104 protein-coding genes and 3 pseudogenes (1 of these 107 running past the window's edge) are annotated in these 115,343 nt (G+C 55.4%); 74 read left to right on the top strand and 33 right to left on the bottom strand.

The annotated features are described in order from the left end of the window. The 6 genes in view from galU to BUB72_RS13360 are tightly spaced (at most 43 nt apart) and all read left to right on the top strand, a layout consistent with a single transcriptional unit that may run on beyond the window. Window positions 1-371, top strand: the end of a protein-coding gene (gene galU, locus BUB72_RS13385; protein WP_073144639.1) for a UTP--glucose-1-phosphate uridylyltransferase GalU. The gene continues 523 nt to the left of window position 1, outside the view; the window shows 371 of its 894 coding nt (coding positions 524-894); its start codon lies beyond the left edge, outside the window; it ends in the stop codon at window positions 369-371. Between the two features lie 15 nt (window positions 372-386). Then, window positions 387-1,370, top strand: a complete 984-nt coding sequence (gene galE, locus BUB72_RS13380; protein WP_073144637.1) for a UDP-glucose 4-epimerase GalE — start codon at window positions 387-389, stop codon at window positions 1,368-1,370. 43 nt (window positions 1,371-1,413) lie between these two features. Then, a complete protein-coding gene (locus BUB72_RS13375; RefSeq protein WP_073144635.1) occupies window positions 1,414-2,583 on the top strand; it encodes a glycosyltransferase in 1,170 nt (389 codons plus the stop codon). Between the two features lie 25 nt (window positions 2,584-2,608). Beyond that, the gene (locus BUB72_RS13370; RefSeq protein WP_073144633.1) at window positions 2,609-3,619 is read left to right on the top strand and encodes a glycosyltransferase family 2 protein; all 1,011 of its coding nucleotides are present in this window, start codon (window positions 2,609-2,611) and stop codon (window positions 3,617-3,619) included. After that, window positions 3,616-5,310 carry a DUF5927 domain-containing protein gene (locus BUB72_RS13365; RefSeq protein ID WP_073144630.1) on the top strand — a complete coding sequence of 565 codons (1,695 nt, stop codon included), beginning with the start codon at window positions 3,616-3,618 and terminating at the stop codon, window positions 5,308-5,310. Before BUB72_RS13370 ends, BUB72_RS13365 begins: the two co-directional genes overlap by 4 nt. Window positions 5,311-5,313: 3 nt before the next feature. Then, on the top strand, window positions 5,314-6,744 hold the full coding sequence (locus BUB72_RS13360; protein ID WP_073144628.1) for a nodulation protein NodH: 1,431 nt from the start codon (window positions 5,314-5,316) through the stop codon (window positions 6,742-6,744). Here the strand turns inward: BUB72_RS13360 and BUB72_RS13355 are convergent. The 8 genes from BUB72_RS13355 to BUB72_RS13320 form a co-directional block, all read right to left on the bottom strand. Beyond that, window positions 6,741-7,205: a PTS sugar transporter subunit IIA gene (locus tag BUB72_RS13355; protein WP_073144626.1), complete on the bottom strand. Its 465-nt coding sequence runs from the start codon at window positions 7,203-7,205 to the stop codon at window positions 6,741-6,743. The genes BUB72_RS13360 and BUB72_RS13355 overlap by 4 nt on opposite strands. A gap of 33 nt (window positions 7,206-7,238) precedes the next feature. Next, on the bottom strand, window positions 7,239-7,811 hold the full coding sequence (gene hpf, locus BUB72_RS13350) for a ribosome hibernation-promoting factor, HPF/YfiA family (RefSeq protein ID WP_073144624.1): 573 nt from the start codon (window positions 7,809-7,811) through the stop codon (window positions 7,239-7,241). Window positions 7,812-8,048: 237 nt separating this feature from the next. Next, window positions 8,049-8,810 carry an LPS export ABC transporter ATP-binding protein gene (gene lptB / locus BUB72_RS13345; protein ID WP_073144622.1) on the bottom strand — a complete coding sequence of 254 codons (762 nt, stop codon included), beginning with the start codon at window positions 8,808-8,810 and terminating at the stop codon, window positions 8,049-8,051. Then, complete coding sequence (gene lptA, locus BUB72_RS13340) at window positions 8,807-9,319, bottom strand: lipopolysaccharide transport periplasmic protein LptA (protein ID WP_073144620.1); 513 nt, start codon at window positions 9,317-9,319, stop codon at window positions 8,807-8,809. Before lptA ends, lptB begins: the two co-directional genes overlap by 4 nt. 9 nt (window positions 9,320-9,328) lie before the next feature. Next, window positions 9,329-9,928 (bottom strand): LPS export ABC transporter periplasmic protein LptC, encoded by a 600-nt coding sequence (gene lptC / locus BUB72_RS13335; protein ID WP_073144618.1) that lies wholly within the window; start codon window positions 9,926-9,928, stop codon window positions 9,329-9,331. Window positions 9,929-9,931: 3 nt separating this feature from the next. After that, window positions 9,932-10,909 (bottom strand): KpsF/GutQ family sugar-phosphate isomerase, encoded by a 978-nt coding sequence (locus tag BUB72_RS13330; protein ID WP_073144616.1) that lies wholly within the window; start codon window positions 10,907-10,909, stop codon window positions 9,932-9,934. A gap of 9 nt (window positions 10,910-10,918) precedes the next feature. Beyond that, on the bottom strand, window positions 10,919-11,530 hold the full coding sequence (locus BUB72_RS13325) for a ribonuclease D (RefSeq protein ID WP_073144614.1): 612 nt from the start codon (window positions 11,528-11,530) through the stop codon (window positions 10,919-10,921). Window positions 11,531-11,617: 87 nt separating this feature from the next. Next, entirely contained in the window at window positions 11,618-12,556 is a 939-nt protein-coding gene (locus BUB72_RS13320) for a hypothetical protein (RefSeq protein WP_073144612.1), read from the bottom strand. Window positions 12,557-12,680: 124 nt separating this feature from the next. Here BUB72_RS13320 and BUB72_RS13315 point away from each other — a divergent pair, with 124 nt between their 5' ends. From BUB72_RS13315 to BUB72_RS13250, 13 genes are all read left to right on the top strand, one after another. Then, on the top strand, window positions 12,681-13,922 hold the full coding sequence (locus BUB72_RS13315) for an NAD(P)/FAD-dependent oxidoreductase (RefSeq protein ID WP_073144945.1): 1,242 nt from the start codon (window positions 12,681-12,683) through the stop codon (window positions 13,920-13,922). A gap of 26 nt (window positions 13,923-13,948) precedes the next feature. After that, window positions 13,949-14,935, top strand: a complete 987-nt coding sequence (locus tag BUB72_RS13310; RefSeq protein WP_073144609.1) for a TRAP transporter substrate-binding protein — start codon at window positions 13,949-13,951, stop codon at window positions 14,933-14,935. Between the two features lie 68 nt (window positions 14,936-15,003). Further along, window positions 15,004-15,717 (top strand): TRAP transporter small permease, encoded by a 714-nt coding sequence (locus tag BUB72_RS13305; RefSeq protein ID WP_073144607.1) that lies wholly within the window; start codon window positions 15,004-15,006, stop codon window positions 15,715-15,717. Continuing rightward, window positions 15,714-17,015 carry a TRAP transporter large permease gene (locus tag BUB72_RS13300; RefSeq protein WP_073144605.1) on the top strand — a complete coding sequence of 434 codons (1,302 nt, stop codon included), beginning with the start codon at window positions 15,714-15,716 and terminating at the stop codon, window positions 17,013-17,015. Before BUB72_RS13305 ends, BUB72_RS13300 begins: the two co-directional genes overlap by 4 nt. Window positions 17,016-17,017: 2 nt before the next feature. Next, window positions 17,018-17,692: an aspartate/glutamate racemase family protein gene (locus BUB72_RS13295; RefSeq protein ID WP_073144603.1), complete on the top strand. Its 675-nt coding sequence runs from the start codon at window positions 17,018-17,020 to the stop codon at window positions 17,690-17,692. Between the two features lie 603 nt (window positions 17,693-18,295). Beyond that, entirely contained in the window at window positions 18,296-18,586 is a 291-nt protein-coding gene (locus BUB72_RS19280) for a phage integrase central domain-containing protein (RefSeq protein WP_073144599.1), read from the top strand. Between the two features lie 259 nt (window positions 18,587-18,845). Beyond that, window positions 18,846-19,424 carry a hypothetical protein gene (locus BUB72_RS13280; RefSeq protein ID WP_073144597.1) on the top strand — a complete coding sequence of 193 codons (579 nt, stop codon included), beginning with the start codon at window positions 18,846-18,848 and terminating at the stop codon, window positions 19,422-19,424. 7 nt (window positions 19,425-19,431) lie between these two features. Then, window positions 19,432-19,962, top strand: coding sequence for a bacterioferritin (locus BUB72_RS13275; RefSeq protein ID WP_342742166.1), 531 nt, complete (start codon window positions 19,432-19,434; stop codon window positions 19,960-19,962). A 55-nt stretch (window positions 19,963-20,017) separates the two neighbouring features. Further along, entirely contained in the window at window positions 20,018-20,590 is a 573-nt protein-coding gene (locus BUB72_RS13270) for an HdeD family acid-resistance protein (protein ID WP_073144593.1), read from the top strand. A gap of 108 nt (window positions 20,591-20,698) precedes the next feature. Further along, window positions 20,699-21,046 (top strand): carboxymuconolactone decarboxylase family protein, encoded by a 348-nt coding sequence (locus BUB72_RS13265; protein WP_073144591.1) that lies wholly within the window; start codon window positions 20,699-20,701, stop codon window positions 21,044-21,046. A gap of 164 nt (window positions 21,047-21,210) precedes the next feature. After that, window positions 21,211-21,852: a PEBP family protein gene (locus BUB72_RS13260; RefSeq protein ID WP_083588677.1), complete on the top strand. Its 642-nt coding sequence runs from the start codon at window positions 21,211-21,213 to the stop codon at window positions 21,850-21,852. 25 nt (window positions 21,853-21,877) lie between these two features. Further along, window positions 21,878-22,840: a YHYH protein gene (locus tag BUB72_RS13255; RefSeq protein WP_073144587.1), complete on the top strand. Its 963-nt coding sequence runs from the start codon at window positions 21,878-21,880 to the stop codon at window positions 22,838-22,840. A gap of 101 nt (window positions 22,841-22,941) precedes the next feature. Further along, complete coding sequence (locus BUB72_RS13250) at window positions 22,942-23,553, top strand: hypothetical protein (RefSeq protein ID WP_245814849.1); 612 nt, start codon at window positions 22,942-22,944, stop codon at window positions 23,551-23,553. A 171-nt stretch (window positions 23,554-23,724) separates the two neighbouring features. Here BUB72_RS13250 and BUB72_RS13245 read toward each other — a convergent pair whose 3' ends face one another. From BUB72_RS13245 to BUB72_RS13210, 8 genes are all read right to left on the bottom strand, one after another. Next, window positions 23,725-24,087: a phasin family protein gene (locus tag BUB72_RS13245; RefSeq protein ID WP_139250683.1), complete on the bottom strand. Its 363-nt coding sequence runs from the start codon at window positions 24,085-24,087 to the stop codon at window positions 23,725-23,727. 120 nt (window positions 24,088-24,207) lie between these two features. Then, the gene (locus BUB72_RS13240; RefSeq protein ID WP_175549164.1) at window positions 24,208-25,257 is read right to left on the bottom strand and encodes an alpha/beta hydrolase; all 1,050 of its coding nucleotides are present in this window, start codon (window positions 25,255-25,257) and stop codon (window positions 24,208-24,210) included. A gap of 64 nt (window positions 25,258-25,321) precedes the next feature. Beyond that, a complete protein-coding gene (locus tag BUB72_RS13235; RefSeq protein WP_175549163.1) occupies window positions 25,322-26,665 on the bottom strand; it encodes an efflux transporter outer membrane subunit in 1,344 nt (447 codons plus the stop codon). A gap of 129 nt (window positions 26,666-26,794) precedes the next feature. Next, window positions 26,795-27,994, bottom strand: a complete 1,200-nt coding sequence (locus tag BUB72_RS13230) for an acetate/propionate family kinase (RefSeq protein WP_073144581.1) — start codon at window positions 27,992-27,994, stop codon at window positions 26,795-26,797. Further along, entirely contained in the window at window positions 27,991-29,388 is a 1,398-nt protein-coding gene (locus tag BUB72_RS13225; RefSeq protein WP_073144579.1) for a bifunctional enoyl-CoA hydratase/phosphate acetyltransferase, read from the bottom strand. Before BUB72_RS13225 ends, BUB72_RS13230 begins: the two co-directional genes overlap by 4 nt. A 29-nt stretch (window positions 29,389-29,417) precedes the next feature. Then, on the bottom strand, window positions 29,418-29,690 hold the full coding sequence (locus tag BUB72_RS13220; RefSeq protein ID WP_073144577.1) for a hypothetical protein: 273 nt from the start codon (window positions 29,688-29,690) through the stop codon (window positions 29,418-29,420). A 168-nt stretch (window positions 29,691-29,858) separates the two neighbouring features. Next, window positions 29,859-30,629 carry an enoyl-ACP reductase FabI gene (fabI, locus tag BUB72_RS13215; protein ID WP_073144575.1) on the bottom strand — a complete coding sequence of 257 codons (771 nt, stop codon included), beginning with the start codon at window positions 30,627-30,629 and terminating at the stop codon, window positions 29,859-29,861. A 6-nt stretch (window positions 30,630-30,635) separates the two neighbouring features. Next, window positions 30,636-32,483: a PHA/PHB synthase family protein gene (locus BUB72_RS13210; protein WP_083588675.1), complete on the bottom strand. Its 1,848-nt coding sequence runs from the start codon at window positions 32,481-32,483 to the stop codon at window positions 30,636-30,638. 176 nt (window positions 32,484-32,659) lie between these two features. Between BUB72_RS13210 and BUB72_RS13205 the strand changes: the two genes are divergently transcribed. The 19 genes from BUB72_RS13205 to BUB72_RS13115 all read left to right on the top strand — a co-directional run bounded on the left by BUB72_RS13205 (window position 32,660) and on the right by BUB72_RS13115 (window position 53,273). Next, window positions 32,660-33,640 (top strand): HlyD family secretion protein, encoded by a 981-nt coding sequence (locus BUB72_RS13205; protein WP_073144573.1) that lies wholly within the window; start codon window positions 32,660-32,662, stop codon window positions 33,638-33,640. After that, window positions 33,637-36,372, top strand: coding sequence for a ribosome-associated ATPase/putative transporter RbbA (gene rbbA / locus BUB72_RS13200; protein WP_073144570.1), 2,736 nt, complete (start codon window positions 33,637-33,639; stop codon window positions 36,370-36,372). Before BUB72_RS13205 ends, rbbA begins: the two co-directional genes overlap by 4 nt. A gap of 1 nt (window position 36,373) precedes the next feature. Further along, a complete protein-coding gene (locus BUB72_RS13195) occupies window positions 36,374-37,498 on the top strand; it encodes an ABC transporter permease (RefSeq protein ID WP_073144568.1) in 1,125 nt (374 codons plus the stop codon). Window positions 37,499-37,626: 128 nt separating this feature from the next. Next, complete coding sequence (gene gad / locus BUB72_RS13190) at window positions 37,627-39,009, top strand: glutamate decarboxylase (protein ID WP_073144566.1); 1,383 nt, start codon at window positions 37,627-37,629, stop codon at window positions 39,007-39,009. Next, complete coding sequence (locus BUB72_RS13185) at window positions 39,002-40,900, top strand: aspartate:alanine exchanger family transporter (protein ID WP_083588674.1); 1,899 nt, start codon at window positions 39,002-39,004, stop codon at window positions 40,898-40,900. The genes gad and BUB72_RS13185 overlap by 8 nt, the downstream gene beginning before the upstream one ends. Window positions 40,901-41,023: 123 nt before the next feature. Then, window positions 41,024-42,493: an arginine-ornithine antiporter gene (gene arcD / locus BUB72_RS13180; RefSeq protein WP_073144563.1), complete on the top strand. Its 1,470-nt coding sequence runs from the start codon at window positions 41,024-41,026 to the stop codon at window positions 42,491-42,493. 26 nt (window positions 42,494-42,519) lie between these two features. Beyond that, a complete protein-coding gene (locus BUB72_RS13175) occupies window positions 42,520-43,752 on the top strand; it encodes an arginine deiminase (protein ID WP_073144561.1) in 1,233 nt (410 codons plus the stop codon). Window positions 43,753-43,765: 13 nt separating this feature from the next. Next, window positions 43,766-44,800 (top strand): Acg family FMN-binding oxidoreductase, encoded by a 1,035-nt coding sequence (locus BUB72_RS13170; protein ID WP_139250682.1) that lies wholly within the window; start codon window positions 43,766-43,768, stop codon window positions 44,798-44,800. A gap of 4 nt (window positions 44,801-44,804) precedes the next feature. Next, window positions 44,805-45,806 (top strand): ornithine carbamoyltransferase, encoded by a 1,002-nt coding sequence (argF, locus tag BUB72_RS13165; protein WP_073144559.1) that lies wholly within the window; start codon window positions 44,805-44,807, stop codon window positions 45,804-45,806. Window position 45,807: 1 nt separating this feature from the next. Next, window positions 45,808-46,731 (top strand): carbamate kinase, encoded by a 924-nt coding sequence (gene arcC, locus BUB72_RS13160; RefSeq protein ID WP_073144557.1) that lies wholly within the window; start codon window positions 45,808-45,810, stop codon window positions 46,729-46,731. Next, entirely contained in the window at window positions 46,728-48,122 is a 1,395-nt protein-coding gene (atpD, locus tag BUB72_RS13155; protein WP_073144555.1) for a F0F1 ATP synthase subunit beta, read from the top strand. The genes arcC and atpD overlap by 4 nt, the downstream gene beginning before the upstream one ends. Beyond that, entirely contained in the window at window positions 48,119-48,529 is a 411-nt protein-coding gene (locus tag BUB72_RS13150; RefSeq protein WP_073144553.1) for an ATPase, read from the top strand. Before atpD ends, BUB72_RS13150 begins: the two co-directional genes overlap by 4 nt. Beyond that, a complete protein-coding gene (locus BUB72_RS13145; protein ID WP_073144550.1) occupies window positions 48,526-48,813 on the top strand; it encodes an AtpZ/AtpI family protein in 288 nt (95 codons plus the stop codon). The genes BUB72_RS13150 and BUB72_RS13145 overlap by 4 nt, the downstream gene beginning before the upstream one ends. Next, complete coding sequence (locus BUB72_RS13140) at window positions 48,810-49,109, top strand: N-ATPase subunit AtpR (RefSeq protein ID WP_217653860.1); 300 nt, start codon at window positions 48,810-48,812, stop codon at window positions 49,107-49,109. Before BUB72_RS13145 ends, BUB72_RS13140 begins: the two co-directional genes overlap by 4 nt. Beyond that, entirely contained in the window at window positions 49,106-49,795 is a 690-nt protein-coding gene (locus BUB72_RS13135) for a F0F1 ATP synthase subunit A (RefSeq protein WP_073144548.1), read from the top strand. Before BUB72_RS13140 ends, BUB72_RS13135 begins: the two co-directional genes overlap by 4 nt. After that, complete coding sequence (locus BUB72_RS13130; RefSeq protein WP_073144546.1) at window positions 49,792-50,079, top strand: F0F1 ATP synthase subunit C; 288 nt, start codon at window positions 49,792-49,794, stop codon at window positions 50,077-50,079. The genes BUB72_RS13135 and BUB72_RS13130 overlap by 4 nt, the downstream gene beginning before the upstream one ends. Window positions 50,080-50,082: 3 nt before the next feature. Beyond that, a complete protein-coding gene (locus BUB72_RS13125) occupies window positions 50,083-50,853 on the top strand; it encodes a F0F1 ATP synthase subunit B family protein (protein ID WP_073144544.1) in 771 nt (256 codons plus the stop codon). Next, the gene (locus tag BUB72_RS13120) at window positions 50,843-52,372 is read left to right on the top strand and encodes a F0F1 ATP synthase subunit alpha (RefSeq protein WP_073144541.1); all 1,530 of its coding nucleotides are present in this window, start codon (window positions 50,843-50,845) and stop codon (window positions 52,370-52,372) included. Before BUB72_RS13125 ends, BUB72_RS13120 begins: the two co-directional genes overlap by 11 nt. Further along, entirely contained in the window at window positions 52,320-53,273 is a 954-nt protein-coding gene (locus BUB72_RS13115) for a F0F1 ATP synthase subunit gamma (RefSeq protein ID WP_245814847.1), read from the top strand. The genes BUB72_RS13120 and BUB72_RS13115 overlap by 53 nt, the downstream gene beginning before the upstream one ends. A 130-nt stretch (window positions 53,274-53,403) precedes the next feature. Here BUB72_RS13115 and BUB72_RS13110 read toward each other — a convergent pair whose 3' ends face one another. The 3 genes from BUB72_RS13110 to BUB72_RS13100 form a co-directional block, all read right to left on the bottom strand. Then, window positions 53,404-53,712 (bottom strand): hypothetical protein, encoded by a 309-nt coding sequence (locus BUB72_RS13110; protein WP_073144537.1) that lies wholly within the window; start codon window positions 53,710-53,712, stop codon window positions 53,404-53,406. A 728-nt stretch (window positions 53,713-54,440) separates the two neighbouring features. Then, window positions 54,441-55,202, bottom strand: a complete 762-nt coding sequence (locus BUB72_RS13105) for a cyclic nucleotide-binding domain-containing protein (RefSeq protein ID WP_217653859.1) — start codon at window positions 55,200-55,202, stop codon at window positions 54,441-54,443. Window positions 55,203-55,277: 75 nt separating this feature from the next. Beyond that, entirely contained in the window at window positions 55,278-55,589 is a 312-nt protein-coding gene (locus tag BUB72_RS13100) for a hypothetical protein (RefSeq protein ID WP_073144533.1), read from the bottom strand. A gap of 167 nt (window positions 55,590-55,756) precedes the next feature. On the opposite strand from BUB72_RS13100, the gene BUB72_RS13095 reads away from it, so the two are divergent. Further along, window positions 55,757-57,358, top strand: a complete 1,602-nt coding sequence (locus tag BUB72_RS13095) for a tetratricopeptide repeat protein (protein WP_073144530.1) — start codon at window positions 55,757-55,759, stop codon at window positions 57,356-57,358. Window positions 57,359-57,814: 456 nt separating this feature from the next. On the opposite strand, the gene BUB72_RS13090 is transcribed toward BUB72_RS13095, so the two are convergent. The 4 genes from BUB72_RS13090 to BUB72_RS13075 form a co-directional block, all read right to left on the bottom strand. Beyond that, window positions 57,815-58,759, bottom strand: a complete 945-nt coding sequence (locus BUB72_RS13090; RefSeq protein WP_073144528.1) for an FAD:protein FMN transferase — start codon at window positions 58,757-58,759, stop codon at window positions 57,815-57,817. Further along, on the bottom strand, window positions 58,740-60,947 hold the full coding sequence (locus tag BUB72_RS13085; protein ID WP_073144525.1) for a PepSY domain-containing protein: 2,208 nt from the start codon (window positions 60,945-60,947) through the stop codon (window positions 58,740-58,742). The genes BUB72_RS13090 and BUB72_RS13085 overlap by 20 nt, the downstream gene beginning before the upstream one ends. 22 nt (window positions 60,948-60,969) lie before the next feature. Continuing rightward, on the bottom strand, window positions 60,970-61,440 hold the full coding sequence (locus tag BUB72_RS13080) for a DUF2271 domain-containing protein (protein WP_073144523.1): 471 nt from the start codon (window positions 61,438-61,440) through the stop codon (window positions 60,970-60,972). Window positions 61,441-61,710: 270 nt separating this feature from the next. Beyond that, entirely contained in the window at window positions 61,711-62,094 is a 384-nt protein-coding gene (locus tag BUB72_RS13075; RefSeq protein WP_073144521.1) for a PepSY domain-containing protein, read from the bottom strand. Window positions 62,095-62,239: 145 nt separating this feature from the next. On the opposite strand from BUB72_RS13075, the gene BUB72_RS13070 reads away from it, so the two are divergent. Together BUB72_RS13070 and BUB72_RS13065 are read left to right on the top strand one after the other, a co-directional pair. Then, a complete protein-coding gene (locus BUB72_RS13070) occupies window positions 62,240-62,899 on the top strand; it encodes a response regulator transcription factor (protein ID WP_073144519.1) in 660 nt (219 codons plus the stop codon). After that, window positions 62,896-64,236: an ATP-binding protein gene (locus BUB72_RS13065; RefSeq protein ID WP_073144517.1), complete on the top strand. Its 1,341-nt coding sequence runs from the start codon at window positions 62,896-62,898 to the stop codon at window positions 64,234-64,236. Before BUB72_RS13070 ends, BUB72_RS13065 begins: the two co-directional genes overlap by 4 nt. 7 nt (window positions 64,237-64,243) lie before the next feature. Here the strand turns inward: BUB72_RS13065 and BUB72_RS13060 are convergent, their stop codons facing one another. Beyond that, window positions 64,244-64,654 (bottom strand): hypothetical protein, encoded by a 411-nt coding sequence (locus BUB72_RS13060; RefSeq protein ID WP_175549162.1) that lies wholly within the window; start codon window positions 64,652-64,654, stop codon window positions 64,244-64,246. A gap of 113 nt (window positions 64,655-64,767) precedes the next feature. On the opposite strand from BUB72_RS13060, the gene BUB72_RS13055 reads away from it, so the two are divergent. Together BUB72_RS13055 and BUB72_RS18860 are read left to right on the top strand one after the other, a co-directional pair. Beyond that, window positions 64,768-65,457 (top strand): transglutaminase-like domain-containing protein, encoded by a 690-nt coding sequence (locus BUB72_RS13055; protein ID WP_073144512.1) that lies wholly within the window; start codon window positions 64,768-64,770, stop codon window positions 65,455-65,457. Continuing rightward, window positions 65,444-65,911: a hypothetical protein gene (locus BUB72_RS18860; RefSeq protein WP_073144510.1), complete on the top strand. Its 468-nt coding sequence runs from the start codon at window positions 65,444-65,446 to the stop codon at window positions 65,909-65,911. The genes BUB72_RS13055 and BUB72_RS18860 overlap by 14 nt, the downstream gene beginning before the upstream one ends. 406 nt (window positions 65,912-66,317) lie before the next feature. Here BUB72_RS18860 and BUB72_RS13045 read toward each other — a convergent pair whose 3' ends face one another. Next, complete coding sequence (locus tag BUB72_RS13045; protein ID WP_073144508.1) at window positions 66,318-69,425, bottom strand: efflux RND transporter permease subunit; 3,108 nt, start codon at window positions 69,423-69,425, stop codon at window positions 66,318-66,320. Then, window positions 69,422-70,705, bottom strand: a complete 1,284-nt coding sequence (locus BUB72_RS13040) for an efflux RND transporter periplasmic adaptor subunit (protein WP_073144506.1) — start codon at window positions 70,703-70,705, stop codon at window positions 69,422-69,424. The genes BUB72_RS13045 and BUB72_RS13040 overlap by 4 nt, the downstream gene beginning before the upstream one ends. Window positions 70,706-71,098: 393 nt before the next feature. Here BUB72_RS13040 and BUB72_RS13035 point away from each other — a divergent pair, with 393 nt between their 5' ends. From BUB72_RS13035 to BUB72_RS18540, 5 genes and pseudogenes are all read left to right on the top strand, one after another. Beyond that, on the top strand, window positions 71,099-72,697 hold the full coding sequence (locus tag BUB72_RS13035) for a phosphoethanolamine transferase (protein ID WP_245814845.1): 1,599 nt from the start codon (window positions 71,099-71,101) through the stop codon (window positions 72,695-72,697). Then, on the top strand, window positions 72,694-73,095 hold the full coding sequence (locus BUB72_RS13030) for a diacylglycerol kinase (protein WP_083588671.1): 402 nt from the start codon (window positions 72,694-72,696) through the stop codon (window positions 73,093-73,095). Before BUB72_RS13035 ends, BUB72_RS13030 begins: the two co-directional genes overlap by 4 nt. A gap of 52 nt (window positions 73,096-73,147) precedes the next feature. Continuing rightward, the gene (locus tag BUB72_RS13025) at window positions 73,148-73,804 is read left to right on the top strand and encodes a response regulator transcription factor (RefSeq protein ID WP_073144504.1); all 657 of its coding nucleotides are present in this window, start codon (window positions 73,148-73,150) and stop codon (window positions 73,802-73,804) included. Then, entirely contained in the window at window positions 73,801-75,156 is a 1,356-nt protein-coding gene (locus tag BUB72_RS13020; protein WP_073144502.1) for a sensor histidine kinase, read from the top strand. The genes BUB72_RS13025 and BUB72_RS13020 overlap by 4 nt, the downstream gene beginning before the upstream one ends. A gap of 290 nt (window positions 75,157-75,446) precedes the next feature. Next, window positions 75,447-76,330: pseudogene (locus tag BUB72_RS18540) on the top strand (integrase core domain-containing protein). Between the two features lie 430 nt (window positions 76,331-76,760). On the opposite strand, the gene BUB72_RS13005 reads toward BUB72_RS18540, so the two are convergent. Genes BUB72_RS13005 through BUB72_RS12995 form a run of 3 tightly spaced genes read right to left on the bottom strand, consistent with a single transcriptional unit; the run spans window position 76,761 to window position 79,997 of the window. After that, window positions 76,761-77,525 (bottom strand): hypothetical protein, encoded by a 765-nt coding sequence (locus BUB72_RS13005; RefSeq protein ID WP_139250681.1) that lies wholly within the window; start codon window positions 77,523-77,525, stop codon window positions 76,761-76,763. After that, complete coding sequence (locus BUB72_RS13000) at window positions 77,515-78,612, bottom strand: hypothetical protein (protein WP_073144496.1); 1,098 nt, start codon at window positions 78,610-78,612, stop codon at window positions 77,515-77,517. Before BUB72_RS13000 ends, BUB72_RS13005 begins: the two co-directional genes overlap by 11 nt. After that, window positions 78,609-79,997 carry a DUF4123 domain-containing protein gene (locus BUB72_RS12995; protein ID WP_073144494.1) on the bottom strand — a complete coding sequence of 463 codons (1,389 nt, stop codon included), beginning with the start codon at window positions 79,995-79,997 and terminating at the stop codon, window positions 78,609-78,611. The genes BUB72_RS13000 and BUB72_RS12995 overlap by 4 nt, the downstream gene beginning before the upstream one ends. Before the next feature lie 253 nt (window positions 79,998-80,250). Here BUB72_RS12995 and BUB72_RS12990 point away from each other — a divergent pair, with 253 nt between their 5' ends. The 7 genes from BUB72_RS12990 (at window position 80,251) to BUB72_RS18855 (ending at window position 84,040) form a co-directional block, all read left to right on the top strand. After that, a complete protein-coding gene (locus BUB72_RS12990; protein WP_073144492.1) occupies window positions 80,251-80,946 on the top strand; it encodes a hypothetical protein in 696 nt (231 codons plus the stop codon). Continuing rightward, window positions 80,939-82,318: an N-acetylmuramoyl-L-alanine amidase CwlD gene (locus BUB72_RS12985; protein WP_073144490.1), complete on the top strand. Its 1,380-nt coding sequence runs from the start codon at window positions 80,939-80,941 to the stop codon at window positions 82,316-82,318. The genes BUB72_RS12990 and BUB72_RS12985 overlap by 8 nt, the downstream gene beginning before the upstream one ends. A 172-nt stretch (window positions 82,319-82,490) precedes the next feature. After that, entirely contained in the window at window positions 82,491-83,027 is a 537-nt protein-coding gene (locus BUB72_RS12980) for a hypothetical protein (protein ID WP_139250680.1), read from the top strand. A gap of 117 nt (window positions 83,028-83,144) precedes the next feature. Next, window positions 83,145-83,348: a helix-turn-helix domain-containing protein gene (locus BUB72_RS19110; RefSeq protein WP_073144486.1), complete on the top strand. Its 204-nt coding sequence runs from the start codon at window positions 83,145-83,147 to the stop codon at window positions 83,346-83,348. Window positions 83,349-83,441: 93 nt separating this feature from the next. Next, the gene (locus BUB72_RS12970) at window positions 83,442-83,630 is read left to right on the top strand and encodes a hypothetical protein (RefSeq protein WP_073144484.1); all 189 of its coding nucleotides are present in this window, start codon (window positions 83,442-83,444) and stop codon (window positions 83,628-83,630) included. A 5-nt stretch (window positions 83,631-83,635) separates the two neighbouring features. After that, window positions 83,636-83,758 (top strand): hypothetical protein, encoded by a 123-nt coding sequence (locus BUB72_RS19195; protein ID WP_281250214.1) that lies wholly within the window; start codon window positions 83,636-83,638, stop codon window positions 83,756-83,758. Between the two features lie 60 nt (window positions 83,759-83,818). Next, entirely contained in the window at window positions 83,819-84,040 is a 222-nt protein-coding gene (locus BUB72_RS18855) for a hypothetical protein (RefSeq protein WP_073144482.1), read from the top strand. Between the two features lie 13 nt (window positions 84,041-84,053). On the opposite strand, the gene BUB72_RS12960 is transcribed toward BUB72_RS18855, so the two are convergent. Together BUB72_RS12960 and BUB72_RS12955 are read right to left on the bottom strand one after the other, a co-directional pair. Continuing rightward, a complete protein-coding gene (locus BUB72_RS12960) occupies window positions 84,054-85,160 on the bottom strand; it encodes a ParB/RepB/Spo0J family partition protein (protein WP_073144480.1) in 1,107 nt (368 codons plus the stop codon). A 4-nt stretch (window positions 85,161-85,164) separates the two neighbouring features. After that, window positions 85,165-85,764, bottom strand: a pseudogene (locus BUB72_RS12955) (ParA family protein); the annotation flags it as partial. A gap of 525 nt (window positions 85,765-86,289) precedes the next feature. On the opposite strand from BUB72_RS12955, the gene BUB72_RS12950 reads away from it, so the two are divergent. From BUB72_RS12950 to BUB72_RS12915, 8 genes are all read left to right on the top strand, one after another. Beyond that, complete coding sequence (locus BUB72_RS12950; protein ID WP_217653858.1) at window positions 86,290-87,612, top strand: nucleotide sugar dehydrogenase; 1,323 nt, start codon at window positions 86,290-86,292, stop codon at window positions 87,610-87,612. A gap of 30 nt (window positions 87,613-87,642) precedes the next feature. Next, window positions 87,643-89,658: a hypothetical protein gene (locus BUB72_RS12945; protein WP_073144476.1), complete on the top strand. Its 2,016-nt coding sequence runs from the start codon at window positions 87,643-87,645 to the stop codon at window positions 89,656-89,658. A 3-nt stretch (window positions 89,659-89,661) separates the two neighbouring features. Beyond that, the gene (locus BUB72_RS12940; RefSeq protein WP_073144474.1) at window positions 89,662-91,614 is read left to right on the top strand and encodes a glycosyltransferase; all 1,953 of its coding nucleotides are present in this window, start codon (window positions 89,662-89,664) and stop codon (window positions 91,612-91,614) included. Then, entirely contained in the window at window positions 91,611-92,624 is a 1,014-nt protein-coding gene (locus BUB72_RS12935) for an SDR family NAD(P)-dependent oxidoreductase (protein WP_073144472.1), read from the top strand. The genes BUB72_RS12940 and BUB72_RS12935 overlap by 4 nt, the downstream gene beginning before the upstream one ends. A gap of 3 nt (window positions 92,625-92,627) precedes the next feature. Next, a complete protein-coding gene (locus BUB72_RS12930; protein ID WP_073144470.1) occupies window positions 92,628-93,422 on the top strand; it encodes an ABC transporter permease in 795 nt (264 codons plus the stop codon). Continuing rightward, complete coding sequence (locus tag BUB72_RS12925) at window positions 93,419-94,111, top strand: ATP-binding cassette domain-containing protein (RefSeq protein WP_073144468.1); 693 nt, start codon at window positions 93,419-93,421, stop codon at window positions 94,109-94,111. Before BUB72_RS12930 ends, BUB72_RS12925 begins: the two co-directional genes overlap by 4 nt. Continuing rightward, on the top strand, window positions 94,104-95,435 hold the full coding sequence (locus BUB72_RS12920) for a KpsE/RkpR family capsule polysaccharide export protein (protein ID WP_073144466.1): 1,332 nt from the start codon (window positions 94,104-94,106) through the stop codon (window positions 95,433-95,435). Before BUB72_RS12925 ends, BUB72_RS12920 begins: the two co-directional genes overlap by 8 nt. Before the next feature lie 322 nt (window positions 95,436-95,757). Next, window positions 95,758-97,764 carry a calcium-binding protein gene (locus tag BUB72_RS12915; protein ID WP_073144464.1) on the top strand — a complete coding sequence of 669 codons (2,007 nt, stop codon included), beginning with the start codon at window positions 95,758-95,760 and terminating at the stop codon, window positions 97,762-97,764. 185 nt (window positions 97,765-97,949) lie between these two features. Here the strand turns inward: BUB72_RS12915 and BUB72_RS12910 are convergent. Further along, window positions 97,950-98,204 (bottom strand): annotated as a pseudogene (locus tag BUB72_RS12910) (DDE-type integrase/transposase/recombinase); the annotation flags it as partial. A gap of 160 nt (window positions 98,205-98,364) precedes the next feature. Further along, window positions 98,365-99,210 carry a LysR substrate-binding domain-containing protein gene (locus BUB72_RS12905; RefSeq protein WP_073144459.1) on the bottom strand — a complete coding sequence of 282 codons (846 nt, stop codon included), beginning with the start codon at window positions 99,208-99,210 and terminating at the stop codon, window positions 98,365-98,367. A gap of 111 nt (window positions 99,211-99,321) precedes the next feature. Between BUB72_RS12905 and BUB72_RS12900 the strand changes: the two genes are divergently transcribed. The 11 genes from BUB72_RS12900 to BUB72_RS12850 all read left to right on the top strand — a co-directional run bounded on the left by BUB72_RS12900 (window position 99,322) and on the right by BUB72_RS12850 (window position 115,082). After that, window positions 99,322-100,536, top strand: coding sequence for a 2-aminoethylphosphonate--pyruvate transaminase (locus tag BUB72_RS12900; RefSeq protein WP_245814841.1), 1,215 nt, complete (start codon window positions 99,322-99,324; stop codon window positions 100,534-100,536). Between the two features lie 17 nt (window positions 100,537-100,553). Further along, window positions 100,554-101,813, top strand: a complete 1,260-nt coding sequence (gene phnA / locus BUB72_RS12895; protein WP_073144455.1) for a phosphonoacetate hydrolase — start codon at window positions 100,554-100,556, stop codon at window positions 101,811-101,813. Further along, window positions 101,810-103,267: a phosphonoacetaldehyde dehydrogenase gene (gene phnY / locus BUB72_RS12890; RefSeq protein ID WP_073144452.1), complete on the top strand. Its 1,458-nt coding sequence runs from the start codon at window positions 101,810-101,812 to the stop codon at window positions 103,265-103,267. The genes phnA and phnY overlap by 4 nt, the downstream gene beginning before the upstream one ends. Before the next feature lie 60 nt (window positions 103,268-103,327). After that, the gene (gene pbfA / locus BUB72_RS12885; protein WP_073144450.1) at window positions 103,328-104,683 is read left to right on the top strand and encodes a (R)-1-hydroxy-2-aminoethylphosphonate ammonia-lyase; all 1,356 of its coding nucleotides are present in this window, start codon (window positions 103,328-103,330) and stop codon (window positions 104,681-104,683) included. Then, window positions 104,680-105,522 carry a DMT family transporter gene (locus BUB72_RS12880; RefSeq protein WP_073144924.1) on the top strand — a complete coding sequence of 281 codons (843 nt, stop codon included), beginning with the start codon at window positions 104,680-104,682 and terminating at the stop codon, window positions 105,520-105,522. Before pbfA ends, BUB72_RS12880 begins: the two co-directional genes overlap by 4 nt. A gap of 2 nt (window positions 105,523-105,524) precedes the next feature. Further along, window positions 105,525-107,207 (top strand): Na/Pi cotransporter family protein, encoded by a 1,683-nt coding sequence (locus BUB72_RS12875; protein WP_073144448.1) that lies wholly within the window; start codon window positions 105,525-105,527, stop codon window positions 107,205-107,207. 46 nt (window positions 107,208-107,253) lie between these two features. Further along, window positions 107,254-108,015, top strand: coding sequence for a DeoR/GlpR family DNA-binding transcription regulator (locus BUB72_RS12870; RefSeq protein WP_073144445.1), 762 nt, complete (start codon window positions 107,254-107,256; stop codon window positions 108,013-108,015). A gap of 68 nt (window positions 108,016-108,083) precedes the next feature. After that, window positions 108,084-110,546 carry a GcvT family protein gene (locus BUB72_RS12865; RefSeq protein ID WP_073144443.1) on the top strand — a complete coding sequence of 821 codons (2,463 nt, stop codon included), beginning with the start codon at window positions 108,084-108,086 and terminating at the stop codon, window positions 110,544-110,546. Window positions 110,547-110,794: 248 nt separating this feature from the next. Then, complete coding sequence (locus tag BUB72_RS12860) at window positions 110,795-111,814, top strand: putative 2-aminoethylphosphonate ABC transporter substrate-binding protein (protein ID WP_073144441.1); 1,020 nt, start codon at window positions 110,795-110,797, stop codon at window positions 111,812-111,814. A 122-nt stretch (window positions 111,815-111,936) separates the two neighbouring features. Then, complete coding sequence (locus BUB72_RS12855; protein WP_073144439.1) at window positions 111,937-113,070, top strand: putative 2-aminoethylphosphonate ABC transporter ATP-binding protein; 1,134 nt, start codon at window positions 111,937-111,939, stop codon at window positions 113,068-113,070. Continuing rightward, window positions 113,067-115,082, top strand: a complete 2,016-nt coding sequence (locus tag BUB72_RS12850) for a putative 2-aminoethylphosphonate ABC transporter permease subunit (protein ID WP_073144437.1) — start codon at window positions 113,067-113,069, stop codon at window positions 115,080-115,082. The genes BUB72_RS12855 and BUB72_RS12850 overlap by 4 nt, the downstream gene beginning before the upstream one ends. Window positions 115,083-115,343 lie beyond the last annotated feature (261 nt).

Genomic DNA, 115,343 nt, shown 5'->3' with positions numbered 1-115,343 from the left:
TGGATGTCAAAGAAGATATGGGCTCGATGGTCTCTGTTCGAGGTATGGTCGAGAAACCGAGCGTTGAATCAGCTCCTTCGAACCTTGCTGTAATCGGCCGCTATATACTGACGCCGCAAGTTCTAAAGAACCTCAACCAGATCAAACAGGGTGCCGGTGGTGAGATTCAGCTGACTGACGCTATTGCGCAAGAGATCGAGGCTGATCGTGACGTTTATGGCTACCGCTTTCGGGGCCAGCGCTTTGATTGCGGCTCCAAGGCTGGCTATCTGCAAGCGACAGTCGCATTCGGGCTAGCTCGCGACGAACTTCGCGATGAACTTGCAAGCTATCTTGACGAGATGAAGGCTTCCCGCAAAGCGGCCCAATGATTAAAGGACCACCTTATGGCAAATGTGCTGGTTACAGGTGGTGCGGGCTACATTGGCTCGCACGCTTGTAAGGTTCTGGCGGCTGCGGGATTCAGGCCTGTCACCTTCGACAACCTGTCCACGGGGTGGCAGGATGCTGTGAAGTTCGGACCGTTCGTACAGGGCGATCTTCTAGATCGTAACCAGCTGGACGAAGTCTTTGCGGAATATGCGCCTGTTGCTGTGATGCATTTCGCAGCACTCAGCCAGGTTGGGGAATCGACCACAGATCCGGGGCTTTACTGGCGCAACAATGTCGGCGGTTCGCTTAACCTTATTGAAGCGGCCGCGGCTGCCGGATGCGTCAACTTCGTTTTCTCTTCGACTTGCGCCACGTATGGGGATCAGGATGGCGTAACGCTGACCGAGGACACGGAACAACATCCCATCAATGCCTATGGTGCGTCGAAGCGGGCGGTCGAAGATATCTTGCGCAACTTTCAGGACAGTCATGGAATGAAGGCCGTGATTTTCCGGTATTTCAATGTTGCTGGTGCGGATCCAGAAGGAGAAGTCGGCGAGTTCCATCAACCCGAGACCCATTTAATCCCTTTGATGCTTGATGCGATCGACGGCAAGCGTGACGCTCTCACGGTGTATGGCACGGACTACGACACACCCGACGGAACTTGCATTCGTGATTATGTCCACGTGATGGATTTAGCTGCGGCGCATGTTAAGGGTATCGAGTGGTTGCTGGAGGGGCGCGAACCGCGGGTTTTCAATCTTGGAACGGGCAGCGGCTTCTCTGTTCGTGAGGTTATTGACCATAGCCGTGCAGTGACTAACAAAGAGGTACCAATCATTGAGGGCCCGCGTCGTGCAGGTGACTGCACAAAACTGGTGTCTGGTAGCGATCGTGCGATGTCGGAACTCGGCTGGTCGCCAGAACGCTCAACCCTGGAGGCAATGATCACCGATGCATGGCGCTGGCACCAAACCGGACACTACGAAAAATAGACCCTACAATGCGGTTTTAGACATAACACGGCTTACGTCTCGTGTGGGCCGTGGTCCGTTTACGGGTGTTGACCGTGTCGAGCTTGCCTACCTGGACTGGTGTTTAAGCGCTTCGGAGCCGTTGTACGGGCTTGCACGGATATCTGGCGGCCATGTCGTTTTGGATCGCGCGGGGTTGCTAGTCTTCAGATCAAAGCTTTTGGGGGAGCTTCCTTGGGGTGCCCGCGACATCCGAGCACGATTGGGTGTGAAAACACCAAAAGCGCGAGGGGAGGCTGAATCTGATTTGCGGCGGCTCGCCGTTGTTCGATCCGGGCCGAATATCTTGCCACAACTTCCTGTTGCGGACGGCGTCTACTTTAACATTGGCCATTCAAATTTGAACAAGGTCAGCCTGTCAGGCGCTCGTGAAGCTGGGTTAACCGTTGCGACGCTGGTTCATGATCTCATTCCGCTGGACTGGCCCCAGTTCCAGCGTGAGGGAACGGTTCAACGGTTTGAGGAAAAGATGCGTGTGGTCGCGCGTTATAGCGATCTGATTGTCGCGAATTCGGCTGATACGGAAAGCCGCGCAAGGTACTATTTCGACCAGTGGGATGCGCATCCTGACTATGTGACGTCACATCTTGGCCTAGCACCGTGCGACGAAAATTTTCGCCCTTCTGTCAATAATAGATCCAATTTCGTCACAATCGGCACAATTGAGCCCCGCAAAAACCACGGCCTTTTGCTAGACGTTTGGGGCCAGTTCGAAAGCGAGCTTCCAGATGACCAGATACCGGCGCTACACATCGTCGGGCAACGCGGTTGGAAGAACGAAGAGACGTTCAAGCGCTTGGACCTTTGGCGCGGCAAGTGCTGGCTGCACGAACACAATGACATGGACGACCCGGCTTTGCGGCAATTGCTGGTGGGGTCTCACGGGTTGCTTTTCCCTACGATCGCAGAAGGATTTGGTTTGCCCTCACTCGAAGCTGCGCAGATAGGTATTCCTGTGCTCTGTGGCGATCTTGCCATTCATCGTGAGGTGTTGGGCGACTACCCCGTTTACGCAGACCTGCAAGACATATACCTTTGGAAAAAAACAATACTTGAGCAGGCAAAGCAGAGGCAGAAAGACCTCGTTCACGCACACAAGGCAAAGAAACCGAAAATTCCGACTTGGTCGGATCATTTTGATGCCGTTAACGCGGCGGTTACGAAGCTACTCTAAGACGCGTGGTCAGGGGTGACGGATAATGGGTCTCCTGAAATCATATAGACTCCGTATGGAACGGAAGCGGTGGCGTTTGCGGGCAATTCGCAAGCGGCGTCAGCTTACGTCTGTGAAGAACAGAACAAGCCAGATTGCGAAGTCTGACATCATCGTGTTTTGCACTTTGCGCAATGAAGTCGTTCGATTGCCGTTCTTTCTGAAATACTATCGGGAGCTTGGCGTTGATCATTTCGTATTCGTTGATAACGGCTCGGATGATGGGACCACGGACTACCTTACCGCCCAGCCCGATGTATCGGTTTTTGGCACGAACCATAGCTACAAGCGCTCCAGATTCGGGGTTGATTGGATAAACTGGCTGTTGCGGAAATACGGACACGGGCATTGGTCGCTTGTGCTCGATGTCGACGAGTTTCTTGTCTACCCCTTCTGTGACACGCGTCCGATTAGAGCGTTGACTGACTGGCTGGATGCGTCCTCGGTCAAGTCGTTCGGGACCATGCTGCTGGATATGTACCCGAAAGGACCAATCGACTCTGTTAGGTATGAGGCTGGTCGTGATCCATTTGAGCACGTCCACTGGTTCGATAGTGGAAATTATTCCATCCAGAAGAACGAAAGATACGGAAACCTCTGGATCCAAGGTGGCCCGCGCGCCCGTGCATTTTTTGCTGACAAGCCAGAAAGGGCCCCTGCTCTAAACAAGGTTCCGCTTGTTCGATGGGACCGCAGCTACGCTTATGTAAGCTCGTCGCATATGTTGCTCCCTCGCGGGTTGAACCTCGTCTACGACGAATGGGGGGGCGAGAAGACGTCCGGCTGCTTGTTGCACGCGAAGTTTCTCGACACCTTCACAAGTAAATCTGCTGAGGAATTGCAGCGCAAAGAGCACTTTGCCAACAGTCACGAATACAAAGCGTATCATAGCGGCCTGTCCGACGATCCTGATTTGTGGTGCAAGTGGTCGGAGAAATATATCAACTGGCGGCAGCTCGAGATCTTGGGCCTGATGTCTAAAGGAAACTGGGCATGACCGTTGGATTTGTCATGTTGGTGCACGACGCACTGGATCGCGCAGCCCAGGTTGCAAGACATTGGTCCGAGCACGGGAAACCCATTGTTATCCATGTCGACAAGCGTGTGGATGGCCCGACCTTTGAATATTTTAAGGGAAAGCTCGCCGATCTGGAGAATGTCAGGTTTTCCGACCGTCACGCCTGCGAGTGGGGAAACTGGTCGATTGTCGCGGCCACGCAATCTGCTTGCGAGCTGATGCTGGATACCTTCACCGAGGTGCGTCACGTATATCTTTCCAGTGGATCGTGCATACCCTTGAGGCCGGTGGAAGAGATTCAAACCTATCTGGATGAACGCCCGCGTACAGATTTCATCGAGTCGGTTACGACTGATGAGGTTGACTGGACGGTCGGCGGTCTGGATCAAGAACGGTTCACGCTGAGATTCCCGTTTTCGTGGAAGCGGCAGAGGCGGTTGTTTGACCGCTATGTCGATCTACAAAGACGCTTGAAGATGACCCGCCGCATTCCGGATGGCCTGACACCACATCTTGGTTCGCAATGGTGGTGTTTGACGAGACAGACTCTCTCGGCAATTTTGCAGGATCCACGGCGCGAAGAGTTTGACCGCTATTTCAAGCGCGTATGGATTCCCGATGAGAGCTATTTTCAGAGTCTAGCACGGTTGTATTCGACGCAAATCGAAAGCAGGTCGCTGACCTTGTCCAAGTTCGATTTTCAGGGAAAGCCGCATGTTTTCTACGATGACCACCTGCAATTGCTACGTCGTTCGGATTGTTTTGTAGCAAGGAAAATCTGGCCTCAGGCGGAGCGTCTCTACCGCGAGTTTTTGGTCCCTGCGTCCAGTGCTTTGGTGATGGCAGAGCCAAACCCTTTGAAGATTGACCGGCTTTTCAGTCGTGCGACCGAGCGTCGAACGCGTGGGCGCGCGGGTCTTTATATGCAAGGTCGATTCCCGAACGAGGGATGGGAGAATGGGAAGACCAGCGGTCGCTACACCGTATTCGAAGGTTTCGCCGATCTGTTCGAGGACTTCGAGGCCTGGATTGCCCGACGGACTGGTAACCGGGTGCATGGGAATTTGTTTGCCAAGGATCGCGTCCATTTTGCTGGCGGTGATGCAGTCTATAACGGCGCATTGCCAGATAGCGCGCCGCTACGGGAGTATAACCCACGAGCATTCTTGACGAACTTGGTGTGGAACACGCGAGGGGAGCATCAGTGCTTTCAATTTGGCCCAGCGGACGACCAGAAAATTTCGGAGTTCTTAGCCACAGACGGGAATGCCCAAATCTCGGTCATTTCAGGCGCATGGGCTATTCCGCTTTTCCATTCGAACCAGAACTTCTCGGAATTGAGGAAAGAAGCCGCACATCTTCAACGTGTTGAAACCGCTCACTTGGACCTGCTTCGCATGGGCAAGACCAAAGCGCGTGTCCGTATCTGGAGCCTTGCGGAATTCATCGAAAACCCGATGGAAAATTTGCAGACTATCCTTGATGAGGTTGGTGGTATCGGACAGCGACGCCTTTCCGAGGTTCCGGTTATGGCGGACCTAAGCGGATTTGGGCAGTTCCTGCAGAACCTGAAAAATCAGGGCATGAGCCCGCATCTGATGGGTGATTTCCCGTTGATTCAGGACAGCGCTGAAAAACCACAGGGCGGCCGCCCCTATTTGGTGAAGTAGATTATGAGCAAGCAATTCGAATATTTTGTTGTCTTCGCAGAGATGCGTACCGGCTCTAACTTCCTTGAAGCCAGCCTGAACGAGTTCAGCGACCTTCACTGCTATGGGGAGGCTTACAATCCGCATTTTGTCGGACACCATAATAAGGATGCATTGTTCGGTGTTGACATGGCACAGCGAGAGATTTCACCGCTGTCGTTGATAGAACGGATGAAGGAAAATACGGACGGGTTTCCCGGTTTCCGCTTCTTCAATGACCACGATCCGCGGGTCATGGCGCATGTGCTTGAAGACCCGAAATGCGCCAAAATCATTCTGACGCGAAATCCGTTAGACAGCTATGTGTCGCTTAAGATTGCCGCGCAAACGGGGCAATGGAAGCTCTCTGATATGAAGCAGCTCCGCTCCGCAACGATTACATTCGATCGGGACGAGTTTCTGACCCATCTGGAAGCCAAGCAAGCGTTTCAGCTGGATATTCTCAAGGGTATGCAGGTATCGGGCCAAACCGGTTTCTATGTCGCTTACGAAGACATCGGCGATGTCGATGTGTTGAACGGAATGGCGCGGTTTATCGGCTCAAGCGAACGTATTGCTGCTACACCTAATTCGGTCAAAAAGCAAAATCCAAGCGAGCTGGAGGACAAGGTCACCAACTATGACCAGATGGTGAAAGACCTTGCGAGCATCGACCATTTTGCGTTGTCGAACACCCCGAACTTTGAACCGCGTCGCGGCCCGGGTGTTCCCGGATTCTACCTAGCGGCCGAGGCTCCACTGCTGTTCATTCCCGTAGCCGCATCGCCAAAAGCCTCGGTTCTTGATTGGCTTGCGGCTCTTGACGATGTTGACGTGGAAGATCTTCAAACGAACCTGTCGCAAAAGATCTTGCGTCAATGGAAGCGTGGCCATCCGGGGCATCGCAGCTTTACCGTGCTTCGGCATCCTTTGGAGCGCGCGCATCGTGTATTTTGCGAATACATCCTTCCTAAACGGGACGACAATTTTTCAGATCCTCGAAAGGTCATGCGAAACAAATATGGCGTCGCGGTTCCCAACCAAGGTGACATGGATGGGTACACGAAAATCGAGCATCGGGCCGCGTTTGCGAAATTCCTGAAGTTCTTGAAAGGTAACCTTGCGGGCCAAACCAGCATCCGCATTGATGCAGTGTGGGCCACGCAATCGGCGTTGCTGCAAGGTGCTGCGGGCGTGGTGCTTCCAGATGCCATTCTGCGCGAAGACGAGTTATCCGACGGGCTGAACGCGCTTGCCGCGTCGCTTGGGGAGGAAACGGTTTTAATACATAACGAGCCAGAGATTGGCCCGTTCAGTCTTGCTGACATCTACGACGATGAATTGGAAAAACTGGCTATGGCCGCCTACCGCAAGGACTACATCAGCTTCGGCTTCGGGCGTTGGGACGGAAACTAAGCCGCTTTCGATTCCTGTGCCTCGGTCAAAATCGCATGAAGTGAGGTCGGATCGGTGTTTGCCCGCAGTTTGGTGCACACATCGTTGTTGCGCATCGTCCGGGACACCAGTGCCAGCGCCTTGAGGTGATCAACGCCCGCGGATTCCGGTGCAAAAAGCGCAAAGAACAAATCAACCGGATGCCGGTCAGCCGCATCGAAGTCCAGTGGCCGCTCAACGCGCAAAAATACAGCCACGACGTGATCAAGGTCTTTGACGCGAGCGTGCGGTAGGGCGACCCCATGGCCCACACCCGTCGGGCCAAGGGATTCGCGTTCTAAGAGCGCTTCCAGTGAAACGCCTGTTGGTATGCCATGCGCGGAGTGCGCAATCTCGGAAATCTCCTGAAAGAGACGTTTCTTGCTGGTGACCGACGAAACGGCTTTTACAGCCGACTGGGTCAGGATTTCCGAGATCTGCATGGCCTGCTCTCTGAACGTGGCCGTTAAGGCCTTTTAGCTGCTTGCGGGGTCAATCCAGCCGATATTGCCATCCTCGCGCTGATACACGACGTTGACGTTCTTATTTCCTTCATTGCGGAATACTAGCACAGGTGCGCCCGCAATTTCCATCTGCATCACGGCCTCCCCGACCGATAGCGAAGGGATGTTGGTTTCCATTTCCGCAACGATGATTGGTTGCAGGTTTTCGGGTTCTGAGTCGTCCGACCCCCCGCTTGCGGCAAGGATATAGGAGGATGCGCCCGAGAGTTCAACTGGTTGTGATCGATCCTTGTGATGGTCCTTCAGACGGCGCTTGTAGCGACGCAGTTGCTTGTCCATTTTCTCGCCGCAGGAATCAAAGGCAGCGTAGATTTCGGTGCTATGGCCACGTGCTTGGGTGGTGAGCCCAGTGCTGAGGTGAACAATAGCTTCACAGACATATTCGTGGGCGTTCTTGGAGAAGATGACAGTCGCATCAGTGGGTCGCCCTGCATATTTTTCGAGTATGCTACCCAGTTCGGTTCTGACGTGAGTCTGAAGCGCTTCGCCAATGTCAATTTGTTTGCCCGTGATCTGGTACCGCATGGCGTCTCCTTATTGATCTATAGGGGAAATTACCGACCAAAAATTGGAATTCGTGGCCGGATTTGGATTGAGTGTCTGGTATCGCCCGAGGGTGCGGGACGTGTCCGTTTCGAGGTTTGCGCAAGGCAAGACCAAAGCCTGGGGCCGTCGATCACTCATTGACCCCATTTGGCGACGAGCGGGGGCCCTGTGTCAACCAGATTGATTGGGAAGTTGGGTTTTTGGGTCCTGAAAGGTTTAACTAATCCGGAAATTCTGCCCAAGATAAACCCGACGCACGTTCTCGTCTTTGACGACCTCATCGGTGGTCCCGCTCATCAGCACATGGCCGTCGTGCAAAATATAAGCACGATCCACGATCTCGAGCGTTTCGCGCACGTTGTGGTCTGTGATCAGCACGCCAATACCGCGTTTCTTGAGATCAGCGACAAGTCCACGAATTTCACCAACGGCAATCGGGTCAACGCCTGCAAAAGGCTCGTCCAAAAGCAGGTATTTCGGATCAGCGGCAAGGCACCGCGCGATTTCCGCGCGCCGTCGTTCGCCACCGGACAGGGACAAAGCAGGTGCGCGACGAAGGTGCCCAATGGAGAATTCGTTCAGCAATTCCTCCAGTCGTTCCCGACGTTTAGTCCGGTCTTTTATGGCGATTTCCAAAATCGCCAAAATGTTATCCTCGACACTCAGGCCGCGAAAGATAGACATTTCTTGCGGAAGATACCCGATACCAAGTTTTGCGCGCCGGTACATCGGCAGCAATGTGACGTCTCTCCCGTCGATAGTCACCGTGCCTGCCTCTGGCGTTACCAGCCCTGCGATCGAGTAGAAACAGGTCGTTTTGCCAGAACCGTTCGGTCCTAGGAGTGCGACGACCTCGCCGCGGGCCAACTCCATCGAGACGTCGCGAATAACAGGGCGACGCTTGTAGTTTTTGCGTAACCCCAGAACCTTCAGCCCAGATGAGCCGTCTTGAACGCTAAGGCTCGACCCGTCGCTCATTTGTTGCCGCCGGTTTGAAAGATCGTCCGCACGCGGCCTTCCATGCGGCCGGAACCGGATGTTAGATCAACGGTGAGCTTTTCACCTGACAAGGCATTGATGCCTTGGGTCAGGATCACATTCCCCGTCATCACGATTTGTGAACCGCCAACGGAATAGACGGCTTTCTCTGCTTCTGCTGCCTCTGCGCCGTTCACCAGCGTAACGTTGCCAGTCGCGACCAATTGGTCGATCCGTCCCGTGGCTTGCCCGTTTTCGGTTGCATATTGCACCTGCACGCGACCAGCGCTCAGGCGCATTTCGCCTTGGCCAGCGACGACATTTCCGGTGAAAACCGCGCTTCCCGTTGCCTGATCAACGGTCAATTCATCCGCAGTGATTTCGACAGGTTGAGAGGCGTCATGTTTTAGCCCGCCAAAGGCTACCGAAGCCCCTTGGGCGTGAGCCGATCCGGCAATCAAGAAGAGGGCAAGCGTCGTTGCAGCAGCAATTCTGGAAATAACAGTCATGGTCACCCTCTACTCTTTCGGATCGTATACCAGCTTCACGCCATTCTTGAAAACAAGAACCTGTGTAGTGCCGTCGGTAGTAAGCGCCATTGAGCCGGCTTGCAGAACACCGGCTGGCGCGCGTCCAGTCACAGTGTTGGGCGCGGTGATTTCAGTTGCGACCAGATTTGCGACCAACTTATTCGTTTCAAGCTTGTATCCGGTGGAGGTGGATAGGCGCACATCGCCTTCTAGATCGAGCGTGTTGACGGTACCGTCATACACTGCGGAATTTGCGATGATGCCGTAAGATGGGCCGCTGATAGATTCGATCCGCGCGACGACTTTGCTGATGGTCAAGCGACGCAGATCAGTCAAATCGGGAACAGCGCGCTCAGCATCGACAACAATGGCAGACCCATCGCTGGTCGTGCCTGAAAAACGCGGGGCGGTCAGTTGCTGTTCGCGTGCGATTTTCTCAACGTCAATCTCTGCAAAGGGGATGGCGTCCGACGGGTCTAGATTGCGCGAAAAGAGGAACATTGTCGACAACAGGCCAAGTGCCACCAAGGGGAAGATGATCTTCGCCCACTGCACGAAGCGAGAGTACCTGTTGTCAACACGGGCCATGCGTCAGGCGACGCCAGCGCGCAAGCAATCGTGAATGTGCAAGATGCCCAGTGGTGCGCCGCCATTGCCCGCCGCAGTTACAAACAGGCAGGTGATCTTGCGCTCATTCATATTTGCGACGGCTTTTTCAGCCAATGCGTCTGGCGCGATGGTTTTCGGGTTGGCGGTCATAACTTCGGCTGCTGTCATGTCGAGCAGCCCCTTCATATGACGCCGCAAGTCACCATCGGTGATGATGCCCGCTAGGTCGCCCTCAGCTGTGACCACGCCCACCACACCAAACCCTTTTTGGCTAATGGCGATCAGCACGTCCGACATTGGGGAGTCCATGGCGATAAGCGGAAGCTCTTCGCCGGAATGCATCAAATCTGACACCTTGGACAGACGCGCGCCAAGCTTTCCACCGGGGTGAAAATCACGGAAGTTTTCAGGGGTGAACCGACGATGCTCCATCAACGCGATGGCCAGCGCGTCACCCAAGGCCAAAGTCATGGTGGTCGATGTTGTCGGTACAACGCCGGTGTCGCAGGCTTCTTCGGCTTTGGGCAAAATCAGTGCAACGTCGCTTTGCTTTATCAAGGTGCTTTCGGCGCGGCTCGCGACGCCGATCATTGGAATGCTGAAACGGCGGGTATAGGCGATCACATCCGCAAGCTCCGGCGTCTCACCGGAGTTGGACAGGATCAGGGCCACGTCACCTTGAGCCATCATGCCCAGATCACCATGGCTGGCCTCCGCAGGGTGGACAAAATGTGCAGGTGTTCCGGTCGAAGCCAAGGTCGCCGCAATTTTGCGGGCAACGTGACCGGATTTCCCCATACCGCAGATGATCACGCGTCCGGTGGCCCCGAGCATCAGCTCTACGGCGTCGGCGAAGCTGTCGTTCAAGCTATCTGCCAGAAGCTCCAGCGCCGCTGCTTCGCGGGCAATGACACGGCGGCCAATTTTCAGAAACGTCTCGGGTGAGGTTTTGTTTTCCATCTACTTTATCTAGTGCGCGAAGATGTCAATTTCAGGCCAGCCGGCCAAATCCAGCCGAGCGCGGGTCGGTAGGAAGTCGAAGCAGTTCTGCGCCAATTCCATGCGACCTTCACGCTCCAGCATCCGGTTCAGCTCTGTTCTTAGCTGGTGCAGGTGCAAAACGTCTGATGCGGCGTAGTCGTGCTGCGCTTTCGTAAGCTCAGGCGCGCCCCAGTCGCTGGATTGTTGCTGTTTGGAAACGTCGACGTTCAAAAGCTCTTGCAGCAGGTTCTTCAAGCCATGACGGTCGGTGTAAGTGCGCACCAGTTTGGAGGCGATTTTGGTGCAATAGACGGGTGCAGTGAGTGCGCCGAACGCTTTATACATCGCGGCGATGTCAAAACGGCCAAAGTGAAACAGTTTCAACACGTTGGTGTCTTCAAGCATGCGACACAGATTTGGGGCTTCCGACTGGCCGATGGCAATTTGGACCAGATGCGCATTTCCGTCACCACCAGACAGTTGCACAACACACAGCCTGTCACGGTGCGGGTTCAAGCCCATCGTTTCGCAATCAATGGCTACAATTGAGCCGAGGTCTAGATCGTCAGGCAGGTCGCCTTGGTGCAGAAAATTGGCCACGCGTGAGGCTCCCTTGAAGTTCCCCCAGCGGAATAAGCGCTTTGGGTTCGATATTCAATAACGGCGACGTCTATCGGGTTGGCAACCTCAAACCTTGCGGTAGAACGCGCGTGTCAGGATCGGGGTCAAGTACATCGGCACTTGATAGCAGCCCAAGAAGATCAGCAGGGGCTCGGCTGCTTCCGGCGACATTGCCACAAGGAAAATGGCGACGTTTCTGTTGCCGGATACGATCGAGAACGGCACGATTTCGGTGTCCCAACCCAAACGGCCGAGCACCAGGAATGTTAGAAACTGCATGCCAATATTGACTGCGAAAGCGAGCAGCATCCAACCCAACACCTCTGACGGTGATTTCTCAAATGCGGGGCGCAGGGCGGCCATCAAGCCAATCACGATGACAAACAAGGCCACAGTCATGGCGCCGTCAAAGGCTTCGGTTTGCTCCTTGCTTGGATTTGGAAGCGCAAACAAGCGAAGAGCAAACCCCAAAGAGATTGCCACGCCGATTGCGCCAAGCATACGGGCGGCGCCAATGATGGCTGATTGGAGGTCACCCAATTGGGGCAGCAGCCAGAAGACGGGCAGCATCGTGATCGGTAGCAGGGCTGTGCCCAGAACCAGCAAGCGGAAGGCGGGTTCTGGATCAGCCCCCAGCATGATCGACAGGTTTGGACTGCCGCTTAGGGCCGGGGCCGCTAGAACCAGAACCAATGCCAACACGTATGGGGAGTGCGACACCCCAAGCAGATGCGAAACGGCAAGCGCTGCGAGCGGAAGCGCCAGCTGGAAGGTTAGCACCACAAACAGCGTTGGCCGGATGTTCGACAGGCCCTTCAATGCGCCGGCGGGCCCGATCCTAATCGCTGTCAGAAATAGCAAAAGAACCACCAGTTGCGGCAACCACGGCTTCAACCTTGCGGCCAGATCCGGCAGCAAGAATCCGGCCAAAAGCCCTGCTACCAAAGCATACCGACCATGATGCGCCAAAGCGCGTAAGACAGTCAGCAATGCTGTTCCTTCCATAGCAGGATGCTTCTAATCGGTGATGATACCCAAACTTGCGTGTTATGCCATGGGGGCAAAAGACAGTCTTCCTTTCAAGAGTTCGCTGTGGGACACAAAAAGCAGCAAACAGAATGGTGAAGAAATGCGGGTCATTGTAGTCGGGGCGGGGATTGTTGGTGTGTCATGTGCAATATGGCTGCAACGCAGCGGGCATGACGTCACCATCGTCGACAAAGCAGGTCCGGCAAGCGGGACGAGCCATGGGAATGCAGGAGTACTTGCCGCCGGAGCCGTGGTTCCGGTGACGACTCCGGGTCTCTTGAAACGGGCACCGGGAATGCTGTTGAGCCCGAACGCGCCGCTGTTTTTGAAGTGGTCCTATCTGCCGAAGTTGCTGCCCTTCCTTGCGCGCTATCTGGGCTATGCCACCGATGTGCATGTGGATTACTATGCCAACGCGATGGCAACTCTGCTGCATGATAGCGTCGAGCAGCACCGAAGCCTGGCAGCAGGCACCGGGGCCGAGGCCTTTATCGGTGCGGAAGACTACTGTTTTGGTTACGCGACCAAGGCCGCCTATGACGCCGATAGCTATGGTTGGGAAAAGCGGAAAGCTGCTGGGTACGACTACGAGGTCGTGGATGGCGCGACTTACGTAAATTATGATCCGATCTTCGGCACTGCGTTCGAGACGGTAGTACGGTGCAAAAATCACGGACGCATTTCTGATCCCGGCAAATATGTGAAAGCACTCGCGGATCACTTTGTGTCGCAAGGTGGCTCGCTACACATTTGTGAGGTGAAGGATGTCGAGGTGGTTGATGGCGAGATTTCGGCTCTCAACACCGCCGATGGCGACATGTCGGCGGACCATATCGTTTTTGCCATGGGGCCATGGTCGAAGGCGATTGCGCATAAGCTTGGCGTCAAGGTCCCGTTTGAAAGCGAGCGCGGGTATCATATCGAACTGACCAATCCGTCTCAGATGCCGAAATCTCCGATGATGGTTGCCAGCGGTAAGTTCGTCATCACACCCATGGATGGCCGGTTGCGGGCTGCGGGTGTGGTCGAGTTCGGCGGGCTGGAGAAAGGGCCAAGCCGTGCGCCGTTCAATTTGCTTCGGCGACAGGTGGCAGAGTTGCTGCCCAACCTGCGGTATGACGAGGTCATAGAGTGGATGGGGCACCGCCCTGCCCCTGCCGACAGCCTGCCGCTAATCGGGGCGAATGACCCGTCAGCACGAAGCTTCAGCGCTTTCGGCCATCAGCACGTCGGCTTGACAGGTGGCCCCAAAACGGGTCGGATCATCGCTGATCTGATTGACGGAAAGAAGCCCAACATAGATTTGGCACCGTTTGATCCGATGAAACATTCAGCACGTTAAGTGCAAGATCGTCTGGGAGGACAGCTATGAAAACGATTATGAAGACAACCTGCGCCAGTGTTTTCGGCGTATTGGCGGCAAGTACGGCTATGGCTGACGGCCATGCCCAATCTTGGGATATGCCGATGGCTTATGCGTCCACGAACTTTCATTCCGAGCATGGTGTTATCTTCGCGGACAAGGTGCGTGAGTATACCAATGGCGCAATCGACATAACTGTGCACGCGGGCGGCTCGCTGTTCGGCGGTGGTGACATCAAGCGTGCGATCCAGACGGGTCAGGTTCCGATTGGCGAGCGTTTCATGTCGGCCCATGCCAACGAAGCCCCGCTGCTGGGTTGGGATAACCTGCCCTTCATTGCCACAAGCTACGAAGACAATGCCCGCCTTTGGGATGCGGCCAAAGACACCGTGAACGCTCAGCTTGCCGATCTGAATTTGGTGGCATTGTATACCTGCCCATGGCCGGGACAGGGGTTCTACTTCAACAAGGAAGTGAAATCGTCGGCTGACACCCAAGGGATCAAGTTCCGGTCCTACAACTCCGCAACCGCGACCTTTGCCGAAGAGCTTGGAATGATCCCTGTGCAGATCGAGGCGGCTGAACTGAGTCAGGCCTTGGCCACGGGTGTCGCCTCGGCGTTCATCTCGTCTGGCTCTACCGGATATGACCGCAAGGTTTGGGAGCATCTAAGCCATTACTACAAAGTGAACGCATGGCTGCCACGCAACTATGTGATGGTGAACACCCAAGCATGGGAAGGCCTTGACGATGATGTCAAAGCTGGCGTGCAAAAAGCTGCCGACGAGACCGCCGCATCATGTGCTGCGAAATCGGCGGAATTGTCCGACTTCTACTTTGAAGAGCTGGCCAAAAACGGCATGACGGTAACCGATGCGGGACCCGAGTTCCTTGCCGAACTGGAAGCGATTGGCGCAAAAATGACCGAAGAATGGCTGGCAACGGCTGGTGCCGACGGTCAGGCAATCATTGATGCCTATAACGCCAATTAAGTAACGCATAGCCAGCCCTGCAATATGTGGGGCTGGTGCACTTTTCCCTAAAGAATTGAGGCCATACCATGCGCGACTGGTCGCCCGTCATGGGTCTGCCCCTTTGGGTCTGGCTGTTTGCTCTGCCAACGGCCATAGGCGTGATTTGTCTGATTGCCGGTCCTCGTATGGAGCGATTACTGCGCCCCCTATGGCGCGTGCTTGACGGAGTTTATCTTGCAAGCGGCGTCGTGTCCGCGGGCTTCATGGTGACGATCCTGCTGCTGATTGTGGCGCAAATGATTGCCCGCTGGACCGGTGTCGCTTTGCCCGGCACCACGGAATTTGCGGGCTATGCCATGGCCGCCACGTCCTTTTTCGCGCTGTGTCATGCCTTAACGAGGGGTGCGCATATCAGGGTGTCGATTATTCTGAACTCCACGCGGTTCCTGAAGCGGTGGCTTGATGTCTTCGCGGTCTTTGGGGCCGCTGTCATTGCGACGTATTTTGCCCGCTACGCGATCAAGGCGAACATCTTTTCCGAGATGCTCAACGACCGGACCCAAGGCCAAGACCAGATCCCCGAATGGGTTGTGACGCTGTTCTCTCTGCCGGGCCGTGCAGTCGGGGAGTGGGGGCAGGCCATGTCAGGCAGCTCGTCCGAGCTGGTCTATACTCCCGTCTGGATCCCACAATTGGCCATGTCCATTGGCACCGTTTTGCTGGCAATTGCCCTTTGGGACACACTTTACCGGATGCTTGTTACCGGTGTGAATCCCATTGTGTCGGAGGTGGTCGAATGACCGAAGCTTACGCCACCATCGTTTTCCTGTTCGTTCTGTTTACCCTGCTGGGGTCATCTATCTGGATTGGCCTTGCTCTGATGGGTGTCGCGTGGGTTGGCATGGAGATGTTCACTAGCCGCCCCGCAGGCGACGCGATGATAACCACCATCTGGACAGGGGCGAGCAGTTGGACCCTGACCGCGTTGCCCTTGTTCATCTGGATGGGCGAAATTCTGTATCGCACCCGATTATCACAAGACATGTTTCGCGGGCTGGCTCCGTGGATGCGTTGGCTGCCGGGGGGGCTTTTGCACACCAATATTGCCGGCTGCACGATTTTCGCCGCGGTCTCCGGCTCGTCCGCTGCGACACTGACAACCGTGGGCAAGATGTCTATTCCAGAGCTTCGCAAGCGCGGCTACCCCGAATACATGATCGTCGGGACGCTGGCAGGCGCGGCGACACTTGGCTTGATGATCCCACCCTCGCTGACCCTGATTGTGTACGGTGTGTCGATCAACGAGAGCATCATCAAACTGTTCATGGCGGGCATCATTCCCGGTCTGGTACTGGCGGCGCTGTTCATGTCCTACATCGTCGGGTGGCACTTTCTACGCCCGCATGAACGTCCCGAGCCTGAACCCTCCATGAGCTTTGGTGAAATGTTGGCCGAAAGCCGGTTCCTGATACCGGTCCTGCTTTTGGTGTTTGCGGTTATCGGCTCGATGTATTTCGGTTGGGCGACCGCAACGGAAGCCGCTGCGGTGGGTGTGTTGGGGTCTCTGACGCTTGCGCTGTTCCAACGCTCCCTGACGCTAGACGCGTTCTTTGAAAGCCTTATGGGGGCCACCCGAACTTCCGCGATGATCGCGTTGATCCTGATGGGTGCCGCGTTCCTATCGCTGTCCATGGGGTTCACAGGACTGCCACGGGCTTTGGCCGCATGGATCGACGAGATGCAACTGTCGCCCGTCGTTCTGATCGCGGCGCTGACGGTGTTCTATATCATTCTGGGCATGTTTCTTGACGGGATTTCGTCGGTGGTGCTGACCATGGCCATTGTCGAGCCGATGATCCGCCAAGCCGGCATCGACGTGATCTGGTTCGGCATCTTCATTGTCGTGGTTGTTGAAATGGCGCAGGTTACGCCACCCATCGGGTTCAACCTATTTGTGCTGCAAGGCATGACGCGACACGAGATCGGCTATATCTCGAAGACCGCGATCCCCATGGTCGGATTGATGCTGCTGATGGTGGTGATCCTTGTGGCGTTCCCCGGGCTTGCGACATGGCTGCCTGAAAACATCCGGCAATAGATATGGAGTCTCCTGCGGTTACAGTGTTGCAACTGGATACCGACTTTCCACGGGTGCCCGGTGATGTTGGCTGTCCGGCGACCTATCGCGGGGCGGTCGAGATTCTCCGCGTCCCGAAGGCGACGGTCGCTCAGGTGGTCAGCGCCCGCCCTGACTTGATTGATATTACGCCCTTCGAGTCTCCGTTGGAGGCGGCAAAAGGCGATGTTGTCACCACCTCTTGCGGGTTTCTGTCCTACTGGCAGACCCATCTTGCCTTGCGCAGTAAGAAACCATTTATCAGCTCCTCGCTGATTGCGCTCGAAAGCCTCAGCCAGCGCTATGATCCGCATGAGGTCCTGATCCTAACCTTTGATGCAGCCAGCCTGACCGATCTGCATTTCGGGGTGAATTTAAGCTTCAGGAATGGAGTTATCGGGCTGCCACCGGACATGCATTTGCGGCGCGTCATCACGGAAAATTTGCGCGAACTGGATACCGAGCGCGTGGCTACAGAACTGACCAGTTTCGTTTCGGGCCACCAACGATCACACCACAAGCACCTGCTGCTGGAATGCACCAACCTGCCGCCCTACAAAGCCGAGTTGCAACGCGCAACAGGTCTGCCGGTCACGGATATCCTCACCTGCGTTGAGGCGGTGCGTGGGAGTACGATCCAAGCAGAATTCCTGTCGTGAGGGGGCTGCATCAAGCAGGCCATACATCTCGTCTACAGATGGAGTTTAGGCCCAACCCGCCGCCTACATCACTTGTGATTTAGAAATGGTGCCCAGGAGAGGCATCGCTTTGGCCATTCATCCTGTTTCATTCTGACCTAATTTGCATCTTTACAATTACTTAGTTGTTCCAAGGCAGTCCAATGTTTTCCCTCCTGCTCAATATTTGAGGGTGGATAAGAAGGTGGACAGATTTGGCGGCCATTCACAAGCTTACAGGTTTAGGCATCAAGTAGAGCGAACCGGGGAAATATTCAGACGGCGGAGGTCTCTGGCTACACAAACGTAGGGATGGTGGTGCGCAATGGTTTCTGCGCATTACTGTTCACGGCAGGCGGCGAGAAAAGGGGGCTCGGACCCTTATCTCAAGTTATTCTCAAAGAAACTCGTGCGAAAGCAGCCGCGACCAGATCAATCGCACAATGCGGCTTAGACCCGAAAAAGGAGCGTGAGCGCAGGAAGCGAAATGCAGCTAGGTATATCCACTTGCTGCGTGATATTACGGAAGACGCATATGAAAGCGGTAAGGCTGATTTTAAGGGTGACGGCAAGGCGGGGCGATAGATGTCTCCTCTCCAAATCCATGTTCTTCCCAAACTCGGCGAGATTCCCGTTGCTGATATTGACCGGCGTGACATTCGAGATACCCTCGCCCCAATCTGGCACACAATAGCAGATATCGCCCGTAAAGGAATGAACCGACTTAGTGTTTGTTTAATACATGCTGCAGCGCTGGGCTTAACCGTCGATCTTCAAGCCCTAGAGAAAGCGAAAGCCTTATTGAGCAAGACGAGGCACAGACCCAAAAATGTACTCGCATTGTCGTGGCAAGAGCTCCCCTCCTTCTATCTATGAGTTCCATTCCGATTGCATCGGTTTACGTGGGAAGGGTACTTTGTTGCCGATCCAATTTCATTAGCTCATATCGGAAGGCTTCAGCTGGCGATGAAAATCGGGCGGGCTGGCCCCGTCGCCTTCAGCCACTAGCGCAGCGTTGAACACTCTACGCTGGAACTAGGCCAAAGTGTCAACTGAGATGTCAGGAAATTGACACGCATCAATCGCGATCGGGCGCGACGCGGTAATTCGGTTTGGAAATGACCGGAGGCTTACGATGACCACTGACCCGACCCCAAAACACACAACCTACATAGATGTTGCCGAAGCTGTTGGTGTCTTTGACAGTTTTGAATCCCTTCAAGCAGCGATCTATGATTTGCGAATGTCTGGTTTCAGCCGCACCGATATCAGCCTGCTTGGTGGCAAAGAGGCGATGACGGAAAAGCTTGGGTCAGCTTACTGGCATGCCGCTGATCTGGAGGACAATCCCGATGCACCACGCGCGGCCTTTGTGTCCGAGGAGGCGATTGGAGAGTTGGAGGGTGCCATCGGTGGAGGCTTCTTCTTTCTAGGCTCCTTTGTTGCAATGGCAGCGATGCTTACGCCTGCCAGCGCCTTGGCAGCTTCTATCGCAGCAATCGCGATTGGCGGTGTCCCTGCGGTTGTCGTAGGTACATTGCTGGCGCGCCGTGTAGGTCAACACCACAAAGAATACTACGCCAACCAGATCCGCAACGGCGGCATCCTCTTGTGGGTTCGCACCGTTGATTCCGCGAAAGAAGATTTGGCCGTGAAAATATTGAAGGGCCACTCTGGTAAAGACGTTCATGTCCATCCTTGGAGTGAAGCCTGACGCGCGCATGTCGACATGTTCATCTCGCACCCCCATTTATTCGACAGGAAACACCATGACTGAAAACAGCAAAACTTTGAAAAATTTACAGACCGCCGTTTCAATGGAACTCGCTGCGGTAAATCAATACTTGCTGCATATTCTGACGACCGAAAGCTGGGGCTTGGACAAGCTGGCGGTTAAGATGCGCGCAGAGATGCTGGAAGAGCTGGGGCACGCCGAAGAATATGCGCGGCGGATGATCTTTCTGGGGGGCGTCCCAGTTATGACGGCGGCAAAAACTCCGACATTGTCGCAATCCCTGCAAGAGATGTTTGAAGCTGATCTCGTCGATGAAAAAGACGCGATCTCATTCTACTCTAGGGCTGCGCGCGAGGCCGACGACGCCCATGACATCGGCACACGAGACCTTTTTGAACGCACAGCAATGGACGAAGAGGGCCATATGTCGTGGCTCGAGCTGCAACTATCGCTGCTGCAGCGGATGGGAGAACCGGCATTTATCGCGATGCAGATAAACGCGACGGTGGTTGAATAGCCGCCGCGTTTTCGTGTCGAGTTCGCTTGCGCACCAACACAGAAGGAAATCTCCAATGACAACTAATACCGACCCGTTTGTGGCAATAGATTCCACGACCATCTTGACCAAGTTGCGCACAGGTCTCTTGTGGGGAGGTATAGTGATGATCTTCCTCGGTGTGGCGGCCGTCCTCATGCCATTGTTCAGTTCGTTGGTTGTAGAGATATTGATCGGCTGGCTTTTGACTATCAGCGGCGGCGTCGCTGTGGTGGGCGCGTTTTCGCTGCGTAGCACGAGGTTGTTTGTGTGGGAGATGATCTCTGGGCTTATCACACTTGCAACTGGTCTTTTGATGTTGGTCTTTCCACTTCAGGGACTAATCGCGCTGACGGTTTTGGTCGCAATAGTTCTGATGTTGACAGGCGCGGCACAGATGGCCTTCGCATTTTGGGCGCGGCCTGCTTTGGGATGGGCATGGGGCCTTGCGTCGGCAGTCATTAGTATCGTTTTGGGAGTTTACATCTTGACTGTCTTACCAGAAGCGTCGGCGATAATCCTCGGTTTGCTCGTAGGAATCGACTTCATCAGTACAGGCACGGCGCTGGTGCTAATTGCGCGGTCCGCGCGTCAGAACTTGACTGTGTAAACCTTAATGCGCTTGGCCGACGTGCAGCTTGGCTATTGATGAAGGTCAAGCAGACCTGCGCAATCTCCCGTAGCCATAAAGGAATAAATCCAAGAAAGGACGCTTCCAATGAAAAACTTTCCTGAGATCGCCGCTGAGTATCAATCAGGCTATGCTGATCTGGCAGAATTGATCCCCGATACGACATCAGCATTTGGTCGATTGGTGATGAATGCGACTGAGAATGGGACACTGTCTGTAAAGACAAAGGAATTAATCGCGTTTGCAATCGCAATTGCGGTGCGCTGCGATGGCTGCATGGCCCATCATTCCCAGGCCGTTCTGAAGGCAGGTGCGAGCCGGCAGGAAGTGGGTGAGATGATTGGTGTTGCGATCTTAATGGGTGGCGGGCCATCGACTGTGTACGGTGCCGAAGCGCTCCGCGCCTATGATGCCTTTGCGCACGCGACGGAGTAGGCATGTTTGGTCACACCGAACTGATAGGCTGTACCCGCAAAATGCAGTTGGTCAGCCTATGCGAGCATGGATGCCATGGACTGAACGTCTGACTTAAGGGAACCTTTTACAAATCAGCTACGAAAACCCGTCAATCGCCCGTACAAGTCAGAAGGATACTACGCATGAAACGCGTTTTCGCGACCTTAGCATTGCTTTTTCTTTCCACGAACACACTTCCTGCCGAGACCTTTTCTGCCGATGTTTGGGCCGATAACTGGTTTGAAATGCGTATCAACGGCACGCAAGTAGCCGAAGACAGCGTACCGATCACGACCGAGCGATCATTCAACGCCGAGAGCTTTGAATTCGAGGCAGAACGGCCATTTGTGATTGGTCTCGTTGCCAAGGACTTCAAGGAGAATGACTCTGGCCTAGAGTATATTGGGACGCGTCGACAGCAGATGGGCGACGGCGGCGTTATTGTCCAAATCAAGGATGCGGCGGGTGCAACTGTTTCCATCAGCACTGCCGACTGGCAGTGTCTGGTTACTCATACAGCACCACTGGATAAGTCCTGCGAAGGCGAGGCGAAACCCGTCGCGGGTAAAGGAGTCTGTGCCTTCGAGGCAATGGACGAGCCGAACGGGTGGGATCGGACGGGCTTCGATGCCTCGAACTGGCCGCAGGCAAAGGAGTTTTCCGAACGCGAAGTCAGCCCCAAGGACGGCTACGACCGGATCGACTGGGTAGAGGATGCCCGCCTGATTTGGGGGCCTGATCTTGAGCAAAGCAACACTATCCTGTGCCGCCAAACCGTCGAGTAGGTCACAATATACTGGAGCCAGAACCATGATCCGATTCCCTGCTGTTGCAATCGCCACATTGGCCCTGATCGCCACCGCGACTGCCGCGTCAGCCCATGAAGACCACTGCACCGCGGTCAGGGACTCCGTGGCTGACGCGGGATTTGACGGGAGCGTCTCGGTCACCTGCACCGACAGCCACGCGATCATTCGATCTGACACCTATCCGGACCATGAAAAAATGACGGGCATTGTCGGAACGAACGAACAAGTCCCAGTACCAGCGGACTACGCAGCGCCGATCCTGTTGGTTTCGACTCTCGGCACGATGCCGCTGACACGTGACGCTGCGTTGGGTGTCGCCGTCAACGGCGTGCCGATCTACGACTACACAGGCGGCGGCGAGATGACCGAGACCGATTTGGCGCATCATCAGGCGCGGCACGACACGATTCAGACGGGGCAGCTCGATGTCTGCGGAGGCCATGCCGGACGCGGTGATGACTACCACTACCATGCCAAGCCGACCTGCATGATTGTCCAGATGGCGAATGTGGGTAGCGCCGCGATCATCGGGTGGGCGTTCGATGGCTTTCCTATCTATGGCGACAACAATCCGGATGGATCGCAGATTGCCAAAGGTGACCTTGGCATCTGCAACGGGCAGCGGGACGAGGTTTTCGGTTATCGCTACCACACCTCGTCGGGCGCGCCTTATATCGTGCAATGCTTAAAGGGTGTCGTGACCGATTTTGATCGGCTCCCCCGCGTGCGGCCACTAACCGCTGCAGGCGGACGCGGTGCTGCGCCAGGAAGGCCGCCGCAAGGTGGGGTTGAGAACCTCGTCTTTACCGAGAACCCCGATGGAAGCCGTAGCATGGATTACAGTTATGAAGGTGAGGATCAGTACATCCGCTACGCGCCCTCGGAAAAGCCCGGTTGCTACGACTTTACTACGCGGACGATCACCAATGGGGGCGAAGTCCAAGCCGGCGAATATTGTCGATAGAACAGTCTGATTTGCGTCCATCAGTTCCGTCGGCTGATATAACCAATTGATACGCAGATAGAGACCTTGGGGTAGTTGATTATTTTTCCCGAGGCATCGAAGTGGGAAATTATCCGAAATTTGGAGGTAGAGAATTGTCCGATAAAGTTGCGATCCTCGTCCAGCGTGTCCGCGCGATGGAAGATGAGCTTGAGGAAGAGTTTAACCGACGGCGAAACCAATTCAATTACCGTTTGGAGCGGGGTCGCGCGGTGTTCGAGCAAGATGTTCGGCGGCATCATGAGGCGATGAAACAGAGTTTGTCGTCCTATCTTTCTGATGCGCGACCCTTGGTCGTTCTGACTGCACCAGTGATCTACGCGATGATAATTCCGTTCGTTTTGCTGGATGTTTTCATAACAATTTATCAGGCCGTTTGTTTTCCAATCTACCGCATAGAGAAGGTGAAGCGTCGCAACTTTATCACGTTCGATCGAAAGCATCTTTCTTATCTGAACGGATTGGAAAAGCTGAACTGCATGTATTGTTCCTACGGCAATGGATTGCTGGCCTATGCCGTCGAGATCGCGGGCCGTACTGAAAAACATTGGTGCCCAATCAAACATGCAAAACGCATGGAAGGGCGTCATGCGCACTACCATGAGTTTGTAGAGTTCGGTGATGCTGAGGGGTTTCAGCGCACCAAAAAAGCGTTGCATGATGCCACCAAGTGACTGGTGGTATCTCACGTTAATGTGTCAGGAAAACTGCCTGATCCGTTTGCTAGATCAGGGCGCGCATGAGAATACTTTCGCTCTTTGTGATCAAAGGATAGAGGGAGGTCTGTTCGATCCGTAGGTCTAAGATGTGATCCACCCCGATCGCATCGACAACGACTGGTTTCGTCAGACTGGAATGGCGTGCTTTTCGTGGGTTTTTCCCATATCCATCAGCTTGGTCATTTCAGCGGCGTAGTCGTCCATCGCTTTTTTGACGAAGTCTGCCTGAATTTTCTGAATCTCACCAATGTCTTTCGCTTGCAAAAGGTCTTGTTGTGTCTGGATATCCTGCTTGACGCGCTCCGACATGAAAGCCAGCATTTCCGTGCCAACTTTATTCATGGTTTCAAACCATTCCAGTCCGAAACCGGGCATCATTGTCGTGCTGGCTTCTTGCATTACTTCCATCAGATTGGTCATCGGAGAGCCAGTATCTTTGGCCTTTTGATCCTTGTTCATTTTCAATCCTCTCACTTTGGGGTTGTTCACAGATACCTTCCGGCTGAACGTGAAGATTGACGAACATCAATCGGCAGCTTTTTCACCAGCTGCCCGCTCCTTATTTGATGAATGTCCGTTTGCAGTTTGCCGAATGCGCCTTACCGAATATTAAAGTAGCGACGGAAATTGCAGGAGCAGCGGCGTCGATCCCATCGCTTCCGTTAGAACGGTTTCGTCTTTGATGAGCGCCCTCAGGTATGAAATGGCGGTTGGTGAAGTCACTGCAGTAAGATGGTTTCTAGGATCCCCTCCTGTAGCATTGGAAAGATCAACCACAACAATGGCGAGGCGCTGCAATGCGTCGATATCATTGCCCTCTCCCAGCCTCACCTTGCCACCCGCTAGGCGCTGCGATAGGCGCAGTAGACGGTCTTTTTGTGATACGATCACCAGAGTCTGGTCCGGCAGGGAAGGGATATTTTCCACCTGAGATATGAAAACTTCCATACCGATGTCGGGTGAAATCAACACGAGCCCCGCGAGGCGATCAGCCAAGGGCCTTCGAGCAACTGATGCTTGTTTTAGCGTTTCCATTAACAATAACGCCCCCATGGAATGGGCCGCGACTGCAACCCTGTTAGGAAAGCGCGCGGTCAAACGCTCCAGAAAACGCAGCAGTGCATCGCGGGCGACAAGCACGTTATCCCTGTCACCAAGATAGCCTAGGGGTTTGCCTTCCGAAGGCCAGACAAAGGTGATTTGAGGCCCAACCAGATCGAAATCATGCGCAATTTGTGCATGCCTGTAGATTGCTTCGGGGTAGGTTGTGTTGAAGCCGTGGATGAAGACGCCAATTTCCTGATCCGGCGATAGATCTTTGGCGATTGCCCCTAGAAAGACCTCCTCTGTCGTCAAGTTTTCCAGATCAGAGACAAGAAAATCCCGTAGAGGATCGGGGTCTGTGTCCGGCCATTCGACTTGGCCAAGCGCATGGTGCTCAGGAATTGAGACCTCTATGTGGGCGAAAGGAGAAATCGATGCGATCTTATCGCGAAAGGCTGGATTGGCGGCGACCATGCTTGTGCCGGGTGCCGCTGCTACCCAGATCAGTTGCGTCTTTGACTTCTCCGAAACCCCCGCCATCGAGAGCACCCCGCGCGGTGCACAAGCCGACAGGGTGGCCCCGCTCAATGACATCAAAAGAGTGCGTCGGGTCATGCCACCTGTATCAGGCGAATGGGCGGCAGCTGTAAAAACCTGTGCAGGCCTCGGCTCTGACTTTTTAACCCTCATCCCGATCCTCCCGCGGTGCGGCCCATCCGCTTCCCGTGGCAATCTGCAATCTGAGCCAATTGGCGGCGTTTTGCTGCACCGCCTGAGCCAGCAACCCTCGGGTCTGGGTGAGCGTGAGTTCTGCCTTGAGAAGATCCAACAGCTCGATCGCGCCGTCCTGATAGGCTTTTTCAGTCAGATCAAAGGCCGTTCTGTTCGCCGAGACCGCCTCGCGCAGGCGTGTCACCTTTTGCCGCGATAGCCGGTACGCGCTCTGTGCGCTTTGTACGTCTTGAACAGCTTGTTCGACAGACGCGCGCCACAGAATCTCTGCTTGCCGCGCCGTTGCGGTGGCCGCGTCCCGTCTGGCTTTCAATGCGCCGCGGCTGAAGACTGGTAGCGTAAGGGAGGGGCCGAAGAGCGATCCGTCACTATCGCCATCAAGCGAGATCGTCCCACTCAAGGCTAGTGTAGGATAGAGCTTAGCTTCGGCGACCCCAATTGACGCCACAGCCGCTGCATAGCGCCGTTCTGTTGCGCGTATGTCCGGCCGGTTGCGCAGCAAGTTTGCAGGTGTCCCGATGCGAGGTGAAGTCTTGGGGGTCGGTTGCAGGGCACCGGCCTGCATATTCTTCAATAGAGGCCCCGCAGGTTCCGACACGAGTGTCGCAATCCCGTAAACACTTGCCAAAAATGCAGCTTCAAGCGTCGGCAATTGCGCTGATACATTTGAGAGTTGTGCCTTTGCCTGCGCTACATTCAGTTCAGCAGCCTGCCCGATATCGCGTTCGCGTTGCACGATTTCCAGGATGCGACGATTGTTTGCTATGGATTGGCGCGTTAGTTCCAACCTCTCCTGATAATATCTCGCATCAATGTAGGCACCGACTACGCTCGACAGGTAGGCAAGGCGGGCGGTTCCAACATCAAAGTCGGCTGCGTCGAGGGAGGCCAGCGCTTGTTCCTGCCTCCTGCCGATGCCTGCCAAGGCCGATCCCGCGCTTAGGGTGGCGGAGCGGAAGGTGTCGGGCAGCAACCCAACCGTGTCCGCGTCGACATCCACTCGGTATGTCGACGCGCTGAGATCACCGCCGATCTGGTTGGTGACACCTGCGGCGCGGGCATTGGCCTGAGCCGCATTGGCCGCCTGAAGCGCTGCGTGGACTCTCAAGTTCTGTCCGAGACCTTGGGTCACGATATCGTTCAGCTTGCGATCATTCAGATCTGTCCACCATTGGATCTGGGTGGTTTCGCCCTTTTGCGCTGAGCCGCCCTCAACGAAACTGTCAGCAAGCGCAATGGTTGGCGGCGCATAATCTGGACCAACGCCACTACAGGCCGCAAGAAACGACAAAGAGACGCTAAGTATCGCGTGACGGCAATTCTTGCGTACTCCAAGAAAATGTTGGCAAATTCGAGGTCTTGCGGTTTCGATTTCGGGCAGCATGAGATTTTACATCCATCAATTTCTTAGATTTCGATTTCATTTTTGTATTGGGCGGTTGGCGACGATGCTTCGGCATGCCTTGGCAACAACGGCTTCTTCATTCGTCGGCAGCTTCAGAACTGTCACGGTTGAGTGGGATGAGCTGATTGTCGTTGCGTTCTCATCGTTCGCTTCGCTGTCCAAGCAGAGACCCATCCAAGCGAGGCGGTCGCAGATCAGGTGTCGCATAAGTGCTGAGTTTTCGCCGATGCCTGCTGTGAACACCAAGGCATCGAGACCGCCAATGGCGGTGGCGAGACCGGCTAGAACACTGGCGGCACGGAAGGCGTAAAGTTCGATGGCTTCGCGCGCATGCGGATCGTCGCTATCTTGCAAAACCTGCATATGGTTACTGATCCCGGACACCCCAAGTAAGCCCGATTGGCGATACAGCAGGGCCTCGACCTGACTGACAGTCATGCCCTTTGATTGCATGAGATAGAGCACGACGCCCGGGTCGAGAGTTCCGCACCGGCGACCCATCATCAGACCATCGAGTGCCGTGAATCCCATACTGGTCGCAACGCTCTGCCTATTCTTCATGGCACACATGCTCGCACCATTTCCGAGATGCGCGACGATCACGCGCGCGTCCGCTTGCTGTCCGAGATGGTGGGGGAGGACACTAGCTATGTATTCATAAGACAACCCATGAAATCCGTATCGAACGATGCCCTCGTCGCTCAAACTCCGAGGCAGAGCAAAAAGCGACGCCACCCGATCTTGAGTTTGGTGAAACCCGGTATCAAAGCACGCAAATTGAGGGACTTCGGGATGCCATTTCGACACCGCTCGAATTGCAGCAAGATTGTGCGGTTGATGTAGCGGGGCGAGAGGGTTGAGTGTTTCGAGTTTGTTTAGCACATCATCGGTGATGCGGGTTGGCGCTGCGAAGAAGCTGCCACCATGAACAACACGGTGTCCAATTGCGATGAGCGGTCGGTCCTCAAGATGTTGTTTCAGCCAAGCCAGCAGAAGCGCGATAATGTCTTCGTGGCTCGATGCGGTATTGATGTGATTCAGAATGCCTTTCTCAAGATCCGCACCATCGCCAACTCGTGCCGAAAATTCGGGAGCTCGCCCGATCCCCGTGATTTTTCCGCTGATGCTGGCCGTGGTTTGCGTCGTATCAAATTCAAAAACGGCGAACTTCAGGCTGGAGGACCCCGCGTTAAGGGTCAGAATGACTTCGCTCATGACAAGATGCCTTTGGCAAAATGATGAACGAACAACTGAGCTATGGCGGCTGACGCGATGCGCGACGTCAAGCCGTCCGCTCGGCTTGTCAACACAATCGGGATTCGTGCCCCTAGAACAACGCCCGCTGAATCCGCGCCCGCGAGATAAATCAACTGCTTGGCCAACATGTTTCCGGCTTCAAGATCGGGCACAATCAGGATGTCGGCGTTTCCTGCGACGTCCGAGACAATGCCCTTGGCATCTGCCGCGGAGCGAGACACCGCATTGTCAAAGGCCAGTGGCCCATCGAGTTGCCCGCCGGTGATCTGTCCGCGATCTGCCATTTTGCACAATGCGGAGGCGTCGACGGTCGACGGGATGCTCGGTGTGACCGTTTCGACGGCTGACAGCAGTGCAACCTTTGGGCATGAAATGCCAAGCGCGTGACCAAGGTCGATTGCATTCTGAACGATGTCGCCTTTCGCTTGCAGATCGGGAAAGATGTTGATCGCGGCGTCGCTGATGAGGAGTGGCTTTGGGTAGTTTGGGACATCGAGCGCGAAGACATGACTCATGCGCCGTTCGGTGCGGAGACCTGTCTCGCGGTTCACGACCGGTTCGAGCAATTCGTCGGTGTGAATCTTGCCTTTCATGAGCATGCCCACTTTGCCAGCGCGCGCCAACGCCACGGCCTTTTCGGCGGCTGCGTGGCTATGCGGGACATCGACGATTTCTATCCCGGTCAGATCTCGATTGCCAGCTTCTGCGACGGCTCTGATCTTGGCTTCGGGCCCTACTAGCACCGGCACGATCATTCCTTGCTCGGCAGCCGCCAGCGCTCCTTCCAACGACAGGTCATCGCAGGGATGTACGACGGCGGTCGGCACCGGGGCGAGGAGTTTCGTTGCAGCGATGAGCTCATTGAACCGAGCGCCGCATTCATGAAGGTGCACTTCCGGCAGGTTGACGCGTGGGCGGCGTACCTTCTCGGTTGGAGCCATAACCAGAGCCTCGCCTTCGATCACGATTTCTCCGCTTTGGTTTAGGCACAGACAATCGAGGGTGACGCGATGGTGTTCGGCTGCTTTTTCCGTGACAGTTACGCGAACAGTGACTGTGTCGCCCAAGCCAACAGGGCGGCGAAAGCTCAGGTTTTGATTGAGATAGATCGTTCCGGGTCCTGGCAATTCCGTACCAAGGACTGCCGATATCAAGGCACCACCCCACATTCCGTGCGCAATGATTTTGTGAAAGACATCGGACTTGGCAAAATCTGCATCGACATGGGCAGGGTTTACATCGCCTGACATAACGGCAAACAATTCAATGTCTTCCGCTTTTAGATTTCGTGTCAGTTCGGCGCTGTCACCAACTTTGATCTCGTCAAAAGTTCTGTTTTCGATGAATTGCATTGATACCGGCCTTTCTTCTTTGCCGCGCCTCAGGAATTGAGGGATGCCTGTTCGTCTTTGGTTTTCTGGCCTTCAATCTTCTCTGCAATATCCTCGGCTTCGCGGAACGCGTCCCCGGCCGAGGGTTTGCCATCGACGTGTGCCGTTTGCTTGTGGTTGATTTTCAGATCAGCCTCGCCCCAAGGGTGGGTGTCGATTTCCAGATCATCGCCATTTGCCGTTGAGGTGAAGCGCTGCTCGGTCGCTCCTTTGCCAGCGGGGTAGCTGAGGTCGGGTTGCCATTTGAGTGTCTTCTTGGTCATTTGTAGCTCCGTTGTTTTGTGTCGGGCCGGCTCACACTGAGTGTTGAGCGGCGATGCAATCGGCATCAGCACCTGCGAGAACCAAGATTGCGCGCCCGAGGCTGTGTGGTCCGTCCATAACAAGCGTTGTTCGTGCCGTTTCGTTTTCCTTAAGTGCTGGTGTGGGCTTCATGCGCGGACGTGATAACCGCCATCGACAAAAGCGATGTTGCCGGTCACTTTGCGTGACAGGTCGCTGACCAGTCCGACCGCCATCTGACCAACATCTTCGATACCCACGAGGCTCTGTTGGGGTGCACGATGACGCGCGGCTTCGATCAATTCGTCGAAGTGGTCAATTCCGGAACCTGCGCGGGTTTGCAGAGGGCCAGGCGAGATCGCATTTACCCGGATTTGTTTCGGGCCAAGCTCGGCGGCCAAATAACGCACTGTTCCCTCCAGCGCTGACTTGACGGGCCCCATGATGTTATAGTGATCGACGACTTTGTCGGCACCATAATAGCTCATTGTTAGGATGCTTCCGCCGTTAGTCATCAGTGGGGCCGCAAGGCGCGCCATTCGGATCAGGGAGTGAACCGAGATGTCCATTGCCTGAGCGAAACCCTCCTTTGAGCATTCGCTCACCGGGCCATGCAAATCATCCTTAGGGCAGTAGGCGATTGAGTGTAGAATGAAGTCGAGCTGACCCCACTCGCGATTAATCGCCTCAAAAACAGCCTCGAGTTGTCCATCGATCTGAACGTCCAAAGGTAGGAAAATCGGTGCGTCCAATTTGGCCACGACGGGAGCAACAAAAGGCTTGGATTGTTCTTGAGCATAGGTCACCGCGAGGTCGGCCCCTGCCGCATGAAATGCCATGCCGCAACCTGCAGCAATGGAATGCTCATTTGCAATTCCAACGACAAGACCGCGTTTGCCTTTTAGTAGAGTATCAAGCATCTCCGACTACTCCTGGAACACGAAAGTACCGGGCGCATCACAGAGTGGCGCATAGCCCTTCGCCTTTGCTCCAAGCGCTGGAGGGGTGACCTTTTCACCGGACCGTTCTGCGACCCAACCTGACAAAACCGGCCACCAAGATCCGTCCACAGAGGATGTTTCGTGTATCCAGCGACCGGGGTCGATATAGGAATCGTCCTTAGCTTTTTCCCGCACGCGGTAGTGGCGGTGCGGATGCCCTGGTTCAGACACGATGCCGGCGTTGTGCCCACCACTTGTCAAAACAAAAGTCACGTCCGTGTCCGAAAGCAGGTTGAACTTGTAGACAGATTCCCAAGGTGCCACGTGGTCGCGCTCAGTGCCCACAAGAAACACCGGCACGCGGATGTCAGAAATCGCGATTGGCTTGCCATCGACAAGATACCGACCTTCGGCCAAATCGTTGTTCAAAAACAGCTGCCGTAGGTATTCCGAGTGCATTCGGTATGGCATGCGGGTAGCGTCGGCGTTCCATGCCATCAGATCATTCATCGGGGTGCGTTCACCCATTAGATAGTCATGCACGACCCGCGACCAGATCAGGTCGTTCGAGCGTAGAAGCTCGAACGCACCCGCCATCTGCGTGGTATCCAAGTAGCCTTGGTCCCACATCAAATCTTCGAGAAACGTCAACTGGCTTTCATCGATAAACAACATCAACTCGCCCGCTTCTGTGAAGTCGATCTGGGTTGCGAGCAGTGTCAGGCTTTTGAGGCGCGCGTCGCCGTCACGCGCCATCGCGGCGGCAGCAATCGACATCAATGTGCCGCCCAGACAATAGCCTACCGCATGAACCTTGTGCCCGCCGCCAATCGCATCGACTGCTTCAAGCGCATCCATGACGCCCAAGGAAACGTAATCATCCATCCCCAGATCCCGGTCATCTGCATTCGGGTTCTTCCATGAAACTATGAAGACGGTGAAGCCCTGCGCCGTCAGATAACGCACCAGCGAGTTTTGCTCGCTCAGATCAAGAATGTAGTATTTCATGATCCATGCGGGAACGATTAGAATGGGTTCTGGATGGACCTTTTCGGTTGTGGGCTCGTATTGGATCAGTTCCATCAGGTCGTTGCGGTAGACGACCTTTCCCAGCGTGGTCGCCATGTTGCGCCCAACTTCAAAATCCTCCGAACCAACAGGGCGTTTTCCAGCGCTGGCGCGCGATAAATCCTCGATGAAGTTTTGCCACCCGTGATACAGGTTCATTCCGCCCTCTTGTGCGGTCTGTTTCAGCACTTCGGGGTTTGTCATTGCGAAATTTGATGGGGAGAATACGTCGAGCAGTTGGCGCGAGGCGAACTCGACGACGTTCTCGTGCTGCTGCGTCACCCCTTCGACACCTGTGGTCGCGTTGTGCCACCATTGTTGGTTTAGCAGGAAGCTCTGGTACATTAGGTTAAAGGGCCATTTCTGCCAGCTTTCATCTTTGAAGCGCCGATCCTGAGGCAATGGCGTGATACAGGTGTCAGACGTGTCGGGATTGCCGACACAATGGGTCGCATGATTTGCCAGCCGCCAAGTTTTCTTCCCGGCCTTCTCCAATAACTCCAGGCGCTTTCCCGGAGCAGATGCCAGATGCATGGCCCAATCAGAATAGGCAGAGGCCAGCGCAATCGGAGAAAGGCCCGCCGTAAACTTGGCCAAGGCCGCTTTTAGCCCTTTGTCTAATGCTTGCTCCATCGTGGTGTGGGTGTGCGAAAGCGGGTTTGAATCTTTGGCTACGCTTATCGCTTGGGAGACATTGCGGGGTGGCGGCGCGCCAACCTTTTTCTGTGGAGTTTTTCCGTCCCGAAGGGGTGTGATCTTTGCCATTGCTTGGACCTTTCTCAAACTATGGAATTTGAAGGTGAGCTATCGTCAAGCTGGTGACTGCCGATTGATGTTCGTCAATCACCAGACAAGCTGGGATGGCAATTGGCGGTCATTGAGCGACCTAAGACACGTCGTTCCCCTCACGTTTCGGGAGTATTTTTGATGGATTGCAGATCATGAACAAGAAATGGGTGATCTTAGTCGTAGCCCTTCTTGCCGCTGTTGGTGCTGGTGCGCTTTGGTGGCAAAACTCGGTCGATGCGTCGCTACCAGATGGCATTGGCTCTTCCAATGGACGCATTGAGGCCGAGAGGATCGAGATAGCCACAAAGCTTGCGGGTCGGATAGCCGAGGTGGCTGTGGCAGAGGGAGACTGGGTCGAGGCCGGACAGCTTATCGCAGAAATGGAAACATTCGAGCTTGATGCGCAGCTACACGCGGCGCAGGCGACAGTTCGTCAAGCCGAGCAGCAAAAGTTGCAGGCGGAGGCCCTGTTGCGTCAGCGCAAATCAGAGGCGTTAACGACTGAGACAGAGTTTGCGCGCGTCGAGAAGCTGACTGCGGATGGGTTCTACAGTGAAGCACAGTCGGACACGCAGCGCACTGTTCTCGATACAGCACAGGCTGCCCTTGCGGCAGCAGAGGCAGGGATACCTCTGGCAGAGGCTAACATCGCAGCGGCTGAGGCTTCTGTCGAACGCCTTCAAAGCCTAATTTCTGATGCAAAACTGACCGCACCACGGGCAGGTCGTGTTCAGTACGTCCTAGCGCATTCCGGCGAAATCCTTGGTGCGGGAGGGCGGGTCGTAACACTCACTGATCTTTCTGATATGTACATGTCGATTTTTCTTCCGTCTGGTGATGCAGGACGATTGGCTATCGGAGCCGAGGCTCGCATCGTTCTTGACGCGATTCCAGATTACGTCATTCCCGCCAGAGTCACCTTTGTTGCAAGCACGGCTCAGTTCACGCCCAGATCGGTTGAGACTCAACAAGAGCGGGATCAGTTGATGTTCCGGGTCAAATTGACCATCGCGCCAGAACTGCTTGCAGATTATCAGGATCGAGCGCGTGCCGGGGTTCCGGGTGTTGGATACGTATTGGTCAAAGAAGGTGCCGTCTGGCCTGCTGATCTTGCTGTCCGTCTTCCCCAATGACCGATGCGCCCATTGTCCAATTGTCCAGCGTAACCCATCGCTATGGGGCGACTGCGGCGCTGGACGACATTAGTTTGGATATTCCTGCGGGCTGTATGGCAGGATTGATCGGCCCAGACGGTGTTGGTAAATCGACATTGCTGGCGCTTGCTGCGGGTGTACGCAAGGTGCAGACGGGGCAAGTGCAAGTTTTAAGGGGCGACATTCGGGATCGCCACCATTTGAAGGACTGTAACACCCGCATCGCTTACATGCCGCAGGGTCTGGGGCGGAACCTTTATCCAACGCTGACGGTCACAGAAAATCTGGACTTCTTTGGCAGGCTCTTCGGGCAATCCAAGGCGGAACGCGAGGAGCGTATCGCTGATCTGTTGAAAGCCACCGGACTGGACCCGTTTCCAGATCGTCCCGCAGGAAAGCTGTCTGGTGGTATGAAGCAAAAGCTCTCACTGTGTTCGGCACTGATCCATGATCCTGATCTATTGATTCTGGACGAGCCGACGACGGGCGTTGATCCGCTTTCGCGTCAGCAGTTCTGGGACCTCATCGACCGTATCCGGAGCGAACGCCCTACCATGAGCGTCATCGTCGCAACGGCCTACATGGAAGAAGCTGAGCGTTTTGATTGGCTGGCAGCCATGTCTGATGGCAAAGTCATCGCGACCGGAACCCCAGAGGATGTGCGGATACAATCCGGCCAGTCTACGTTGGAGAAGGCCTTCATCGCATTATTGCCCGAAGCAGCACGCCAGGGTCACCGGGATGTGGTTGTGCCGCCGCGCGCGCATGTCGAAGGGACCCCTGCAGTTCAGGCGATATCTCTAACCAAACGGTTCGGCGATTTCGTTGCGGTAGATGGTGTGAATTTCGAGATTGAACGCGGCGAGATCTTCGGATTCCTCGGCTCCAACGGCTGCGGCAAGACGACGACAATGAAGATGTTGACGGGCCTGCTTCCGGCTAGTGATGGGCAGGCCTTACTGTTCGGCGAGCCGCTGGATGCGAACGACATGCGAACCCGCCAGCGGGTTGGCTACATGTCGCAATCCTTTTCGCTTTATAGCGAACTGACAGTGCGCCAGAACCTCGATCTGCACGCTGAATTGTATCAGATCCCGGTTGCCAGACGGGCAGGGCGGGTGGCCGAAATGCTGGATACTTTTGCACTACGTGACGAGGCTGATCAGAAACCAGACGCGCTACCGCTTGGTATTCGTCAGCGGCTACAGCTAGCTGTTGCGGTCATTCATGCGCCCGAAGTTCTGATCCTTGATGAGCCAACGTCAGGGGTGGACCCCATTGCACGAGACGCGTTCTGGCAGCATCTAGTGGGTTTGTCGCGCGATAATGGAGTCACCATCTTTGTCTCAACTCACTTTATGAACGAGGCAGAGCGCTGTGACCGGATATCGCTGATGCATGCCGGGCGGGTTCTGGCGGTGGGTGCACCGACAGAGATCACAAAATCCAAGGAAGCGGCAACTCTGAATGACGCCTTTATCAGCTATCTGCGAGAGGCAGCAGGCGATATCGAGGAAATGCAAACGACACCTGCATCGTCATCGCCCACCCAATTCAGAGCACCGGAACCTCAGCGCCAAAGCGGCTTCCAGTTCGCACGCCTCTGGGCCTTTGCCTTGCGCGAAACAATGGAAATTCTGCGCGACCCGCTGCGATTGACCTTCGCCTTTCTGGGGCCGGTCATCTTGATGCTGACCTTCGGCTACGGCATTTCTTTTGACGTTACGGACCTTCCCTATGCTGTTCTTGATCAGGATCAAACGTCTGAGAGCCGTACCTTGCTCGAGGCCTTCTCCGGGTCGCGGTATTTTGCGGAACAAGCCTCAGCGACGAGTTCAGAGGAACTGGAGGCGCGACTGCGAGCAGGCGAAATCGCAATCGCAATTGAAATTCCCCCTGACTTTGGGCGTATGCTTTTGCGGAATGAGTCACCCGAAGTCCGCATCGCCATAGATGCCGCCATGCCGTTTCGCGCTGAAACCGCGCGCGGGTATCTGCAAGGTCTGGCCTTAACCTACATGGAAGATCAGATTGAGCGCACTTACGGCGAGGCAATAGACACCAGCGGCGCAGAGATCGAGACCCGCTTTCGCTACAACCAGGCGTTCAAAAGTGTCTTTGCTATCGTGCCGTCGGTCATCATGCTGATGCTTGTCCTGATCCCAGCGATGATGGCGGCCATGGGGGTCGTTCGGGAAAAAGAGACTGGATCAATCGCCAATTTCCGCTCGACGCCGGTGACGCGGACCGAGTTCGTTTTGGGCAAGCAGTTGCCCTATGTCGTAATTGCGATGCTGAGCTTTCTGACGCTTCTGGTCGTGGCCTACGCCGTGTTCCACGTCCCTGTCCGGGGATCGGGGTTTGCTTTGCTTGTTGGAACCTTTTTGTATGTCTTGGCGACTACTGGCTTTGGCGTGTTGATTTCGACATTTACCAGAACGCAGGTCGCAGCCACTTTTGCAGCTGCTATCATCGCAATTATTCCAGCTGTGAATTTTTCCGGCCTGCTGGTCCCGGTCTCGTCGCTGTCCGGCGGCGGTCGCATGATTGGTTTGGGTTTTCCATCAGCTTGGTATCAGCAAATCAGCGTTGGCACATTCACCAAGGAACTTGGATTCGCGGAGCTTTGGCAAAATCATGTCGTTCTGGTCGGCTTTGCATTTCTGTTTATTGCTGTGTCGATCCAGATGCTTGGCAAGCAGGAAAAATGAAATGATGCAGTGGTTGTCAAATATCTATCGGCTCGGGTTGAAGGAACTGCGCAGTCTTCGTGCTGATCCAGTGCTGCTTTTGCTCATAGTCTATATTTTCAGCTTTGCGGTCTACGCCGTGGCGACGGGGGCAAAGCTGGAAGTTGTGAATGCCTCGGTGGCTTATGTCGATCTGGACCGTTCGGACCTGACAGGGCGGATCATAGAAGCGATTCTGCCACCTGAGTTTGACACGCCTGAGGAGATTTCTGCGACCGACATCGACCGCGTGATGAACAAAGGCGACTATGTCTTCGTGCTGTATTTCCCTCCCGGATTCGAGGCGGACGTGATCGCGGCGCGCCTTCCCGAAGTTCAGTTGAACGTCGACGCGACGGCGATGGTGCAGGCCGGGAACGGGTCGGTCTTTCTTCAGGAGATCATCTCGGCTGAAGTCACCAAATTCATCGCGGGCGATGACACATCCACATCTCTGCCCATCAATCTGGTTGTGACTGCGAAATTCAATCCAAACCTGCAATCTACATGGTTCTCTTCCGTGATGCAGGTCATCAATAACGTAACCATTCTGTCTGTGTTGCTCACGGGTGCGGCCCTCATCCGAGAGCGCGAACATGGAACGATTGAGCATCTTCTCGTCATGCCCGTCTCGCCAGCGGAAATCATGCTGGCGAAGATCTGGGCGAATGGTTTGGCGATTAACGTGGCGGCTGTCTTGTCGCTCTGGCTGGTGGTGCAGGGCATTCTGGCAGTTCCCATCGCAGGATCGATCACGCTTTTTGTAGCTGGAACGGTGCTCTATCTGGTGTCCGTCACGGGCCTTGGAATACTTCTGGCAACGTTCACAACATCGATGCCACAGTTTGGCCTTCTGGCGCTGCCGGTTCTGGTGATCATGAACCTTCTTTCAGGCAGCACCACGCCCATGGAGAGCATTCCCGATTGGCTGCAAACAATCATGCAAATCTCTCCGTCTACGCATTTCGTCGCCTTCTCGCAGGCAATCCTCTATCGGGGCGCAGGGCTCAATACTGTTTGGCCCGATATGCTTGTAATGGCAGGGTTGAGCGCGATATTTTTTGTACTTGCCTTAATGCGGTTCCGGAAAACCATGGCTGCGAATTAACACGCGTTTCAACGACGTGTTTGCGGCTTGACGCAGGTCAATCCTGCCCATGTCCGTTCGGTCAAATGTGTCTCGATGCCCAAATCATCACCTGCGGGGTGAGATAGCTTTTCGAAAGGACACAACAGATGCCGATCCATGCAGTCAAAGATCATTTGCACCCAAGTATCGAAGATATCTATTCGACGAGTTCGTCGGAGCGAAGTCTGCCAAAATATCGGATGCCAGACGGCCTGACTGAAGCGCATGCGGCCTATGCACTCGTCCGGGATGAGCTCTTGCTAGATGGCAATGCGCGCCAGAACCTTGCGACCTTCTGCACAACTTGGGTGGAAGACGAGGTTAAGCAGTTGATGACCGACGCTGTCGATAAGAACATGATCGACAAGGACGAATACCCCATGACTGCGGAAATTGAGAGCCGCTGCGTGCATATCCTTGCGGATCTTTGGCATGCGGAAAAATCTTGGGACACGATTGGGTGCTCAACAACCGGATCGAGTGAGGCCGCGATGCTGGGCGGGCTTGCACTCAAATGGAAGTGGCGGGCAAGGCGCGAGGCTGAGGGCAAGGATACAGCCAAACCCAATATCGTGACGGGCCCAGTCCAGATCTGTTGGAAGAAATTCGCTCGTTATTTCGATGTTGAGATCCGTGAAGTGCCTTTGGAGGGCGATGCACTTGGCCTGCAACCGGCGGATTTGCGGGAACACTGTGACGAAAACACGATTGGTGTCGTCGCAGCATTGGGCGTCACCTTTACCGGCATCTATGAACCTGTCGAGGCGTTGGCGCGGGAGCTTGACGCAATGGAGCGTGATCTCGGCCTCGATATCCCGATCCACGTTGATGCGGCCTCCGGTGGGTTTATTGCCCCCTTCATTCAGCGCGACCTAGTTTGGGATTTTCAAATTGACCGTGTGCGTTCGATCAATGCATCGGGGCATAAATACGGCTTGGCACCGCTGGGTGTGGGCTGGGTTGTCTGGGCGTCAAAGGACGATCTGCCCGATGATCTGATTTTCTATGTCGATTATCTTGGTGGCAATATGCCGACCTTCGCACTGAATTTCTCGCGCCCCGGTGGCGAGATTATTGCGCAATATTACAACTTCCTGCGTTTGGGGCGTGAAGGGTATACCGCCATTCAGCAAGCCTGCTCAGATACAGCGCAATGGTTGGGCGCTGAGTTGGCCAAGATTGGCCAGTTCGAGATGGTTTATGACGGGCACGGCGGTTTGCCTGCGGTGGCTTATAAGCTGAAAGAGGGCGATCACGGCTTCACGCTATATGACTTGTCCGAGCGGGTGCGCATGCGTGGCTGGCAGATCGCGTCCTATCCGCTCCCCGCTGACCGCGAAGAAACTGTCGTCCAGCGCATTCTGATCCGGCACGGCGTGAGCCGCGATCTTGCAGCGCTTTTGCTTAAAGACATCAATCGCGCGATTGAGCATTTGTCAAAGAACCCCGTGCCGCATTCAACAGCCAAGCCGGGGTTTCATCATGGCTAAAGCACATGATTGCGTTGGCGCAATTACGCAGCGCAACACCCACTTTCTTTTCGCGCCATTGCTTCTGATTGGTGGTCCGGTTGTCGCACAAAGCGGCGGAACCACTACTCCTGAAATTGTTGTCGGGCAGGTCTTGGACAGAATCGAACCGGTCACGGAAGCGGGGCTCCACGGCTTTTTTCAGCTATTGGGAAACCAGCCAATCGCCTTCGTCTTACTGGCGCTTGCGATGGGGTCGCTCATTGGTAAATATAGCCTCAAAGGCATCTCACTGGGGTCTACCGCGGGGACCTTGCTTGTGGGCGTCATCTTCTCGATGATCGCCGAAGCGGCTTACGGCATCACGTATACCATTCCCGGAATTCTGTCGTCTTTCATGCTATTGTTGTTCATGTATGCGCTCGGTCTAAAAGTTGGGCCGCAGTTCTTTTCAGGGCTGCGCAAGGGCGGTTTGGCTTTTGTCGGGATCGGGCTTATCGTCTTTGTCTTGAACTGGCTGATTTGCTATTTTGGGGCCGCGTGGGCCGGGCTGGCACCGGGATACGCGACGGGACTTATTTCCGGCAGCTATACCATCACCGCCATTTTAGGCGTAGGTCAGAATGCACTGGCCAGCGGCGCCTATATCCCGCCAACTGATATGACAATCGAAGAAGTCGGGGCGAACATGGCGGCGGCTTATGCCATTAGCTATGTGCTTTCGAGCGTGGGTATCATCCTGTTGATCCGCTATCTTCCGCGCATCTTCGGCTATGATGCTGTTGCAGATGCAAAACAGGCCGAGGCTGATTTTAGCGGGGGTGCCGTCCATCCAGTTCCCGGCGCACCCGGAGCTCTGACGATCGGGTTTTCGCCCTATGATCTTCGCGCTTTCGAGGTCAGACATGAGAGCTTTGTTGGCCGCACATTGACAAAGTTGGCGAGTGACTTTCCGCAAGTCCCGATCCTGCGTGTCGTGCGCGACGATGTCGTGCTGGATCCGGCAGAAAACCCGATCATTTCTAGCGGCGATATCGTGACCGTGCGCGCAAATGTACATGATCTCATTCTGGAGGAAGGGGAGTTGATTGGGCCGGAATCCGATAATCCGCTGGCCCGTAACGTCCCGATGGAGGTTGCTGACGTTCACGTAGGTTCACACGCCATTTCGGGAAAGACACTGGAAGAGCTTGAAAGCCAAGGCACAGGCGGTATCGCTGTGCAGGCCCTGTTTCGCGCGGGCAACGAACTTCCACTGGGTCCCAAAAGCGACGTGCGTTTTGGGGATGTACTGCGGTTGACCGGGCCTGACGGGGCGCTCAAAGCAGCCGCCAGCCAACTGGGTGGCCATGTCATTTTGCCGACCTTGAAGTCCGAGGTGCTTTACCTGTCTCTTGCGATGTTGGTGGGATATCTGGTTGGTATCGCGACCGTTCATATTTCGGGCATCCCCTTTGCCTTAGGGACGTCAGCTGGGTGCATACTCGCAGGTGTTGGCGTCAGTTACTTTCGCAGCCGGAACCCTGAATTTGGGGGTCCGGTGCATGAAGGTGCCCGCAGCTTCCTTCAGGATTTTGGTTTGAATGCCTTCGTCGCCGTTCTCTCAGCAAATGTAGGTCCGAAGGTAATTTCAGCCCTAGGGGGTGACACGATCCTTTGGTTAGCATTGATCGGGACTGCCGGAGCGCTCATTCCGCCATTGGTAGCCTTTTGGGTCGGGACCAAGGTCTTCGGTCTTAACTCGATTATCGCTGACGGTGCGACAACTGGCGGACGCAACAGCACGCCGGGCTTGAATGCAATCATTGAGGAATCAGGAAGCTCAATTGCTGCAGTGCCCTATCCGGTGAGCTATGCCCTAACAACCGTCCTCGCGCTCATTGGTGGCTACTTTTCAATGATCCTGTCGTGATCGCAGATCACTAAAGCCAGCTTGATCGGTTTCCAATTGATCGTCCTGTCTGCCTATTGACGCACGTCAATCCTGCTTGGGTCAGTCCTGTATTTTTAGCCTGAAACGCAAAGGAGTGTGCCGATGTCGACCGATCTGACAGCAAAAGACGATTTATCGACCCAGACCAAATCCGGCACATTAGGTTTGCTGCCGTTGACGGCTCTCGTCGTCGGATCCATGATTGGTGGTGGGGTCTTCAGCCTGCCGCAGAACATGGCCCGCGGGGCATCCGCTGGGGCTATCACCATTGGCTGGCTCATTACTGGTGTCGGGATGCTGGCGCTTGCCTTCGTGTATAAGAACCTGTCCACCCGCAAACCTGCGCTTGACGCGGGGCCGTATTCCTATGCGCGTGCTGGGTTCGGCAATTTTGTGGGCTTTAACAGTGCTTGGGGTTACTGGATCAGCGCGTGGATCGGCAACGTATCCTACGTCGTTCTGATTTTTGGCGCGCTCAGTTATTTCTATGCACCCTTCGGTGAAGAGGGGAATACGTGGCAGGCCATTGTCGGTGCCTCGATCTGTGTATGGCTTGTTCATGCGCTGGTTTTGATGGGGGTGCGACAGGCGGCGATCATCAATACGATTACTACGGTCGCCAAGCTGGCACCCATCTTTCTTTTCATCGTCCTTGCCGTCGTGGGTTTCAACATGCCGACGTTCGAGCTGGATTTTTGGGGCACTGAATCCCTTTCACTCGGAAGCATCACGACCCAAGTTCAAAGCACGATGCTGGTAACACTGTGGGTCTTCATTGGGATCGAGGGGGCCAGTGTCGGCTCCGGTCGTGCCCGTAAGCGCAGCGACATCGGCAAAGCCACCATTCTTGGCTTCGTCACAGTTCTCTTGCTATATCTGCTTGTCTCTCTGTTGTCGCTTGGCGTCATGTCCCAACCCGACCTCGCGGCCCTGCCTGCCGCCGCCTCCATGGCTTATGTACTTGAGTCAGTCGTTGGCCCTTGGGGCTCGGTGTTGGTCAGGTTCGGCCTTGTGATCTCGGTCGCTGGTGCGTTCCTGAGCTGGACTTTGCTGGCAGCTGAAATTGCGTTTCGAGCTGCCAAAGAAGGCATGCTGCCAGAGGCCTTTGGCAAAGAAAATGAAAATGGGTCCCCATCTGGTTCACTCTGGATCACCAATATCTGTGTGCAAGTTGTCCTGATCGTAACACTATATGCGAACTCGACCTATCTCGCGCTTTTCTACATCGCGTCCACTGCCATTCTAGTCCCATACGTGTTCTCTGGTGCCTATGCGCTCAAGCTTGCGATGACCGGCGAAAGCTATGATCTGCAAGAGAGTCGTGGTCGTGATATGGCTATTGGAGCGCTGGCGATGGTTTACGGGGCATGGCTGGTCTATGCGGCAGGGCCAACGTATTTGCTGATGTGTGCGATCATCTATGCGGTCGGTATCCCTGTCTATGTCCGGGCGCGTAAGTCCGAAGACGAAAAGATGTTCTCTCCCGTTGAAATCCTGATTGCGATTGGCCTCGTCGGGGCCGCCATTGTTGCGGCCTATCTGATGTTGACAGGTGCAATCAGCGCCCTGTGACTCGCGCTTTTCAAAGGAAAATCTCTATGGAAAATGAAAAAAAACTGGGCGTGTATTCCGAAACTGGAAAACTGCGACAGGTGATCGTTTGCAGACCGGGTCTGGCGCACCGTCGCCTAACGCCTGAAAACTGCCAAGACTTGCTTTTTGATGACGTGTTTTGGGTCAAACAGGCGCAAAAGGATCACGATGTCTTTTCCGCGACAATGCGCGCTGAGGGCGTCGAAGTTCTGGACGTCAATGATCTGCTGGCCGAGACGCTGGACATCCCCAAAGGCCGGGATTGGGTGTTGGATCACCGGATCACACCAGATCAGATTGGCGTTGGCATGATGTCTGAGTTGCGCAGTTGGATGGATGAACTGTCTGGCGTGCAACTTGCTGAGTACTTGCTGGGCGGGCTTGCCACGGATGATCTAGACTTTGAGGCAACAGGGCTTTTCGGCAGTTATCTCGGCCAACACGGGTTCATACTGCCGCCTTTGCCCAATGCTCTGTTCACTCGCGACAATTCTGCGTGGATATATGGTGGCGTGTCGGTCAATCCCATGCATTGGTCGGCAAGACGGCCAGAGACGCTGTTGAATACCGCAATCTACAAGTTTCATCCCAAGTTCGCGGGCAAAACGACGATCCACTGGGGCGATCCCACACTAGACCACGGGCTTGCGACAGTGGAGGGCGGCGACATCATGCCAGTAGGCAACGGCACTGTTCTGGTCGGTATGGGTGAGCGGTCTTCGCCACAAGGGATCGGGCAACTGGCCGAGGCGTTATTTGATACAGGGGCGGCTGAGCGTGTCCTGGCGTTCCGCATTCCCAAGTCGCGGGCCGCGATGCATCTGGATACGGTCTTTACGCTGTGTGGCGGTGACGTGGTGACGACCTTCAAAGAGGTCGCGGATGAGTTGATCTGCTACGACATTCGCCCCGGCGAGGGCCGCGCGCCACTGGAGTTTCGCCTCGACCCGCGTCCGATCTTCGACATTGTCGCCGAGGTGCTGGGTTATAAAAGCCTGCAAATCGTGCCGACCGGTGGCAACACCGAGGAAGAGCGCGCACGTGAGCAATGGAACGACGGCAACAACGTTCTGGCTCTGCGTCCCGGCGTGGTGATTGGCTACGATCGCAACGACGACACAAACGCGGCGCTCAAGGCGGCCGGAATCGAGGTTCTTGCGATACCTGGTGCCGAGTTGGGCCGTGGCCGCGGCGGTGGGCATTGCATGAGCTGCCCGACAATCCGTGATCCGGTGTGAGGGGGGTAAAACATTGAGCGATTACACCGCCACCATGGATACTTGCCGCCGCCCGCTCGACACACGAAGCCGTGCGCCCATGCGCCGGAATCGGGAATTGGTTCGCTACGCCACATTGGCTACCAACAGCCACAACACGCAACCGTGGTTTTTCGACGTCAGTGAGGACCGCATCACGGTACATATTGATCGTAGCCGCCGTTGCGTGGTTGTCGATCCTGACGATCACCATCTTCACGTCAGTCTCGGCTGCGCGACAGAAAATATTGTGATCGCTGCGTCAGGGTTCGGTATCGTCGCGACGCCATGTATTGCTAGCGACGGCGCCTCAGTACAAATTGACTTGGTCGAAGAAGCCATCCCGGCTTCACCGCTTATTGCGGCAATTCCATTGCGGCAAACGACACGTTCCCTGTTTGATGGCAAACCGCTGACTGAGGCTGAAAAACTGGCATTGACCGATGCAGCCGCTGGTCCGGACGTGACATTTCACCTGATACAATCACCGGAATGTATCGCCGCATTGCGTGAAATGGTCGTTGTTGGCAATGCAAAACAAATGGCTAATCCCAAGTTCGTTGCTGAGCTTGTGCTGTGGATACGCTTCAGCGCGCGAGGGGCCAGAATTCGGCGCGACGGGTTATTTGGGCGGTGCCTTGGCAACCCGAGTTTGCCCGAATGGGTGGGTCGCGTGATTTTCCCCTTCGTTTTCCGGGTAAGTTCGGAAACCGCCAAAATTCGTCATCAGATTTCGAGCGCTTCTGCTTTGGCCGTATTTGTCAGTGACCGGAACACGCCAGTGAATTGGGTCGAAACTGGCCGTGCATTTCAGAGATTTGCGCTTGCCGCCACCTCTTTGGGGCTGATGAACGCGCATATTAATCAGGCGATTGAAGTCTCCGAGCAGCGTGATCAAGTTGCAACGCTGCTTGGGGAGACAGAGGGCCGCCCTTCTTTGCTGCTACGAATAGGGCGTGGAGAGCCGATGCCCTACTCTTACCGCCGAAATGTCGAAGAGGTCATGACCGAAACCAGGAAATGGAACTAATACAATGGCTTACAATCTTAGAAACCGTCACTTTCTGACCCTGCGGGACTTCACACCTCACGAAATCACGTTCCTGTTGAAACTTGCAGCAAACCTGAAGACCGCGAAGATTACCGGAACGGAAGTTCCGACGCTGCAAGGCAAGGACATCGCGCTGATCTTTGAGAAAGACAGCACGCGCACGCGCGTGGGTTTCGAGGTGGCCGCTTATGATCAGGGTGCGCGGGTCACATATCTTGGACCCACAGGATCCCACATCGGGCACAAGGAATCCATCAAGGACACCGCGCGAGTCCTAGGGCGGATTTACGACGCGATTGAATACCGTGGCTTTGGGCAAGACGTCGTCCAACAGCTTGCCGACTTCTCTGGTGTGCCGGTCTATAATGGCCTTACCAACGAATTTCACCCCACGCAGATTTTGGCTGATTTCCTGACCATGCAGGAGCATGTCGATAAGCCGCTGCATCAGGTGTCCTATGCGTTTCTGGGCGACGCCGGCAATAATATGGGCGACAGCTTGTTGATCGGTGGGGCCAAGATGGGGATGGATGTGCGGCTTTGCGCGCCCCAAAGCCTTTGGCCCGTTCAGGCGATCCGCGACGAGGCACAAGCGATTGCCGCCGAGACGGGTGCCCAGATTACCATTACCGAAGATGTGGACGAGGCCGTAAAAGGGGCCGATTTCATCTACACGGATGTTTGGGTGTCCATGGGCGAGGCCAAGGAGAAATGGGGTGAGCGGATCAAGCTGCTGACACCGTATCAAGTGACCGCCGATGTGATGGCCAAAACGGGCAATCCGCGCAGCTGTTTCATGCATTGTCTGCCCGCATTCCATAACGCCGAAACCACCGTGGGGGCCGAGATCAAAGCCGAGTTCGGCATTGATGCGATGGAAGTCACTGAAGAGGTGTTCGAGAGCGCTGCGTCCATCGTCTTTGATCAGGCCGAAAACCGGATGCACACAATCAAGGCGGTTCTTGTCGCCACCTTGGGAGCCTGAGATGTTGGTCGTCGCAGCCGTGGGCGGCAATGCGCTGCTGCAGCGCGGTCAACCGCTGACGGCGCTGGCGCAGCGTGCCAATGTCCGGACGGCAGCAGAGGCGTTGGCCCGGATCGTGCGCGCTGGCCATCAATTGATCGTCACCCATGGGAACGGGCCGCAGGTGGGGCTTCTGGCTTTGCAAGGCGCGGCCTATAAGCCAGATGAAGCCTATCCTCTGGATGTTCTGGGGGCCGAGACTGAAGGTATGATCGGCTACCTGATAGAACAGGAGTTGGAAAATTCTCTTGGCCATGACCACGCCGTTGCCACGTTGCTCACTCAGGTCATCGTCGATCCAAAAGACCCGGCGTTTCACACGCCAACCAAGTTCGTCGGGCCCGTTTACACGCGGGGCGAGGCCGAAGCGCGCGCCAAAGCGGCTGGGTGGACCATTGCGCAAGATGGCGAAGATTGGCGGCGTGTCGTGCCGTCGCCTGCGCCCATTGAGATTCCGGACATGCGCGTCCTGCGGTTGTTGCTAGATCAAGGCGTGATCGTGATCTGTGCGGGGGGCGGGGGTATACCTGTAATTCGGCGCGCCGATGGCAGCATGATCGGGGTAGAGGCTGTGATAGACAAGGATGCTGCCAGCGCCATGCTAGCTGCGGACATTGGTGCGGATGCCTTGCTTCTGCTGACGGATGTTGATGCCGTCTATCAGGCTTTTGGCTCAGACGCCGCGACGCCCATGGCTCATCTGACCCCGGACCAGGGGCGGGCACTTTCCATGCCCAAAGGGTCGATGGGACCTAAGGTCAGTGCTGCGTGTGGATTTGCCGAGTTGGGCGGGTTTGCCGGTATTGGCCGTCTTGCCGATGCGCTGGCCATCCTTGAGGGCAAGGCGGGCACGCGAATTGCAGCAGAGAACCGAGACACACCATGACAACCAACACCTCTCCCAAACCAGATGCTTTGATCAAAGGCCACATTGCTGCCATTCGTGGGGGCGTTGTGGATGTCGTGTTCGACGGCACGGTCCCACGTATTCACGATTTGCTTTATGCAGGCGAGGTAGCGTTGGAGGTTTCATCACTGATCGGGCGCGGGATGGTTCGTGCGATGGCTATGGCTCCTGTGCGAGGCCTCGGCCTTGGTATGCCGGTCCGTTCAACGGGTAGACCGATCATGGTGCCGGTGGGCGAGGCGGTGCTGGGCCGGATGCTCAACGTTTTCGGAGCGCCCATTGATGGCCTTCCAGCGCCGGACGTGGCTGAGCGTCGAGCGATTCACAAAAGCCCACCTAAATTGAGCGACCGCGTGCTGCATTCCGAAATCCTTGAAACGGGGATCAAGGCGATTGATCTTCTGTCACCCATCGAGCGCGGGGGTAAGACCGGGCTGTTCGGCGGCGCAGGCGTTGGCAAGACAGTGCTGATTACGGAACTAATCAACAACACCGTCCAACATCATAACGGTGTGAGCTTGTTTTGCGGTATCGGTGAGCGGTCCCGTGAAGCAGAAGAGTTGTACCGTGAGATGGGTGAAGCGGGCGTGCGCGATAAGACCGTGATGCTGTTTGGTCAGATGAACGAGGCCCCTGGTGTGCGATTTTTGGTGGGGCAGACTGCTCTGACCATGGCCGAGTATTTCCGCGATGACAAAGGGCAGGACGTTCTGCTGCTGATCGATAACATCTTCCGCTTTGTGCAGGCGGGGTCTGAGGTGTCAGGTCTTATGGGTCGGATGCCGTCGCGGGTTGGGTATCAGCCGACTTTGGCCACGGAATTGGCAGGCTTGGAAGAACGCATCACCTCGACCAAACGGGGTGCCATCACCTCGATCCAAGCTGTTTATGTGCCTGCAGACGATTTTACGGACCCAGCCGCCGCGCATATTTTCTCGCACCTCTCGGCCTCGGTAGTTTTGTCGCGCAAACGGGCCAGCGAAGGCCTTTATCCGGCGGTTGATCCGCTGGCCTCTGCCTCGGTTATGCTGACGCCTTCCGTTGTGGGCCAGCGGCACTACGACATCGCCCGCGCAGTGCGCCGCACCTTGGCAGAATACGAGGAGTTGCGCGACATTATCGCCATGCTGGGGTTGGAAGAGCTGTCCTCGGCAGATCGCGCGACCGTTTCGCGGGCGCGGCGGTTAGAGCGGTTTTTGACACAGCCTTTTGTGACGACTGAGTCTTTTAGTGAGACCAAAGGCAAAATGGTGCCTGTCGCTGAAACACTGAATGGATGCGAGACAATCCTGGACCAGACAGATTTTGATCTGCCGGAAAGCGCCTATTATATGATCGGCAGTCTTCAGGATTTGGAGGCGGCATCATGAGCATGGCAGCCGACATGAATGTGACCCTGAGGTTGCCTATGAGGACGCTGTTTGAAGGGCGGGCTGAACGTATTGGTGCCGTGGCCCCGAATGGCGCTTTCGGCATTTTGCCCAACCATATCGATTTCGTTACCGCGATTGTACCTTCGGTTCTGACGCTGCGGCTGGAGGATGGCTCCGAAGAGATTTTCGGTCTCGACGAGGGGCTTCTGGTCAAAAAAGGTCACGAGGTTGTCGTTATCGCCCTGCGCGGTGTGCGCGGGGATGACCTAGGTACATTGCAGGACACTGTAGAGGCAAATTTCATCCAGATGGATGAAGATGAACGGCAGGCGCGGTCGGCCTTGTCGCGCCTTGAGGCTGATATGGTGCGCAGGTTCGCCGAACTGCAAAGGCCATTGTCATGACGGAGAATCCTAAGAAACCGGTGGACGATATCGCACGCCAGGCCAAACGGATGAAATCGAACCGTGACAACCCTGGTCCAAGCCCGTTGCGTGGGATTGGGACGTTCGGGATGATCGGCTGGTCAATTGCCGTTCCAACCGTTGGAGGAGCGTTTCTGGGGCTCTGGCTCGACCGCGTCACCCCTAAAGGGTTTCCATGGACGCTTGCCCTGATCCTCGCGGGCGTGGTCGTCGGTGGATTTATCGCAGCGGCATGGATCAACAAGGAAGGAGGTGACAAATGATGTCTTTTGATTGGAGCTCCTTGATTTTGGGATTGGCAATCGGTGCCGCGACGAGCGCCGTGTTCTTTGCGGGTCTCGGTTTGGGCATGCGGATGGCTTTGCGGTCGGTGAAACCTGTCGCTGTATTGGTGCTCAGCGCCGCAATCAGGATTGCAGCCCTTCTGGGTGTTGGTTGGATTGTCGTGGAGCAGGGTGGTCCATGGTCCCTTTTGGGATACGCCGCCGCCTTCGTCATCGTCCGCTTCATTAGTTTGACCGTTGCAAGCGTCAGCACCCCATCTGGAGGTGCGCAATGAACCTGTCCCCGGATCAAACCATCATGTTTCAAGCGTGGGGTGTCCCTATAAACGCAACGATTTTCTACACATGGGTGGTTATGGCGTTGCTGACGGTTTCTGCGATCTTAATCACGCGCAATTTGCGCCCGGATGTCCCGCCAAACCGCTGGCGGACCATGTTGGAAGTGATTGTACAAGGCATCGAAGCCCAGATCGAAGAGGTGGCGGGCCGCCGCGAACGACATCTTTTATACTATGTCGGAACGCTGTTCTTGTTCGTCGCCATGTCGAACCTCCTGTTGGTCGTACCCGGGTTTGAACCGCCAACGGCGTCACTCTCGACAACCACAGCGCTGGCTCTGTCCGTTCTGATCGCGGTGCCGCTTTTTGGGATTACCAGTCGGGGTCTGGGCGGGTATCTGAAAACCTATCTTGAGCCGTCTTTCATCATGCTGCCGTTCAACATCATCTCAGAATTTTCACGCGGCATCTCTCTCGCCATCCGCCTCTACGGGAATATCATGAGCGGTGCCGTTATCGCGGCGATCCTGCTCGGTGTTGCGCCCTTCTTCTTCCCAGTTGTGATGGACGTTCTGGGCCTGCTGACGGGGCTGATCCAAGCCTACATCTTTGCGATTTTGGCGACTGTTTACATTTCCAGTGCCACTGCCACCCCTCCAAATACAGAAAAGGAAAACCCATGACTGACCTAGGCTTAATCGCTGCAATCTCTATCTTTACGGCGGGGCTGACTGTAGCGTTCGGCGCAATCGGTCCGGCCCTTGGCGAAGGGCGAGCCGCTTCAAACGCGCTGAATGCTATCGCCCAACAACCCGATGCAGCCTCAACTATTTCGCGCACCCTTTTCGTCAGTCTTGCGATGATCGAATCTACAGCGATTTACTGCTTCGTCGTTGCGATGATCCTGATTTTCGCAAATCCATTTTGGACGGCTGCGGTGGAAGCGGCGCAGGCGGCAGGTAGTTGATTTATGTCGATTGACTGGATCACTGTCGCGGCACAGATCGCCAACTTCCTGGTGCTTGTCTGGCTATTGAAGCGTTTTCTATACCGGCCCATTCTGGACGGCATTGATGCGCGTGAAGTCGAGATCAGAGATCGAATGCAAGAAGCTGTTCTTGCCAAGGAACAGGCGCGGGCGGTGGAGAAGGCCTACCAAGACAAGGTGCATGCCTTGAACGTCGCACAATCTGAGATGACGGAGACGATCCGGAAATCGGCCGAAGAACAGCGCGACGTTCTGCTGGCTGACGCGCAAAAGCGGTTGGAGCGGGAACATGACGCGTTGAAGACGCATCTGGACGACGAGGCGCAGAAGTATACAGCGAAGATGCATCGCGCAGGGGCTGGGGCGCTTTTGTCACTGACCCGCAAGGCGCTCAGAGATCTCGCGGATGAGACGTTAGAAGTGCGGATTGCGCACCGCTTGGTCGAACAAGCCAAGCCGATGGTGCCCGATTTACAGCGCGCGGCGGGGCAGGCGACAGAGGCAGTCATAACGTCGCAAAGTTCCTTGCCAGATCTGGTGGAAGAAGAATTGACCTCGGAACTCCGGGGAGCGTTCCCCGAGGTTGCAGTGCGATTCGGCACTGATGAAGCGCAAGCACCGGGTCTCGTTTTGCGGGTTGGCGGGGCACAGCTCGCGTGGACTGTTGATTCCTACATCGACGGTCTTGCCTGCCTGATTGAAGAACAATTGACGGCGGGCAATGATCTTAGGGTGAAATCCCATGAGCAGTGAAGTCACGCGAGCCCGAGCAGACCCCGATAGAATTCTTGATTTTCTGATAAACGCACCGTCACCCACTCCGCAACTCAGCGAGATCGGATTGGTGGCAGAGGTCGGCGACGGGATCGCCATCGTTGCCGGTTTAGAGCGGGCGTTATCCGATGAGTTGCTGCAATTTGCCAGCGGCGTGCAGGGCATCGTTCTGGACCTTGAACCGGGACGGCTTGGCGTAGTGTTACTGGGGTCGTCCGACCGGGTTACCATCGGTGAGAGCGTGATGCGGACCCACGAGGTTGTCAGCACAGTGGTTGGTGACGCATTGTTGGGGCGTGTTGTGAACGCCCTTGGTGCGCCAAGCGACGACAAAGGGCCAATCCGCGTGCAAACTGTTCGGCCGGTCGAGGCGGAAGCCCCGCAAATCTTGGATCGCCAAGCGATCGCGCGCCCCTTGGGCACAGGGATCAAGGTCATCGATGCGGCTGTGCCCATCGGGCTGGGTCAACGCCAGTTGATTATCGGTGACAGGCAGACCGGTAAGACATCGGTAGCGGTTGATACAATCCTCAATCAGAAAAACACCGATGTGATCTGCATCTACTGCGCCATTGGCCAGCGCGGGGATGCGGTGGCAAAGGTGATTGGCGCGATACATGACGGTGGGATGTCGGAGCGCACGATTGTTTTAGCTGCAGGAGATGAGGAAGCGGCAGGGCTGGCCTATGTGGCACCTTATGCGGCGCTCACGATGGCGGAGTATTTTTCGGATCAGGCGCGGGACGTCTTAGTGATCCTTGATGACCTTACCCACCACGCGCGTTCTTACCGTGAATTGTCGCTTCTCTTGCGCCGCCCACCGGGGCGTGAGGCGTTTCCCGGAGATATTTTCTATATCCACGCACGATTGCTGGAACGGGCAGGGCAGTTCACAAGCGGCGGGTCGATTACCGTTTTGCCCGTGGTCGAGACGCAGGCAGAAAACCTGTCTGCTTATATCCCCACAAACCTGATCTCGATTACCGACGGGCAGATATACCTATCGCCGAGGCTTGTGCGCAAAAACCAATTTCCGGCGGTCGATCTGGGGGTCTCGGTCAGCCGGGTGGGCGGCAAGGCACAAACCAAGGCGTTCCGGTCTGTCGCGGGCAACCTGCGCGTGACGCTGTCGCAATTTGAAGAGTTGGAGGATTTTGCCCGCTTTGGCACTCGTTTGGACGACGCAACGCGCGCGCGCTTGACACGCGGTGCGGCGGTGCGTGCAGCACTACGACAGGCCGAGCGGGATCCGATGCCAGCGGTGGAGCAACTGGCAGTTCTGGTGGCGGCGATGGAAGGTCAGTTCGACGGCTTGAGCGAGGCAGAGACCGGGACCGTAATGGCCACGCTTAGACAAGCGGCTGCGTGTGAATTGCAGGACTTGGCAACGCGCATTGCAGACAATGCACCCCTGACCGAAGACGACAAAACCCAGATGATAGCCCTTGGACGCGCTGCGCGCGCGAGTACGGGAGGCGAGAATGGCGCAAACGCTTGAAGTCCTGTCGCGGCGCACCGCCAGCATGGAAGGTATCAGGAGCATCGTGCATACGATGAAGACACTATCGGTGATCAATTCGGCGCCATATGAACATGCTGCCCGTGCAATTGAGTCCTATCACGAGACTATTCTGCTCGGGCTCCACGCTCTTCTCAGCCAGATTGGTCCGCTTGAGAGCTCATCTTCAGCGGCAAGGACCAAAGTCCTGATCGTGTTTGGGTCGGATCACGGGTTGTGCGGAAGTTACAACGAGGTACTGGCCAGCCATGTTGCGGAACAGCTTGTCGACGCCTCGCAACAGACCATCGTTTTGTGCGTCGGCGCGCAGATGGCGGACGCTTTGCGGGATCAGCGCCTTGCGCCTGAGACAACGTTCTTTCCGCCCGCATCCGTGGATGGGATTGGCCGGCTTGCCAATCTGCTTACCCGACATCTTGATGATATGCGACGTGACCACGGAACAGATGATGTGGCGGTCTCGCTCGCTTATTTCACGCGGGACGGGAACAAAGGTCAACGACCCGAGGTGATTGCCCTTTTGCCCCTCGACCGAGATCTCGTGCAAGAACTGCAGACCAAGCCTTGGGTTTCACGCAGTCTTCCAGCTTTCTCTATGCCGCCGACTACGCTCTTTCAGGCACTCATTCGTAACCACCTGTTCGCCAGCATGTTTCGGGCGGCAGCTGAGGCGCTTGTGACCGAAAACGCCGCACGTTTGGCTTTGATGAGCCAAGCGGAGCAATCGGTGGACGATCGTTTGGATGCGCTAATGTCTGAGACACGGTCGATGCGGCAGAGCGAAATCACGACCGAACTTTTGGACGTGATCATCGGGTTCGAAGCGCTGAAAAAAAACCGCCACTCCAAGACCGCGCTACCTAAGAAAGAGTCGAACTGAAGCGCCTATCATCGTTGGAACAATAACACTTCACAATCTGCATGACCAATCTTTGGCCATACAAATAGAGAACCAAGCGATACCATTCGGAATGGATCGCTTGGATTCAGGTCATAGCAAAAATGTGCTGTTATTTCTTGTTAATCACACAGGACTCAGCCGCGCTGTCGCCCGAATCTGTTTTCTCCAGGCAATTCTTAAGTGTTTCCATCCGCACCTCATGGGGGCTGGCCAGAAATACTTCGCGCTCTGCCGCGCTCATATTATCAAGTGCCAACGTGATTTGAGCAGCGGTCACATCACCTGTGGAATGCTCTTGTACGATTGTTTCTGCGGCGGAATCGTTGCTCATGGCAAATAGCTCAGCTGCCGTTGTTTCGGCGAAAGCTGGGGCAGACAATGTGAGTGCTGTCAGGGCGGTCGTGAGGAAAAGTTTCATTTTAATCTCCGTTTAATGAGTTAGTGAAGCATCCGGCAGACCTCTCAGTTGTGAGAGTCCTGGGGCGATACAGAAGTAATCATTAAATGGCTTGGAGACCTTGTGATTGACGAACATCAATTGCCTGACGGTAGCATCGCCGTCACTGGGCGGAGCTCATTTTGATCTGGCAAGAGATGTGTTGGAATGTAAGCTCAAAACATGCTGGGAATTGTCCTTTGTCAATTCTGCGTAAACGGATTTGCTTATTATAAATGGGTACACACGGTCACTAGTGATGAATTTCAGAATTAGTTCGGTGTGGCCGTTAGTCGTATTGTATGGAGACCAAAATGGTCACGCTTCTGACATGATCTAAGCCGCTTGAGGCATCGCTGAGATTCATTGTCTCCAGGCACGCGCAATTACCTTCACATTATGAAAAAGGAAACAGAATGAAGACTCTCATCATGCTTGCACTCTTAGGTACAGTACTGGCCATAGCTGGATGCACAGAGCCCGGGCACTATCCGGTAAGCAATCAAGAATGTGGCCCGGAAGATCCTGTCAAGGATATGGATGTAAACGATTGTGGCTCGCCTTTGGTCTGAGCTAGATTGATAGGAGAGGTTGGAGACGGATTCTACCGTTCCAATCTCTCTTATGAATGCCCGAACTCTTTAGTTTGGCCGATGCGACGCGCGAGGAAATGTCGAGAGATGTTGTGCAAGCGACGCCAACATTCTTACCTAGCCAACAAGTCTGAATTTTTCCGGCGTGTTCATCTCGATAATCCCGCGATTTTTCAGATCGCTGAACGAGCGGCTGGCCGTTTCGACCGTCATGCCAAGGTGATCTCCGATATCTCTGCGACTCATCGGCAGCGCAACGAACCCCGAATTGGATCGATTAGCGGAGAAATCTTGAAGGAAGCCAAGCAGTCGCTCAGGCGCTTTCTTTGAAATCATGGAAAGAAGCTGCCGTTCTCGTCGCACCAACAGTTCGCACATAAGTTCCCTTACTTCTTCGCGTAGCGAAATCTGCACCGCCAATGCTTGCTCTAGGATGGGCCGGGAAACGGACCTCACTACAACATGATCGACAGCTTCGGCTGTGAAGTGCCAAGTATCCATATCTGAAATTCCGATAAGATCGCCTTTTCTGGCAAACGTGAATATTTGCCGCAAGCCATCCGCATCTATCGTACAGCAACGCACTGTTCCTGACGTAACCTGATACAACGTGTCGGCTGGATCGCCATGCAGCAATATGGTGCTTTCAGGCTGGAAATGCTGCTCGAACGAGGACTGGTCAAAAAGCGCGTTCAGGTGCTTGTGTTTGTTTCGATCTTCACGCGTTTCTACGCTGGGGGCTGACCTTACTGCATCATGTCTTACTGGGCCGATACTGCGGTTGTCACTTTTTTTGGTTCGGATCATTGGCAACCGTCCAGTTGGGACAATTCGGCTTTCGCGTGCGGGTGATGCAAAGGGGACACTTAAATTTGTCATGGGGCAGCTCCTGACTGGGTCGGTCATTTCTGGGAGAGGGCCTTTCAGCGGTCCCAAGGGGTATGAGGGGCGTAGTTAGGTCTTTGTGCGTGTCGCCTCATCGGTTGAGGTATCCGCTTTTCGATAAATCCGAATGGCAGCTTTAAGAGCGTGCCATTGCCGGTCTCGGCTGGGCGATGCAGCGGCTGTTTGACTTTGGTGTTGCAATGCCGCGATTTGTTCGAGAACTGACTCAGTTTGCGCCCTCAGGTCCGCGAATTGCTGGACGAAGGTTTGAGTTTTAAACGTCAGATTGGCTTTGAACCCTTGCTCCAACTGGGAAAGCTCCAGATTGAGCCTTACTAGGCATGTTTCTGCCAGTGATAAGTCGCTGTTATCTGGACCCATTCTGGGATTCCCATTACTAAATTGATCTGGCGCAACGTCAGGGCCGATGCGGTTAGCGCAAACATGACTGAATAATTAATGAGACTTAAGTGACTCACAGTTAGGTTGGCGGTGTACATGCCGCAGACGCCTCACCTTGGCGCACCAAAAATGGCGGGGCCGTATCGATGCAATTGACGACATCACTGCCCAAAGAGGTGGTCGAAACACAACTTGCACGGATTTTGGGTAGCAGGCAGTTCTGCAATGCGCCGCGTTTGACACGCTTTTTGACATATGTTGTTGCAGAGTCTCTCGCAGGGCGGAAACACCGGCTGAAGGGCTATACCATTGGAATAGAAGTCTTCGACAAAGAAGCAGATTTCGATCCGCAGACAGACACAATCGTGCGTGTTCAGGCTCGGGCCCTTCGCCAGAAGCTGGACCAATACTATCGGCAGGATGGGAGGGATGATCCGATCCATATCACGATCCCCAAAGGGTCTTACGAGCCGTCTTTCTACGTGTCATGGGATGGCGAGAAGCCAAACGAGCCGGATAGTACTCCAGCTCTTCCAGAAACCAAAAAACCGTCTATCGCTGTGTTGCCGTTCGAGTATATTGGCCCGAAAACGAGTCTTGAATTTCTGTCTGACGGACTGACGGAAGGGACGATTTCGAACCTGTCTCGTTTTAGAGATTTGTCGGTGTTTTCGCGCGCCACAACTGAAAAAGCTAAACAGCAACATTTGAGCATTGGGGAGATGTTTGACCTCTTCCATCCAGATTTTGTGCTGGAGGGTAGTTACCGCATTCGCGATGACTTGATTGAAACAAGTATAAGGCTGATCGACGCAGCCGCAGACGAAATTCTTCTGACGGATCAAATCGACATGCGGATGGACGCGCGCCATATCTACGAAATGCAAGATGAGATAGTCGCGCGTATCGCCGCGCGCATTGCGGTAGAATATGGCCCCATCGGACACTATGCGCAGCAAGTCGAGCGTTCTAAGCCGGCGATCAAATGGGAAACCTATGCCTGGATATCTCGGTACTTTCAGTTCGGGATTCAATTGGATCAGGTAGGTCGCGACGAAATTGAAGCGGGCCTGAAGCATGCTGTAAGGAATGACCCGACCTCAGCCGAAGCTCACGCTGCCCTCGCGATGATCGAAATCGAATACTATCGTGCCATGACGGCGGATGCGGGCGATCTCGCAAGACTTGATCTGGCGATGAAGCACGCCTCGCTCGCTGTCAGTCATGATCCGCAAAACGCGATGGCACATCAGTCTTTGGCGCTGGCCTATTTTCACGCTCGGCGCTTTGTTGATTTTCGCGCTTGCGTCCGACGGGCCTTGCGGCTCAACCCGGGTCATTCCGACATGTTGGCGATGTTCGGTATCTGCCTTGTCAGACTTGCGGATTGGGATGAGGCGATACCTTTAATCGACCGCGCCATTGCTTTAAACCCGCTGCATCCCAGCTGGTATCACATGCCGAAGGCGATGTTCTTGATGATGACAACGGGGGCCGATGAGGCAATCACAGAGCTTGAAAAATGTCCAATGCCTGGCTTCTTTGCTTTTCATTATCTGCTCGTTTGGTTCCACGTGGAGGCAGGCGATTTGGACGCAGCAAAAGTTGAAAAAATGCGCCTATTGAAGGTGGCTCCGGAAACCGAAACCTTTGCGAGGCGGTATATCAATGCGATCTGCCTTTGCGATGAAATTGCCAATCGCGCGATATCGGCGTTTCGCAAGGTGGATTTGCACATCGTGGAATGAGGCTAATCTTAGTGTCGCGGAGGGTAGGTTTGTCCTCAAATTGGCCAAATCGACCTCGCTCATTTAGCGCATAAGGGCGTCGCTCTCGGAGCACCTCGATATCCAGATGCCTCGTGAGTGGTGACTGGGTTGCTGCTTACACATTCAGGCAATAATTAACACAAATTGCACTTCGCCGTGAGTTCAAAATAAAATTTCTGTTGAATTGCAGGGACAGCGACCTCTTGCCTTCTAACTCAAAACTGCCGTTTGTTTTGTTGACGTCTAAGTTGGCTCTGCGGAAAAAGGGTGAATTCGCTGCAATTGCACCGATGTCGGCTATGGCGGAACCGTTCAACAAATGGTGGCTCTTAACAGAGTGCAAGTGTCTGCTTAGAGCCCAACCTACCGTCGGGATTAGACTTCTACGAGGGGCACTATCTCTACAAAGTGTTAAACAACGTGAATCGGACAACCTTAACCTGTCCCACCAACATGCGTTTGACGAAAGTCGCCGCCATCGCGATGGATAAAAACGGCGGTCAGTCCAAAAGCTTTGGCCCAGATTTCACTTTTCTGCCGACCAGAAACCATGAAGGCCGTCGCCCAAGCATCTGCTTCCATGCAGGTCTTGGCCAGAACGGTCACCGATGCAGGCGTGTCCCTTAGAGGGCCAGCGAGGGCCGGGTCCATCGTATGTGAGAGCCGTTTCCCACCAGCTTCGATCCAATGACGGTAATCACCTGATGTGGCGACAGCAGCATCGATAAGCTCAATCATGGACAGCGGTGCCCGCGTTTCATAATCGGGGCGCTCAATTGCCACATTCCATGCTTGACCATCTGGTCGCGCGCCAAGGGCTCGCATATCACCATCGAGGCCCACAAGAGCGTCAGTGATCCCGAAACTACCCAGCACTGCCATCATGCGGTCAACTGCATAACCTTTAGCAATTCCCGACAGGTCCAGTGCAAGTGGGGCAAGTTTGCGGACTTGTAGTGCATCGGGATCAAGCTCCAGAAACTCGTGCGAAGAGGCACGCGCCTTGCCCAAAGCAGCACGAATTTTCTGTACATCCGCATCTTGCGGGCCAAACCCCCAAGCGGTAACGATATCCCCCATTCCGATGTCGAAGGCTCCATCCGAAAGCCTTCCGATCCCCAACCCCTTCGCAAGCACTTCCATCAATTCCGCAGGAACCGGCACCCAGGTTCCTACTGGTGCACGGTTGAGGCGCATCAGATCGCTGTCAGGTTTCCATGTGGACATTTGGCGATCCACAGCATCCACGCTTTCAGCGAGTGCAGCGCGGATCGGTTCAAGGGCTGCCACTGTAGGGGCATAGAATAGCGCCGACCAACGGGTGCCCATCGTTGGGCCGCTCAAGGCATGACGCTTAAGGTTAGTAGGTATCTTCAACATAACGTCTCTCTGCTTTCAGCGCGGCGGGTGTCAATCCGGCAGGTGCTAAGATATCGGTCAGCGCATCGGTCACACCAACGGCCATGTTACGTCCGCCGCAGACCAAAATCTGCGCGCCTTCATTAATCAACTTGGCAATATGGTCTGCATCGGCGCGTAGGGCGTCTTGCACATAGGCCCGTCCACTGGTGCGAGAAAAGGCGGTGGCAACGGAGGCAAGACGACCCTCTTCGTGCCATTCGCGTATTTCCGTTTCGTAGAAAAGATCGCTGTCAGGATGCCGAGTGCCAAAATAAAGATGCATGGGTCGTCCCGAATGGTTGGTGCGCGCAAACCCAGCCAGCGGTCCGATGCCGGTGCCAGCCCCGATCAGAATGACCGGTTTGTGACCCCGAACAGGTCGAAAATCAGGGTTATGACGTATGAAACCCCGCACGTTATCGCCGATGCCCATATCCAGAAGCTGTCCCGAGCACAGCCCACCGGGATGGCGACTGACGCAAATCTCGACAAAGCCATCTTCGCGTCCGGAGGCCAAGGAATAGAAGCGCGGCACATGTGAACCTTCGGGAACAATGCCGAGCAAATCTCCGGGTGAGAACCGACCCAAAGCCCGCCCCGCAAGCCGCGCCCAAAGCCCGACCTTGGGAATTGCGAAACGAAGGATCGCGGCAGGGGTCTGCATCTCGGCCCCATAGTCGCGACGCGAGATGAGCGTCAGTGCTTGGCTGCGCGGGATCGCCGGGCTGTGCGATAGCTCCAAAGGCTGGCCAAGGGCGCGACCCAGATCTCGCCCCCAGCGGGCGAATTCTTGTGGTGACTGACGGTCGATTGTCGCCATCGGCAACATTTGCACCCAGCCTTTTTCCTCGGCCATGCGGGTTACATCGCCGGCATAGGCGCAGAACTCGGAGAACTTGCTGTCACCGAACCCCAGCACAGCCAGCGTCATATCGGGGGCTTTTGGTAAAGCCGCCAGCCGATCAAGGAACCCCTTGGCCGAAGCGGGTGCTGTGCCCTCGCCGTAGGTCGCGGCCAGCACGATTACCCGTTCGGCAAGGCTATACCGATGTGGCGAAAATTGCGACATCGGGGATGCGTGAACCTTATGGCCTGCTTGTGTTAATGCATCATGCAGGGTCGCGGCAAAGCCCCAAGTGCTGCCCCCTTCGCTACCGACCAGCAGGATCGTGTCAGCCTGTATGGCCGCAAAATTACCTTTGATCCGTGGCCGAGCACGGCGTGCGTGCACCCAGAGGATCACGCCAGTTATGGCCATGAACGGCGCCCCAAGCGCCATCAGCCCGAGGATCACCCCCAGCCACGCCATACCCTGTCCGGTGTGCAGCATGTAGATCGTCTCATTGACGCGTTGCCATGCACCTGCATCGGCCCAGATCAAAACCTCCCCTGTTCCCTGATCGAGATACCCCTCGCCCGAGTCTGTCTTGAGCAAGAACGCATCGGTGGGGTCGTTGGGATAGGGAAAGGTCAATTCGCGCAAAGTATCCACCGGAGTGTCTCGCAGCAATGCCATTATACCAGGCGTCGCACCGGTTTGGCCGCTGACTTGCGAGGGAAACGCGACAACGCTGCCCTGTGGGAGTAACTCAAAGGTGCTGGCGGTCATGAAGAGCGCAGTGGCTGAAGACAGCAGAAGCCCGACAACAGTCACCCGCGCCACTTCGACATGCAGCCGCCCCATGAGCGGGCCACGCAGACGAGAGAAGAAACGCCGCCAGCCCCCGACACGCCGTGCTGTCAGCATCAGCCCCGAGATCGAGAGCACCAGAAGCGATGCCGCCCCCGCCGCTGCGGTCAGCCGTCCTGCGTCGTCCAGAAACAGTGAGCGGTGCAAGTTGGTTATCCAGCGTTGAAAGGCCGAGGGCTCGTAATTCGCCACGCCCTCACCTGTCGCGGGGTCGATGATCACGGCACCGGGTTGCCCGGCCTCAAAATAGAATGCCGTGATCTGCCCCGACGGCGCGCGTCGGATTTGTTCAACGCCGGGGTAGGTGATGGCAATGCGATCCGCCAAAGTGGCAATGGTCAAGCTCGAGTCGAGCTGTGAGGGGGCCTGCACAGCCTCCAGTGTCGGAAGAACGCTTAGCACCGCCCCGCTGAGCGTCATGACGACGATCAGCAGAGTTGCGAACAGGCCAGGGAATTTGTGCAGGGCGCGCAGCATGGTGAGGTTCCTTTGATGTGTATTACATGTCGTAGGTGAAATCGCGGATATAGCGGCGACCGGCGGCTGGCTGACCCGCACCCGTTGTAGTCAGCGGCACGACCACTTCGGACGGGCTGTCGCGCATGTCTTCGACCGAGGCGTCGATATGTAATTCGTAGCCGGCGTCAAACAGCGCATCCGCAAGATCGAGTGTGATCTTTAACTGCCGCCCCGCGCCAACACTGGCACCGGTGATGCCGTTGATCTCGGCTGTGTTGCCGCCTGTCGCACGATACCAGTCGCTCAGATGTTCGTAGTATTTCGACTTGCCGCCTGCCATCCACAGGCTGCCCTTATAGGTGCCATTTGCATCAGTGACGTAAAGTGCAAGGTAAGCACCATCGCCGCCATACTGCTTCATGTTTGCGGTCAGCGTAACGGGTTTGGCAATTGCCAAGGCAGGAATGGTCAAGGCGGTGGTTAATGCTAGGGCGAACAGCAGGGTTTTCATCGGGAGTCTCCATATTGGGTTGCTTTGAAATTGGTATGTAGGATTCGGCTGATGTGTCCCTGACGAAAAACCGGCAATCACTTCAGCTGGGCGTCAGGTTTGGCTAAAAAAAGCCCCGTCGCCCTTGGGCTGGCGACGGGGTTAGTTGGCGAACCATCGGGACAAACAGCTCGCAAATTCGGCCTTGTGCCAGGCGACTTCAATTAAGGCCAAATGCTCATTATCGCGGACATTCGCGGTGCCGCTGGCCCTAAGGGCATTGAATGTAGATTACTGTTGAACGACGGGCGCCGTGCCGGGAGTGAATAACCCGTTCGCGGGTGGCTGCACTGATCCCGTTGGCGCGACGGTGCCGCGACCACGATTGCCATCGTCGTCGTCATCTTCGTATTCAAACTCGACCATGGCCAGCGTGGCGGGATCAACCTTGACCTCAATCTCGCGGCCCGTTGCGTCTCGGCCCTTGATTTCATAGCAGCCATCGTCCGTCTTAATCCGGCGCACGGTCCAGCCTTGGGCTTCTGCCATTTTCTGCACAGCCTCTCGCGGTTGCCAGTTTGCCATCGGCACCCGACAATCATCGTCATCGGCAAGGACGACACCTGCCGCACCAAGACCAATCAATAGGGTCGTTGCCATCAGATACTTTTTCATTATGCCATCTCCTGAAGCTCGTGTTGATGGCGCTTTGTCACATATCGACCTGACGCGGACCTGAAGTGCTCCGGTTTTGTGCTTCAGGTGCACGTCAGCTTTGCCGATGATAGAGAGATCACAAACGGAACAGGAAAAGACAGATATGCGTGTGCTGCTGATCGAGGACGATACTGTGTTGGGTGATGCGGTGCGCGACCAGATTGCCGCTGACGGGCATTCCATCGACTGGGCCATGCGGCTGGACGGCGCGGGCGAATATCTGGATGTCGCTGCCTATGACCTGATCCTTCTTGACCTGATGCTGCCCGACGGGCGGGGTCAGCCATTCTTGCGTGCACTTAGAAAGAAGGGCGATGTAACGCCTGTGATCATTCTGACCGCGCTGGACCAGATCAGTGACCGGATCGAGGGGCTGAACGCAGGTGCTGACGATTACATGGTCAAACCCTTCGATTTATCCGAACTGTCAGCGCGCGTTGCTGCTGTGGCTCGACGCTATGCTGGCAACCCGAACCCTCTGGCCACTCTGGGCGATCTGGAGGTCGACCTTGCCGCGCGGTCTGTCTTTAGAGGCGGTAAGTCGGTGGCCCTAACCGCTCGTGAATGGGTTCTGTTTGAGGCATTCGTTCAGCGACCCGGTCAACTTTTGTCCAAGGCTCAATTGGAAGAGCGACTTTATTCCTTTGATACCGAGGTCGAGAGCAACACGATTGAGGTGCATGTCAGCCGCCTGCGCAAGAAACTGGGGCGCGAGCGGATCGAAACGGTGCGCGGCCTCGGCTATCGGCTGGGTACGACATGAGAATGCCAAGCTCTCTGCAAGGTCGCCTGGCGTTGGCGCTCGGGCTGGGTTTGACGGTGCTCTGGCTGGTGACCGCTTGGGCCACCGCTACCCTGCTGCGCAGTGAGATGAACGAGGTGTTTGACTCCACGCTGGAAGAAACTGCTCAACGCATCCTTCCCTTGGTGGTAGTGGACATCATCAGCCGCGAGGAAGAAGGGGTTAGCCAACGTATCGCCACCCTGCGCGAGCATGAAGAGTTCTTTACATACATTGTGCGCGACGATCAGGGGCGTGTCCTGATACGGTCGCACGCAGCTGAGGATGCGGATTTTCCTGTCTTTGATGGAATGGGCTTTCGCCAAACTGCAACCCACAGACTTTACTATGACGCGGCGTTGCAAGGCACGATTACCATCGCCGTCGCTGAGCCGCTCAGCCACCGCGCGGAGGTTTCCCGCGAGGTTTTGATTGGGCTCGCCTTACCGCTGATTGTTATCATTCCATTTGGTTTGTTTGGTGTGTTTTGGATTGTGCAACGCAGCCTGAGTCCCGTGCGGCGATTTAGCAATGCACTCGCCAGTCGTGGTGCGCAGGATCTGTCGGCGGTTGTTGATCGCAGTCTTCCAGATGAAATCAAACCTGTGGCCAAGGCCGTCAACGAAGTGCTCGACCGTCTTGAGCGCGCGCTCGTGGCCGAGCGTAGCTTTACCTCCAACGCAGCACATGAATTGCGCACACCGGTGGCGGCTGCACTTGCACAGACGCAACGGCTGATGACCGAAACCTCTGATACCATTGCAGCTGGACGGGCAAGCGAGATCGAGGTCGCGCTCAAGCGGTTAACCCGCCTTTCCGAGAAACTTATGCAACTGGCGCGCGCTGAGGGGGGGCGGTTACGCAGCGATGCTTTGTCGGACCTATGCCCTGTGCTGAATATGGTGCTGGCGGACTTCGACAGCACAGCAGGACTTGTGCGCATCCAACGCACACTTCCAACAGACCCGGTACTGTCGAATCTTGATCCGGACGCCTTCGCGATCGTAGTTCGAAACCTGGTTGAGAACGCGCTGCGTCACGGCAGCAGCGACACCCCAGTTAAGCTACTACTGACCGGCGACGGCACGTTGCGCGTGATCAATGATGGTCCACCAGTTGCCCCCGAAGCTTTGGCGCAGCTGACCGCCAGGTTTGAGCGCGGACCGACCAACGCACTGGGCAGCGGACTTGGTCTTGCCATTGTGAAGGCAATTGCCGATGGGACGCAGGCAAAGTTAGCGTTTCACTCGCCAGCGCAGGGGCGGACGGACGGGTTCGAGGCCGTCTTTAAGCTTCCCGACGGTGGGTCAGAAGGTTAGCGTCGCTTCACTCCGCTCTCATGGCCCCGCGCCCGATATAAGTCCAAGCAACAAAAGATATTGCCGCCCAAACGCTCGTGCGCAGGATCATGGCCCCGACCGTTCGCACCTCATAAGCACCGCCTTGCGCCATGTGCAAACCGAAGGCCAGCATCACCAGAAATGTTGAGCCAAGTATACCGATTGATACCCAAACCGCTGGACGGTGTCGCAAAAACAGACCGATCCCTGCGACGACATATGCGAACCCGGCTAGAAAGTTGAACCATAGCACAAATGGCACCGCATCACCGACGGCTGCGCGGGCTACTTCGCTGCCGAAAAGCGCACGACCACCGGACAAAACTGTCAGCAACCCGAAAACGATTGCCACACCCGCTGCAATCTTCAAGGTGCGATTTCCGAAGCCATTTTCCACGATTCATCTCTCTTTGCGATCAACTGTTCGATGCTTAATTATTACATGAATGTCTTGGATGTCGGTTGACTTGCGTCAATGTCAAATGGCTTCCAGCGTTGTAAATATATAGGATGGAATTGCTTGCTGATCAGAACCATCCGCTTGTCCGAGAAACTACCACACGTCTGACGCAAACTGAGACAACCCCTCGCGGCAGGTTTGAACAGCTATTCTATTTCGTTCGGGATGATATTCAGTTCGCGTTTCCCGACGATGGCGACTTTGTTAAAGCGTCAGACACCATTCGGTTAGGATATGGGCAGTGCAACACGAAGGCGACTTTGTTGTTGGCTCTTTGCAAGACCGTGGGCATTCCTGCCCGCATCCACTTTTCGCTGATCTCCAAAGACATTCAGAGAGGGTTTTTTACAGGCATTGCATATTGGCTCATGCCAAGGGAAATCTCTCATTCTTGGATCGAAGTTGAGATAGATGGCATCTGGCGACGTATCGACACCTTTATCAACGACCTGCCGCTGTTTACCGCTGCGAAAGCCGAGGTCAAACGTCGCGGTTGGTCAGTTGGCTATTCGATTGCATTGAAAGACGGTGACGCCAGCGCAGATTTCAACCTTGAGCACGAAGCTTTTCAACAGATGGCGGCCGTGACGGATGATCACGGCACTTGGGATGATCCATCCACCTACTATAAAAGTGCGAAATACAAGAACCGACCCGACGGAATACGGATGTGGTTCTACCGACACATGATCGGCGGGATAAACCGCCGTGTTGAGCGATTGCGCTATGAGAACAATTGAACTGGCAACAGTCCTGCCAGCCGACACTGCAGTTGTTTGGGATCATGTCCTCCAGCCGCGCCTCTTGTGCTTTGTCGCGAAAGGGATGCTGACGTTTCAACCAATCGCGCCTAGGGAGTTTCCGGAACGCTGGTCAGCAGATCGGTTCAGGGTTCGAAAGCTATTGTTGGGGTTTATACCAATCGGATGGCAAGACATCAGCATTGAGTTCTTGCCGGATCAAGGCCGGATGCACAGGTTGCGAGAGAATGGTTGCGGCTGGCTCATACCCACTTGGGATCATACAATGGAAGTCGAGCCTGTTGAGGGTGGAACGCGATATGTCGATGTCGTAAAGATCGAAGCCGGAGTTCTAACGCCCATAGTCGTGGCGTTTGCTCGCCGCTTCTTCGCCCACAGACAAAGGCGCTGGTTAAAACTCGTTGAAGCGAATTTTGATTACTCAACTTCCTGAGCGCTACGAAACCGCAAGACGGCATTCAATTAGCTTCATTTCTAACCGCATCACTTATGGTTTAGTGGCTTCGTGTACTCCAGACCCCTTGATCTATTGGCACCTGCCCGACATCGGCCGCTGTCGACACAGTAAAGTGCACACAGCGAACAGAAGTATCAGTCAGACTTAACATTTGTCCCGCAATGCCACCGTTGCAAGATCACAAGCGCCGCCTGATTCCCGAATTATCGTGCCGGATGACCGCGGTGAACTCAAACTGATCATCAGAAACATAAGGGGGCTGGATAGACGATTTAGCATCAAGCTTGTGCCAAAGTTTCGCTTCCATCACGCTGATAAAAGCATCATCACAATCAAAGAGTAGCCCGGCCTTATGCAGAAAAATGCAGGTTGCCCCGTTCCTTTAAGAATCCAGCGACTCCGCAACTCTGCGGACCAACCGCAGGTCATGTAAAACCATATAGGCCGCCGGTGTCACAAACAGGGCTAGCAGTGTTGCGCCGGACAACCCGAAAGCCAAACTCGCGACGATCGGCCTCAGGAACTGGGCTTGGGTTGACTGCTCGAACAAAAGTGGGCCAAGCCCCACAACGGTGGTCAACGATGTCAGGAAGATCGGGCGAAACCGATCCCGCACCGCGCTAACCCCGGATTCCATCAGGTCATCGCTGGTGTTATGGTGGATTTTGATGAACTCGACCAACAAGATCGAGTTGTTCACAACGACGCCTGCAAGCGTTGCCAAACCCACGAAACTGGGCATAGACAACTGCATTCCAAGCGCAAAATGCCCCCACATCATCCCGATAACACCCAGCGGAATTGCAAGAAAAACCGCGATCGGCTGTATGAAGCTGCGGAACTGGTAAGCAAGGATCAACCAAACACCGATGAGTCCCATCGCGAGGTTGCGCATCAGTGACGCGCCGGTGGTGGCGGTGTCTTTGGACTCGCCCACAACCACGACGTTTACGTCCGGGTGGCGCTGGCTAAGCTCAGGCAGAAAATCAGCGCGCATGGCTGCCATCAGCTCGCGCGAGTTTGCGACATCGGCATTGATAGATCCTGTCACCGACACCGTTCGCATACCGTCAATTCGGGTGATCGAGGCATAGCCTCGTGTCAGACTGATATCGGCTACGGATGAAAGCGGCACCAATGCACCACCTGTTCCGGACACGCGGATATTGGCGATATCGCTGGCGGAATTACGGTCCGACAAATTGAGACGTGCGACGACATCGAGCCCGCCCAGAGCATCCTGCACCTCTAAACCGGTATCCCCCCGAAAGCTCGCCCGCAGCTCTGTGGCGATGCCTTGCGCTGTCACTCCGAGCGCCGACGCGGCGGCAGGACGAAGTGAGACAACGTATTCAGGTTTACCCGGACGCAGGTCGTAGGCCACGTCGCGCACGCCTTGGAATGCACGAAAGAAGGCACGCATTTCGCGGGCGGTTGTCTCCAATGCTGCCATATCCGGTCCTTGCAAACGCACATCAATTGGCTTGCCGCCAACGCCGCGTTCCTTGTCCGTAAATCTTAGGCTGGCCATGTCCGGCATTGGGCCAGTGGCTTTTTTCCAGTCGTTGACGATTTGTGTGACTGTCGTTGTTCGGGTACCGGCAGGCAGAAGTTTTGCGCTGACGGTTGCGAGATGGGGGCCACTCTCGGAAGCGGCATCGGCATTTGACCCGAAGGATACCGTCACACTCTGAACAAGCGGCTGCGAGTCGGGTTGTTTCGGTGTTTCCGCAGCGTTGAGTTTTTCCAGTGCGGCGACGACTTTTTGCACACGCGCCTCGGTTTGTGACAGTGGTGCGCCCTGCGCGAGCAAGAGCCGTGCTTCCACTGTGTCGCTCTCCAGTGTCGGAAAGCTTTGAAACTTGATCAACCCCGCAGTGAACGGCGTGAGCGACACCAGAAAGATGAAACCAACGAGCCCCAAGGTGAAATAGCGAAACCGCAGGGCTTGGCGGGCGAGCGGCACAATGGCCCGGTCGCGGAGGATGTCGAAAAACCCATTCATCCAACGATTGACGCGATTGGGGCGCATGTCACCGCGCAGGGCGTGGGCAAGGTGGTTTGGGAGCACAAGAAACGCTTCGATCAGGCTGACAACGAGGGTGATCACCAAAACCACGGGAAGGAATTTGAGCACCGCCCCGATCTGACCCGCCATAAGTCCAAGCGGGCCGACGATCATGACGGTTGTCAAAAACGAGGCCATAACGCCGGGTCCGACTTGTGCGACGCCATTCAGGGCGGCTTGAACGGGCGTCTCCCCCGCCAGTCTGCGGCGCACGATGTTTTCGGATATCACAATCGAGTCGTCCATCAGCAGGCCAATCGCGACCAGGAGCGCGACCATTGTGATCATATTGATGGTCAGGCCCATCAGTTGCATCACAAAGATGGTGCCTAAAAAGGACACCGGCAGCGTCAACGCGACCCAGAAGGAAAAACGCAGCCCGAAGAACAGCCCCATCACAATCAGCACCAGAATCAAGCCTTGCAAGCCGTTGGTCGTGATGATCCGCAGCCGTTCGGTGATGTTGGATGTGCTGTCTTGCGAGATTTCCAATTCGATCCCGGCCGGGGCTTGCGCGCGCGCAGTGTCCAGTCGGGCTTCGATGGCAGCCATCACCCGCAACGCGTCTTGCGTCGAGGTTTTCGAGACGCTGACGATGGCCGCGCGTTTGGAATTGTAGAAGGTTGCGTTATAGTCGTCCGCGAACCTGTTGGAGATTTTTGCGACGTCACCAAGCAAAATTTCGGTGCCCAATTCTGATCCCAGCAAAGGAATTGTCGCTAACTCGCCAGGAGTTCGACGTTCACCGGCAAACCGCACCAATGCGTCCCCTTCGGGGCCTTCGAGCGTTCCGGTGGGAACGTCCAGACTGTTGCGACTCAACGCGGCTGCGACCGCAGAAATCGTCAGGCCATGGCGTTGCAGTGCCGTGGCTGATATCTCGATCACAATCTCCCGATCGGAAAACCCGCCAACGGTGGCTTGGGATATCTTCGGGTCGGCTTTCAGAAACTCGGCAAATTGATCCGCATAGGCAAAGAGTACTTTGGGGTCGGCCGGGCCAGTCACCGCGATTGAAGCAACATTTGCCACGCGCTCCATGATGCGGGTCACGGGCGCATCGGCCTTTGCAGGGTAGGCGGTGACGCCATCCACGGCGGCCTTCACGTCAGCGGCAAAGCGCGTCATGTCGGCGCCTTCAACGATTTCGGCGGTCAGGACTGCCATGTTGTCGCGGGCCTGACAGGTCAGTTCGGCGAGATTGTCGACACTTCGGATCGGGTCTTCGGCGACCATGCAGATGCCGGTTTCAACATCGGCAGGCGCGGCACCGGGATAGACGATGCGCACTTCAACATCAGAGGGTGGGATTTCAGGAAAGCTGTCGCGTTGCAGCGTTGGCAGGGCGGCGATGCCGAGTCCGATGAACAGCAGCATCAGAATGTTGGCGGCGGTTGCGTGGCGCGTGAACAGCGCGATCATTGTGCTGACGCCTGAGCGGCCAACGCGTCTACAAGCAATTGGTCCTCAACGGGTTTGACTGCCATGCCGGGTACGGCCACAGACGGGTCCGTGACCACCAGCTTATCGCCCGCAGCAAGCCCGCCCGAAATGACGGCCAGACCATCGGCTGTATAGGCAAGCTCGACCTTTCGCGGCTCAAGCGTTCCTTGCGCGCTGACAACAAGCGCTTGGTTCTGGGTGATCGCGGTAGATGGCGCGACCAACGCTTTGCGTGACGGCGCGCTAAGCACGACCTCGACAAACATATCGCGGCGCAGCGGTGGTCTTTGACCTGCGATGGCCTTTTCCCTCGGTTGGTCGACTCGAACCACAATTCTGGCGCTTTGAGTGCGCGAGTCGATGGCGTCACTAACGCGTGCGACCGTCGCGGGCCACTTGATGATACGACCGGCTTGGCTCAATTGAACCTGCGCGTTCAGGTCAAGAACGCTGGTGCCGGGCTCCAGCGACCTTATCAGCGGGCCCATTTGCCCGAAGGGAAACTGAGCCGTGATCTCCACGGCCTCGGTTCCATCCGCTGAAAACAAGACAGTACCGCGGGCCACATATTGCCCGACATCCGCCGCGACTGATCCGATTTGAACATCGAAAGGTGCAACCACCGACATGAACTCTAGGCTGCGTGCCGAGCTGGCGCGTTGCGCCAACAGCACTGCTCGCTCAGCCTCATTCAGTGCAAGTTGGTTTTGGATGTCGGTCAGTTTGGATCGGGCCGCTAATTCCGTCCGCGCGGCCTGATCTAGGGCGGTTCGTGTGGTCACGCCTTGGCTTTGTAGGTCTTGTTGGCGCTTTAGGTCACTTTCGCTAAGTGCAAGATCGGCGCGGCTGATCTCAAGGCTCGCGGTCAGGGTCTCGTCTTTCACCTCCAGCGCCGCCATTTGCGCATCCAGCTGCGCAAGGGTAAGGCGCACATCCGTGTCATCAATCTGCAAAAGCTCGGTTCCCATGGGCACATAATTCCCATCCGACAGAAGCGGTGAGGACATCGTGACTGTCCCCTCCACCCGCGCTATGGCGCGCCATTCGCGGGCTGGCGCCACAACGCCGTATCCGGTGACTCGCGGGACCAGATCTATTTCGCTCAAGGTAATGACGCGCACAGGCACAGATTGCGCAACGGTCTCCTTCGGGGCCGCCTCAGACTTGATGGAGCCTGAGTACAGAATCGCCATGACCCCCAACGCAAGAGGAATACCAACGGCAAAAAGCCGTCCGATAGCGGTGATCCATATGCGCATGATTGTGATCCTTTGGAGCGTATAACATTAAGGCTACGTCGGTCGACCAGGAAAAGCTGACCACCAGCAGCATTCAATTGGCTTGAGAAGATAATATATTCATTATTCAGAATGTATCTTTGACGCAAATCAAAATGCCTAGCTCTTGAGAATAAGATCTTTCGTGTGCTGCCTTCGCAATCCTTGCAAAATTCCGGATGGATGATGTCCAATCCTGCTGCAAATACGTGTTCTTTCCACTGAACGAACGGCGTTTATTAATCATAAGGTTGGCGTAAGGTTGCTGTGATCAAGAGCGCTCAATAGCAGCGCGGATCAATTCATATGACCACACACTCTTTGGTACGAGAACGTCTCCAAGATCTTCGAATGTCGGCTCCAATGTCGCCAATCATGTTAACAATTTTGACAGTCGCCTTCGTGTTTTGCGCCTACAACGCGACGTTCTGGACTATCGCCGTCGAAATTTTTGCAGGCCACCTGTTCTCGCTCTTTGGTTACATCAGCGCAGTCTTCTTCCTGACCCTTGCTGCGTTTAGCTTCTTTGGTCTCCCTTGGTTAGTTAAGCCGTTTTTGATTTTCGTCGTAATTTTGAGCTCGGTGTCCTCCTACTATACGGACAACTTGGGAGTGATTATTGACCGGGATATGATTCAGAACGCCATGGTCACAACAGTGACTGAATCAAAGCACCTGATTACTGCTGGGTTTGTCCTTCATGTTTTATCGCTGGGGGTGGTTCCGGCCGTTGCTATCCTTTCCGTCAAAATCAAGCCGGAAAGGACCCTTTGGAGGTTCGGCGCGCCTGTCCTCACCATACTGCTAAGTTTGTGTCTTGCCGCAGGCTTCCTCATGGCTGATCTAAAGTCATATTCGGCCACTCTGCGCGAGCGAAAGGACTTTATGAGCGCCTTTCAACCGGGTGCACCAATGGTGGCTACCATTCGCTATGCCAAGATGATGATGCGCTCCTCAAATGTGACGGTCGCAGCGGTTGGGCGAGATGCAAAAAAAGGCCCATCGTATAATGCTGGCAGCAAACCCGTGCTTACTATCGTTGTCGCTGGTGAGACGGCGCGCGCGCAAAATTTCAGCCTGAATGGCTACGATGTGCAGACAAATCCAAACTTGGAGCAGCTCCCGATTGTCAACTTCTCGAACGTGAGTTCTTGCGGGACGGCGACTGCGACGTCATTGCCGTGCATGTTTTCCAAATTTAGCCGTGACGACTATTCTTACGAGAAAGGTGTCTCGAACGAAAATGTTCTGGATGTGCTGGCCCATGCCGGATTGCAGGTCGACTGGTGGGATAACAACACTGGCGATAAGGGCATTGCGCGCCGCGTCGGTGGCTCCCGTTCTTTCACTCAAACGCAAAACGATGAGTTCTGTGCGTCTGGCGAATGTATGGACGGGATATTCATGAAGGCGTTGGAAGAATATTCGCAAACAATTACCCGCGACACGGTGCTGGTATTGCACCTGATTGGCAGCCATGGCCCGACTTATTACCTGCGCTACCCAAAAGAGTTTGAACGCTTCACTCCTGCGTGCAGCACAGCGGAATTCAAGAACTGCTCACCCGTCGAGATCACCAATGCCTATGACAATACCATTGCCTACACCGACCAAATTTTGGCGCAGACAATCGCTTTGCTAACCAAGGAAGACCGTCTTGCAACGTCTTTGTTATTCGTCTCGGACCATGGAGAGTCTTTGGGCGAGAAAGGGCTCTATCTTCACGGAGCACCATATTTCATGGCCCCCGAATATCAGACCAAAGTGCCGATGATCCTTTGGATGTCGAACGCATTTAAGGCCCAGTTCTCTATCGATCAAGACTGTCTTTCCGAGCAAATGTCAGATCCGCTGTCGCACGATAATCTGTACCATTCTTTACTCGGGATGCTGGACATCAAAACCACCGACTATGAGGCGAAACTGGATCTTTTCGCCTCTTGCAAAGATCATCAAAAGATTGCTCAAAATTGAAAGCTATATCTGAACCTCGTCGGGTAAAACCTGAACGCATCACCGGCATCGCCCATGTTTTTGCGGCGGCAGGCTATTCAATCGGTGGCCTTCGGAGGTTATGGCAAGAAACGGCGTTTCGGCATATCGTGTTTGCATTGGCTGCCAGCATAGTGCTTCTTGGCATCGCAGGGGCCACCTTTGGGGATTACTGTATTCAATTCGTCTTGTTCTTCGGCCTTGTGGCGGTTGAAGCTCTGAACACGGCGATCGAATGTCTGGTAGACCACTTGACCGCAGATTGGGAGGAGTTTGCGCGCGATGCAAAGGACCTTGGATCACTGGCGACCATGTGCCTCTTGATTGCTAACGCCATGTTCCTAATATCCGTTGTTGTTAGATATTTTATACTTTCATGAAAAGCGCTCTGTCAGATGGAACTCTAACACCCCAAGGCACCCAAGGACGCAAATGCGAGTTTTGTTGATTGAAGATGAGGCCGCCCTAGCAGGCCCGCTGATTGAGCATCTAGAGGCCGACTTTCACGTTGTGGAGTGGTTTTCAACTTTAGACGAAGCTGAAAGTGCCGTGCGCGCCTTGGAATATGACGTTGTGCTACTTGATCTGCATCTTCCGGACGGGGACGGATTGTTATTTCTCCAGTCACTGCGTGCTAGACGCATTCGGACGCCAGTCATCATATTGACTGCAAGAGATAAGATCAGCGACAGGATCAACGGGCTGAACCTTGGAGCAGATGATTATGTCATCAAGCCATTCGATCTGGACGAAGTGAAGGCTCGCATCCATACTGTTTGCCGTCGCAGCACAGATCAAATATCTCAAACGTTTCTTATCCATGACCTCAACATCTGTCTTGCTGATCACAGGGTCTCCAGAAGCGGTCAAGCTATTAAGTTAACGGCGAAGGAGTGGGGCGTGCTAGAGGTTCTTATCCGTCGGCAAGCAAAGATCGTTCCCAAGGCGGCACTGGAATTGGCCATATATGCTCACGGTGAAGAAGTAGAAAGCAACGCTATTGAGGCTCATATGAGCAGATTGCGTACGAAGCTTGGCAAGGACCTTATCATCACGCACCGCGGTTTGGGCTATGAGCTTGTGGCATGATTGTGCAGCGAAAGAGCCTGCTTGGGACGCTTGTTAAAAATCTCGCCATTCCATTCGCTGTAGCTTTCCTACTGGGTGGCTACCTCGTCTATAGCGTCGTGACTGAAGAATATGACGAACTTCAGGACGCGGGTCTGATCAGCAAGGCGCAACTGATGCTGAAAGTATTTGAATCGTATTCCGATGCAAGCGATCCTAACGGTGCGTTGGATGCGTCCGCGTTGTTGTCCTTCGAAGAAGCTACTCACGACAGAGATGAGCGCACGCTCTTCTGGTTTTTGAATGCTGATGGCGACGTCCTCGCTCAATCGCCGCTTGCACAGGCATCGCTGATGCAACCCTCTGCGCATGAAGGGCTGAGCACTATGAACGACCACCGTGTAGCACTTCAAACATCAAGTACCGGCAGCGGCATCGCAGTTTTAGTTGCCGAGCCAATGCGAGAGCGCAATGAAGCCATTCGCGGTGTTGTACTAGGCCTGCTTTCTAGTTTTTTGCTGTTGGGGGCGATCTTTGTTATCGCTGTGTTTTGGTCGGTTCGGCGAGCCGTCGATATTGTTGCTGACCTTAGCGATGACATCGCGCAAAAGAACCAGTTCAACCTAACCTCGATTGATCGCAGAAGCTCGTTTGCAGAAATCGAACCCGCAATTGATACGCTCGACGAGCTTATGGAACGGCTTGACACAGCGCTCGCAGCTGAGCGAGCATTTGCCACCAATGCCGCCCATGAGTTGCGTACCCCAATTGCGATATCTCTTGCGCAGGTGCAACGCCTGAAGTCGAAACTGGACGACCCCGACATTTCGGGCAATGTTGCTGAAATCGAGACAGCGTTGAAGCGATTGGTGCGATTGATTGAGCGCTTATTGGAGATGTCTAGGGCGCAGTCGGGGTTAGGTAGCTCCGCAATCAAGACGGATATAAATCAAGTGACACGCTTGCTCCTGAACGAGTTGCGCACCCGTGAGCCCTCTGAGGAGAAGTTGATTGTGAAACACCCTTCCGGGGAATGGTTGAGCCATGTTGACCCAGACGCATTCGGGATAATTCTGAGCAACCTTTTTGACAACATGCTTAAACATGCGTCTGGTGGCGCTCCGAGTGTGGTCGATGCTACCCAGTCGGGCCGCGTGACCATTTCCAACGATTGCGATCCGTTGGATGCCGCAGACGTCGAAGAGATAAAGGGGCGCTTTGTACGAAAGACCACCATGCCAAATGGGTATGGGTTGGGGTTGTCAATTGTTCAAGAGCTCTGCAATCAGTCTGGCTGTACCCTTGAGGTAGTCTCGCCACAACAAGGCAGAACGCGCGGGTATACCGCAACATTAACAGTTCCATCGCGCTAAGGGGCTTATGGCGGTCGCGACCGCTAGAAGGTCACAAATTTGGCCAACGGGGACAAGCCATCATGGTTACTTGGCAAGTATCGGCGCTGCTCTCGGCAGTGTTCGCTGCAATGATGCCAGTGTTGGCAAAAATTGGGGTGCGGAGCATTGACTCCGCATCTGGCCACGCTCCTTCGAACATGCGTTATCTTGGTGGTCTTATTGCTCTTCGTGACAGCCAAACAGGGATGGAATGAGCCTCCCCCTTTTGAGTGGTCCGCCCCTATAGTTAGGAAAGCGGAGGACCTGAGATGGCCATTAAGAGACCCAAGCCTGAAGAGATTGTCGTGAAGTTACGGCGGGTTGCAGCTCTGATGGGGCAAGGCGTGCCTCGGATTGATGCGAACCGGCAGATCAGTGTGACCGAACAAACCTACGACCGTTGGAAGAAGTACGGTGGAATGGGCGCAGAACAACTCAAAGAACTGAAGCGGCTACAAAAAGAGAACGAGCGTCTTCGGCGTGCGGTTTCTGACCTGACGCTGGATAAATTGATCCTGAAGGAAGCCGCATCGGGAAACTTCTAAGCCCCTCGCGCCGGCGGGCCTGCATCGATCATGTGCGCAGCCGGCTCAAGGCTTCCGAGCGGCGGCTCTGGCTGAACGATGGGTCATGCATCCGATTGCATCCAGAGTATCGCAACCATGTCTGGTCGTATGACTTCGTTCACCACCGAACCGACGATGGCAGGGCGTTCAGAACTCTCAACATCTTGGATGAACACAGCCGAGAATGCCTTGCGATCCGAGTGAAACGAAAGCTGAATTCGACGGAGGTTCTCGACGCTCCGACAGACCTGTTCATCCTGCGAGATGTGCCTGCCTATATCAGGTCGGACAATGACTCAGAGCTCATCGACGAGGCCGTCAGGGACTGGATCAAGGCGGCTGGGGCAAAGACCGCCTACATTGAGCCCGGGTCACCCTGGGGGAACGGAAATTGCGAGAGCTTCAACGGGCGGATGCGCGACGAGTTACTGAACGGCGAAATCTTCTGCTCGTGACGTGAGGCCTAAATCATCACTGAAAGATGGAGGAACCATTACAACACCAAACGACCACATAGTGCTCTGGGCTATCGGCCACCTGCGCCAGAGGCCATCGTACTGATGGACCAAAAGCCAATCATGCAATAATTCTAAATTTGGACCACTCAAGTAGGGCTGCTCATCTTCTAAGATTTTGGCTGCCTGACTGCGAGTTACACGAGCAATTGATCCATCTGGCAACACCGGTCGCGGAAAACGACTGATCCGTATTTGGCGCTGTTTCAAAATCTCGACCTCAACCTCTCGTGGACATCGACGAGGGGCAGCTCTCAACAAGCCCTCAATCGCACTTTGAATCTCATCTAGTGGGTAGTGAAAAAAACGTTCATCCAGACGCAGTTCAACTATCGCTCGCATCCACGATGCCAAGCGTGATTATGCCCTGTCGCTGATCAAAGAGAAGTATGAGGGCTTGCGCAAAGAATCGTTTGGTATGCTGAAGAATGGTTGGTCACCGGAACAGATCGCTGTTCAGATAGAAGCTTAGACAAGCAATAGTGACATTACTGGTGGAGTGTCAGCCGGAGCAAAGCTGCCTCGCGGCCTCCGCGGCAAGCTCATAGCGCTGTTCGAGAGGGATAGACTCCCATGGTGCGTCGTTGAACATGGGGCGCACGGGTTCCACAAGGGGGCTGGTCCAGCTGTCATCCCCGACAGACGACTTTGTAAACACCGAGAGCGGGAACAGGCATGTCTTGGGGGCCGAGATGTCCATTTCCAACATAGGCCGGGTGCGTCCGGCGGGGGCATAATAGGCCGCCGAAAGGCTCACTGAATGGCCGTCCGGGCGCTCCCATCGCGACAAGATGATACGCGCCACTGTGCCGCCCTGTTCTTCCGGAAGGGCCTCGAAAGCGTCGGCCACGGTGCGGCCCCATGCGTCGGGACGGCGCTTGTCCTGGGTGAAGTCCTTCACCCGCGCAAAGCCCGACGCCAGCAATCGGGCCTCGACGTCGGCATGGTCTGTCTGGTCCGTCGGGCAGAACAAGTCCGCACGCACCAGAAGGCCATCTGACAGGGCTATCCGGTACGCGCCATCGGGGCAGGTGAGGTGCAGATCATCGTTGCTGAACGCAATATCGACCCCGACACCTTCACCGCCGAAGCCGGGATGGACCTCGTCCGGAAGGAAGCCCAGATCAAGGCTGCTGCCCTGCTGCATCGCGTGCATGTTGGCGTAGGGCGCAAAGTCCAACGTCGGCTGCGGGGTCTGGGCCATCGCCAGCACCGCCAGCCCGCCAAGGGCCAGCGCCGCAACACCCGCGACAAATCTAGAACCCACGCGCATCCGCTGCCATCCTGCTGTGCTCTGCACCCAGATACCGCCTGTCGCCACCTTCGAAATACAACTCGTCAAACCGCGAGACAACCTGCACCGTGTAGGGGTAGCGGTCGCCAGCCTCCGTCAGCCAGCCGGGGCTGTCATAGGTCACGATAAAGCGGTCGGCAATCTGCGCATCCTTGTCATAGGAAAACTTCGCCGCCGCTCGGTAGCCCCTGAGAAGCAGGCCGATTTCAGCGGGGTCGAAGGGGATAATTCCGAAGATGTCGTTGTCGATCAGGTCATACATATATTCCTGAAGCGTGTAATTCTGCTCGTTATACAGGATCAGGCCGGTGCTGGCCTGTCGCCGCGCCTCCCCGCTATCCGCGCGCAGGGAGGCCATGATGCCGTCCTTGATAAGCCCGTCACGGTCCACCTGAATATTGCGCAGCTGTGGGAACATGCGGTTGCCGGGCTGCACCTCGTCCCACCAGGTTATGAAATTCTCCAAACAGATTTCGAACTCGGCAAGCTGCGCGTCGGAGCGTGGCCGCCCGTAGGTTTTGAAATGGCGGACGCAAAAATCGAAAATTGCGTAAATCTCGACAAACACGACCGCATTGCCTGCGATCAGCTTGTTCATGACACCCGTGATGGCGTTCAGATCGTGGCGGCCGGTGGTGTTCATCCCGCGCCGTTCCTGCTCGTAGACGACATTGCCGTAGCCGTGCACTAGGTCCGCGACCTCCCACCGCACCACGTTCGAGGCAAAGGCGGCAGCGCCTACGAAAGGGATCTGCACCCCAAGGCTTTCCAGCCATCTGAAACCCGCCGCATACAGCCCCGAAATCCGCGCGATGCGGTCGAGTTGCGCGTAGTAGCGCCGGATTTGCATAGCGGGCAGCGCATTGATGTAGCGCAGCATCGGATACCGGTCGCCCAGATCGGCGGTCAATTCATCATCGACGGGCAGTTGCAGCGCACGGATCACGCGGGACGCAGTCGCCTCGTAAAAAGGAATGCAATCGTGGCAGTTTTCGCACGCAGTGGAGGGTGGGGCCTGTGGAAAGCCTTCGGCGAAGGTCCAGCTGCTGCGGATGTTCATGGTGCGGTCTCGCGGTCAGGGTGGCTCAGATATGCGCGCACCTGTTCAGATGGATCACCATCCGACAAAAGGGCCGCTTTCAAGGAATGATAGAATGGATTGTCCAGCCACGCCACCCCAAGTGCGGCCCCCAACGCAATGGCAATCCGCTGGATTTCGATCGGGCGGCTTTCGATATCCGCGTCAAAGCGCAGGATCGTGATGGCGAACGCATTGAGCTCGGAATCGCTCATCACCCCAAGCGTCTTTGGCGCTACGTGGCGCAGCGTATCCGGCGCGCCATAGGTTAGTTTGCGCGCCATCAGCTCCAGCACCGCGTCCAGCGTGCCGGTTTCCACATCGGTCTTGTCGTAAAGGTCGCGCGCAGCGCTCAACCGCTCCGCTTCGGATGCGGATTTGGTGGCAATGGTCTGGCGTAGCTTGAGGTCGAACCGCAGGTCCTCCCAGAAGGCCAGCCCAAGCGAGGCGGACAGCGCGGTCAGTTTCGCCAGCCCTTGCTGGGTGACGATGCCCAACGGTTTTGCATGACGCGCCACCGCGCGTGCTAGTGCGGTCCAGTCGCGGTGATCAGGTGCAGCTGTCAGCCCAAGGGGAACTGTGCCGGCATTGCGCGACGCCATGCCCGCGCCAAGCGCCACAAAGAACGCGGCCTCCCGGCTATGACCGAAAACGACCCTGTCCTGCGGCAAAAGGCGCGTTCGAAGGGCCGTGCTGCGCACAGGCTCGGGCGCGGACAACCGCAGGGTGGTCACGGCATCCTGCGCGGGCCGCGTGATATGGATATCCGATGCCCCATCGGCGCGGAACCATGCCTGCCGCCGGTCTTCGATATCCGCCAGTTGCGTGAAATAGGCCCCGACAACACTGGGTTCCCAGTAGCGCAGGTAAAACCATTTTCCGGCCTCGTCCTGCGCACGGTTGAACCGGCGCAGGTGACGCCACATCCCGTCGATACCCCCCTGCCCGCGCAAAATCAGATGCGGGCCCTGATCCCACATATGCCATGGCGCGGGACCGCGGGTGAACAGCGCGCGGGTCAACGATCCGTCAGGGGTCAGCTCGGCCACCCAAGGGGCCTCGTCGGCAAGCGCGTCGTAGGCTTCACCTCTGTAAAGGCAGCGGTGCGGCGCGTCGGCGGCCTCCAGCATCTCGCGGCATCCCGGCAACCGCGCGCCGTCCAGTAGCACATAAGGCGCCCCTGCCCCACCTTCGAACATCGGCTTTCTCAAAACGTCGGGAACGCACCGTTTTTCGCGCACGCCAAATTGGGTGTCGAGCGGTACAACGCCTTCGACATCCTCGCGGATCAACGCGGACACGCGCTGCAAGGGCGCATTCGGGCCGTCGGCGACTTCGCCGATCCACGGGTCGTCAACCTTGTTCATCACAAGCCACCGGCCCTGACGACACCTTTTGTTTCCATGTCGGACAGTAACCCCTCAGGTTTTTGCGTCGTCGCCATCACTTAAAGGGCCGATATATATAAAGTCCTTGCAGTTCACCATCCGCGCCGGCGAAATCTTGTCAGCCCCCTCATGTGTCGTTAGGTTCATCGACATAAGGCCTAATTTGAATCCGCCATTTGCGATCCCGTGACGCGCACGGTCATTTCCTTTTTCCGAACCTGAGGGTGTCCTTTTGGTCAGCATCAATACGTCGGCTCTGCAACACTCGTTCGAGATCACCCATGCCAATGATCTTGCGTATATATTTCGCGAGTCCGTTCGGAAAGTCGGTGCGATTTGCGGGACCTCGGAGGTCACCCGCTTCTTTCGGCTCGCGACGGTACAGTCTGAAACATCCGGGTTCGAACTTCGCGGCGAAATTGTAAAATACGCCTTTCTTGCTCTGCATTTGGGCGCGTCTTTCCGCACCGACCCCCTGTACCAGCCTGTCAGGCAGTCGATGCTGTGGGGGCATTCCGGCGTCCACCCGAATGTCGGCTTGAACCGAATGTTTCGGAGCACGGATCTGATGATCGCCGAAGGTCTGTGCGCGGCAACTGACGGCGTCGCCCCCGGGTTTGGCGCAGCCTGCAAAACGACGCGGCAAAGCCGCCCGCACAGCGCAGTTCATGCCGCCTTCGAAATCTGCGCCAAGACGAACCCGAAACGGATCGAGGCGCTTGGAGCGGACCACGTCCGCAGCAGCTTGGAGCAGTATTCTTCGCACTTGACCCGCCAAGACCTGACACGGCACGACTTTGTCGTGGACTGGTTGATCTGCACCTATCACCTTGGCTTTTCTTTCGACCGTAATCCGCTTTTCGCATGGGTGCCGGAGGCGCTGGCGAAAGACGGGTTGTCACATATTGGGGATATTTTGGATGGCTGACACACGACTTCCCGTTGCTCAAAATGACAGCCTTTGGTCCATCGCCCAGAACTGCGGGATACCGGGGGGTGGCTCGAACTGGCAGGCGTTGGATGTGGACCGGAACGGACGGGTCTATGATCTGGGCAGCGAAACCCTGCCCGGCGGCCTTCAGCCCGGTGACACGGTGATCGTCCCCGAGGAGATGGAGCATAGCTGCCAAGGCGAGGTCGACGAAATCAGCGGCGGATTGGGCGGTGACCCACAGGCGGCCTCCCAACAAGGCGCGCAAGCGCAGGCCGCCGCAACGGCGCAGCCCGGCGGCGGCGTCTCTGCCACTGCAAACTGTTCTGCTACAATCATATTCGTGCTGGATCCCGGTCATGGTGGCCGCGGTGCGCAAGCCAGGCTTGCCAACGCCTCGCGGCTCAAACCCTATCAGGACGCTGTCGCCGCCGGCACCATGAGCCAGGCCGATTACAACGCAATGTTCGACGTGACCTCGTCGTCATGGAACAATGCGTTGGGGGCGATTACCAACACGCTGGAAAAAACCATGACGCATCGGTTGATCCCGCTGGTGCGCGACAAGATAGATGCCTTGAAAGGCGAGATCGTCGACAAGCTTCCCTATTTGGACGCGATCGAGGTTCACCTCACCAAAACGGATGAATTTGTAAACATGACAGGTGCGGACCGCGCGGCGGTCGCACGGGACAAATCGGCTGATTTCTTCTTTTGCTGCCACTTCAACGCAGAAACCACTAACGCGCATGTGCAGCTTGATATCACGAAAGTCTCCGGCATCGTCGACAGCTCTCGTGGCGTAAACATCACCACGCTGGATGCGGGCCTTCTGGGTGGCGTTTATCCCAAATCGGCATCCTCATCTTCCGGATCGCGCGGGCCTTTGATCCTTTACAGCGGCCACGCGAATTCACCAGCCGACACCGTGTCGCGTGCGCGCTCGGTCGGGACCGCCATCAGGACGCATCTTGCAGCCACATTGCAAGCTGCCGAAAACTCGACCGACACCGTCACCGAGCAGGGTGAAAATGCGCGCAGGCTTGCAAACATCTCGCCGATAAATCTGGGCTCGACGGATCCGGCAAAAAAGCAGGTGATTCCGATCTATCTGGAGGCCGATTTCATCAATGTCGAATCCGGTGACAGGCTTTGGAATACCGCCGCTTACAACGCGGAAATCGGCACAAGCCGCACGCGGTGGGGAATACCCGCAAAACCCGCTGGCGGCGCAGAATTGGCGGCTTGGAAGGCGGCCAATCTACGACGCGACATGCCGGATCTAGCAGCCGGTCATGACATGTATGACAAGGCCGCCGAATCCATAGCGATCAGCCTGCTGGCCAACATCAATCAAAGGATTTGCTAGGATGACAAGGTTTAGGGGTCTCTTGCTTGTCGTGATCATGACATGTTTCGGCACAATCTCACTTGCCCAGAAATCACCCCTACCGCCCGAAATCGACCGTGGCCTATTTCGCGCCACACCGGGCGGCATTGATGAAATTTACGTTTTTCCCCTATCCGCAAGCAAATCGGAGATGACATTTGTAAGCTGCCCTTTCGTTGAACTGCCTGACGGCAGTGAGGGCACAGCTTGCCATTTCGAGACGCTGTCAGGGGTGGGTGACGTCCTGCTGAACACCGCGAAACAGGACGTTGCGGGCTGCGCGATCAAGGATCACTGGAACATCGACTGTCCGGATTTCACCGCCGAAGGGTTCACCTTTTCGAACGCAAGAAAGCTTGCGGAGGTCGTTCAGGAGCGGCTGCAAGAGAGCACAAGTGAAATGCCCGTCCCCCCCATCAAACCCGACGCTGTAAGCACTGGAGAAGCCACTGCCGGACAGCTCGAAGCCTATAGGAACAAGCATTTCGAGGTCGTCGAGGACTGCACCTCTTTTGCCGGTGATCCCACCTTGCAAAAGGCTTGTACCAGCGGTTTGGATGCGCTCGCACCAGCGCCGGATATTTTGGGTGCGACAGCGCTAACAGTCGGCGCGCGTGCGTTTGTCTGTTTGGTATCAGTGGGGTGGAGTATCCCCGCCTGCGCCTCTGTGGTCACTGCCGAGCAATAGTCTAATACAGCGAACCACCCTGCTCATTTTATAAACGATCAATGACATTTTGACGAGATACTCCCATATCCGGATGAACATCAACGATCATTGAAATTTACCATGTCTTAGCCGCACATCATCACCGACCCCGCTACCCTTGGCAAAGCGATCCGAGCGCGCAGGCGGGCGCTTGGGCTGCAGCAAAGCGATCTGGCGATGCAAAGCGGTGTATCGTTGCCAATCGTCAGCGCGATCGAAAACGGCAAGGACACCGCTCGCATCGGCTTGGTGTTGCAACTGTGCCAAGATATTGGCCTGCGCCTGACAGTCGGGATTTGACTATGTAACTGGATGTCTTCCTTGACGGCTCCCCTGCCCCTGTTGGTCGCCTGACACGCGACGACAGCGGCACGACCGGCTTTCGCTATTTGGATGACGCGCCCGCGCGTCCTGTCTCGCTGTCCCTCCCCACTTGCGGGTGTGCAAGGCAAGGTGGCGCTGGCCCGCATGTCCGACGGTCGCTTCGCACTGCCTAAGTCGGGTTTGAACGCGCCGACGACCCACATTCTGAAATTGCCGCGCCCGTCGCAGATGCGGGTGGTGCAGGACGAGCATCTGTGATGGGGATGATGGCACGCCTCCGCACCGAAATGCCGGTACTGACCGACGCTCAGCTGACGCACCAGCTGTCTTTCGACATCGGCACCGCGGAGATGACGGACGAGATCACGCCCGCTGTCATGGCCTGATTTATTCACGACCTTGGCTACCCGCGCCTGACCCCTGCCCTGCGCACCCGTTTGCGCGACATGGAGCGCGCTGCGGTCGCCCACTTCGGCCAGGAGCGCGGCCCTGCCCGCAAAGCCATCGACGACCTTATTGAAGAACAAGCCAGGCAATTGGCCGCCGCTATGGAGATGGTCCTCGCCATCTCCGAGCGCGACATGGTCGTGATCAACCGCCCCTGTCGTCGCCCTGATCGGGCTGTAAATGCAAAAAAGGTTCCCCGCGGGGAACCTTTTGGGGGGTGATTTTCAGGAAAACCTAGTCGAGTGAGGTTAGAAACGCCTCGATTGCGTCCTGCAACTTTTCGCGGCTGACCGCCGAGAAATCCCTTGGCAGGCGCAATTCCACCTTGCCGTTCTGAGCGATCACCCGCGCCTCCCCTTCCGGTCTGGCCAGACGCAGGGAGGTTTTGGAGACTGATTTCGGCGCGGGCTGCTCTTTCGGCTTGGCCAGCGCATCGCGCAGGATTTTAGCCTCGGCCTCGCCATCGCGATCAGGAACCGCGTGCAGAGCGGCGGCGATCTGGACGCCGCGATCTTCTTCCGCCTCGAACAGCTTGAAAAGCTCGATCCCCAAGGCCCGTGGCAGCAGCTCGGGATAGCGTAGCGCATCGCCCAGAACGTGCAGCACGCGGGTGAACTGGCGAATATAGCGGCGCTTTTGCTTGAGCGCGGAGGCATAAAGCACCTTCACCGCCTCGCCCGGCTCAATGTCCTCATTCTCGGCATAGGACAACGCAAGCTGGGCCATCTCGCCGAACGAGATGTCTTTACGCACCAGATTTTCGTCGACCATCTTGCGATACAGCGCGGCCAAAGGTTCCCCGCGGGGAACCAACGCGGCGGGAATTTTGGTGTAGCGCGCGTCGCCGGTTTCTTCTGCCAGCTCCCTGAAGGCGGCCAGACGACGGTAGCCCTGGATCAGCTCGAAGCCGGTTCCGGTCTGCTCCACGCGTATCGGGTTTGAGAGCCCTATCGCCTGTATAGAGTCTTTCAACTCTTGCAATTCAGGGTCTGTATTCGCGGAACGGTCGCGTGTCAACTTTGTGATCACAACCGATGAAGTCTCAATCAAATCGGTGATCAAACCCAGTTTCTTCAGCCGCACATGCTCATGCGCAAGGGCGTCATTCTCGGCGCGGATGGCGGCTTCGGCGCTGACGCGTTCCGACGTGGCATCCGCCGCTTCGGTGATGGCGCTGGCCATGGGGCCGCGACGCGAGGGGGCGGCTTCGTTTTGCAACGGGTGGCCTTGCACGTTGAACGACTTTTTCTCCAGCTCCGGGTTCCCCGCGGGGAACCTTTCGGCGTCGGAGCCGTCCGTTTCTTCGAAATTGATGTCGAAAACGCTGCGCTTCTTAACCATCTATTCAGTCCTCCATCTTGTCCCAGGTCACGGTGAGCGTATCCCTGAATTCTTCGTAAGCCCGATCAAAAGAGGCGCTTGCGCGACGCCATGTTTCGCGTGTTATCTGCCGTTAATCGATCTCATTGACCGATGACAGGAAGCGGCCAGATTGTTCGACCGCGCGGGTCATCTCGATCGGGTGTTCGGCAACATGTGACTTAAAAACCTGACCAAATGCTGACTGCATCGCACGGTGCAGATCGGTGTTCGGCTCGAACCGGGTCGGCAGGAATTTGAGGTCGAGGAAGGCCTTGTCGCCCCCCGTATTTCCCGGCGTCTGCCCCTTGAAGCGGTCCAAATCTTCGATGGCTTCCGACAGCTGGCTGATGAAGCTGGTGGTGGAATCGTATCCCCAGTAGCCGGGACCCGAGGGGATAAAGAGCACGTCGGCGGCAAAGAATGACCATTCGGAGTTGAGGTGGCGGTACTGCGCGGAGGCAAATTCGACGAAGGCAGCGTTGGCGCAAGACGGGATCAGGTCGATCGACGGCCAGCTGGTCAGCTTGATAAAATCCGTGACGGGCATCTCGCTGAGGCCCATGCCGGTGCCGGCGGCGGGCAGCGGATCCACTTGGGATCTGGCGCGTACCATTCTACACCACGAGGACGCGGCGAACTATGGCAGCTGGTTCCATGTACTAAGGGTGGGCGACAGGGCAGGGGGCGACTGACGCTTCTGCCCCCCAACCGGTTCCACGCGGCCTATGTGCAGTCGCATTTTACGGTAAGGCTGCTGAATGTGTGCCAAAGCGTGGATGAGGGGGTCTCTCAGGTGGTCGTGGTCGCATAAACGATCTGGAAACAGGCTGCAGACGGGGACGTCGAGCAAATCGAGGTCGAAGAGCCGTCCACGAAACGCACTGTTACATCACTATTAGGTGCAAACGCGTGTTTAACAGTTTCTCATAAAAACTCGTTGATTACTGAGGAAATACCCGCGTCCAGCCCTCAAACTTCTCACATCCACCCAATTTGGCACAAATTTGAGCCATAATTCAAATGTAGCTTGTTTCCAAAGAAGTGCTGGATAGGGGCCGGAATCGTGAATGTAATGCTGAACAATGTTCCCAATGTGCAAGGAACTGAATTGGTAAAGAACCCAATTCGGTTCGTTTTGGACAACGTGAAGGAAAAAGCGACATTCGAAAATGTTGCCGTAGTCGGGCTTGGCTATGTGGGTCTTCCCCTTGCTGTCTGTCTTGCGGAGAAGTTTCAAAAGGTCGCGGGCTTCGATATCTCCAAGCAACGCGTTGCTGAAATCAACAACGGCTACGACGCGACGAATGAGCTGAGCAAAAACGTTGTGCAAGGCTCCGGTTTGGTCGCGAGTGCTGACGCATCCAGCCTTGCAGAAGCGTCTTTCTTCATCGTGACCGTTCCAACACCCATCAACGACGCCCATCAGCCTGATTTGTCGCCGCTGCAATCTGCCTGTGACATGATCGGACCCTATCTGAAGGCGGGCGATGTCGTCGTCTTTGAATCGACGGTTTACCCCGGTGTCACGGAAGATTTCTGCGCGCCGATCCTCGAAAAGCTGTCCGGCCTGAAAGCCTGCGAAGACTTTGGTTTGGGGTACAGCCCGGAGCGGATCAACCCCGGCGACAAGGTCAACACAGTTGAAAACACGATCAAGGTTGTATCGGGCGATAGCCCTGAGACCCTTGAGCGCGTCAAAGCCGTTTATAACACTGTGATCAAAGCCGGCCTGCATGTCGCGCCAACGATTAAAGTGGCCGAGGCCTCGAAGGTTTTGGAAAACACACAGCGCGATATCAACATCGCCTTGATGAACGAAATGTCCCAGATTTGCGACAAGGTCGGCATCAACACGAACGAGGTGATCGAAGCCGCAGGCACGAAGTGGAACTTCTTGAAGTTCACGCCCGGATTGGTTGGCGGGCACTGCATTGGTGTTGATCCCTACTACCTTGCGACGTTGGCGGAAAAAGTTGGCCACCACCCACAGGTTATTCTGGCAGGCCGTCGCACCAACGATGGTATGGTGCGCCACGTCGCCGATACGACCTTGCGGATGCTGATCAAAAAGGGCGGCGACATTCGCGATATGCGCGTCGGCGTTTGTGGCATCACTTTCAAAGAGAACGTCCCTGACATCCGCAATTCCAAATCCTTGGAAATTGTCGATGCGTTGCGCGGGTTTGGCATCACACCTTTGGTCCATGATCCAAAATGCACCGCAGATTCAGCCGTCGCGGCTGGCTTCGAGCTGTGCACCGCAGACGAAATGTCGAACCTGGATGCCATGGTTCTAGCCACGCCACATGACGCGTATTTGAGCGACCTGACGTTTCTTCAGAAAATCCGCGAAGACGGGATTCTTGTCGATGTACGGGGTGTCTACCGCAGCTCACCCGAAGCAAAGGCGCTGCGCTACTGGTCGCTATAAATTAACAAACTCGCGAAGGGGCTCGCGCTAATGTTTACAATTACACCAATCGGGTCGTGCCGGATCACGACACCCCTACGCCGGGGCCAATCGGTTCACGGTTTCAACCTGAACATGGAGCGGTGCTACGGCTACTGCCATTCGCCAGCGGAAGCCGTGCAGATGGCACGCTTTATGCAAGGCGTGGCAGACATTCCGCACGACATATGGCCGCTTGTATCGCGTGCGCATGATTTGAATGTTGTATCCGCAAATACTCATGATGCGTCCGACCTGTATGTGGTCGAGCTTGCATCTGCCAAAGAAGTGACCGTCGACGGCGTTTCCATCCAGCTGAACTATCTCAATGCAACATTCGCCGAGTTTTTTGCGGACACCACCCGTGCGCAATCCTTCTGGGCGCTTGCTGAATCCGGCGACACGGCCGCGCAGCGTGCTTTTCTGGATCACCACTGGGCGGCGACGCCACAACAGCGCGAAGACGCCCGGATGCTGGGCAAGATGCGCCTGCAATTCGTCACGCGCGACAGCCTGCAACGCGACATCAAAACCCTGACCGAGATGCTGCCGGACGTTCTGTTCGTGTCGCATGTCGACGCCCGCAAAGAGGACGGACGACCTATCGGGTCGCGGTCACGTTTCATTGAAATGGTTTCGGAAGAAGTGACATTGGCCGGGTGCAAGTTTTTCAACCCGACCGACCTGATGGACGTGTTCGGGCAGTCTGCGGCCATTGAGGACGAAAGCGCCGGCCTTGCGCATTTCACCGACGAATTCGCACGTGGAGTCATGGATCAGTGGATGGGCAAGGTGATTGCCCCAAAAACCGACGCGTTCGTTCGCAACGGTGTCTCCAACGCTATGGAAATTCACCTTCCCACCCAGATTGCTGCTGCCTGTGACACTGGCCGGTTTGCTCAGGCAATCGCGCGCCTGCGCGAGCTGTCGAACGATGGCGCAACGGTCGACGTTTTGCTGAGTGACGTGATGCAAGCGCAGCAGCGCGCGATCGAGGTTTTCAGGGCCAAGATTGCTGATGGCTTGACTGAAGGAGACCGCGAGGCGTTGGTGCTAGAAGCTGGCGAAATCGGCGTGTTCAAAGACGCTTTGACGCTGGCTGAAACCACCGCTCCTGAGCCTTTCGAGCTGCCCGTCCATGTCCTAATGCGGGTTGCTGATATCGCGGCGACGTCTGGTGACTTGGACACGGCCTTCGCCTTCTATCTTGCCGCGGCGCGCAGAGGGCATCGGCCTGTTTATGATAATCTTGCGAAGCTTGCGGTCACTCTTGATCTGGACCTGCTGGCGAAGCTGGAGACCGGTCAACGGGCGTCTTTCTTGTCGCATGTGACACCTGCCATCCGCATTCAACTTTTGCAGCTTAACGGTGCGGCCCTCACCGAAGCCGTTTCCCCTGAAACGACGCCGGAAGAAGCAGAAGAGATCGTGCGCGACCTAAGCGCGACGCATGGCATTGGCTACGCCGCCGAGGTTCTGGCCGCGTGGCGAGAGCATCAAGGCACGGACCGTATCACGCATCCGGGTCTAGTGGCTGTGCTGGACAGCTGGGCCGCAACCGCGTTGAGTTTCGAGGAACGCCTCGACCGCATCCATGGATTGCATGCGGTTCTGTTTGCCGCGCCCCGTCACCAACCTTCCCGTGTCGCGATGCAAGATATCCGCAAGGAGTTGGCGTTGCTCATTCGCAGCGCTGGCAAGGCGGGCGACATCGACCTGCTGGACGCGCTGTCCAGCGAGGCTGCCGCACTTTCCCAAGACCTGCCAGAGCTTGACCTGTGGCGTGCACGGTTGCGGTTTGCGCGGGGCGAATACATGACCGCGCTGCAGCTTGGAAAATCCGCCGCTGCGTTGTTGCCGGAAACGATCAACGTCTGGGTTCTTTTGATGCGCGCGGCCACCAAGGCGCAGCAAAAATCCGAAGCTGTCGAGTTTGCGCGCAACGTCATCGGGCTCGCCTGCCCGAAGACGGAAGCGTTGAAGTCCGAAGCCGAGGCCATCGTGCAAACGCATTTGGTAGGGGCCTAAGCCATGCAACCCCTGTCAGAAGTCCTGAATTTCGCCGCCGATGCGCCAGCCCTTCCGAAAGATTTTTCGGAAGAGGTCTACGAGATGAGCCGTGGCATTACATGCCCGGAAAAGGCAAAGCTGGTGTTTGAAAAGCTGACGCCGATCCTGCAAGGGTTCCGCGCCGACCACGACATTGCCATCGCCTGCGGGTTGCTGCTGGAAAAGCAGCGCAACGAAAAAGGAATGCGCGACATCTGGGGCGACCTTTGCAACCTGTACCCTGACGATTTGACCTCGTTGCGGATGCTCATGCGGTGGTATCGCCGCGAGCAGAATGTGGCCGCTGGCATCGCACTGATCGCCGAAATGTTTCCGGAATGCTGGCATAGCCTGACGCAGGCCAACAAAGCGATCCCCGCATTGGCCGAGCTGAAAGCCTGGACCGAAATCGACGAAATCATGTCATGCCTTCTGGTGCTTCACTCCGATGATCGCCCGATCCGTATGACGTATATCAAACTGCTGAACGAGCAATCGCGCTTTGCCGAGGCCGCAAAACTTGCCGAACATGTGCAGGGGCAAAGCAGCATGGGCAAGGCCTCGCAGGATCTGCTCGGGTCGGTTAGCCGTCATGCACGGACTTTGAGCAAGCACAATCTTGCCACAGCCAATGACGGGATCTCGGACCTTATCGCACAAGCTGATGCGCCGCGCGCTTTCACCAAATGCGACAACGTCGTTTTCTTCACAGGGCAGCTTGGCACGGGCGGAGCAGAGCGGCAGATGACGCGCATCGCTTGCGCCTACCAAGACCGCTACGATGCGGGCCAGGCGCTTGGCATCGCGCCCAAAGTCTGGGTGAAACACGCGACCGCATCCAGCGGTGCGGATTTTTACCGTCCGTTGCTGGCCGAAACAGGCGTCGAAACCACGGTTTTGGCCGAAATGCCCGAAGTGACTGTCGCGGCATTGGAGGGGCTGACTGACGATGTGAAGGAGCTGCTCGAGCTGCTGGCGCCCGATGTTTTGCGCCACACCTGCCAGCTCTATTCGATGTTTCGCGAAGACCAGACCGACGTCGCCTATCTGTGGCAGGATGGCGGTATCGTTCAGTCCGCCATTGCCGCCGTTCTGGCGGGTGTTCCGCGGATCGTCACATCCTTCCGCGGGCTTCCACCGAACCTGCGGCCTAACCTTTACCGCGACGAGTTGCCCGTGCTGTACGCGGCCCTCGCGCGCCTGCCTCATGTCACGTTCACCGCGAACAGCCAGAAGGCCGCGACCGCCTATGAGCAATGGCTCTCGCTGGATGCGGGCACGGTCATCGTCGTTCCAAATGCCACTCCGGCAGTTTTGCCAGAAGGCGATGACACGGATCACGCATTTTGGTCAGACGTCCTCGATGCCTCCGAAGGGTGCAGCAAGACGGTGTTGGGCGTGTTCCGGTTTGACCAGAACAAGCGCCCGCTGGAATGGATCAAGGCGGCTGCCCGCTTGATCGCCCATCGCGACGACACCCGCTTTGTCATGCTTGGTAGTGGTGCGCTGCATGGTGAGTGCGCGGCATTGATCGAAGAGTTCGGACTTTCGAACCGTATCTTCCTTGCGGGCATTCGCAGCAAGGTCGGCTTCTATATGCATCGCGCCGACCTGCTGGTTCATCTGGCCGAGATGGAGGGCCTTCCCAACGTCCTGATCGAAGCGCAACTTGCTGGAACGCCCGTGTTGGCAACCCCGGCGGGCGGCACCGACGAAGTGGTGTTTGACGGCGTGACGGGGCATATTCTATCAGCGGCAACGACCTTGCCGGAAGCAGAGCTTGACGAGACGCTTGAACGCCTTCTGGCCGATGAAGACGAGCTTGCAAAGCTAGGCGCTGCGGCGATGACGCAATCCGGCGACCGCTTTTCTGTCGAAACAATTCTCGGACGCACGACCGAGCTATTCAATACACCAAGACTGGACACTAAATGAGAACCGTTTTCGTAACCGGCACCGCCGGCTTTATTGGCTTTCACCTTGCGCGACATCTGTTGGATGAGGGCTTTGCCGTGGTCGGCTTTGACGGCCTGACTGACTATTACGACGTGGAGTTGAAGAAATCGCGTCATAAGATGTTGGAGAAAAACCCGAACTTCCGCGCCCATATCGGCATGTTGGAAGACCACGAGTTTCTATCGAAGGTGGTGGCAGAGGCCAAGCCGGACGTCATCGTGCATCTCGCGGCGCAAGCAGGCGTTAGGTATAGCCTTGAGAATCCCCGCGCCTATATCGACACCAACCTGACGGGCACGTTCAACTTGATGGAAGCCGCGCGCGAAACCGGCGTGGACCAATTGCTGATGGCCTCGACGTCCTCGGTTTACGGCGGCAACACGCAGATGCCGTTTGAGGAAACCCAGAAGACGGAACTGCCGCTGACGCTTTATGCCGCGACCAAGAAAGCGAATGAAGGCATGGCGCATTCGTACTCGCACCTGTGGCACATCCCCACGACCATGTTCCGGTTTTTCACCGTCTATGGTCCCTATGGCCGCCCCGATCTGGCGCTGTTCAAGTTCGTTCGTGCAGCGCTCGCTGACGAGGCGATTGACGTCTACAACCACGGCGAGATGGCACGGGATTTCACCTATGTGAGCGATCTGGTGCACTCGATCCGCTTGTTGATTGATGCGGTTCCGCCAATGCCGAACTCTGGTGCTAAAGCTGTTGAGGGCGACAGCCTCAGCCCGGTTGCGCCGTTCCGCACGATAAATATCGGCAACGGCACCTGCGTGCCGTTGATGGAGTTTATCTCCGAGATCGAAGACGCGCTTGGCCAGCCCATCAAGAAGAACATGATGGACATGCAGAAGGGTGACGTGCCGGGCACCTGGGCCAACACCGATCTTCTGGAAAGCCTGACAGGCTACCGTCCCAACACCTCGACGAAGGACGGCATTCGCCAGTTCGTCGCGTGGTATCGCGACTATTATCAAGTGTAATTCATGATCGCAGCCCAACATATCACCCCTCCGAACGCGTTCACCCGGATCGCGGTTCTGGTGGAGCGGGAGCGCAGAACCCGCTTTTCCGGCGGGAAGCTGGGCTATTTGTGGGCCTATATTACGCCTGTTGTCTGGATCGGTCTGATCGTGGCGCTGTTTTGGGTTCTTCAACGCACGCCACCTATCTACGTTCGCGCCGAGATCTTCATTGCGACCGGCATTTTGCCATATCTGATCTTTCGGCAAACCGTGACCGCGCTAAGCCGGACGCTGACGGCAAGCCGCTACATGCGGTATCTGCGCCCTGTGTCGAACAACGACATCATGTCTGCAACGATGCTGCTGGAAGCGTTCAACATGCTGACCACGGCGGTTTTGATCTTCGGTGCGGTAACGGTTCTGTTTGGCAGCGCGTTGCCCGCGTACATGCCCGGCGTCCTGTCTAGTCTGGCATTGGCTTGGGGCATCGGGTGCGGCATCGGACGCTTCGTGGCCGCCGCCGGTATGCTGAGCGATGCGTTTGCGCGCGCGGTCCCTTTGATCTTGCGCCCACTTTTCTGGCTGTCGGGCATTTTCTACACGGCGACGGACCTGTCGCAAGAGATGCAAAACCTGCTCTGGTACAGCCCGTTTCTTCACATCACCGAGCTGGTCCGCCAGTCCTACTTCCTTGGCTACACCTCCCCGATTGCGTCGATGTGGTACCCCGTTGCTGTTGGCGCGTTCTTCTTCCTCGCGTCCGTCCCGCTGGAGATATTCGCAACACGCAGGCGCATCATGCGGGGCCGGTTATGATCAGGTTGGACAACGTCAGTTTGCTGAAGCCCGGCTTTCACAGCCGCGAACCAATCGTTCAAGACGTGAATACGGTCTTTGGCTCCGGTGAGCGGGTCGGCATCCTTGCGGCGCCCGGTTCGGGGAAGTCGTCTTTGGCGCGATTGCTTGCGGGCATTGACCAGCCTGATCGCGGAAAGGTTACGCACGCAGGTCGCGTAAGCTGGCCGATCGGTTTTGCTGGCTTCCTGCACCCGAACCTGACCGTGCTGGAGAACATCAATAACTTCGCGCGTCTGGTTGGTACTTCGCCTGCCGCTGTCACTGCATTTTGTCGTGAGGTTCTCGGGATCGACCATGGCCCTCGCAAGGTGATGCAGGATCTCTCCCCGACCCAACGCAGCCTGTTGGCCTATGCGTGTTCCCTGTCCATCGAAGGTCCGGCAACATGGATCGCGGACGAGACCATTACCGTTGGGGAGCCGGCAGATCGCATCGCGTGCGATAAGATTTTGGCCCAACGGCTTGAGACCGGCGGGTTGGTGTTTTTGTCACGCAACGCGCGCCAACTTACGGCCTATTGCGATAGATTCCTTGTTCTGATTAACAAGCGGCTGGTACCTTGCGACAACCTTGTCATTGCACAAGAAGCACTTGAATTGTCGAAATTGACGTCCGTCGAATTGGAAGAAAGGTGTCTGCATGTCTAGTTCCAAACCGACCGACGCCTCCGAGGACGCGCGGATCAAGGCATGGCGCGCAGAGCGGGCCCGCATCGCCGAGGCCGACAAAGCCCAGCGTATCCAGCAAAAGCAGGCCGAGATGCAGCAATCTGCAAAAACCATGAAACAGGACCAAACGTCTGCGGCCCTTACGTTGTTGTCATCCGTGACCCCGCCGCCGGAGCCTGAAGCCGAGGCGAAGCCGTCGCGCAAGCTGGTCCCATTCGCGAATTGGAGCAACTGGCCGCTTTTTTGCGCGGTCGTTGTGGCGCCCATTTTGATAACCGCGTTCTACCTTCTGGCGGTCGCGACGCCGCTCTACGAAGCGCGTTCGGTCATCGCCATAACCAAGTCCGCAGAATCCGGGAACGCGTCGCGTTCGGGCTTGCTTGGTGGCGTTCAGGGACCTTCCAATCTGTCGGAGGTCTTCCGCGCCCATTCCTACGTTCAAAGTCAGGCTTTGATGGACGCGTTGGAAGCCGAGTTGGGGCTGATCACTGAATTCAGCGGCCCTGCAATCGACCCGCTGAAACGACTGCGCACGGTTCCGGTCCTGTCGCTGAGCAAGGGCTCGCAGTTTGGCCGCTACGTCGAGTCGTCGGTCGATATCCAAAGCGGGTTGCTGACCTTGTATGTCCGCGCGCCAAATGATGCGCAGGCTATTGCGATATCCGATGCCGTTTTGCGCAACACCGAGGCGCAGGTTCTTGCCTTGGGGCAGCAGGTTTTCGATCAACGTCAGGAACACGCGACCAACGTGCGGCTGGCCGCGGAACAACAGGTAGCAGAGGCTCAGGCTGCTCTTATTGCCTTGCAAATCAAGTACCAAGAGGTCGACCCGAGAAACCGCGTAGAGGGCATCTATACGACGATCAAAGATCTCGAAGCCGAAGCCATGAAGCTGAACAGCGAGGTGCAAAAAGCGCAGATCGCCGGTATCGGGGACAGTCCGCAAACCCAGCAAACCGTAGCGCTCGAAGCCCGTCTGCGGCAGCAGATCGCGGACCAGCGGGCGCGTCTGGTCGCACCTGATGGCGCGTCAGCGGGATCGTTGAATACGTTGTTGATGGAATACGAACTGGCCACCTTGGAGCTGACTTTGGCGCGCGAGGCCGCGCAAACAGCTTTGAAATCACAAGCGGCAGCTGGGCAGGAAGCGGCGTTGAATCGTAGCCTGTTCCAAGTCGTCGTGCCCCCAAGAACGGCGCAGGTCGCAGTTTACCCAAGGATACCCGGCACGCTTGCGTTGGTACTGGTAATTTGCTTGGCAATTTTCTCGGGTTTGACGATGTTTCGGACAGCCCGAACCTAGTATCGTCGCGCGCAGAGTGACGCGAAAAAATCTCACCCTTACAAATGTTTATGCGTAATTTTTCCCATCCAAGGATAGTCTTTTCTTACGCGTGTTCATGCCGAAACCTGCTGACATAGTTCGATCACATTTCGGTCGCTTTCATACCCTGATCAAGCCCTCGATTGACCGCAATACTGGTTAAGAAACGCTTAACGAAATGAATCACTCAAAGGCTGCTGCTGGCCCGCGATTGCGTTTGAAAGAGACTGGGGGGTCTGCTGACATTTGCACTCACTTGGATTGGCTATGTCTCTCACAATTTAATCCAGGTGACCTGTCCATGAAAAAGAAATTCCGCTTCGGCAAAGACAAGCTCAAAGTCAAAAATATTCCAACCGAAATAACGGTTGATGAGGAAGAGGGGTCATTTGTTGACCTTTCTGCGATGAAGTTCCGTTTCAAAGGCGCTCGGAAAGAACTCATCACCATTACGTTGACGACTGACTCGGGAACCTTTGAAGCGAACAGCAACAAGCGCGTGGACGTTGAGGGTTCTGGCACCAACACGATTACGTTCACCGGAACGGCCAGACAGATAGACAGATTCCTGAACAAGAACGCTGCACTGAAATTCAATCCGGACCTCGAGACACCGAATGACGGTACCGCGAGCTTCAGCATGACCGCACAGTACAAGAATAAGACTGTGACGATTGCGACGATTGAAGCCGATATCCCTGACGTGGCCGAGCCTGATGCAGGCACCGAAGTCGTAGGCACTGCCGGTGACGACGTTCTTGTCGGTGGTGAAGGTGATGACACGGTAACCGGCCTTGACGGCAATGATAATCTTGATGGTCAAGCTGGTGACGATACGGTTGATGGCGGTGCGGGAAATGACGTTGTGCGCGGAGGCGAAGGTGCCGACACTTTGACCGGTGGCGAAGGTGAAGACACTCTTCAGTATGTTGGCTCCACCTCGGGCGTCACCGTTGATCTGAACGCGGATGGCGCGGGGATGCAATCGGCATCCGGAGGCCACGCAGAAGGCGATGTGGTGTCAGGGTTTGAAAATGTATACGGCTCCGATTTCGGTGATGTGCTGACCGGTAACGCCGAAGACAACGTGCTGTTCGGCTACGGTGGCGATGACGTCATTGATGGCGGGGCAGGAAACGATGTGATCCGCGGTGGCGAAGGCGCTGACACCATGACCGGCGGTGCCGGTGAGGACTGGCTGCGCTATTTGGGGTCCACCTCAGGCGTCACGGTTGATCTGACTTTGGATGCTGCGGGCTTCCACCAAACCTCTGGCGGTGACGCCGAGGGGGACATCGCTTCAGGGTTCGAGAATATCTATGGCTCGGATTTCGGTGACACACTGACGGGCGACGCGTCTGCGAACTATATCATCGGCTTTGGCGGCGACGACGTTATTGACGGCGGTTCGGGTGACGATGTGATCCGCGGCGGCGCGGGTGCGGACACCCTGATCGGCGGCGACGGTGTCGATGACCTGCAATATGAAGGCTCCGATGCAGGCGTAACGGTCGACCTGTCTCTTGACGGTGTCGCGCAAACATCTGCTGGTGATGCGTCCGGCGACATCATTTCCGGCTTCGAGAATGTCACGGGCACCGAGTTCAATGACACGCTGACCGGCAATGACGACCGCAACTTCCTCTATGGCCTGGACGGCGACGACACCATCAATGGTGGTGGCGGAAACGACGTGGTGCGTGGTGGCACGGGGGCAGACACGCTGGTTGGCGGCGCTGGTGCTGACCTTTTGCAATATGCGGGCTCGACCGCTGGTGTGTCGATTGACTTGAACGCAGATGCCGCTGGTTTCCAGCAGGCTTCTGGCGGCGACGCGGAAGGCGATATCATTTCCGAGTTCGAGAATGTCTACGCCACCAACTTTGACGATGTGTTGATTGGCAACGATGCGCGTAATATTCTCTATAGCTACGATGGCGACGATACATTGGACGGCGGTGCCGGCAATGACGTGCTGCGTGGCGGTGCTGGTGAAGACACGTTTGTTTTCAGCACGACGCTTGGCGCTGGTAATGTGGACCGCATTACTGACTTTGTCGCGGCTGACGACTCAATCCAGCTTGATAGCAGCGTCTTCGCCGGGTTGGATGCCGGGGATTTGGATGCAATCGAATTCCTGTCGAACGACACGGGTCTCGCTGAAACTGCGGACCAACGCGTCATCTATGATAGCGTGACTGGCAACGTATACTTTGACAGCGATGGAAGCGGAGCTGGGGAGGGCGTTCAATTCGCGACACTCTCAGCTGGCCTCGTTCTCGATGCGAGTGATTTCATTATCGCTTAGGGTAAAGCAGAGCCCGCTCCCATACGAATGACCAAATTAAGATATCCTCTTCCGGCACCTAGATCGCCGGGAGGGGATTTTCACGTTTCTGAAAGTGACGGCCAAGTGTTGGATGGCGACCCATTCTAGGGGGTCTGTTGCATTAATTTGACTGGTTTGTGTTATGGACTTATGGCGTCCTTCTGTCAGGCAGCCAAGCCAAATAGGCTTTCAACAAAACGGATTTCGCCTGTGATGCCAGCTTCCTTACCGTGGACATGGCCACGCTTGATGGTCCTGATTGCTTCGATACCGTGTAGCGTTGCTTTGGCTGAGGACAGTGATTTGAAGCCGCGCATCGGGGTGATTAGCTTCTTTAGGGCGGCATGATCGCTCTCGATACGATTGTTTTCCCACTTCCGGTTGATATGAACAATACCTTCGCCGGGAAGCTCAAAGCGGCAATACCAACGAACCGCACACAGGATCACATCTGGCGGAAATCGATGATGCTTGAACGGACTATGCTGCATGAGGAGCCTCCACGAGATGAGCAAACCTCAAATATCAAACCGAAGACAGATTAGTGCAACAGACCCGCAAAAAGTGGAAATCAAGAGTTTAGCCCATAAACGCCCTTATCAGCCGCACATCACTCCGTTGTTTCAGATGGATCAACGATTCGGCCATCATCAATTGCGGGCAATCTATCTGTAAGGTTATTAAGCGCTCGTCGCGTCCGAGTTCAGCTTCCGAGACAAATCCTATCCCTGCACCTGCAGCGACAATCTCTTGTACAGCTTCACGGCCCTCAACTTCAAAAGTGGGTTGTAGCAAGACCCCTTGGCGCAAACCCTCTTCCTCTAACTTTTGCCGCGTTTTCGATCCTTTCTCACGAAAAATTAATGGGTACTTTGACAATTCCCTAATAGATATTGTTGCCGTTGGATCTTTCATGAATTCTTTAGACGCGAAAGCGACGATTTGGAACGTACCCAAACTGATGACTTCCATGTCGGGTCCCGGATTCAAGCTGCCAACCAAACCAATCTCAGCGTCATAATTGCGCAATGCCGTCAGGATGTCCGCGGTGTTACCCGTTTGAACAGAAACAAGTACCTTGGGATGCTTGGAACGAAAAACCTTGAGGCGGTGCGTGAGATGAAAGGCGCTATCAGCGATTATTCGCAGAGTCCCTTCTAACGCAGTTCGGTTCTCAGACAGCACATCAGAAATCTGTTGTTCAACTTCAAAAAACTGTTTGGTCGCCAGCAAGAGCCGCTCACCCGCAGAGGTTAGAGTGACTTGCTTGCGATTGCGGTTAAAAAGCAAAACGTCATACTCGCTTTCCAATTTTCTGACCTGTTCTGAAACTGCCGGCTGGGTGAGCGATAAGGCCTCAGCAGCACGTGAAAACCCTCCACTGATAGCGACATAATGGAATGCTCGTATCTGGCTGTACCGCATTGATCACCCCTTAAGTTTCAAATTTTTACTGGCTCCACCTATAAGCACACCTTTTGATACCATCGCAATTAACAATTTTCCATATGGTGCACTCCTCTCTAGACAAAGGGTATGGCATGGAAATCCAAGGAGCTTGGAATGGGTACCAAAACGAGCGATATTGAGCCACCAAGACTGGGAGAGCCCTATCTTCTTACACCCGGGCCATTGACGACATCCTACGCGGTGAAAGAGGCCATGCTCCGCGATTGGGGTAGCTGGGATAATGAATTTCGTGAAATGACGCACAAGATGCGGACACAACTGCTTGCCCTTTTGGGCCCCGGCAAGTCAGAGTACGATTGCGTTCCAATTCAGGGATCAGGATCCTATTGCGTTGAAGCAATGTTGGGATCATTTGTGCCCAAAGATGGCAAAGTGCTGGTTTTGGCGAACGGTGCTTACGGGCTGCGTGCCGCGCAAACAATGGAATGCCTTGGCCGCGCCTACAAATTGCTGAACAAAGGTGACTATCTGCCGCCACGTGGTGACGAAGTTGCTGCCATCCTCGCCGAAGATCCTGCAATCACCCATGTATTGATCATTCACTGTGAAACGAGCTCTGGCATCCTGAACCCTGTTGAAGAGATTGCAGATGTCGTCCACGCGGCTGGACGGAAGGTTTTGATCGACAGCATGTCTGCCTTTGGGGCCGTTCCACTAGATGTCGAGCGAACCAAGTACACGGCGATGGTGTCGTCGGCCAATAAGTGCATCGAAGGTGTTCCGGGTTTCGGCTTTGTGATAGCCCGAACAGATGAACTCGAAGCTGCAAAAGGCAACAGTCACTCTTTGTCTCTGGATGTCTATGCACAATGGGCCGCGATGGAAAAAACGGGCCAATGGCGATTTACGCCACCAACCCACGTGGTTGCGGCCTTTCTTGTCGCGCTTGATGCTCACGAGAAAGAGGGAAGCGTTGCGGGACGAGGTGCGCGTTATGCGCGTAACCGCGACGTGATGGTTGAGGGCATGCGCGACCTAGGGTTCGAAACCTTGCTTGCAGATCGATGGTTGAGCCCGATCATTGTTACATTCTTCTGCCCAGCCAGCCCTGCGTTTGACTTCCATAAGTTTTATGAGTTGATGAGAGATCGCGGATTTATCATTTACCCAGGAAAACTAACCGTTGTTGATAGCTTCCGTATTGGTTGTATCGGCCAGATGGATGAGCACGTCATGCGCAAGGTGGTCGCTGCTGCTGCTCAAGCCCTCGCTGAGATGGGCGTAAATGATGCCTCACCGCCCCAAGCGGCACTTGATGAACGCAAAAAACTAGCTGCTTAGAGCAGAAGGAAAAACTGATGCCAATTACCAAAACTGTTGTCGCGAATGATCGCACGTATGCTACGCCTAAAACCTGTGCCATTGCTATCTGCCTGGACGGGTGTGAACCGGAATATCTGACAAAAGCAATCGCGGACGGCCTAATGCCAACGCTCAAACGCATGCGTGAGACCGGCACAGATCGGCTTGCTCACTCTGTCATTCCATCCTTCACCAACCCTAACAATCTGTCGATTGCAACTGGCCGTCCACCTGCTGTGCATGGCATTTGCGGCAACTATTTGTATGAGCCGGAAACAGGCGAAGAAGTGATGATGAACGATGTCCGTTTCTTACGGGCGCCAACAGTGTTCTCAAAGTTCTACGAGGCCGGTGCTCGGGTGGCCGTCGTCACCGCCAAGGACAAGCTGCGGGCGCTTTTGGGGGCCGGCCTGAAGTTCGATGAAGATCGCGCGATGTGCTATTCGGCGGAAAAGTCTGACACGTCGACCAAAGCTGAACATGGTCAGGATGCCGCAAGTAAATGGCTTGGGATGGCACAGCCCGAAGTTTATTCGGCGGAACTTTCCGAATTTGTTTTTGCTGCCGGCGTTAAGCTGTTGAAAGAGTGGAACCCCGACGTAATGTATCTGACCACGACAGATTACGTTCAGCACAAGTATTCCCCCGATCAGGCCGAAGCGAAGTCTTTCTACAAGATGTTCGACAAATACCTGACTGAACTGGATGCAATGGGCGCGGCAATCGTTGTGACTGCGGATCACGGCATGAAGCCCAAGCACGATGCGAACGGTGACCCACAGGTTATTTACGTGCAAGATTTGCTTGATGAATGGTTAGGTGAGGCTGCGGCCCGCGTGATCCTGCCAATCACCGACCCTTATGTTGTGCATCATGGTGCGCTTGGCGGTTTTGGCACGGCTTACTTGCCAGATGGAACAGACCAAGCCGACATCATCGCCCGTCTTGCCGCCCGTCCCGAGATACTTGAAGTGATGGACAAGGCCGAAGCTGTCCGTCGTTTCGAATTGCCCGGCGACCGCATTGGTGACATCGTGATGATCTCAACCGAGAATATGACAATTGGGACCTCTGCCCACCGCCACGACCTCGCAGCGCTAAACGAACCATTGCGCAGCCATGGTGGCCTGACAGAGCAAGAGGTGCCGTTTATCTGCAACCGTGTGCTTGATCTGCCGTCGGCTCCCGTTTTGCGAAATTTTGATGCATTCTTTTATGCGGCTCAAGCCGCAGCGATGGAAAAGGTAGAAGCATGACCGCCATGGATAAAATCGACATTCGCCATGAAGGCATGCGCATCGGCGGGGAAATCGTCTTTACCGATGATGTGGTAGAGGTGAAGTATCCGTACACCGACGAAGTGATTGGCACAGTTCCGGCAGGCAAAGCTGAACATGCTGCAAAAGCCTTTGAAATTGCAGCGAATTACAAGTCTAAGCTCAGTCGCTATGAGCGCAGTCAAATCCTGCAACGCGCAGGTGAGCTGATTGGTGAGAGGCGGGAATATCTGGCCAAGTGGCTGACTCTTGAGCTTGGCATCTGCCATCAACACGCGATTTACGAGACCAAGCGCGCGCAGGACGTTTATCAATTTGCCGCCAGTCAGGCGATGAACGATGACGGCGAGATTTTCTCTTGCGACCTGACCCACAACGGCAAGGAACGCAAGATCTACACCACCCGCGAGCCGGTGAAAGCGATCAGTGCGATCACTCCGTTTAACCACCCGCTTAATATGGTGAGCCATAAGATTGCACCGTCCATTGCAACCAATAACTGCATGGTCTGCAAGCCTACCGAATTGACACCACTGACAGCAATTGCGCTTGCGGATATTCTCTATGAGGCGGGTTTGCCGCCAGAGATGTTTCAGATTGTCACGGGGATGCCGCAGGACATCGGTGACGAGATGATCACCAATGAAAACATTGATATCATCACCTTCACCGGCGGCGTGCCAGTGGGCAAGATTATTGCAAGTAAGGCTGGCTACAAGCGCCAAGCGCTAGAGCTGGGCGGTAATGACCCTTTGATTGTTTGCAGCGATCTGAGCGACGCTGACCTTGAGAAAGCCGCGACAATTGCGGTGGCTGGCGCGACTGGAAACTCCGGCCAGCGGTGCACAGCGATTAAGCGCATTCTTGTGCAAGAGTCTGTGGCGGACAAATTTGTTCCAATGGTGCTGGCGAAGGCCAAGAAGATCAAGTTTGGCGACCCGCAGGATCCTGAAACGGAACTGGGCTGTGTGATCCATGCCCAAGCGGCAGAGTTGTTTGAAAACCGTGTTTACATGGCTGGAAAACAAGGTGCTAAAATTCTCTATCATCCAAAGCGTCAGGGCGCGTTATTGCCACCCATCGTGGTGGACCACGTCCCCCATGATAGCGAATTGGTGATGGAAGAGACCTTTGGTCCGATCATCCCCATCGTGCGGGTGCCCGACAATGACGAAGAGGTTATGGCGATCTCGAACTCGACCGATTTCGGGCTTTCCTCAGGTGTTTGTACGAACGACCTGAACCGTGCGATTGCCTATATCAACGGTCTGGATGTGGGAACTTGCAATATTTGGGAACAACCGGGCTACCGCATCGAAATGTCTCCGTTTGGCGGCATCAAGGACAGCGGCAACGGCGTGAAGGAAGGCGTAATTGAAGCGATGAAATTCTTCACAAACGTCAAGACATACTCTCTGCCTTGGCCGGGCTAGGGCATACCTCTCCCTTAACTGCAGGGCCTCGTTGGCCCTGCTTTTTTATTAGGACCGCAAATGCCCGCGACGATCCACACAGAAGGTGAGCCGAACACATCAGCAGCCCGCAAGGATTGGTCATCAAAAGAAACCGATGCTGCGGCCATCGGCTTGTTGCAACGTGACGCCGACGCGTTTCTTCATCAGAGTTTATCCAGCCCTTGCGTCTCCACGATCGCAAAGGCGGAAGGCATCTGGATCGAAGATGTGGCCGGGCGACGCTTCATGGATTTCCATGGCAATTCAGTTCATCATATCGGCTACGGTCACCCTCGTTTGGTTGCCGCGATCAAGGATCAGCTGGACCAACTTTCCTTCTCTCCACGGCGCTTTACCAATGACGTCTCCGTCGCGCTGGCCGAACGGCTGGAGAAGATCACGCCGGGAAATCTGGGCAAAACGCTATTCACCACCGGTGGATCTGACGCGAATGAAGTTGCTCTGCGCTTGGCACGGGCCGCGACAGGAAGATTCAAAACGCTGAGCTTTTGGGATTCCTTTCATGGCGCGGGGTTTGGTGCAGCGTCGGTCGGTGGCGAGGCCACTTTCCGCAGCCATATTGCCGGCCCACTGCTTCCGGGTGCAGAACACGTCGCACCATTCCATTGCTATCACTGCGCCTACGGTCATTCGGGGCCGGAAAACTGCGGGCTGGCTTGCGCCAAGATGGTCGACTACGTCCTGCAACGCGAAGGGGATGTGGCCGCTGTCATTGCCGAGCCGATGCGCGCGGTTCCTGTGGTGCCTCCGGCGGGATATTGGAAATCAGTTCAAGAGGCCTGCCACCGTCACGGCACATTGCTGATCATGGATGAAATTCCGACGGGCCTAGGCAAAACAGGCGAGATGTTTGCGTTTCAGCATGACGACTTTATCCCTGATATTGTTACGCTCGGAAAAGCGCTTGGCGGGGGTATTTTGCCGATTGCCGCAGTTGTTGCGCGACGTTATCTGGATGTAGCAGGTGACTTTGCAATCGGGCATTACACTCACGAGAAAAACCCGGTGACCGCACGGGCCGCCTTAACGACACTGGATATCATCGAGGACGAAGGGCTCGTCGAATGTGCCGCCACGCTCGGCACCCACGCACAAGATCGTTTGCGTGAAACCTTGAGTACCCATCCCAATGTCGGCGATATCAGGGGGCGAGGCTTGATGTTTGGCATTGAGATCGTATCCGCCCAAGATACCCGCACGCCGGCGCCTGAACTGGCTGAACAGATCTATTATTCCTGCCTTTCGAACGGTCTGAGTTTCAAGATCAGCGCAGGAAACGTGCTAACGCTTTCACCGCCGTTGACGATTTCCCGCACTGAGTTGGACGAGGCGCTTGGCATTGTCGAAAAAGCGGTACAGGGTTGCAAATCTTGAGCCTGAGCATCTTCCTCATTGTCGTCTTCGCTGCGTTTCTTCACGCATTATGGAATGCCATCGTAAAAGGCGCAGGTGACAGGACGATCGTGCTGGGCCTTGTCGCTGCGGGGCATGTTATCCCGGGATTTGCGCTTTTGGCGTTTAGCGCGGCCCCATCCTCAGCCGCAATTCCATATATTGTTGCCTCGACGGTCATTCACTGGGGATATTACGCGTTGTTGAGCATCGCGTACCGGACCGGAGATTTAAGCATCGTTTATCCTATCGCGCGTGGTCTTTCTCCCGTGTTGATTGCCGTTGGCGCATTAATTTGGGTGGGCGAAGAGCTGCCTTTGGTTGTTTGGCTGGGCGTTTTCGCGGTCTCTGCAGGCATCCTGCTTTTGGCGCGCGGCGTATTTACGTCTGGCATTTCCCGTGCCGGGCTGGTCGCAGCCGTTGGTGTCGCCGTTGTTATCGCCAGCTATTCCATCGTGGATGGCGTTGGGGTCCGCGTCTCGGGCAGTCCGACGGGCTATATCGGTTGGTTGTTCGTGTCCGAACTCTTCGTCGTGGTATTCGTTTTCACAAGCCGATGGGAGAGACTTCAGAATATGTCCGGCCGCGCCATTGCGATTGGCCTTTTTGGCGGGGTCGTTTCTGGGGCGGCTTACGGGCTGGTTCTATACGCAAAAACGCAAGCCCCGCTGGGTGTCGTTTCAGCTTTGCGTGAAACATCCGTAATCTTTGCTGCGCTGATGGGCGTGTTTTGGTTCTCCGAAGGCCCCCGCCGCGACCGTTTGCTCGCTGCTCTAATCGTGGGCCTGGGCATCGCGACAATCGCTGGGGTGAATGTCTAACAATGATCATTATCTCATTCATTGTTGAGTTGATGGGCGCCACAATGCTGCTGCTGTTTGCGGTACGCATGGTGAGGACCGGTATTGAGCGCGCTTTTGGGTCGTCCTTCAAGCGTGTCGTCACCGAGAATCGCAACCGCGTGAGCGCCGGTGCAACGGGCCTTGTGCTTGCCATTATCCTGCAAAGCTCCGCTGCGGTCGCGTTGTTGGTCGCCGGATTTTCCGCGACCGGTGCCATTTCGTTCGGTGTCGGCTTGTCCGTCGTGTTGGGGGCAGACCTTGGATCAGCACTTTTGATTCAGGTGTTCTCTTTCGATCTGGCGTGGTTGGTCCCAGTTCTACTGGCGGTGGGCGGCGGTCTTTTTGTCAAGTCAGAGCAACGCAAGCTTCGCCAAGCGGGCCGAATAATACTTGGCATTGCCTTTATTCTGATTTCGCTCCGGTACCTTCGAGAAACGATGGACCCCATCCGCGACAGCACTTTCTTGCCAGTAATTGCAGACTACCTTGCGACGGATTTCCTGACGGCATTTATCGTCGGGGCCTTATTGGCTTTCTTGATGCACTCGAGTGTTGCGGTCATCCTGATGTGTGTGACGCTGGTCTCGATTGGCGCGATCCCGGTTGCTGCTGGGGTGTCCTTGGTGCTTGGTGCCAATCTGGGCAGCGCTATCATTCCTGTGTGGCTCAGCAGGGGCATGAAAAATGCGGCGAGGCGGGTTCCAGTGGCGAATTTGGCCGTGCGCGGAAGCGGTGCCCTAATCGCCCTGTATGTGATCAACAAATTTGGCCTTTTGCAATATTTCGGATCTGAGACCTCCGCACAGACGTTAATCAACACACACATATTGTTTAACGCGCTTCTGTTGATGGTATTGATCTTTGCGCACAGGCTGGAACGTCCATTTTTGAAATTTCTGCCTGACGACCCTCCCACCGCAGAAGAGCAATCCCCACTCTATAAGACAACGCTTGACGAAGCCGTTCTGGACAAGCCGCATCTGGCGATTACGAACCTGAAGCGCGAAGCGTTGCGCATGATCCAGTTGGTCGAGACCATGGTAACTCCGGTTATGGATATCTATACAAAATATGATCCTGACCGCGCCCGTATGGTTCTTTCGCAAGATGCTTTCGTGAACACGGCATTGGACGATGTTCGGCGTTATGCAGCTGCGCTGCAAAACACGGACCTTTCTAAACAGGACAATAAACGGGTTCGCGAAATCACCGAGTATGCGATCGCAGTGGAAACTGCGGGGGACATTGTGGCCAAACGCATGATCCCACTCGCGAAAGAGATGTACGAGAAGGGTATCCGGTTTTCCCAAGACGGGGCCTCAGAAATTACAAATATGCATGAGCGGACCAAAGCGAACTTGCTGCTGGCCTCTAACCTTCTCGTTTCCGATGATCTTGAAAGTGCACGCTTGCTGTTGGAGGAAAAGCAGGAAATGGCGCGGCTGGAGCGTAAAAGCCGCAAGCGCCATTTGAAGCGTCTGAGCGAAGGGGTCCAGATCAGTTTCGATTCCAGCGACATTCATCTTGAAACCGTCGGCGCGTTACGTGACTTTAACAGCCACATAGCCTCGGCTGCTTACCCGCTCCTTCACAGGGGCGGCCAGTTGCTTGAAACACGCCTGATTGAGCAGGATTACGACGACCTAGACGTGCGTCAGCGTTAGAATGTTGTTTTCTGTCTGATCGGTGGAAAGATAGGGAAAGCCACTGATGTTGGCGACAGAGCGACACGCGATAATTCTTGAGCGGCTTGACCAAAAGCCGACGGTTTCTATCCGGGCACTGACAGAACAGCTTGGCGTGTCGCGTGAAACGGTTCGCAAAGACATCGAGCTTTTGGCCCAACATAAAAAGCTTGAAAAGATACGCGGCGGCGCGACCAAGATCCGCACCAGCGAACTGCCCATAACCCGCAGGTCCAAGCTGAATATTCAGGGTAAGTTCCTGATCGCACAATATCTAGCGTCGCAAATTCCAAACGGAGCTTCGCTATTCTTGGACAACGGGTCGTCCGTGCTCGCCTTGGCCAAAGCCCTGACACATCATAGCGGCCTGATCGTCTATACCAATGATCTTAAAGTTGCTGAGGTGATCGCCCAAGCAACGGCCGAGCTGGTAATCATTGGTGGCAAAGTCGATGTGACCGAAATGGCCGTACAGGGTGTTGAGGCGTTGGAAAGCGTCGCGCGATACCGCGCGGATTTTGCCGTCGTGAGCGCGGGTGGCCTTAGCCCGTCAGCGTTTTTGACCGACTTCAGCCGCGAGGCGTCCAGCATGCGCCACCTGATGCTGTCCCAATCACAAAATCCGATTATGGTGGCCGATAGCCAAAAATTTGGTGTCGTCGGGCATGTGGTTTTTAATGCGCCTCCAAAACCGACGCGTATCGTGACGGATATTGCGCCAGATGATGATATCCGCCGCGCGATATCGCAACGAGGGTATCGGCTTGATATCGCTTCCGAGGCGTAGATTTTGTTTGCCAAGTTTTGCCAAATAACGCAATCTAATGCAAAGCGAATTTGCATTGGAGAGTTGGCATGGCCAAAACGGAACTTCCCGAAAGAGCGCAATATGTAATCGTGGGCGGCGGCATCGTCGGGTGCTCCGTTGCTTATCATCTGGCAAAAATGGGCCACAACGATGTGGTGCTGCTTGAACAGGGTCAGTTGAGTTGCGGAACCACATGGCACGCCGCCGGATTGGTCGGTCAACTGCGCAGCCAACCCGCCATGACGAATCTGATCCGCTATTCGACACAACTCTACGCCGACCTTGAGGCAGAGACCGAACTTGCAACGGGATGGATGCAATGTGGGTCTGTCACCGTCGCCCGTACCGAAGATCGCATGACGATGCTCATGCGCACGGCGGCCGCAGCGCGCGCGCAAGGTGTCGATGTTGATGTACTCACCCCGCAGCAGGCGCAAGACAAGTGGCCCGTCATGCAAGTGGATGACCTTAAAGGGGGCATATGGATGCCCGGTGACGGCAAGGCCAACCCCACTGATTTGACCCAATCCCTTGCCAAAGGTGCCAGAATGCGCGGCGCAAAGGTGATCGAAGGGATCAAGGTAACAGATGTTCTGACAAAGGACGGTCGGGTAACGGGAGTCGAGACAGATCAGGGCAGGATCGAAGCGGAAGTCGTGGTGAATTGTGCGGGCCAATGGGCGCGCAGCCTTGGCAAGATGTGTGGCGTGAACGTCCCGCTTCATTCCGCAGAGCATATGTATATCGTGACCGAAACCATGAAAGGCGTTAATCCCGACCTGCCGGTTTTGCGCGACCCCGATGGCTTTATCTATTTCAAAGAAGAAACCGGTGGGCTGGTCATGGGCGGGTTTGAGCCAGAGGCGAAGCCCTGGGGCATGGATGGTATTCCTGACAAATTTGAATTCTCGTTGTTGCCCGATGACTGGGAGCAATTTGAAATCTTGCTCGAAAATGCCCTGATCCGGGTTCCAGAAATGGAAACCACAGGTGTGCGCAAATTCTACAACGGCCCTGAAAGCTTTACACCCGACAACAACTACCTGCTTGGCGAAGCGCCAGAGTTAAAGAATTTCTTTGTTGGCGCCGGATTCAACTCAATGGGTATCGCGAGTGCGGGTGGCGCAGGCCGTGCCCTTGCTGAGTGGATCGTGCACGGAGAGCCAACGTCAGATCTTTTTGCCGTCGATATCCGCCGCTTTGCTGATTTTAACAATAACCCGACATGGCTGCATGACCGAGTCAAAGAAACGCTGGGGCTGCATTACGCAATGCCTTGGCCCAATCGGGAGTTGGACACCGCACGCCCCTTTCGCCGTTCTGCACTTTATGATCGGCTTGCAGCAAAAAATGCGGTGTTCGGTTCCAAGATGGGGTGGGAGCGGGCGAACTGGTTTGCACCCGAAGGCACAACACCTGAAAACGAATACAGCTTTGGCCGCCAGAATTGGCACGATGCCGTAGCCGCAGAACACAAGGCGACACGGGAAGATGTTGCGGTATTCGACCAAAGTTCCTTTGCCAAATTGCTGGTTCAGGGCTGTGACGCTTGCACGGAACTCAACAGAATTTGTGCTGCCAATATCGACGTCGCGGTCGGTGGCACCGTTTACACGGGCCTGCTGAATACCCGCGGAGGGTTCGAAAGTGACCTGACTGTTTTGCGACTGAAAGAGCAGGAGTTCCTGTTGATCACCGGATCAGCACAAGCCGTTCGGGACGCTGATTGGATTGGCAAGAATTTCTCGCCAGATGCACATGTCTTTCTGACGGACGTGACGGCGGCCTGGTCTGTCCTGGCACTCATGGGGCCGAAGTCACGCCAAGTACTTCAGCAGTTAACCAAAACCAACTTGTCAAATGCCGCTTTCCCGTTTGGAACTGTGCAAAAAATTGATCTGGGCTATGCCACTGTCTGGGCTAACCGCATGACATACGTGGGTGAATTGGGTTGGGAACTGATCGTTCCGGTGGAATTTACTGTCGGGGTCTACGAAGACCTGAAACGGGCTGGACAGGATCACGGTATTATTGACGCAGGATATTATGCGCTTGATGGCTTGCGTCTTGAAAAGGGCTTTCGCGCTTGGAGCCGTGAACTGACGCCGGATATCACACCTTTGCAAGCGGGCCTCAGCTTTGCTGTAGATTTTGACAAGCCCAGTGGATTCATTGGAAAGGACGCACTAGTTGCTGCCAAAGCCGATCCCAATCACCTGAGCAAGCGGATCATTCAATTGGTCGTTGAAGATGAAATGGTTCAACTTTGGGGTGGCGAAGCGGTCTTGTGTGACGGCGTCGAAATCGGCGAAGTGCGCTCGGCCGGATATGGACACACACTTGGCGCGGCTGTTGCGTTATGCGAGATCAATGCAACCGAACCGGTGAAGGCTGATTTTATCAAGGCACATTCCTTTGAAGTTGATGTGGCCGGGATGCGCTTCGCAGCCAAAGCGCATCTTCGCACGCCCTATGATCCTAAATCAGAACGGGTCCGGGCGGATGGGTGACAAACAAAGTACGGCTTGAGGCTCGATAAGGTCGGTTAATAGATTGAAAATCTTTATTTTTATGGAGGGCGAGGAGGAAACTCTTCGCTCCAAAAACCATTGGGATCAGCGCAAATAACACATAAGCTTACCCTATACATTTAAAGGAAATATCAATTTGGTTTGTTATCTTTTTCTGCGAGAGTAATGCAATACCTCCGAAACCACATCAGAAGGGCTTCGGAAAACTCGAAGGGAGTTAACAAAACATGACTATTTTTCAAAAAGCAATGACAAGCGTTGCAGCCTTGGCGATCAGCGCCACAGCCGCTTTTGCAGAAGCTGAATTGACAGTTTATACCGCAATCGAGGCCGAGGATCTGGCCCGTTACGCAGAGACCTTTAATGCAATCCACCCGGATATTAAAATCAACTGGGTACGCGATTCAACCGGTGTTATAACCGCAAAGCTGCTAGCAGAACGTGATAATCCACAAGCTGACGTGGTTTGGGGACTGGCCGCGACTTCGTTGTTGCTGCTTAAATCCGAAGGCATGCTGGAGGCTTATGCGCCTGCTGGCGTTGAAAAGCTCGATCCGAAGTTTGTAGATAAAGACGAGACGCCCGCGTGGGTTGGCATGGACGCATGGGTTGCGTCGGTCTGTTATAACACTGTCGAAGCAGAAAAGCTTGGCTTAACCCCGCCGACGTCGTGGAAAGACCTTACGGACGCCCAATACAAGGGCCATATTATCATGCCCAACCCCGCTTCGTCCGGCACCGGATTTCTGGATGTATCCAGCTGGTTGCAGATATTCGGTGAAGATGACGGCTGGGCTTTCATGGATGGACTTCATGAAAACATCGCGCGGTATACGCACTCAGGATCCGCACCATGTAAGCTAGCAGCCTCAGGTGAAATCCCGATTGGCGTTTCCTTTGCCTTCCGCGGTGCCAAGTCCAAAGCTGCCGGTGCACCTCTAGAAATCATCGTCCCTTCCGAGGGTGTTGGCTGGGACATGGAGGCCACGGCCATTGTCGCGGGCACTGATGATCTGGAAGCCGCACAGAAGCTGCTTGATTTCACGATCACCAAGGAAGCCAACGAAATGTACAATGTTGGCTATGCAGTCGTGGCATATCCTGGCATTGCCAAACCGGTTGAGCACTTCCCAGCAAATCTGTTGGACGCGATGATCGACAACGACTTTGAGTTTGCAGCAAACAATCGGGCTGCAATCCTAAAAGAATGGGCGGGCCGCTATGACGGCAAGTCTGATCCAAAGTAAGCGATCTAGACTTCGCAAGAGCGCCTGATGACTGGGCGCTCTCGCACCTCTTAAACAACCCCCTCCTCTTTCCAGAAGACCGGTTCTTCGCCGGAATTTGTTCTGCGATGTAATAAGGATGTTTGCCCTTGCCTCTTGACGGATCAGAGCCCTATCTCAAAATTCAAAACCTCTGGAAAGCTTTCGGAAAGTTCCTCGCGCTCAAGGATGTCTCGCTTGATATCTATGAGGGTGAGTTGATCTGCTTTCTTGGACCTTCGGGCTGCGGCAAGACAACGCTGCTGCGCGCAATTGCGGGACTGGACCTGCAGACCAAAGGCAGTGTGCATCAGGGCGGCAAGGACGTGTCAAACCTGCCCCCTTCTGAACGTGATTTTGGGATTGTCTTTCAATCTTATGCGTTGTTCCCGAACCTAACGATTGAAAAGAATGTGGCGTTTGGATTGGAGAACACCGGACGCTCAAAACCTGAGATAAAGGCGCGGGTGTCCGAGCTTCTCACCATGGTGGGGCTGGTCGATCAAAGCAAGAAGTACCCAGCACAATTGTCTGGAGGGCAACAACAGCGGATCGCTTTGGCGCGCGCGATCGCGACCAACCCCGGCTTACTGCTTTTGGACGAACCCCTGTCGGCGCTTGATGCCAAAGTGCGCGTCTATTTGCGTCACGAGATCAAAGAACTGCAACGCCAACTTGGTGTGACGACAGTGATGGTGACGCATGATCAGGAAGAGGCCCTCGCGATGGCCGACCGCATCGTTGTCATGAAAGACGGGGTGATTGAGCAGGTTGGAACCCCAACTGAAATCTATAGCACCCCCAAAACACTGTTCGTGGCCGACTTCATCGGTGAAATGAACCAGATTCCAGCCCTGGCTGGGCCAAGCGGTGCAGTCAGCTTTGGGAGTGCAACTATGCAATCTTTGGGGCATGATTTCGCTGAAGGCCATCCAATTATCGCCGCAATTCGTCCCGAAGATGTAATCCCACACGGGGACGAAACCCATGTGCTGGGATCGGATGACGTTATTGAAACGGAGGAAAACGCCCTTGAAGTCGTGGTGGGTGAAATGGAGTTTCTCGGATCGTTCTGGCGTTGCAGATTGCATCACGAGCGCTTTGGAAACAGCGAGTTGATTGCAGACTTTTCTATCAACGCTGTGCGCAGACTCAGCCTTGAACAGGGTGGCAAGATGACCGTTGAACTTCCAAAGAACAGATTGATGGCATTTGAGCGGCCGGAGGCGGCGGAATGACCGACGCGACCCAGCAAAGCCTTCCCGCCGGCCCCACCATAAAAGGAAAGCTCTCGCGTGATGACCTTATCATGCGGGGCAGCATGATGGTGATCGGCCTCTACCTTCTCATCACGATGGTGTTCCCACTCTATGCCATGCTGTCCAAATCCTTTTCGACATTTCAATTCGATCTGTCAGCTTACGAAGTTCAGGTAAGTGACCAAGCGGGAACATTCTATTCCGACGCCGTTACATTCGCGCTTTTGAACGACCAGCTTCAGGCGCTGGACGACAGCGACCTGATCGCAGGATCAGATGGACGTGTTGGCGTGACGCAATTCTTTCCCGACTTTAGTTTCCGCAGCCCGGTCAAGTATCGTCTTCGCAACACAACTGCCGAAGGTCGGTTTCTGGTCGGATCAACGTTGAACGACAGTACCGAATGGGTTGAATTGGACAGCAATACCTTTCGCCGCGTTCAACTCCGCCCGGTCAAATCAACCGGCCTTGGGAATTTCAAAAACTATTTTAGCACGCCTGCCCTTTCGAATTCGATCAAGAACTCCGTCTTTATCGCAACCATAAGTACGATGATCACTGTCACACTGGCCTTTTGGTTTGCCTATGCACTGAGCCGTTCCTGCATGCGTTTCAAAGGCGTGTTCCGCCTGATTGCGATGGCTCCGATCCTCGTCCCATCGCTGTTGCCGGGCATTGCGCTGGTGTATCTGTTTGGTAATCAGGGGTTTCTAAAAGAGATGCTGTTTGGTGCAAGTATCTACGGCCCGATTGGAATTGTCATCGGATCAGTGTTCTTCACCTTTCCACATGCGTTTTTGATCATTTCAACGGCTTTAGCGATCTCAGATGGGCGGCTCTATGAGGCGGCCACATCACTGCGTGCGACGCCGTGGCGGACCTTTTGGACTGTGACCATTCCAGGTGCACGATATGGTTTGGTCTCGGCGGCTTTTGTGGTCTTTAACCTTGTCATTACTGATTTTGGCCTGCCCAAAGTTATTGGCGGACAGTTCAATGTATTAGCCGTAGATATCTACAAACAAGTCATCGGCCAGCAGAATTTTGAGATGGGTGCAGTGGTGTCCGTGGTCCTCATTCTGCCAGCGATCCTTGCATTTGCAATCGACCGCTTTGTGCAGAGCAAACAAGTTGCGCTGCTATCGGCTAGGTCTGTTCCTTATCAACCAAAACCAAACAAAAAGGCCGATTGGATATTGTTCGGCTATGCAAGCCTTGTTGGCATATTTATCATCGGTATTCTTGCCGTGTGCCAGTTCGCCGCGTTGGTAAAATTCTGGCCGTATGACCTTAGCTTTAGCCTGAATAACTTCCAATTTGACCGTATGGACGGTGGAGGTTGGGGCTCATATTACAACTCGATCAAGCTGGGCTTGCTTACGGCTACTGTAGGCACTGCGATCATCTTTTTTGGGGCGTATCTTGTTGAGAAATCCAACGGCTTTAAGACCGGGCGTGCGCTATTTCAGATGTTTGCAATGCTGCCAATGGCTATTCCAGGGATGGTTCTGGGGCTTGCCTATATCTTCTTCTTCAACAATCCCGATAACCCGCTACACATAATCTACGGAACAATGGCGATCCTTGTCGTTTGCTCTGTAACCCACTTTTACACTGTGTCGCACCTTACTGCGACAACCGCGCTTCAGCAGATGGACCGGGAATTTGAATCGGTATCGGCGTCGTTAAAACAACCATCGTTAAAACTATTTGGCCGAGTCACTGTGCCTGTTTGTCTGCCGTCCATCCTAGATATTTCGATCTACTTGTTTGTGAACGCAATGACGACAGTCTCGGCCGTCGTGTTCCTCTATTCACCATCAACGTCCCTCGCATCTATCGCGGTTCTCAACATGGACGACGCAGGTGATATCGCTCCGGCTGCAGCTATGGGGATGATGATTTTCTATACAAATGCTGGCGCGCGGATATTCCATCTTATTGCCTCGCGCGGAGTTCTTGGCCGTACTCAGGCCTGGCGTAGCAGGTAAATAGCGCACTCTAGTAGGATCGTTGATCTATCTTAAACAGCGTAGTGACGTCCGACTGATCAGAGCTTTCATGAGTTAATGGTGTTGATTTTCTAGTTCGCTGCGCCGTAAACTACTGACGGTGAAAACTGAAAGAGGCAGTTATGGGAAAAATTCAAGATTTCTTGGGTCTGTTGCACTAATCTGTCTTCGGTTTGATATTTGAGGTTTGCTCATCTTGTGGAGGCTCCTCATGCAGCATAGTCCGTTTAAGCATCATCG

It is taken from the genome of Litoreibacter ascidiaceicola (assembly GCF_900129235.1).
Classification (GTDB): domain Bacteria; phylum Pseudomonadota; class Alphaproteobacteria; order Rhodobacterales; family Rhodobacteraceae; genus Litoreibacter; species Litoreibacter ascidiaceicola.
This window is presented reverse-complemented; position numbering and strand designations above follow the sequence as displayed.

Excerpts from the sequence above, each read along its gene's own strand:
- galE (WP_073144637.1), top strand. The coding sequence starts at position 387 with ATGGCAAATGTGCTGGTTACAGGTGGTGCGGGCTACATTGGCTCGCAC.
- BUB72_RS13370 (WP_073144633.1), top strand. The coding sequence starts at position 2,609 with ATGGGTCTCCTGAAATCATATAGACTCCGTATGGAACGGAAGCGGTGG.
- BUB72_RS13365 (WP_073144630.1), top strand. The coding sequence starts at position 3,616 with ATGACCGTTGGATTTGTCATGTTGGTGCACGACGCACTGGATCGCGCA.
- BUB72_RS13360 (WP_073144628.1), top strand. The coding sequence starts at position 5,314 with ATGAGCAAGCAATTCGAATATTTTGTTGTCTTCGCAGAGATGCGTACC.
- BUB72_RS13355 (WP_073144626.1), bottom strand. The coding sequence starts at position 7,205 with ATGCAGATCTCGGAAATCCTGACCCAGTCGGCTGTAAAAGCCGTTTCG.
- hpf (WP_073144624.1), bottom strand. The coding sequence starts at position 7,811 with ATGCGGTACCAGATCACGGGCAAACAAATTGACATTGGCGAAGCGCTT.
- lptB (WP_073144622.1), bottom strand. The coding sequence starts at position 8,810 with ATGAGCGACGGGTCGAGCCTTAGCGTTCAAGACGGCTCATCTGGGCTG.
- lptA (WP_073144620.1), bottom strand. The coding sequence starts at position 9,319 with ATGACTGTTATTTCCAGAATTGCTGCTGCAACGACGCTTGCCCTCTTC.
- lptC (WP_073144618.1), bottom strand. The coding sequence starts at position 9,928 with ATGGCCCGTGTTGACAACAGGTACTCTCGCTTCGTGCAGTGGGCGAAG.
- BUB72_RS13330 (WP_073144616.1), bottom strand. The coding sequence starts at position 10,909 with ATGGAAAACAAAACCTCACCCGAGACGTTTCTGAAAATTGGCCGCCGT.
- BUB72_RS13320 (WP_073144612.1), bottom strand. The coding sequence starts at position 12,556 with ATGGAAGGAACAGCATTGCTGACTGTCTTACGCGCTTTGGCGCATCAT.
- BUB72_RS13315 (WP_073144945.1), top strand. The coding sequence starts at position 12,681 with ATGCGGGTCATTGTAGTCGGGGCGGGGATTGTTGGTGTGTCATGTGCA.
- BUB72_RS13310 (WP_073144609.1), top strand. The coding sequence starts at position 13,949 with ATGAAAACGATTATGAAGACAACCTGCGCCAGTGTTTTCGGCGTATTG.
- BUB72_RS13305 (WP_073144607.1), top strand. The coding sequence starts at position 15,004 with ATGCGCGACTGGTCGCCCGTCATGGGTCTGCCCCTTTGGGTCTGGCTG.
- BUB72_RS13300 (WP_073144605.1), top strand. The coding sequence starts at position 15,714 with ATGACCGAAGCTTACGCCACCATCGTTTTCCTGTTCGTTCTGTTTACC.
- BUB72_RS13295 (WP_073144603.1), top strand. The coding sequence starts at position 17,018 with ATGGAGTCTCCTGCGGTTACAGTGTTGCAACTGGATACCGACTTTCCA.
- BUB72_RS19280 (WP_073144599.1), top strand. The coding sequence starts at position 18,296 with ATGTCTCCTCTCCAAATCCATGTTCTTCCCAAACTCGGCGAGATTCCC.
- BUB72_RS13280 (WP_073144597.1), top strand. The coding sequence starts at position 18,846 with ATGACCACTGACCCGACCCCAAAACACACAACCTACATAGATGTTGCC.
- BUB72_RS13275 (WP_342742166.1), top strand. The coding sequence starts at position 19,432 with ATGTCGACATGTTCATCTCGCACCCCCATTTATTCGACAGGAAACACC.
- BUB72_RS13270 (WP_073144593.1), top strand. The coding sequence starts at position 20,018 with ATGACAACTAATACCGACCCGTTTGTGGCAATAGATTCCACGACCATC.
- BUB72_RS13265 (WP_073144591.1), top strand. The coding sequence starts at position 20,699 with ATGAAAAACTTTCCTGAGATCGCCGCTGAGTATCAATCAGGCTATGCT.
- BUB72_RS13260 (WP_083588677.1), top strand. The coding sequence starts at position 21,211 with ATGAAACGCGTTTTCGCGACCTTAGCATTGCTTTTTCTTTCCACGAAC.
- BUB72_RS13255 (WP_073144587.1), top strand. The coding sequence starts at position 21,878 with ATGATCCGATTCCCTGCTGTTGCAATCGCCACATTGGCCCTGATCGCC.
- BUB72_RS13240 (WP_175549164.1), bottom strand. The coding sequence starts at position 25,257 with ATGACCCGACGCACTCTTTTGATGTCATTGAGCGGGGCCACCCTGTCG.
- BUB72_RS13230 (WP_073144581.1), bottom strand. The coding sequence starts at position 27,994 with ATGAGCGAAGTCATTCTGACCCTTAACGCGGGGTCCTCCAGCCTGAAG.
- BUB72_RS13225 (WP_073144579.1), bottom strand. The coding sequence starts at position 29,388 with ATGCAATTCATCGAAAACAGAACTTTTGACGAGATCAAAGTTGGTGAC.
- BUB72_RS13220 (WP_073144577.1), bottom strand. The coding sequence starts at position 29,690 with ATGACCAAGAAGACACTCAAATGGCAACCCGACCTCAGCTACCCCGCT.
- fabI (WP_073144575.1), bottom strand. The coding sequence starts at position 30,629 with ATGCTTGATACTCTACTAAAAGGCAAACGCGGTCTTGTCGTTGGAATT.
- BUB72_RS13210 (WP_083588675.1), bottom strand. The coding sequence starts at position 32,483 with ATGGCAAAGATCACACCCCTTCGGGACGGAAAAACTCCACAGAAAAAG.
- BUB72_RS13205 (WP_073144573.1), top strand. The coding sequence starts at position 32,660 with ATGAACAAGAAATGGGTGATCTTAGTCGTAGCCCTTCTTGCCGCTGTT.
- rbbA (WP_073144570.1), top strand. The coding sequence starts at position 33,637 with ATGACCGATGCGCCCATTGTCCAATTGTCCAGCGTAACCCATCGCTAT.
- BUB72_RS13195 (WP_073144568.1), top strand. The coding sequence starts at position 36,374 with ATGATGCAGTGGTTGTCAAATATCTATCGGCTCGGGTTGAAGGAACTG.
- gad (WP_073144566.1), top strand. The coding sequence starts at position 37,627 with ATGCCGATCCATGCAGTCAAAGATCATTTGCACCCAAGTATCGAAGAT.
- BUB72_RS13185 (WP_083588674.1), top strand. The coding sequence starts at position 39,002 with ATGGCTAAAGCACATGATTGCGTTGGCGCAATTACGCAGCGCAACACC.
- arcD (WP_073144563.1), top strand. The coding sequence starts at position 41,024 with ATGTCGACCGATCTGACAGCAAAAGACGATTTATCGACCCAGACCAAA.
- BUB72_RS13175 (WP_073144561.1), top strand. The coding sequence starts at position 42,520 with ATGGAAAATGAAAAAAAACTGGGCGTGTATTCCGAAACTGGAAAACTG.
- argF (WP_073144559.1), top strand. The coding sequence starts at position 44,805 with ATGGCTTACAATCTTAGAAACCGTCACTTTCTGACCCTGCGGGACTTC.
- arcC (WP_073144557.1), top strand. The coding sequence starts at position 45,808 with ATGTTGGTCGTCGCAGCCGTGGGCGGCAATGCGCTGCTGCAGCGCGGT.
- atpD (WP_073144555.1), top strand. The coding sequence starts at position 46,728 with ATGACAACCAACACCTCTCCCAAACCAGATGCTTTGATCAAAGGCCAC.
- BUB72_RS13150 (WP_073144553.1), top strand. The coding sequence starts at position 48,119 with ATGAGCATGGCAGCCGACATGAATGTGACCCTGAGGTTGCCTATGAGG.
- BUB72_RS13145 (WP_073144550.1), top strand. The coding sequence starts at position 48,526 with ATGACGGAGAATCCTAAGAAACCGGTGGACGATATCGCACGCCAGGCC.
- BUB72_RS13140 (WP_217653860.1), top strand. The coding sequence starts at position 48,810 with ATGATGTCTTTTGATTGGAGCTCCTTGATTTTGGGATTGGCAATCGGT.
- BUB72_RS13135 (WP_073144548.1), top strand. The coding sequence starts at position 49,106 with ATGAACCTGTCCCCGGATCAAACCATCATGTTTCAAGCGTGGGGTGTC.
- BUB72_RS13130 (WP_073144546.1), top strand. The coding sequence starts at position 49,792 with ATGACTGACCTAGGCTTAATCGCTGCAATCTCTATCTTTACGGCGGGG.
- BUB72_RS13125 (WP_073144544.1), top strand. The coding sequence starts at position 50,083 with ATGTCGATTGACTGGATCACTGTCGCGGCACAGATCGCCAACTTCCTG.
- BUB72_RS13120 (WP_073144541.1), top strand. The coding sequence starts at position 50,843 with ATGAGCAGTGAAGTCACGCGAGCCCGAGCAGACCCCGATAGAATTCTT.
- BUB72_RS13110 (WP_073144537.1), bottom strand. The coding sequence starts at position 53,712 with ATGAAACTTTTCCTCACGACCGCCCTGACAGCACTCACATTGTCTGCC.
- BUB72_RS13105 (WP_217653859.1), bottom strand. The coding sequence starts at position 55,202 with ATGACAAATTTAAGTGTCCCCTTTGCATCACCCGCACGCGAAAGCCGA.
- BUB72_RS13100 (WP_073144533.1), bottom strand. The coding sequence starts at position 55,589 with ATGGGTCCAGATAACAGCGACTTATCACTGGCAGAAACATGCCTAGTA.
- BUB72_RS13095 (WP_073144530.1), top strand. The coding sequence starts at position 55,757 with ATGCAATTGACGACATCACTGCCCAAAGAGGTGGTCGAAACACAACTT.
- BUB72_RS13090 (WP_073144528.1), bottom strand. The coding sequence starts at position 58,759 with ATGTTGAAGATACCTACTAACCTTAAGCGTCATGCCTTGAGCGGCCCA.
- BUB72_RS13085 (WP_073144525.1), bottom strand. The coding sequence starts at position 60,947 with ATGCTGCGCGCCCTGCACAAATTCCCTGGCCTGTTCGCAACTCTGCTG.
- BUB72_RS13080 (WP_073144523.1), bottom strand. The coding sequence starts at position 61,440 with ATGAAAACCCTGCTGTTCGCCCTAGCATTAACCACCGCCTTGACCATT.
- BUB72_RS13075 (WP_073144521.1), bottom strand. The coding sequence starts at position 62,094 with ATGAAAAAGTATCTGATGGCAACGACCCTATTGATTGGTCTTGGTGCG.
- BUB72_RS13070 (WP_073144519.1), top strand. The coding sequence starts at position 62,240 with ATGCGTGTGCTGCTGATCGAGGACGATACTGTGTTGGGTGATGCGGTG.
- BUB72_RS13065 (WP_073144517.1), top strand. The coding sequence starts at position 62,896 with ATGAGAATGCCAAGCTCTCTGCAAGGTCGCCTGGCGTTGGCGCTCGGG.
- BUB72_RS13055 (WP_073144512.1), top strand. The coding sequence starts at position 64,768 with ATGGAATTGCTTGCTGATCAGAACCATCCGCTTGTCCGAGAAACTACC.
- BUB72_RS18860 (WP_073144510.1), top strand. The coding sequence starts at position 65,444 with ATGAGAACAATTGAACTGGCAACAGTCCTGCCAGCCGACACTGCAGTT.
- BUB72_RS13045 (WP_073144508.1), bottom strand. The coding sequence starts at position 69,425 with ATGATCGCGCTGTTCACGCGCCACGCAACCGCCGCCAACATTCTGATG.
- BUB72_RS13040 (WP_073144506.1), bottom strand. The coding sequence starts at position 70,705 with ATGCGCATATGGATCACCGCTATCGGACGGCTTTTTGCCGTTGGTATT.
- BUB72_RS13035 (WP_245814845.1), top strand. The coding sequence starts at position 71,099 with ATGTTAACAATTTTGACAGTCGCCTTCGTGTTTTGCGCCTACAACGCG.
- BUB72_RS13025 (WP_073144504.1), top strand. The coding sequence starts at position 73,148 with ATGCGAGTTTTGTTGATTGAAGATGAGGCCGCCCTAGCAGGCCCGCTG.
- BUB72_RS13020 (WP_073144502.1), top strand. The coding sequence starts at position 73,801 with ATGATTGTGCAGCGAAAGAGCCTGCTTGGGACGCTTGTTAAAAATCTC.
- BUB72_RS13000 (WP_073144496.1), bottom strand. The coding sequence starts at position 78,612 with ATGAACATCCGCAGCAGCTGGACCTTCGCCGAAGGCTTTCCACAGGCC.
- BUB72_RS12995 (WP_073144494.1), bottom strand. The coding sequence starts at position 79,997 with ATGAACAAGGTTGACGACCCGTGGATCGGCGAAGTCGCCGACGGCCCG.
- BUB72_RS12985 (WP_073144490.1), top strand. The coding sequence starts at position 80,939 with ATGGCTGACACACGACTTCCCGTTGCTCAAAATGACAGCCTTTGGTCC.
- BUB72_RS12980 (WP_139250680.1), top strand. The coding sequence starts at position 82,491 with ATGACATTTGTAAGCTGCCCTTTCGTTGAACTGCCTGACGGCAGTGAG.
- BUB72_RS12970 (WP_073144484.1), top strand. The coding sequence starts at position 83,442 with ATGACGCGCCCGCGCGTCCTGTCTCGCTGTCCCTCCCCACTTGCGGGT.
- BUB72_RS19195 (WP_281250214.1), top strand. The coding sequence starts at position 83,636 with ATGATGGCACGCCTCCGCACCGAAATGCCGGTACTGACCGACGCTCAG.
- BUB72_RS18855 (WP_073144482.1), top strand. The coding sequence starts at position 83,819 with ATGGAGCGCGCTGCGGTCGCCCACTTCGGCCAGGAGCGCGGCCCTGCC.
- BUB72_RS12960 (WP_073144480.1), bottom strand. The coding sequence starts at position 85,160 with ATGGTTAAGAAGCGCAGCGTTTTCGACATCAATTTCGAAGAAACGGAC.
- BUB72_RS12945 (WP_073144476.1), top strand. The coding sequence starts at position 87,643 with ATGTTTACAATTACACCAATCGGGTCGTGCCGGATCACGACACCCCTA.
- BUB72_RS12940 (WP_073144474.1), top strand. The coding sequence starts at position 89,662 with ATGCAACCCCTGTCAGAAGTCCTGAATTTCGCCGCCGATGCGCCAGCC.
- BUB72_RS12935 (WP_073144472.1), top strand. The coding sequence starts at position 91,611 with ATGAGAACCGTTTTCGTAACCGGCACCGCCGGCTTTATTGGCTTTCAC.
- BUB72_RS12930 (WP_073144470.1), top strand. The coding sequence starts at position 92,628 with ATGATCGCAGCCCAACATATCACCCCTCCGAACGCGTTCACCCGGATC.
- BUB72_RS12925 (WP_073144468.1), top strand. The coding sequence starts at position 93,419 with ATGATCAGGTTGGACAACGTCAGTTTGCTGAAGCCCGGCTTTCACAGC.
- BUB72_RS12920 (WP_073144466.1), top strand. The coding sequence starts at position 94,104 with ATGTCTAGTTCCAAACCGACCGACGCCTCCGAGGACGCGCGGATCAAG.
- BUB72_RS12915 (WP_073144464.1), top strand. The coding sequence starts at position 95,758 with ATGAAAAAGAAATTCCGCTTCGGCAAAGACAAGCTCAAAGTCAAAAAT.
- BUB72_RS12905 (WP_073144459.1), bottom strand. The coding sequence starts at position 99,210 with ATGCGGTACAGCCAGATACGAGCATTCCATTATGTCGCTATCAGTGGA.
- BUB72_RS12900 (WP_245814841.1), top strand. The coding sequence starts at position 99,322 with ATGGCATGGAAATCCAAGGAGCTTGGAATGGGTACCAAAACGAGCGAT.
- phnA (WP_073144455.1), top strand. The coding sequence starts at position 100,554 with ATGCCAATTACCAAAACTGTTGTCGCGAATGATCGCACGTATGCTACG.
- phnY (WP_073144452.1), top strand. The coding sequence starts at position 101,810 with ATGACCGCCATGGATAAAATCGACATTCGCCATGAAGGCATGCGCATC.
- pbfA (WP_073144450.1), top strand. The coding sequence starts at position 103,328 with ATGCCCGCGACGATCCACACAGAAGGTGAGCCGAACACATCAGCAGCC.
- BUB72_RS12875 (WP_073144448.1), top strand. The coding sequence starts at position 105,525 with ATGATCATTATCTCATTCATTGTTGAGTTGATGGGCGCCACAATGCTG.
- BUB72_RS12870 (WP_073144445.1), top strand. The coding sequence starts at position 107,254 with ATGTTGGCGACAGAGCGACACGCGATAATTCTTGAGCGGCTTGACCAA.
- BUB72_RS12865 (WP_073144443.1), top strand. The coding sequence starts at position 108,084 with ATGGCCAAAACGGAACTTCCCGAAAGAGCGCAATATGTAATCGTGGGC.
- BUB72_RS12860 (WP_073144441.1), top strand. The coding sequence starts at position 110,795 with ATGACTATTTTTCAAAAAGCAATGACAAGCGTTGCAGCCTTGGCGATC.
- BUB72_RS12850 (WP_073144437.1), top strand. The coding sequence starts at position 113,067 with ATGACCGACGCGACCCAGCAAAGCCTTCCCGCCGGCCCCACCATAAAA.